Below are 112,782 nucleotides of genomic sequence, written 5' to 3'. Positions count from 1 at the left end.
TAAGCCCTGCGGGGCGTGAGCCCCACGGGGTATCAACACAAGGAGTGGATTACCACTCGCCGACCAGGCGCACGCGCTGGTCGAGTTCGGCCGGCAGCTCCAGCTGCCGTGCCGGTGGTTGCGATGGAGCAACCGATTCGCCCGCCACGATGCGGCGGATCATTTCGGCGGCCGACGTACGAGGCGGCTGACTCGGAATCTTTTTTGGTACTTTGACGGCGGCAAATCGCATGGCGGCTCCTTTCTTGACTCAAGTGTAGGAACAGCCGTGTTTCGCCTTTGTGACCAAGCGCACACGAACACAAATTTAACGTTGTCGAGTGGCCCTTGCGCAACAGGCCGCGAGGCTGTCATTGCGGACTTCATCCGCAAGCCACAGAACCCCGAATTCATGGATGCCGGATCGCGTCCGGCATGACAGGCAACTGGATCGTGCCCAAAGGAAGCGAAGCGATTTCCTGCAACAGCCGCGCAAGCTGCAGCCCCGCTTCATCAAGAACAGCGCGCCCCTTGTCCGCTGTCGCGGCAAGCGCATTGCCGCACGCGCCCTCCATGTTGTAGTCCTGCATGGCCCAACCCAGCTTGGCACTCTTGCCATTGCCCAACACGGGATACATCTGCGCGCGGTCCTGCGAGGTCGAGTGGAAGTCGCGTGCCTTGCCCATGACGACCAGCTCCGGGTTCAGGGCCAGCATCATCGACGTCTCGATTTCACCCGCGTGCACACCGAACCGGTGCTCGTCCGCGCTGAAAAGCCCGGTCACAGCATCACCCAGGGGCAGGTTCCACCAGCTGCAGCTGTAGACAATCAGGTTGCTGCGCGTGCGCAGTTCACGCGCCACGATGTCCATCAGGCTGACCTGGCCGCCGTGCGAATTGAGCAACAAAAGCTTTTTCACACCACTTGCCGCCACACACTGACCGAGTTCGACCCAATTCGCGATGACCGTGGACGCGGACAGCGTCAGCGTGCCAGGGAAAGCGGTGTGCTCCGGGCTGTACCCCACCTGCTGCGTCGGCAGGAACAGCGGCCCCCAACCCGGCGGCAGGTGCGGCAACGCGGCGGCGATCACGCCATCCACCAAGGCCTGGTCTACCCGAAGGGGAAGGTGAGGTCCATGCTGCTCCGTCGCGGCGACAGGCAAGACCGCCACCGTGGTCGCGGGATCGAAATTCGCGAAATCGCGGGTGGTGAGGTCGGCCCAGAAGCGCGGGGTTGTCATGGGCGCATGTTAATCGCGCGATGGGCCGCGGCGGCGATGTGCCCGGCATCAACCTGGAAGAACGCTCGCAGCGCCGCGCGCGTATCGCTGCGGCCGAATCCGTCCGTGCCGAGCGTCGCATAGCGCCGCCCCGAGGGAACAAAGGCCCGGATGCTCTCCGGCACGGCGCACACATAGTCGGTCGCCGCAATGATCGGACCGCTCGTGGCCGCGAGTTGCCGGGTGACAAAGGCGGACGCGCCGCCTGATTGCGCATCGGCTCGCCGCCCGTCGCGTGCCAGTTCACTCCAGCTGGTCACGCTCATCACATCACAAGCCACCCCCTCCGACGCAAGTAACTGCGCCGCCTTGAGCACTTCGGTCAGGATCGCGCCCGACCCCATCAGCGTCACCCGTGAACGCTCGGCGCCCACAGCCGCCACCTGCGTAAACCGGTAACACCCGCGAACCACATCGTCCTGCACACCTGCCGGCAAGTCGGGCTGGGCGTAGTTCTCGTTCATGAGCGTCACGTAATAGAAGACATCCTGCTGCTCGACCAGCATCTCCTGCATGCCGCGCTGGATGATCACTGCCATCTCCCCCGCAAAGGCCGGGTCGTAGGCCTTGCAGTTCGGAATCGTCGCGGCCACCAGATGGCTGGAGCCGTCCTGGTGCTGCAGCCCCTCGCCGCCCAAGGTCGTTCGGCCCGACGTGGCGCCCAGCAGGAATCCGCGCGCGCGCTGGTCGGCGGCCGCCCAGATCGCATCGCCCACGCGCTGGAAGCCAAACATCGAGTAGTAGATATAGAAGGGCAGCATCGCAACGCCATGCACGCTGTAGCTGGTCGCTGCCGCCGTCCAGCTGGCGATTGCGCCGGCTTCGCTGATGCCCTCCTCCAGGATCTGGCCGTCGAGCGCCTCGCGGTACGACAGCACCGATCCGATGTCTTCCGGCTCGTATCGCTGGCCGACACTCGAATAGATGCCGACCTGCTTGAACAGGTTGGCCATGCCGAACGTGCGCGCCTCGTCGGCCACGATGGGAACCAGCCGCTGGCGGAACGCGATGCCCTGCGGGCCGGGTGTCGTGTCCTTGAGCAGGTTGCCCAGCAGCCGCACGAACGCCATCGTGGTGGACATCTCCTTGCCGCCGGCTTGCGTCGCGAATGCCGCGTAGCTTTCGATCGATGGCACGCTCACTGCATCGCTTCGCGCCACGCGTTGCGGCATGTAGCCGCCCAGCGCCTTGCGCCGCGCATGCAGATACCGCATCTCCGGGCTGTCAGCTTCTGGCCGGAAGAACTCCAGGTTACGCGCCTGCTCGTCCGACAGCGGCAGATTGAACCGGTTACGAAACTCCACCAGCGCCACGTCGTCGAGCTTCTTCTGGCTATGCGTGGTCATCTTCCCCTGGCCCGCCGAACCCATGCCGTAGCCCTTTTTGGTGTGGGCCAGAATCACCACCGGTTCGCCGCGATGGGCCGAAGCAGCCGCATATGCCGCATGAATCTTCACCAGATCATGGCCGCCACGCTTGAGCCGGTCGATCTGCTCGTCGGTCATGCCCTGGGCCAGACGCGCCAGCTCCTCGTTCTGCCCGAAGAAGGTGTCGCGATTGAACCGGCCGTCCTTGGCCGCGAACGTCTGCATCTGGCCGTCGACGGTGTGCGCAAAAGCGCGTGCCAGCGCACCGGTCGTGTCACGCGCAAAGAGGCCGTCCCAATCGCTACCCCACACGAGCTTGATCACACGCCAGCCCGCGCCGCGAAACAGCTTCTCCAGCTCGTCGATGATGCGTCCATTGCCGCGCACCGGGCCGTCCAGCCGTTGCAGGTTGCAGTTGACGACCCAGACCAGGTTGTCGAGCTTTTCGCGCGAAGCCAGCGTGAGCGCGCTCATGCTCTCGGGCTCGTCCATCTCGCCGTCGCCGAACACGCCCCAGACCTTGCGAGCGCCGCAATCGAGCAGCCCGCGATGCGTGAGGTAGCGCATGAAACGCGCGTGATAGATCGAGCTGATCGGGCCGATTCCCATGGAGCCGGTGGGGAACTGCCAGAAATCGGGCATCAGGTAAGGATGCGGATAGCTGGACAGGCCGCGGGCACCGGCAGCCGGCGCCGTGAGCTCCTGCCGGTAGAAGGAAAGATCGGCCTCGGTCAGGCGGCCTTCCAGAAACGCGCGCGCATAGACACCGGGGGCGCTATGCGGCTGGTAGAACACGAGGTCACCGCCCTGCCGGTCATTGCGCGCCTGGAAGAAGTGGTTGAAGCCAACTTCAAAGAGATCTGCCGCGCTCGCGTAACTGGCGATGTGCCCGCCCAGCTCGCCATAGGCCGCATTGGCGCGCGCCACCATCGCCAGCGCATTCCATCGCATGAGGGAGCCCAGGCGCTCTTCAATGGCAAGGTCGCCGGGAAATGCCGGCTGCTGGTCGACCGCAATCGAATTGACGTACGGCGTGACCAGCTCAGGCGACCACGCGACATGCGGGCTGCGAGCCAGATTAGCCAGCTGATCGAGGATGAAACGGGCGCGCGCCGGACCCTGGGTTGCAACCAGCGCGAGGAAGGCCTCCCGCCATTCGGCGGTTTCACCCGCATCGACGTCATCGATTTCAGTCTGGAGGTAACGGGTCAGGCTGGGGTCACTCATCCCCACACTGTAGGCAACCTGCGGCAAGTTTGGGTGGTGCGGGCAGGATAAAGTAGCGCGCAACACGGGAGCACAGCAAATGGTATTACTCGAATTCGCGATGGCGCCCCACGGCCAGGGCGAGAGCCTGAGCGCACACGTCGCACGCATCCTGGACGTCATCGACAAGAGCGGCATAACCTACCAGCTCACCCCCATGGGCACCATCCTCGAAGGCGAATGGGAAGACGTGATGGGCGTGGTGACCGCCTGCTTCAAGACCCTGCAAGTCGATTGCCCGCGCATCGGCATGAACCTCAAGGTGGACTATCGCGCCGGGCCCGAGTCGCGCCTGTCCAGCAAGATCGAGAAAGTGCAAGCGCGGCTTGGCCGCCAACTCAAGCACTGAGTGCGCCGCCATGCCACGGATTTGCGCCGCTGACCTGCTGCCGCTGCCGCCCGGGCTCATCGCCATCACCGGCGATGAAGGCTCAGGCAAGACAACGCTGCTGCGCGGCCTTGGCAGTGATTCACTCTGGCTGGATCTGTCCTTGCCGGGACGTGACGACCAGACGCCGCAGCAGGTGTGGGCTGCACTGCGCCAACCTTGCAGCCGATGGGACGAGGCGTTGCACGAGGACCTGATGACGGCCCTGGGCCTGCAACCCCATCGGGGCAAAAAGCTTTTCATGCTCTCCACCGGAAGCAGGCGCAAGGTGGCGCTGGTCGGCCTGCTCGCGAGCGGGGTTACCGTCACTTGCCTGGACCAGCCCTTCGCGGCGCTGGACGCATCATCGGCCGGCGTCATCCGCGAATTCCTGGCCGATGCCGCCGATCACCCCTGGCGAACATGGGTGGTCGCAGATTACGTCGCCGATGAGCGCCTGCCCTGGCGGCGTGAAGTCAAACTGACCTGGCCGATGGGCCAATGAGTTCACCTTCGGCGGCGTGCCCAGCCTGAAACCGCGAAAATCACCCGATGACCCAAGAGCTATTTCGTGAAGACGCCTATTTGAGGCAGACCCCGGCCACTGTCGTGTCGGTCGACCCGAGCGGCATCATCCTGGACCGCACGGTCTTCTACCCCCTGGGCGGCGGGCAGGCAGGCGACGCGGGCGTGCTGGAACTTGCAGGCGGCCAGACGCTGGTCATCGCCGACACCCGCAAGGCCAAGGACGCCGAGGGCAAACCCACCTTGGGCATCTGGCATGTGCCCGCTCCGGGGCAGGAGGCGCTGGTCTCGCAACTGAAGACGGGCGACACGGTGACGGCACGCGTCGACTGGGAGCGCCGCCACCGGCTGATGCGCTTCCACACCACGACGCACCTGCTGTGCAACCTGGTGCCGCAGCTGGTCAACGGTTGCTCCATCACCCCCGATTACGCGCGCCTGGACTTCAACATGACCGACCCGCTGGACAAGGACGCGTTGACACAAGGCATCGCGCGCCTGGTCGCGGCGGCTCACCCCATCGTCGTGAGCTCGATCACCGATGAACAACTCGATGCCAATCCAGCCCTGGTCAAGAGCATGTCCGTGCAGCCGCCGCGGGGCACCGGGCGAATCCGCACGATCCGCATCGGCGCGGGCGGTGCGGATGGGCAGGTCGACTTCCAGCCGTGCGGCGGCACCCACGTGGCCAATACATCGGAGATTGGCGCTGTGGTTGTGACCAAGATCGAAAAAAAGAGCGCCACCACCCGTCGGGTCGTGCTGGGATTCGCGTGAACGCAGGAACTTGCAGCCGGGTTTGCGGCTCGGACACAACAATGAAATCTGGCTTTGCGCGTTCGCGCCTCACCTCCCTGTTTTCCCTGGTGGCATTGACCCTGGGTCTCGCTGTGCCATTGGCTGCGCCTGCACAGTCGGCTGGCAAGTCGGTCGTCACCAGCGAACGCGTACGCGCTGAACTGATGGCCCATGCGCCGGACGGCATTGGTCCCGGCAAACAGGTCTGGGTCGGGCTGCAGCTGGCTCACCAGCCCGAGTGGCACACCTACTGGAAGAACTCCGGCGACTCCGGCTTGCCCACGCAGCTGCAATGGACGCTGCCTGCCGGCGTGACCGCCGGCGACATCGCCTGGCCCACGCCGAAAAAAATCCCGATCGGCCCGCTTGCCAACTACGGCTACGAGGGCACGGTGCTGCTGCCCGTACCGCTCACGATCAGTGCTGACTACAAGCCGTCGGTTCTCTCCAAAGACCTGGAAGTCAAGCTCAAGGGTAGCTGGCTGGTCTGCAAGAAAGAATGCATTCCCGAAGAAGGCGACTTCACGCTGAAGATCCCGGCGACCAGCACCACAGCCCTCAACGGCCCGGCCTTCGACGCCAGCTTTGCGGCGCAGCCCACGCCCGTCACGGGCGCCAGCACCGTCAAGGTCGATGGCAACGCGATCAGGGTCAGCGTGGCAGGCCTGCCTGCAACGGCGCGCGGCAAGACACTGGAGTTCTTCCCCGAACCCGCAGAAGTCATCGAAACATCCGCGCAGTGGACCCAGGCCTGGCAGGGTGACGTGTGGACGGCGCAGGTGCCCTTGTCCCCGCAGCGCAGCCAGAGCCCCGACGTCTTTGCGCTCGTCGTTGCGCAGGGTGCGCAGAGCTGGCGCGCTGAAGCAAAGGTCGATGGCGGCTGGCCGGCAGTCGCCGCTGCAGCCGGACTGTCACCCGCGCTCGAAGCGGCGCTGCGTGGCAATGCCCAGACAGCGGCAGCCGCACCGGCCGGACCCTCGCTCTCGCTGGTCGCCGCGCTGATCGGTGCCATCCTGGGCGGCATGATCCTGAACCTGATGCCCTGCGTGTTTCCTATCCTCGCGATCAAGGTGGTCGGGTTCACGCGCCACGCCGATGACCAGCGCGGCCATCGCATCGCAGGGCTGGCTTACAGCGCCGGGGTTGTCCTGTCTTTCATTGCGCTCGGCGCGGCGATGCTGGCCCTGCGTGCCGCCGGCGAGCAACTGGGTTGGGGCTTCCAGCTTCAATCGCCCGCAGTGGTGGCTGCGCTTGCGGCCCTCTTCACCCTGATCGGATTGAACCTCGCGGGGGTGTTCGATTTCGGCTCATTCGTGCCGTCCAGTGTTTCTTCGATGGAGGCCAAACACCCCGTCGCCAATTCCTTCCTGTCGGGCGTGCTCGCAGTCGCCATCGCCTCGCCCTGCACGGCGCCGTTCATGGGCGCGTCGCTGGGCCTGGCCATCGGATTGCCGGCCTGGGAGGCGCTGCTCGTCTTCGCCGCGCTTGGAATCGGCATGGCCTTGCCTTACCTCGCCGCGAGCTGGGTGCCTGCAGTTGCGCGCCTCTTGCCGCGACCGGGCGCATGGATGGAAACCTTCCGCCGCTTCATGGCCTTCCCCATGTTTGCCACGGTCGTGTGGCTGGTATGGGTGCTGGGCCAGCAAAGCGGCATCGATGGCGCGGGCGCACTGCTGGTGCTGCTGGTGGCGATGAGCATGGTGATCTGGGCCTTCACGCTGCGCGGACGCAGCCGCTCGGTGGCGGCAACGATCGCGGTTGCAAGCCTCGCCTTCGTGGCCTGGGCCGCAGGTCCGTACGTCACGCGGGCGCAAGCACCTGCAACCTCCACGCAGGCGAGCGGCCCCTGGCAGCCCTGGGAGCAGAGCCGCGTCGATCAACTCGTCGCCGCCGGTGAGCCGGTGTTTGTCGACTTCACTGCCGCCTGGTGTGTCACCTGCCAATACAACAAGAAGACCACCCTGGCCAACCCGGATGTGCTGGCCGACTTCACCGCCAAAAAAGTCGTGATGCTGCGGGCCGACTGGACGCGCCGCGATCCGGCGATCACCGCCGCGCTGCAGCAACTGGGCCGCAATGGCGTTCCCGTTTATGTGTTCTACCGGCAGGGCCGCCCGCCGGTCGTGCTGTCGGAAGTGCTGGGCGTGGATGAAGTCCGCTCGGCGATTGCCCAACTCTAGTTTTCAAGGAGAACCCCATGCTGCTGCGCCGTGAATTCATCGCCTTGTCTGCATTGGCCTTTGGCGTGCAGGCGCACGCATCGGCCGTCGTTGGACAGCCTGCGCCGGAGTTCTCGCTCACCGATGTGAACGGCAAGAGCGTCAAGCTCGGCGACTTTCGCGGCAAGCATGTCGTGCTGGAGTGGACCAACCCCGGCTGCCCCTATGTGCAAAAGCACTACAACAGCGGCAACATGCCGGCCACGCAGAAGGAAGCTGTCGACAAGGGCGTCGTGTGGCTCGCGATCAACTCCACCGAAAAGGCGGCATCTGATTACCTGGAGCCGGCCAAGCTGGTTGCCTGGATGAAAGAGCGCAAGTCGGTGACGAGCGCGACGTTGATGGATGTGGACGGTGTCGCCGGTCGGGCATATGGCGCGCGCACCACGCCGCACATGTACATCGTCGATCCGCAGGGCAAACTGGTTTATGCAGGCGGCATCGACAGCATTGCATCGAGCCGCGCCGAAGACATCAAGACCGCCGTCAACTATGTGCGCCAGAGCCTGAATGAAGCGCTGGCCGGCAAGCCCATCAGCATGGCCTCGACAAGGCCGTATGGGTGTTCGATCAAGTACAAGGCCTGACAAAAGGTCAAGCGGCTATCGCGCCCCCCGTCTGTTGTTGCGGACCGAAACCAGAGGGAGCCTGCGAATCCGCCGCAATCCATGACTTCAACGGCCAGCGCGCCCCTTGCGTACACTGCCCGCATGAATTCCATCAGCGAGCTGCGGCGCATCCTGGGCACCTGCCGGACTGTCGCCATCGTGGGTCTTTCGCCGCAATGGCACCGGCCCAGTTTCTTTGTTGGCAAGTACCTGCAGGGGCACGGATACCGGATCGTTCCGGTCAATCCGTCGGCCACTGAAATCCTCGGCGAGACCTGCTACCCCAGTGTCACCGCCGCAGCGAAGGCGCTCGCAGCCAGGGGCGAAAAGATCGACATGGTCGATTGCTTTCGCCGCACCGAAGACATCGCGCCCATCGCCGACGAAGCCATCGCCATTGGCGCAAAGTGCCTGTGGCAACAGATCGGTGTCATCAACGAAGAAGCGGTTGCGAAGGCGCGTGCCGCAGGCCTTGATACCGTCGTCGATCGCTGCGTGAAGATTGAACATGCGCGCCTGTTCGGCGGCCTGAACTGGGCCGGCGTCAACACCAAAGTGATCTCGTCGCGCCGCCCGCAGCAACTGCCGTACTGAACACCATGACCAGCAACCATCAGGACCACCAGGACCGCAAGGACCATGAGTACGGCTTCGGCACGCGCGCCATCCACGCTGGCGCAGTGCCCGATCCGGTGACCGGCGCGCGCGCGACGCCCATCCACCAGACCACCAGCTTTGTCTTCGATTCAGCCGATCACGCGGCAAGCCTTTTCAACCTGCAGACCTTCGGCAACGTGTACAGCCGCATCAGCAACCCGACGGTTGCTGTGCTTGAAGAGCGCGTCGCATCGCTGGAAGGCGGCCGCGCGGCGCTGGCATGCGCCACCGGCATGGCCGCGCAGATGACCGCGCTGCTGGCGATCCTCAAGAACGGCGATCACATCGTCGCGGCTTCCACGCTGTACGGCGGCAGCGTCGGGCAGCTGGGCATCGGCTTCTCCCGGCTCGGCATCGAAACCACCTTCGTCGATCCGGAAGACCCCGACAACTTCCGCAAGGCGATCAGGCCCAACACGCGCGCGATCTACGGCGAGACGCTCGGAAACCCGCTGGTGAACGTGCTCGACATCGAAGCCGTTTCTGCCATCGCGCACGAGCACGGCCTGCCGCTCATCATCGACAACACGGTGGCCAGCCCCTACCTGTGCAACCCGTTCGCCTTCGGCGCGGACATCGTCGTGCACAGCGCGACCAAGTACCTCGGCGGCCACGGCACGACGATGGCAGGCGTCATCGTCGAATCGGGCAAATTCGATTGGGGCTCGCCCCTTTCGCGCGATAAGTTTCCCGAGATGCTGGAGCCCAGCAAGGCCTATCACGGCGTGAAGTTCTACGAGACGTTCGGCGATTTCGGCTACACGATGAAAGCGCGCATGGAGGTCAACCGCACCTTCGGCGCGACGCTGTCGCCGCTCAACGCATGGCTGATCCTGCAAGGCATTGAAACGCTGCACCTGCGCATGCAGGCGCATTGCCGCAACACGATGCAGGTCGCGCGCTTCCTGCAAAGCCATCCGCTGGTGAGTTGGGTCAACTACCCCGGGCTTGAAGACTCGCCGCACCACGCGCTGGCCAAAAAGCAGTTCCGCAGCATCGATGGGCTACCGGGCGCTTCAGGCATCCTCACCTTCGGCATCAAGGCCGATGACGCCGCGAAAGCCGGCGAGCGCTTCATCGATTCGTGCGAGTTCATGAGCCACCTGGCCAACATCGGCGACGCCAAGACGCTGGTGATCCACCCCGCATCGACCACGCACCGGCAACTGAACGAAGACGAGTTGCTGCGCGCAGGCGTGCGGCCCGACATGATCCGGCTGTCGGTGGGTATCGAGGATGCACAAGACATCCTGTGGGATGTGGATCAGGCGCTGCGCAAGGCGGTGAGTTGAGCGATTGATCCAGAAGTCATGGATTGCGGGTCGAGCCCGCAATGACAGTTCAAGAACGGTTGTCATGCCGGACTAGATCCGGCATCCACCGCGCAGCGGCTACTGCGGTTCCGCCAGGACAGCTCACCTCGTACTCAGCGCTTCACCAGCCACGCAAACAAGCCCGCAATCGCGGCGCGCTGGTCCTCACGGATCGGGTGTTCGGCTATCTCGACAATGTCGAAACCATTCTCTGCAGCAAGCCGCTCGATGTAGCCGCGCGAATGCGCATACCGCAGGCTGGCACGCAGCGCGAATTCCTGCTGCGCTTCTTTCTCCACCGAAAAGCAGAACACCCCACCCGGCGTGATCGCGCGAGCCGCCCCTTCAAACACCGCCTCCAGCGCGCCGACATAGATGAACACATCGGCCGCCACGATCAGGTCATAGCGTTCACCCGACCTGCGCAGATACTCAGCCGCATCAGCCTCGTGCACCTGGTCGTACACGCCGCGTTCGCGCGCACGGTCGACCATGTTGGCCGAGAGATCGACCCCATCGATGTGTGCGGCCAGGGGTCGAAGCTTCACCCCGCACAAGCCCGTCCCGCAGCCCAGGTCCAGTGCCCGCTCGAACAGGCGCTTCATCTGCGCGACCCGAGCCACCAGAATCTCTGGTGCCCGATAGTTCAGCACCTCCACCAGATGCTCTTCGAATCCATCGGCGTACCCGTCGAACAGACCCTGCACATAGGCCGCTGGCGGGGTTCGAGGCGCAGCACCTCCTTCCAGCGCGGCCAGGTAGTAGCCGTTCAGCTCCACATCAGCGCCGCTCGCAATCGCCCGCCGATAGGCATCTGCCGCTTCATCACGACGACCCTGTTCACGCAGCAGCGTGCCCTTCAGGCTCCATGCGCTACCGCGTGACGGGTCCAGCGCCACAAGCCGGTCCACATCAGCGAGCGCCTCGCGCGCCTGCCCCATTTCGGCCAGCGCTGTCGCGCGATGACCGAGCGCTTCGACGTTGTCCGGCTCCTGCTCCAGCGCCTCAGACAGCAGCTGCTCTGCCTGCGCAAACTTGCCCAGCTTGAGCCGCGTCGCACCCAGATTCAAGAGCGTGGACAGCCGCCCCGGAAGCAACGCCAGCGAAGCGGCAAACTGCCGTTCGGCGTCCTCCAGGCGGCCCGCCTCGTAGTGCCCCACCCCTGCCAGGAAGAAATCGCGCGCTTGCGCCATGTTGGAATCCATCGGGCCGATCATAGGCAAGGCAGCGCCTGCGACAATCGGGCGATGAGATTCGCACCCCTGCGCAATGACAGTTTCCTGCGCGCCTGCCAGCGCCTGTCCACACCCCACACCCCCATCTGGCTCATGCGCCAGGCCGGCCGATACCTTCCCGAGTACCGCGCGACGCGGGCGAAGGCGGGCAGTTTCATGGGACTGGCCACCAATGTCGACTACGCCACCGAGGTCACGCTGCAGCCCCTTGAGCGCTACGACCTCGACGCAGCCATTCTTTTTTCGGACATCCTGACCATTCCCGATGCGATGGGCCTGGGGTTGAGCTTCGCACTGGGCGAAGGGCCGAAGTTCGAGCGGCAGGTGCGCGATGAAGCCGCCGTTGCCGCTCTGGCCGTGCCCGACATGGACAAGCTGCGCTACGTGTTCGACGCCGTCACATCCATCCGCAAGGCGCTGGACGGCCGCGTGCCGCTCATCGGGTTTTCTGGAAGCCCCTGGACGCTCGCCTGCTACATGGTCGAGGGCGCCGGCTCGGACGACTACCGACTCGTCAAGACCATGCTCTACAGCAGGCCCGACCTGATGCATCGCATGCTGCAGATCAACGCCGATTCGGTCGCCGCGTACCTCAACGCGCAGATCGAAGCCGGCGCACAGGCCGTGATGATCTTCGACAGCTGGGGCGGCGTGCTGGCCGATGGCGCGTTCCAGGAATTCAGCCTGGCCTACACCGCGCAGGTGCTATCAAAATTGAAGCGCACTCACGATGGCGCCGTCATCCCGCGCATCGTCTTCACCAAGGGCGGAGGCCTGTGGCTGCAGCAGATGGGCGCGCTCGACTGTGAAGTGCTCGGCCTGGACTGGACGATGAACCTGGGCACGGCGCGCGCGGCAGTGGGCGCCAGCAAGGCACTGCAGGGCAATATCGATCCCAACGTGCTGTTCGCAGGGCCGGACCAGGTGACAGCAGAGGCGATCAAGGTGCTCGATAGTTTCGGCGCTCCGCACATCGGCGAAGGCACGGCACCGACGCACGTCTTCAACCTGGGTCATGGCATCAGCCAGCACACACCGCCGGACAACGTCAAGGTGCTGGTCGATGCGGTTCACGCGCACTCCAGGCGCATGCGCGAAGCGGCCAAGAGCAACTTTTGAGGCGCCGTCATCAGGGAGTTCCCTAGCTGTCAGAGTTCACAACCAGCTTGGCATCGATTGACTTATGCACAAAAACGCTCGAGCGGGGACGCCCGGAGGGTCGCAATTGCTACAAAACCCATAGCGCTCGTAAGTCGTTGATTTTTAAGGACTTCGATTCAGGCCGATTTTGCGGCGATGAGCGCCAAGCCCTTGATTTTTCAGGCACTCCGGGCTACCGCCAGCTTTCTATCAACAAAGTTATCCACACAAATCGCAGCCTGACCGCAAAGCGCTTCTAAATCAAAGACTTAACGCGGACTCCTGAACCCCAACTCAAGACTCGCGGCTAAACAGAGCCTTTTATGACCTTTAGTCTCGCCGTCGTCGTCCCCACGCCCGCCCACAGTTCTGTGAGCGGGCCGCTGAGCTACCAAAGTGAGCTTCCACTTGCGCCCGGAACTTTGGTGCGTGTGCCGCTCGGCCGGCGCGAAGTGCTGGGGGTCGTCTGGGATGACGCGGCGCAGGCCGAAAACGCCCGCCCCACGTCGGACAACAAGCCGATTTCGGGCGTGCTGGACGGCCTGGAGCCGCTGACGGCCCAGTGGCGGCAGCTCGTTACTTTTTCGTCGCGTTACTACCAGCGGGGGTTGGGGGAAGTCGCCCTGGCCGCCCTGCCGCCGCAATTGCGCGACATGAACACGGTGCAACTGGCGCGGCGATTGAAGCGACAGCGACCGGACGAGTCCGTCGTGACAACGCAAGGCCCCACGCTGACCGACGAGCAGGCGCAAGCCCTGGGCACGTTTGAATCGGAGCCGGGTCCCTTTTTACTGTTCGGCGCGACCGGCAGCGGCAAGACCGAGGTTTACCTGCAGGCCGTGGCATCGCTGCTCGCGCGCGAACCGGGCGCCCAGGCGCTGGTGATGGTGCCCGAGATCAACCTCACACCGCAGTTGCAGGCTCGATTCATCGCCCGCTTCGGCGAAACCAACGTCGTCGCGATGAACAGCGGCATGACGAACCCGCAGCGCCTGAAAAGCTGGCTGTCGGCCCACAGCGGCACCGCGCGCATCGTGCTGGGGACCCGCATGGCCGTGTTCGCATCGATGCCCCACCTGCGCCTGATCGTGGTCGATGAAGAGCACGACCCGAGCTACAAGCAGCAGGAAGGCGCCCGCTATTCGGCGCGCGACCTGGCGGTGCTTCGCGGCAAGCAGGAAGGCGCGAAAGTTCTGCTCGGCTCTGCCACGCCTTCGCTGGAAAGCTGGCACGCCACCGAATCGGGCAAGTACAAGCGCCTCGTGATGGCGGCACGCGTGGGCGAATCGGGCGGGTTCCCGGCGGTGCGCCTGGTGGACATGAACCTGCAGCCCAAGCGCGCGGTGTTCTCGGTGCAGTTGCTGCACGCACTGCAGCAGCGCGTCGCGCGCGGCGAGCAGTCGCTCATCTTCCTGAACCGGCGCGGCTATGCGCCCGTGCTGTCGTGCACCGCCTGCGAATGGAAAAGCGAATGCCCGAACTGCAGCGCATACCGCGTCTTCCACAAGATCGATCGCACCTTGCGCTGCCATCACTGCGGCTTCACCGAGCCGGTTCCGCGCGCCTGCCCCGAGTGCGGCAATGTGGACATTGCTGCCGTGGGGCGCGGCACCGAGCGGCTGGAGGAAAACCTGGCGGAGCTGCTCGCCCCCATCAGGCGACCCAACGGCGAGCCGGTGCGAATCGCGCGAATGGACGCGGACAGCACGCGGCTCAAGGGAGCGCTCGAACAGCAGTTGGCGCTCGTGCACGCCGGTGAGGTCGATGTGCTGGTCGGCACGCAGATGGTCACTAAGGGCCATGACTTTCGCGGCATCACCCTGGTCGCTGCGCTCAATGCCGACTCGGCGTTGTTCTCCAGTGATTTTCGCGCGCCGGAGCGGTTGTTCTCACTGCTGATGCAGGCAGCGGGCCGTGCCGGGCGCGACGCGGCGCAGGCCTCGGCCAGCGAAATGTGGGTACAGACCTTCCACCCCCGGCATCCGCTGTTCACGGCATTGCGCGCGCACGACTACCCCGCGTTTGCCGCCCAGCAACTCAAGGAGCGCGAACAGGCCGGCATGCCGCCCTTCGGCTACCAGGCCTTGCTGCGGGCTGATGCCCGGACACAGGAGGCGGCGCAGGCGTTCCTGCAAACGGCAGCCGCGCAGGCGCAGGATGTGCAGGATGCCGACCGCGTCGTGCTTTACCCCGCAGTGCCGCTCACGATCCAGCGCGTCGCCAATGTCGAACGCGCCCAGATGCTGGTTGAAAGTGCATCGCGTGTGGCCCTGCAACGATTCCTCGCCGCGTGGCAGCCCGTGCTGCATGCCACGAAAGAAAAGGGCCTGATCCGCTGGGCGATCGACGTGGACCCGCTGATGATTTGAATCTGGGGCTGTGATTGCGGACCCCAAGGCTGTCATTGCGGGCTTGATCCGCAATCCACCGCGCAGCGGCAACTGCTCCTGATTCTGGGTCGCTACTGCGGAGCCTGCGAAGACCCCGCGCCCTTCATCGCCAACGCCTTGTCATAAAGCACATTCTTCGACTCCCCCGAAATCTCCGCCGCCAGCTTCACCGCAGTCTTGAGCGGCAACTCATTCATCAGCAGCGCCAGCACCCGCAGCCCTTCGCCATCGGCCTTCGCCTGCGGTGCAGGATGCAGCACCAGCGCAAACTCACCGCGCGTGCGCGACGAATCTGCATCCAGCCACGCAGCGAACGCATCGCAGGAAACCGTGGCCACCTGCTCGAACTGCTTGGTCAGCTCGCGCCCCACCGTCACCAGCCGCGCACCCAGCACTGCAAACGATTTTGCGAGCGCCTCGATCCGGTGTGGCGCTTCCAGAATGACAACAGCGCGCGGCTCCTGGCCAAGCCGGGCCACGGCCGCATCGCGCTCTCCCGCCTTCGCCGGAAGAAACCCGGCAAAGACGAACGCGCCCGCGTCGCCCAAAGCGCCCGCCACGCTCAATACCGAAGTGACACTGCTCGCACCCGGAAGCGGCACCACACGAAATCCTGCCGCCCGCACTGCAGCGACCAACCGCGCACCGGGGTCGCTCACCGCAGGCGTTCCGGCATCGCTCGCATAGGCGATGCGCCCACCTTGCTGCAGGCGTTCAATCACCTGCTGCGCAGCCTCGGCTTCGTTGTGTTCATGAACCGCCAGCAATTGCGCACCGGGCCGGTCGATGCCGTAAGCACGCAACATGGACTGCGTGTGCCGCGTGTCTTCGCACGCCACCGCATCGCAGATCTGCAGCACATGCAGCGCACGCAAACTGATGTCGGCCAGATTGCCGATCGGCGTGGCGACGATGTAGAGCGCGGCCTGCGGATAATGCTGCGACGCCGCTGCCTCGCGGGCAGCGCCAAGGGCCAGGGAAAAAGAAGCGCTCAATGCCGACACCTCAAAAAAACGATCACACGAATTCAACAACTGTCACGCGGACCACCAAGCAATCAGGCGACGCCGGCGAACAAATCGCCCTGGATCATCTTCGCGCCAACGGCTTGAAGCTTCTCACGCGCAATTATCGAACGCCCGGACGCGGTGGCGGCGAGATCGACCTGGTAATGCGCGACGCTGCCGGCACGCTGGTATTCGTCGAAGTGAGAAAGCGCGCGAGCCGCTCGCATGGCGGCGCGGCTGCCAGTGTGAGCCACTTCAAGCAGCGCAGCATCATCTTTGCGGCAAGGCACTACCTGATGCGACTGCCGCAGCAGCCGCCCTGCCGGTTCGACGTGGTGAGCGTTGAAGCGGGCGCTATCGAATGGCTCAAGGCGGCATTCGACGCCGCCTAGCGCGCCATCTGCCGATCAAGGCGTCTGCAGCAGCGCGCCCTTCCACAGCACCGGCCCGGTCGGCCCGCCCTCACCCGGCACGCCGCCTCGCGGCTCCAGGCTCACCGCCAGTGCCGGCGTCTGGTGCAGTTGTCCCTCGGCCGTTGCGAGCCGGATGACCGGCGTGCCGCCCAGGACACCGAGCGAGCGAGGCTGGCCGCCTGCCGGCAGTGCCCACAGCTGCAGCGACTTCTCGGGTCCTTCGTTGTATTGGCCCACGCGCTTGAGCGTGAGCGTGCTGTGCTTGGGATCGAAAGTCACCAGCATGGACGGAGCCGCCTGGTCATCCGACAGCACGGCGATGTACTGGATCTCGGGCTTGCCCTGCAGCTCGGACGCCAGCTTGATGTTTTGCTGCTGCAGGGCGCTGCGCGCACCGGCAAGCTGCGCCAGCTGGCCGTCGCGCTCCTGCACCTGGTCGCCCAGGTAAAAAGCCATGCCCACGGCCGCAGCAGCAGCCATGCCGCCGGCCCAGGTAGCACCCTGCCACCAGCGCAAACGGTTGGGCGTTGCAACGGCACCCTCACGCACGCCCGCCATCTGGGCCGCGGTCCGCTCGACCGACAGCTGGTTGTCGATGCGCTTCCAGACATTGGCGCTCGGTATCTCGGCTTTTTGCAGCTCGGTCATGGCGGCGAACCTTTCCTGCCAGACGATGGCGCTGGCGCGCAACGCCGGGCTTTGCCGGGCCTGCGATTCAAATCGGCGCCGGGCGCCGCCTCGCAGCGTGCCCAGGGCGTAGGCCGCCGCAAGGCGGTCGGCGAGATCGGGGTGGTCAAGCAGATTCATGATGCGGCGCTCACGCAAAGCGTCCCATGCAGCCGCGCAACTGCTCGATGCCGCGGCGTATCCAGGTCTTGACGGTACCCAGCGGCAGCTTGAGCTGCTCGGCCAGTTCGCCGTGGCTCATGTCGCGCAGGTAAGCCAGGCTCACCACTTCGCGCTGCTTCGCTTCGAGCTTGCGCAGGCACTCATGCAGTGCCCATGCGGTTTCGCTGGCCTGGCTGGTGTCCATCGGGTCGGGCGAGTCTCCGGGAATCGTTTCGCGCAACGCATCGTCGAGTTCCACCGCGATGTCGGCGCGCTCGCTGGTGCGGCGGCGCCGGAAATCGAGCGCACGGCTGCGAACGATCACGCCCATCCACGCCAGCGGCGGACTCAGCGCAGCGCGGTAGTCGCCCGCGATGCGCCAGATGTTGAGATAGGTTTCCTGCAGCACGTCCTCGGCCCAGTCGCGGTTGGACACCACGCGCATGGCGAGGCCGAACATGCGCGATGACGTCAGGTCGTACAACTCTCGAAGCGCAGCTTCGCCGTCCGCCGTGCGGGCATCGGCCCCGGTGCGGGCAGCGATGCGATCGAGCAGGGCAATGAGATGCTGGTCTTGCAGGTTGGAATCCATGGCGAGCGGCTGGGCGGGCTGCAAACGGATGCTGCAGACCGCTGGTTCGGGATCAGGCTTTATAGCGTACAACCTCATGCAAGGAGTACGCCGGGCACACCCCATCGGATTCAACTATCACTGCGGGCCTACCGATCCCCGCAAACCGATACATGGCGCAAGGCATGGGCGGGTATCATCCCCAGCCATGCTCGAGCAACGAATCCAACAGCATTTCATTGACAGCGCCGACCTGAAATACCAGGCCGCGCAAATCCTGAGCAAGCCCATCGCCGCGGCTGTGCAAGCCATCCTGGCGTGTGTGACCAGTGGCGGCAAGGTGCTGGCCTGCGGCAATGGCGGATCGGCCGCCGACGCGCAGCACTTCTCGGCGGAGTTCGTCGGCCGCTTCGAACGCGAGCGGCCCGAACTCGGCGCCATCGCCCTGACCACCGACAGCTCCATCCTCACGGCCATTGGCAACGACTACGACTTTGAGCGCATCTTCTCCAAGCAGGTGCGCGCGCTCGGCCAGGCCGGCGATGTGCTGCTGGCGCTTTCCACCAGCGGCAACTCGGCCAACGTGCTCGCCGCGATCACCGCCGCGCACGAACGCGAAATGACCGTCGTTGCGCTCACCGGGCGTGGCGGCGGCAAGATGACGCAGGCGCTGCGCGAAACCGACGTGCACATCTGCGTGCCGCACGAACGCACCGCCCGCATCCAGGAAGTCCACATCCTCGCGCTGCACTGCATCTGCGACGGCGTGGACGCCCAGCTTCTCGGAGAACAGGAACCATCCTCATGAATTCGAGCACCCGCTCAGGCACAAGCCGCTCCATCGTTATCACGGCGCTGTGCGCCACCGCGCTCACCGCCATGCTGTCGGCCTGCGCACCACTGGTCATCGGCGGCGCTGCCGTCGGCGCGCTGGTCACCATCGACCGGCGCACCTCAGGCGCCCAGCTTGACGATGAAGGCATCGAGCTGCGTGCGGCCTCGCGCCTTCGCGAAGCCTTTGGGGACCGCGCGCACATCAACGTCACCAGCTACAACCGCCAGGTCCTGCTGACCGGCGAAGTGCCCACCGAGCAGGCCAGGCAGCAGGCCGAGCAGCAGGTCATGCGCATCGACAACGTTCGCGGCATCGTGAACGACCTGGCCGTGATGCCCAGCAGCACACTGTCGCAAAGCTCGTCCGATACGCTGGTCACGGCAAAGGTGAAGGCATCGCTGGTCGACGCGAGCGACCTCTATGTCGGCGCATTCAAGGTCGTGACCGAGCGCGGCGTGGTGTACCTGATGGGTCGCGTGACCCAGCGCGAGGCTGACCGGGCCACGCAGATCACACGCAATATCCCGGGCGTGCGCCGCTTGGTACGCGTGTTTGAAATCATCAGTGAAGACGACCTGCGGCAACTCGCGCCGTCGCAGGCCCGTCCTGCTGCTGGCGGGGCACCGGTGTCTTCGCAACCTGTCACACCGGTACGGCAGTAGCGAACTGTTCACAAGACGCAGCCGCTTCGCGGTGGATGCCGGATCGAGTCCGGCATGACAGCCACAGCGCTGTCATTGCGGGCTCGACCCGCAATCCATGACTTCAACAGGCGCAGCCGCCCCCTGGTTACTTCAACCGCTTGATCAGGCTCGACGTGTCCCAGCGCTTGCCGCCCAGCTGCTGCACATCCGCGTAGAACTGGTCCACCAGCGCCGTCACCGGCAGGCGGGCGCCGTTTCGCTTGGCCTCATCGAGCACCAGACCCAGGTCCTTGCGCATCCAGTCCACCGCAAAGCCGAACTCGAACTTGCCGTCGATCATGGTCTTGCCGCGGTTGTCCATCTGCCAGCTTTGCGCCGCGCCCTTGCCGATCACGTCGAGCACCTGGACCATGTCCAGCCCCGCCTTCTGGCCGAACGCAATCGCCTCCGACAGACCCTGCACCAGGCCCGCGATCGCGATCTGGTTGACCATCTTGGCGAGTTGTCCCGCCCCGCTCGCACCCAGCAAGGTGAAAGCGCGCGAAAACGCCATCGCCACCGGCTTGGCCGCTTCAAAAGCGCCCGCGTCGCCACCACACATGACTGTGAGCAGGCCGTTCTGCGCGCCCGCCTGACCACCAGACACCGGCGCGTCGACAAACTGCACACCCAGCTCCTTGCCTTTGGCATACAGCTCGCGCGCCACATCGGCCGATGCGGTGGTGTGATCCACCAGCACGGCGCCTTTTTTCATGCCGGCGAACGCACCATCTGCGCCCAGAACGACAGACCGCAGGTCGTCGTCGTTGCCGACGCAGCAAAACACCAGGTCACAGCCCGCAACGGCTTCACGCGGCGTGGCCGCTGACTTTCCCTTGAACTCGCTGGTCCAGGCATCGCGCTTTTCGGCGCTGCGGTTGTAGACGGTGACGTCATGTCCCGCCAACGCGAGGTGGCCCGCCATCGGGTACCCCATGACGCCGAGGCCGAGAAACGCGACTTTGCGCGCGGGGGTGGGTTCGTAAGTCTTGGGGTTGGTCGATGCCATGTGCTGCTTCTCCTGGGGATGTGGCCGGATTCTAGGCGGCCGCCGCGATCCGCAACGTCGGCCCCCCAAGTACACGGGCGCAATGGGTGATTTCCCATCCTTGGCTTCGTTCCTGCTTCGCGTATGGTTGGCCGCGCGCAAGGATGTAACGGGGGGAAACAAACATGCAGTTCAAGGTTGCCGGATACGGCGTTTCAGGCTGGGCGCTGGCGCTCGCGATGTGCGCGACGCCGCTGCACGCGGGCGAGATCGTGGTGGGGCAGGTCGCGCCACTGTCGGGGCTGGACGCAAATCAGGGCCGCGCTTACGGCGTGGGCATGCAGCTGGCATTCAGGAATGCCAACAAGGGCACCGGCATCAACGGCAACACCCTCGTGCTGGCCCGCAAGGACGACGCCGGCAATCCCGAGGCCACGCTGAAGATGACGCGCGAACTGCTCGACCAGGACAAGGCTGTGGTGCTGGCCGGCTACTTCGGCATCGGCAGCATCGAGGCCGTCGCGCGGTCAGGCATCCTCGAAAAGGACCAGGTGGCACTCGTCGGTTGGCGGGCCGCGCAGATCCGGCCCGAAACAGTCAACCTGTTCAATGTGCGCGCGAGCCTGCGCGACGAACTCTTCAAGGTGACCGAGCACCTGGGCACCGTCGGCATCACGCGGCTGGGCATCGTTTACGAACAGGGGCCGGGCGGCTTGCAGCTGATGTCGTCTGCGGGCGAAGCGGCCCAGAAGGCGCGCGCATCGGTCGTCGGCATGGCCTCCTGGCCGGCAGGCACGACCAGCGTCCAGCAGGCGGTGCAGGCCATGCTTAAAGTGCAGCCGCAGGCCGTCATGATGGTGGGCTCGGGCGCGTCGGCGGCAGCATTCGTCGATCAATACCGCAAGGCCGGCGGCACAGCGCAGCTCTTTGCCAATGACGGGGTCGACATGGAGCAGCTGGGCGCCAGGCTCGACGATGCGCAGATGAGCGGCATTTCCATCGCGCAGGCCGTGCCGAGCCCCTACAAGATCTCCAGCCGCATCGCCAAGGAATTCGTCGACACGGTGGCCCGGTCAGAGAAGCTGGAAGTGCCTGTGAGCTACGCGATGATGGAAGGCTTCATTGCGGGCAAGGTGGTCGTCGAAGCGATTCGCCGCCAGGGCAAGACGCCGTCGCGCCAGGGCACGATCGACGCGCTCGGCAAGATGGAGTACTTCGACATGGGCGGCTACTCGGTCGCCTACCAGCCCAACATCCGCGCGGGCTCCCGGTTCGTCGAACTCACGATCCTGGGCGGCAAGGGACGTATCCGGCAGTAGCCCGCCGCATGGCCCCGGGCATAGCCTCGCCGCATACCCCCGCGCGGCTAGACGATCGCGAAATGCTCCGTGCCAGCCGACAGGTCGGAGCTCTTGGCGCGCTGTGAATTGAGCTTGATCTGCAGGCGCAGGTCGTTCACCGAGTCGGCATTGCGCAAGGCATCCTCGAAGCTGATGGCATTGGCCTCGAACATGTCAAAGAGCGCCTGGTCGAAGGTCTGCATGCCCAGGTTGCGGCTCTTTTTCATGATCTCCTTGATCTCGGAAACCTCGCCCTTGAAGATCAGGTCCGAGATCAGCGGCGTGTTGAGCATGATCTCCACGGCAGCGGCGCGCCCCTTGCCGTCCTGCTTGGGCACGAGGCGCTGCGAGACCAGTGCCTTCAGGTTCAGCGAAAGGTCCATCAGCAATTGCGGACGGCGCTCCTCGGGGAAGAAGTTGATCACCCGGTCCAGCGCCTGGTTGGCGCTGTTGGCGTGCAGCGTGGCCAGGCACAGGTGCCCGGTTTCTGCAAATGCAACCGCATGCTCCATCGTTTCGCGGTCGCGGATTTCGCCCATCAGGATGACGTCAGGGGCTTGCCGCAGCGTGTTCTTGAGCGCCGCTTCCCAGCTGTCGGTGTCCAGCCCCACTTCGCGCTGCGTGACCACGCAGTTCTTGTGCGGATGCACGAACTCCACCGGGTCTTCGATGGTGATGATGTGGCCCTGCGACTGCTCATTGCGCCAGTCGACCATGGCCGCGAGCGTCGTCGATTTGCCCGAGCCTGTCGCGCCCACCAAAATCGTGAGGCCGCGCTTGGACATCACGACTTCCTTGAGCACCTGCGGCACGCCCAGGCCGTCGATGGTGGGCAGGATCTGCGGAATCACCCGCATGACCATGCCGACCTTGCCTTGCTGCACGAATGCATTGCAACGGAACCGCCCGATGCCCGGCGGTGAAATCGCGAAGTTGCATTCCTTGGTGCGCTCGAATTCGGCGGCCTGCTTGTCGTTCATGATCGAACGTGCAAGCGCCAGGGTGTGGCCCGAATTGAGCGGTTGCGGCGACACCTTGGTCACCTTGCCGTCCACCTTGATCGCAGGCGGAAAGTCGCCCGTGATGAACAGGTCGCTTCCGTTGCGGCTGACCATCAGCTTGAGCAGGTCGTTGATGAATTTACTGGCCTGGTCGCGTTCCATGACGGTCCTTCAAATGCATTGAATCTTTCCCGGGCTAGCCTGGGAAGTTATCGGGAATTTTTGCCTTGCCGCGAGCTTCTGCCGGGCTGATGACGTTGCGCTTGACCAGGTCGGTGAGGTTCTGGTCGAGCGTCTGCATGCCGTAGGCATTGCCGGTCTGGATCGCCGAATACATCTGCGCGACCTTGGCCTCGCGGATCAGGTTGCGGATGGCCGAGGTGCCGATCATGATTTCGTGCGCTGCGACGCGGCTCGCGCCGTCCTTGGTCTTGCACAGCGTCTGCGAAATCACCGCCTGCAGCGACTCCGACAGCATGGCGCGGATCATTTCCTTTTCTTCGGCCGGGAACACGTCGATGATCCGGTCGATCGTCTTGGCAGCGCTGGAGGTGTGCAGCGTGCCGAACACCAGGTGACCCGTTTCAGCGGCGGTCATCGCCAGCCGGATCGTTTCCAGGTCGCGCATTTCGCCCACCAGGATGGCGTCGGGGTCTTCGCGCAGTGCCGACTTCAGTGCGGCCGCAAACGACAGCGTCATCGGCCCGACCTCGCGCTGGTTGATCAGGCACTTCTTGGATTCGTGCACGAACTCGATCGGGTCTTCCACCGTGAGGATGTGGCCGTACTCGGTCTCGTTCAGAAAGTTGACCATGGCGGCCAGCGTGGTCGATTTGCCCGAGCCGGTAGGCCCGGTCACCAGCACCATGCCGCGCGGCTTGAGCGCCAGTTCACCGAAAATACGTGGCGCGTTGAGTTGTTCGAGCGAGAGAATCTTGGAAGGGATGGTCCGAAAGACCGCACCGGCTCCGCGGTTCTGGTTGAAGGCATTGACACGAAAGCGCGCGAGGCCCTCGATCTCGAAAGAAAAGTCGACTTCGAGAAACTCTTCGTAATTCTTGCGCTGGGTGTCGTTCATGATGTCGTACACCATGGCGTGGACCTGTTTGTGGTCCAGCGCATCGACGTTGATGCGTCGCACGTCGCCGTGCACCCGGATCATCGGGGGAAGACCCGCAGAAAGGTGCAGGTCCGAAGCCTTGTTCTTGACGCTAAACGCCAGCAGCTGAGTAATGTCCACGAAGACCCTTCCCGAATAACTTACCGGACGATTATGACCACGATTGCCGACAACCTTCAAGGCGTGCTTGCGCGGATCGCTGCCGCCTGCGCAGCCTGCGGCCGCGATCCGGGTGAGGTCACCCTGCTGGCGGTCTCCAAGACATTCGGGCCCGAGGCGGTACGCGAAGCGGCAGGAACGGGCCAGAGGGCCTTCGGCGAGAACTACATCCAGGAGGCGGTCGAGAAGATCGCCTTGCTGCAATCGCTGCCGCTCGAGTGGCACTGCATAGGGCCGATCCAGAGCAACAAGACCCGGCTCGTGGCCGCCAACTTCACATGGGCCCACACCGTGGACCGGCTCAAGACCGCCCAGCGGCTGTCAGAGCAGCGGCCGGCGGACATGCAGCCGCTGCAGGTGTGCATACAGGTCAACCTCGATGGCGGGGCGACGAAGTCCGGCGTCGCCCCATCGGCCGCGCTGGGCCTGGCGCGCGAGGTGATGCAGTTGCCCCAGCTGCGCCTTCGCGGCCTGATGACGATTCCCGAACCTGCGGCCGACTTTGCCGCGCAAAAGGCGACTCACCTGAAAGCGAAGGCGCTCTTTGACGAGATGCGCGAAGCAGGCGTGCCAATGGATACGCTGTCGATGGGAATGACGGGCGACCTGGAGGCGGCGATCGCGGCCGGAAGCACGATGGTGCGGGTGGGAACGGCGATCTTCGGCACGCGCGAACGGCTGTCAGCGAAGGCCTGATCGGCTGTCATCGCGGACTTGATTGGCTGTCATTGCGGGCTTGACCCGCAATCCATGTCTTCAACGGCCGCAGCCGCTTCGCGGTGGATGCCGGGTCGAGCCCGGCATGACATCCGAAATCACTTCTTGGGCAGCACCATCGGCCTGATATTGCCGCAATCACTGCCCTGCCACTTGCCCTGACCTTCCATGTTCATGCGCTCGGGCTTGCCCTGCATCGAGGTCGTCACCGCCATCTTCATGGCGTAGGCCTCCGGGCCCATGAATGTCACCTGCCCTTCCCCGCTGGAAGGCGGATTGGTGCAAACGAACGCCATCTTCATCGTGTTGCCCGAACGCGCCTGCTGGGTGGTCTTGCAGTCGCCCTGCTGAACCGGCATTTCATTTCGATCGGCCATCTCCTTGGTCATGCAGATCTTCACGCTCATGCCGCCGGGGCCTCCAGCGCCGAGCTTGACGCCCTGTTTGGCCATCATCTCTTCCATCATCTTTCGCTGCTCGGGCGGCATGGCGGCCATCTGGGCTTGCGCCTGGGCCAGCTGCTGGCCGCGCTCACCGTCCATCTGCATCTTGTTGGTGATTTCCCACAGGCCGGGCTTGAGGCCCTGCGCCCCCGCTGCAGCGGCGAAAACCGTGAATACAGTTGCAATGACAAGGTGATGTCTCATGCGATTTCCCCTGATCGAAAAAATATCATTCTGAGCGCAGTTTGTGCGCCAGTCACTCCAGCGTCGCCTGGCGCACGGCGTGTTCCCAACGCTGCATCAGCTCTGCGGCCCGCGCCGTGTCCAGGGCCGGAAGAAACCGGCGTTCCGATTGCCACAGCGCGGCCAGCTCGTCGGTGCCCTTGAACACGCCACTGGCCAATCCCGCCAGGTACGCCGCGCCCAGCGCCGTGGTCTCGGTCACCGCCGGCCGTACAACTGGAATGCCCAGCAGATCCGCCTGGAATTGCATCAACAAGTCGTTCACGCACGCGCCGCCATCCACGCGCAACTCACTGACCGGCGCAGCGCCCGCTGCAACCGCATCGCGGCTCATCGCCAGCAACAAGGCGGCGCTCTGGTAGGCGATGCTTTCCAGCGCTGCACGCGCAATGTGCGCGATGGTCGTGCCGCGCGAAAGCCCGGTGATGGTGCCGCGCGCGTCGGGCTTCCAGTAGGGCGCGCCAAGCCCGGTGAAGGCCGGCACCATCATCACGCCGCCCGAGTCGGGCACGCGTTCGGCCAGCGCCTGCACCTCGCTGCTGCCCTTGATGGCCTGCAAGCCATCGCGCAACCACTGCACCACAGCGCCGCCGACGAACACGCTGCCTTCAATAGCGAATTCGGTGCGGCTGGTGATCTGCGCCGCGCTGGTCGTCAGCAGGCCGTTGGTCGACGTCTGGAACTTGCCTCCTGTGTGCATCAGCATGAAGCAGCCGGTGCCGTAGGTGTTCTTGGCCATGCCTTGCCTGAAACACGCCTGGCCGAACAGCGCGCTCTGCTGGTCGCCGGCAACCCCGCCGATCAGCACCGGCGCACCCAGCAGCGAGGACTCGGTGACGCCGTATTGCGCGCTCGATGGCAGCACCTGCGGCATCAACGGACGCGGCACGTTTAGCAGCGCCAGGAGCTCGTCGTCCCATGCGTTGCGGTGCACGTCGAACAGCATGGTGCGCGATGCATTCGTGACGTCGGTGGCGTGCAGCGTGCCGCCCGTGAGTTGCCACAGCAACCAGCTGTCGATGGTGCCAAAGGCAAGCTCGCCGCGCTCGGCCTGCGCGCGTGCGTCGGGCACGTGGTCCAGCAGCCACTGGATCTTGGTCGCGGAAAAATACGAGTCGATCAGCAGGCCGGTGCGCGACTGGATCAGCGGGCCGTGTCCTTCTTCGCGAAGCCGTGCGCACACCGGTTCGCCGCGCCTGTCCTGCCAGACGATGGCGTGATGGATCGGCTTGCCGGTCTTGCGATTCCACAGCACCGTGGTCTCGCGCTGGTTGGTGATGCCGATGGCGCGGATATCCGATGCCTGGAGCCGCGCTTTTTCGAGCGCTTCGCGGGCGGTTGCGAGCTGCCCGTGCCAGATTTCCATCGGGTCGTGCTCGACCCACCCGGGACGCGGAAAAATCTGCGGCAATTCCTTCTGGGCCTGCGCGACCACCTGCCCCTGCCCGTCGAAAACGATGCTGCGGGAGCTGGAGGTACCCTGGTCGAGTGCGAGGAGGTAAGTCATGGCGCGCAGCATATAACGACAAAAGGCCCCTGAAAAACGAGCCCGGGATCTACGGGCACCAAGGCGTGTTCACTCCTGCGTCGGAAACCACCCTGGCAGGTTGATGTAGTAACGAGTCGAGCGACCGGCACCCGACTGGATCAACACGCCCAGCGCGTTCAACTCAATGAGTTCGCGTGACGCTGTCGGCCGCGAGGTGCTGGTGAGGCTCACGTACTTGCGGGTGCTCATGCCGCCTTCGAAGCCGCCCGGACCCGCATCCAGCAGCGCATGGATCGCCTTCCTCTGGCGGGCGTTCAGTGGCACGTCGGCGTGCGCCCCCCAGAACCTGGCCTTTTCCAGCGACGTGTCCACCACTGCACCGGCTGCCTCCCAGGCGATGCGCACCTGTCGTACGAACCACACCATCCAGGGAGTGACATCCAGTCCACCGTGCTGGGCGCGGGCCAGCTCGTTGTAGTAGGCCTCACGCTGGTCGAGCAGGCGCTGCGAGATGCGCACCAACCTTGAAGTTTCTCCGGCGTCCTGGGCCAGGCACAGGTCCACGACGTTGCGCCCGACCCGTCCGTTACCGTCGTCCATGGGGTGGATGGTCTCGAACCAGATGTGGGACAGGGCTGCCCTCACCAGGCTGTCCTCGTGGCTGGTGTTGAACCAGTCGAGAAACCGCTGCATTTGCCCAGGCACCTCGCTGGCAGCCGGCGCTTCATAGTGCACCGTCTCCTTGCCCAGGGGGCCGCTCACGATCTGCATGGCTTCTGTGCGATAGGCACCTGTCCTGACGGGGCGCATGCCAGAAAACCCGGTGGGAAAGAGGGCCGCTTGCCAGGCCTGCAGCCGTTCATGCGTCAGGGGCTCGTTGGCCTTCATGACGGCGTCGTCCATGATGCCTAGAAGACCGTCGACGTGGCGGGGGGCCGCAGAGCCCTTGAACGCTGAGGCACCCAGCCGCTGCGCGATGGATGAGCGCACCGCCAGCAAATCCAGCTTGTCGCCTTCGATTGCCGCGGTAGCCAGCGCTTCTTGCGCCCAGGCTTCGGCGGCGAGATCTTGCCGCTCCTGAAAGCCAAGCACCGCAAGCTTTCCTTCCACCAAGCCTTGAGCCCTGCGGGCGAGCGCGACCTCGTCGGCGAGATGGGCCGCGTCAAAAGCGAGCTTGGGCCACCCGCGCAGCTGCCAGATGTATTGAAGAGACTCCATGACTTGAGTCGATTTTTACACACAAGTCAGGATTTGAGTCGAATGATGCGCTTAATCGACTCAGTTTTTGAGTCGATTAGGTACTGTAATCGACTCACGATGCTCTCGGCAGGGGCCATGACCCAGCGCTGCGGGTGCATGACGCAAAAACGGCGAGCGCTGCAATTGCGGCGCTCGCCGGTCGATCCAAACCCTCCGCTCTGGCTCAGGGGCGGCGGACGGGGCGCTCACCCCGACTGCCCTGCTCGCCTTCAGGCTCGCTGGCGTCACGAGCCCTGGCGCTCGCGGTGGGTCGGGCAGGACGCGCCGCGCGGGCGCCCGCTGCTGGCGGCGGCTCGGTGGCCGAGCTTGCGGCGCGCGCTGCAGCCGAAGCCGCAGGGGTCGCTGCCGCAGGAGCTGCCGGTGCCGGTGCCGGGCGTGGCAGTCCGAGTACCAGAGGTGCAGCAGGTGCGGCTGCCGGCGCTGTAGCCGGACGGTCTTCCCTGCCTGCAGGACGCGCGTCGCGATCGCGTCCGGGACGTTGACCCGGTGCGTCGGCCGATGCGGCAGGCGCCACAGGTCGAGCTGGAGCGGCAGCCGGTGCCGGTGCGGGCGGCGGGGTGGGCGTCGGCACAACTGCTGGCGCGGGAGCCGGTACAGCAGCTGGCGCTGGCGCAGCCATCGGCGGTGCGGCAGGCCTGGATGCGGCAGGAGCGGCAGAGCGACCCGGAGCTTCAGGACGCTCGCCACGGTCACGGCCCGGACGCGAGGCCGTCGCAGCAGGGGCTGGCGGCTGAGGCGCGGGAACCACGGCCGGTGCTGCAGGTGCTGCAGGAGTGGCAGGGGTCGCCGGTGTTGCGGGGGTTGCCGGGCCGCCAGCAGCGCCAGGCCTTGCCGGCGTCGCTGGCGTTGCAGGAGACGCAGGCGTAGCCGCACCCGGTGCAGCGACATCCTCGCGAGTCGCACGGCCCGGACGGCCGCCCGGACGCTCGGGCCTGGAGGCAGGCGCCGCCACAGGTTCAGCCGCTTTCACGACCTTGACCGCTGGCGCGCTGGCTGGCGCTGCGGGCCTGATCGCCGCAACGGCAGCCGCATCGAGCGGCTTGCCCTGGTTGGCAGTCAGCGCCTTCAGCTTGTCTTCGAACGCTGGCGGTGGTGGAGGAGGAGCGACCTGTGCAACCACAGGGCGGTTCACGGCGCGTTCCGGGGGACGCGTGCCGCCCTGCGTGCCACCAATGCTCGCTCGCACCGGGGCCACCGGGGCCACGGCAACGACCTGCGCGCGCTGGGCATTCTCTGCCGTGAAACGCACACGCTCGCGGGCCACCGGCTGCGATTGCGCAAATGCAGCCACCGCCATCGCGATGATCGCGCCCGGCAGGTCCTGGTTCACGTAACGCACCGGCTCGCTGCGGTTGCCGTAGTAGCGCTCGACCACATTGCGGTCGGCGCCGGCATTGACGCTATAGAAATACTCGCGGCTGGCCGTGTAAGCCGGCCGGTACACCTCGCGCGGTGCCAATGGGAACCAGCCCACCGTGCCGCCCGAACCGGGCGCACCTGAGCCAATGAAGGCCACCAGCGCGGGTGCATAGACAGGGCGCTGCGTCGCAGGACCGGGAACCCAGGACCACTGACGGTTGATCTGGGCCCAGCGACCGTAGTGCGAAGGCGCAAAGCCCCACTGCGCGTCATCGACCCAGGTCCAGCCCCAGGGGTCTATCCAGGACCAGTGACCGTCGCGGTACGGCGCCCAGTCGGCGGCCACATTGCGCGGCGACCACACCATGCCGTACTCGGGAACCTTGCGCCACGTGCCGTTGGCATCGAGGTCTTCGTAGCCGATCAGTTCGGTGGAGACATACCTGCGCGATGCCGAGTTGTCCCAGCGGCGATCGCGGCCGGTGCTCCAGCGGTCGAGATCATCGAGCCGGGCAACTGCCAGGGAGTCATAGTCGGACAGGCCGGTGTCGTAGAAGCGGAAGCTGCGCTTTTCATTCACCACGAAAGCACGGCCGTCGCCATAGACCTGGGCTGCGCCCTGGCGCACCGCAACCATCGTCGAATCGTCCTGCGGATCGACTTCGATGCGGTAGCTGCCCGGACGGCGGATCGAGAACGCAAGGTTAGGCGTTGCCACCTCGAAAACCTGGCCGCGATCGAGCTTGCGAACCCGGATGTTCAGCGTGCCCTGGGTCAACTGCACCTGCGTGATGCGGTCGTCCAGGTTGAGCAAAGTCAGGCTGGTGCCGCCGCCGATGCGCACGGCAGCCGTGCCCATCTGCAGTTCAGCGCGAGCGCCACGGTCCACCCACAGGCGGTCGCCCGTGATGAGCGGGCGGTTGATGACCGCGCGGCCCCAGTCGCGTTCGCCGCCGGGGGCAAAGCTTGCGCTGCCGGAGACATATGACAGCCGGGCCACGCGCGACGGCGGGTCGGCCCAGGCACCGTTGGCGACCACGAGCAGCACGAGGCTGAGCAGCCATCGTCCCAACCCGCGTGAAAAGAAGTTTGTTTGCATTGAGTCTCCTTCGAATTCCGGCGCTTGAGTGCGCTTGAAGAGCGTAGGTTGTACAGCAGAGCTGTGCGTGTAGTCACTTGACCCACAAATGAGTCAGCCAACACCGATTGCGCGGCTCAAACACCCAGCGCCAGACGTGAAGTGCTCTTGACCTCTTCCATCACGGCATAGGTCCTTGTCTCTCGTACGCCGGGCAGCTGCCACAGCACCGTCCCTGCAAAGTCGCGGTAGGCCTGCATGTCGGCCATGCGCGTCTTGAGCAGGTAGTCGAAACCACCGGCGACCATGTGGCATTCCATGATTTCGCTGCGCACCTGCACCGCCGCCTTGAAAGCCTCGAAGACGTTGGGCGTGGTGCGGTCCAGCAGCACTTCGACGAACACCATCATTGCCGCGCCGAGCTTGACCGGATCCAGCCGCGCCTCGTAGCCCAGGATGAAGCCGTCCCGCGTGAGCCGCTGCACCCGGGCCAGCACGGCAGTCGGCGAGAGCGCCACCGCGTCGGCAAGCTTGATGTTGGAGATGCGCCCATCCTGCTGCAGCAGGTTCAGGATTTTTCGATCGATTCGGTCGATTGCGTGGGCAGCTTCACTCATGACTAGTGATTTATTCGGTGAAATGATGCATTTTGGCGTGCAATTCACCAAGAGGCACGCGACGATTGCGGATCACTTCGTTCATTGCGTCCACCCCATGACCACCACCCCCGCGCAGCGCCTGCCCTTTCCCTACCGGCCCGAGGCCGACGTGGTCGCCCACCGGCTGCAGTCGCTGGCCGATGCGCTGGACTGGGCTGCGGCTGCGCAGATCGCGCGGCCCTGGGTGCACGCGGTGCGCAAGCACCCGCCGCCGTTCTGGGCGATGGAAAGCCTGCTCAAGGAATACCCGATCTCCAGCGCCGAGGGCCTGGCCCTGATGCGGCTGGCCGAAGCGCTGCTGCGTGTCCCCGACGCCGAAACAGCCATCGCACTCACCGCCGACCAGCTGGGCCGGGCGGACTTCGACGGCGCAACCGACGGGGCACTGGCCAGGCTGTCGCAAAGCGCGATTGCGCTGTCCAAGAAATTCCTGCCGTCCAGCCAGGAGCACGGCTTGCTGTCCCGCGTCGGTGCGAAGACGGTGGTTGCCGCAACGCTGCGTGCGGTGCAGCTGCTGGGCCGGCAGTTCGTGCTGGGGCAGAACATCACTGAAGCAATGCGCGAGGCTGATGAGGCACGCAAGCGCACGGCCAATCTCAGGTTCTCGTACGACATGCTGGGCGAAGGAGCACGCACGCAAGAAGATGCACTGCGCTATCTCGCCAGCTACACCGGCGCGATCCAGTCCATCGCAAAACAGGCGCGCACCGACGGACCCGTCGAAAACAACGACGGCATCTCCATCAAGCTGAGCGCACTGCATCCACGGTATGAAGATGCGCAACACCAGCGCGTGATGACTGAGCTGGTCCCGCGCGTCTGGACGCTGTGCGAGCTGGCGGCGCGCGCCAACATCAACCTCACCATCGACGCCGAAGAAGTCGACCGGCTCGAACTCTCGCTCGATGTGTTCGAGGCGCTCGCAGAACTTGTCGCGCGCCATCATCCGGCGTGGCAAGGCTTTGGACTGGCCTTGCAGTCCTACCAGACGCGCGCGCTGGAGCTCATTGAGCACATTGCAGCCATCGCTCGCAGGCACCAGTTGCGATTCATGTGCCGGCTCGTCAAGGGCGCCTACTGGGACGCCGAGATCAAGCGCGCGCAGGAGATGGGCCTGCCGCACTACCCGGTGTTCACGCACAAGCACCACACCGACATCTCGTACCTCGCGTGCGCGCGGGCGCTGCTTGCTGCGCAGGACGTGATCTTTGCGCAGTTCGCCACCCACAACGCGGGCACCATCGCGGCCATCTTGCAGATGGCCGCGCGTTCATCGGGCAAGTTCGAATTGCAGCGCCTGCACGGTATGGGCGAAGGCGTCTACCGCGAAGTGCTCAAGAACCCGCTGATCGCATGCCGCGTGTATGCACCGGTGGGCCAGCATCGCGACCTGCTGGCCTACCTGGTGCGGCGCCTGCTGGAAAACGGCGCGAACTCTTCGTTCGTGCATCAGCTGGCCGATGAATCGGTGGGCATGGATGAGTTGCTGGTTTCTCCGCTTCGCCTGCAAGGCACGTCTTCATTGCCGCTGCCCCTGGACATCTACGGGCCGGCGCGCCGCAACAGCGCGGGGCTCGACCTCACCGTCCAATCGCTTCGCGCGCCTTTACTGGCTGCGTTGCAGTCGGTGCAGGTGGCGGTCATCCGGGAGGCCGACGCGGCGCAGGTCGAGGATGCGGTGAAGCGTTCATTGGCCGCGCACCGCGAGTGGCGCAAAGTGCCGGTCGCAACGCGCGCCGCGATCCTGCGCCGCGCAGCTGACGCGATGCAGGCGCAGATGCCCGAACTGTGCGCGCTGCTCGTGAAGGAGGCGTTCAAGACCTGGGGCGATTGCGTGTCAGAAGTACGCGAAGCGGTGGACTTCCTGCGGTACTACGCCAATGAAGCCGATCGCATCATGCAGCCGCTGCCGATGCCCGGGCCGACCGGAGAAAGCAACGAACTGCGGCTGACTTCGCGCGGTCCGTGGGTGTGCATCAGCCCCTGGAATTTTCCACTCGCGATCTTCACCGGCCAGATCGCCGCCGCGCTCGCCACCGGCAACACCGTGCTGGCCAAGCCTGCCGAACAGACGCCTGCGATTGCGATGGAGGCGGTGAAGCTGTTGCATGCAGCAGGTGTGCCGCAGGACGCGTTGCAGTTGTTGCATGGACCGGGGGAGACGGTCGGCGCGGCCATGGTCGCGACGCCGCGCATCGCCGGCGTCGTCTTCACCGGCTCCACACAAGTGGCACGCATCATCCACCGCGCCCTCGCCGCGAAAGACGGCCCCATCGTGCCGCTGATCGCAGAGACGGGCGGCATCAATGCGATGCTGGTCGATTCAACCGCCCTGCCCGAGCAAGTCGCCGATGCCGTGATGCAAAGCGCGTTTCGGTCGGCGGGCCAGCGCTGCTCTGCACTGCGCCTGCTGTGTGTGCACGACGGTATCGCCGATGCAGTGATCGCCATGATCCGCGGCGCGGCGCGCGAGCTGGTGGTGGGTGATCCCGGCTTGCTGTCGACCGACGTAGGACCTGTGATTGACCGGGAAGCGTACGACAACATCTCGCGCTACCTCGAACAAAAAGGCTGTCACGCGAGTACAGAGACAGACAGCCGTCATGCGAGCGCCGAACCCAACGGCTGTCATGCCGGACTTGATCCGGCATCCATGCAGTCGCCGTCGTGGATGCCGGATCAAGTCCGGCATGACAGCCATTTCTTCATCCAGCCCCAGATCATCGAAGTGCAGGAAGTTGCGCAAGTCCAGCAGGAAATCTTCGGCCCCGTCCTGCACATCGCGCGCTGGAAGGGCGACCCGCAGGACGTCATCGACGGCATCAATGCCCTCGGCTGGGGCCTGACCCTGGGCATACAGACCCGCATCGACAGCCGCGCGCTGGCACTGGCGCAGCAGGCCCACGTCGGCAACGTCTACATCAACCGCAACATCATCGGCGCGGTGGTGGGCGTGCAGCCCTTTGGCGGCGAGGGCCTGTCGGGCACGGGCCCCAAGGCAGGCGGGCCGCATTACCTGCTGCGCTTTTGCGCCGAGCAAACCCTCACGATCAACACAACCGCCGCCGGAGGAAATGTGCAACTGCTGGCTTGAGTGTGACAACCTGTACAGCGACATGGATGACAACGTCGCTCTATAGAATGACTTCGGCAAAGACGCCGACCCATCCATCGAGCCCCCATTTCCTCATTGCCGCTCGACACCCTCTACTCCGCTGAAACGCCTGAAGGCATCGCGCTGTCATTGCGGCCCGCGGGCGTTGTCTCGCGCTGTCTCGCCTACCTCGTGGATTTCGCCGTACGGCTGGCCATCTTCTTCGCCATTGCGATGACTGCCGGTGCGATGGGCGGCATGGGCACTGCGTTCCTGCTGATCTCGTACTTCGCGCTGGAGTGGTTCTATCCGGTCGTGTTCGAACTCGCGCGCTCGGGCGCAACGCCCGGCAAGCGGCTGATGGGCCTGCAGGTCGTGATGGATTCGGGCCTGCCGGTGACGCCCGCAGCGTCCATCATTCGCAATCTGCTGCGCGCTGCCGACTTCCTGCCCGCCATGTATGCGGGTGCAGCCGTGTCGATGCTGGTGCGCCCGGACTGCAAGCGCCTGGGCGACCTGGCTGCAGGAACGCTGGTCGTTTATGCAGAGAGCGTGCAGTTGCACGGCGAGGTGCCGCAGGCCACGCCGGTCGCTCCCGCGCGCAAGCTCAGCCCCAACGAACAGGTTGCGATCCTGGCCTGGGCCGGACGGGCCAAGCGCCTCACCCCCGAACGGCTGGAAGAGCTGGCCGCGCTCGCCGAGCCGGTGCTGGCCCAACGCAACGGCACGGCCACGACGCGACTGATGTCGGTTGCGCAGTGGCTGCTCGGCCGACGCGAAGGACCTGCGCCATGAGTCCGCTGCAATTCGAGGCGGCCCATGCCCCGGCGTGGGCCGAGCTGGAAGCCTTGCTCGACCGCGCCGAAGGCAAGCGGGGCACCGACAAACGCAATCTCCTTGCGCGCATCAGGCAGCCCGCCGACCGGTCGTGGAACGGCGAGCGCCTGGCCGGGCTCTATCGCGCCGTCTGCGAGCACCTGGCCCTGGCGCAATCGCGTGCCTACCCGGTGCACGTCACGCACCGGCTGGAGGCGCTCACGCAAAGGGCGCATCGCCTCATCTACCGCCGCAGCGCATGGGGCATGAAAGGACTGGCCCGCCTCGCCCTGGTCGAATTTCCGCAGTCGGTGCGTGCGCATGGTGGCTACCTGCTGTTTGCAACGCTGCTCTTTGTCGTGCCCGCGCTCGCGATGGCCGTGGCGGTCTGGTTCGATCCGGGCTTCATCCTGCACCTGGTCGCTGCGGCGCAGGTCCAGCAGTTCGACGCGATGTATGGCGACAGTGCTGACGCGATCGGCAGGCGACGCGACGCCGACAGCGACTGGCAGATGTTCGGCTTCTACATCATGCACAACATCGGCCTGGGGTTTCAGTGCTTCGCGGGCGGCATCTTTGCCGGCGTGGGCAGCGCGTTCTTTCTCATCTTCAACGGACTCTTTCTGGGCGCGCTCAGCGCCTACCTGATCTCCAGCGGCCACGCAGAGAACTTCCTGTCGTTCGTCATCACGCACGGCGCGTTCGAGCTCACCGCCATCGTGCTGGCGGGCGCGGCAGGCCTGCGCCTGGGACACGCATGGCTGGCACCGGGGCAACTCACCCGGCTCGAAGCCGTCAAGCTCGGCGCGCGGGAAGCGGTCGTCGTGATCTACGGCGTGATCGGCATGCTGCTCATTGCCGCAGCCGTCGAAGCGTTCTGGTCGTCCGCGCGCTGGGTCGCGCCGCAGGTGAAGTACGGCGTCGGAGGCGCTTGCTGGATCTTGGTGCTCGCCTACTTGCGTTGGCAGGGGCGGCCTGCGCCGGCAACTGCGGCCACTGCAGCGACTGCAACGAATTCACCGGAGCGCGCCAATGCAGGTTGATGCGCTCGCCGTCCAGCTGCGCCCCCGCACGATGGCCGAGGCGGCGGACCTGGGCGCTGCGCTGGTGCGCACGCACGCGCGGTCGGTCTGGCGCTGCTACGCCGTCGCGATGGCGATGGTGCTTGTGCTCGCACTCGCCACCAGCGAACTCTCGCCCTGGGCACCGACGCTCGTCGTGTTTCTGGCCAAGCCCTGGCTGGACCGAACGCTGCTCTTCGTGCTGTCACGCGCAGTCTTCGGGCAAGAGACGCGTCCGCGCGATCTGTGGGCGCAGCGCAAGGCAGTGCTCGGGTCGCAATTGGCCATGCTGCCGGTGCAGCGCCTGTCGCCGTGGCGCTCTTACACGCAGCCGGCCTTGCAACTGGAGGGCCAGCAAGGCAAGGCCCGCCGCAAGCGCCGCGACCAGCTTCTGGCGGGGCGGCGTGGGGCCGCTTTCTGGATGCAGTTTGCGTTCAGTGCGACAGAAGGCGCGCTGATCACGGGGGCCTATGCAGCGCTGCTGTGGTTCGCGCCCGAAGGAACGCACGCGGGCGTGCTGTCGTGGCTTGCGGCCACCGAGTCCTTTGCCAATGTCTTCGTCTCAGTGTCGATTTACGCGGGCGTCATCTTTGCGCTGGAGCCCTTCTTCGTTGCGGCCGGATTCGCGATGTACCTGAACCGCCGCGTGGAGCTGGAGGCATGGGACGTCGAGCAGGAGTTTCGCCGTGCGTTTGCCCGCTGATATGCCCACTGAAACTTCGATGCGGCCAGCCTTGCTTCACATCGCGCTTTGCATCGCGCTGGCTCTTGTGCTGGCTTTTGCGCCCCTGCTCTCATCACGTGCCGCGCCCGGCGATGCACCGCCACAGGCCGAAGTCGAAGCCGCTGCAGCGCAGGTGGCGAAAGACCCGAACCTGCCGGCACGCGTCACCGAAAAAAAGCTGCGATTTCGCGATGACGAAAAGCCCGAGAAACCAAAAGATGGTGCCAACGATTCCCTGACGTGGCTGGTCGATCTCCTGCGATGGATGTCCGAGGCGGGACGCCTGCTGGTGTGGCTCGCAGGCGCTGTAGCGGTTGCGATGCTGCTGGTCGGTATCCGCCGCTGGGTCAAGGCACGGGCAGACGCCGCCATGCCCGCGCGTGCAGCGATTCCCAGTCATGTGCAGAGCCTGGACATTCGCCCCGAGAGCCTGCCGCGCGATGTCGGCGTTGCGGCCGAAGCGTTGTGGCGACAAGGCGAGCATCGGGCCGCGCTGTCGCTGCTGTATCGCGGCGCGCTCTCACGCCTTGTGCACGACCACGAAGTGCCCATTCGCGCAGCGACCACCGAGGGCGAATGCGTGACGCTCGCCAACGCGAGCCTGGACGCCGATGCAGGCGAGTTCGTCACGCGGCTGGTTCGTGCGTGGCAGCTCGCGGTGTACGGCCAGCGCATGCCCACCGACCAGGACGCGCTGGCGCTGTGCCACGAATTCGACGAACACCTGTCGGCAACGAGCGGGGTGGCAGCCGCATGAACCAGGCCGCCCTTGTGCGCATCCTGCTCGTCGTGCTGCTCGGCGCGGGCGCGCTGTGGTTGCTCACGAATACCGAGTGGGCCGATGTCGAAGTCGCGCGACCCGCCAGGGGCGAAGCGGCGCTCAACCCGCACTACGCCACGCAGTCGCTGCTGCGCAAGCTCGGCGGCGTGGTGGTGCGGCGCGGCGATCTCGATCGCCTGCCCCCGCCCGGCGCGCGCCTGGTCCTGCTCTCGCGTCACTGGGACCTGTTTCCCGACCGTGCGCCGCGCCTTCGGCAATGGGTCGAGCAAGGCGGCCATCTCGTGATTCACACCAGCCTGGTCGATCATCAGGGCCTGTCGTGGTTGCCCCTCAAATCGGTCCCGATCAAGATCGACGACGCCGGCCGCCGCAAGGATCGCAGTTGCCGCGACCTGACCGAGCCAGAGCCGTTCGTGCCGACCTACGGAATCACGCGCGTGATGAAGGTCTGCGCGAGCATGAGTCCTGAAATGCTGGAGCCTGCCGCAGGCGCTCGCGCGGCCTGGGAACTCAAGGGTGAACTGGGCTCCGAGGTCATGCGGATTGCAGTCGGTCGCGGCAGCGTCACCGCGTTCGGCCCCTGGGCGCTGCTGGACAACCCCACGGCGCTGCGAGCGCAGAACCCGCTCGTGATCGCCGCAACCGTGCAGGCGCAGCGTGGCGCCGAGCACTGGTTCGTGGTCGAAGAGGCGCGTGATCCGTTGATCCCGTGGCTCTGGCGTCAGGGATGGCCGGCAGCCCTGCTGGCCTTGCTCGCGCTTGGCGTCTTCCTCTGGCGGGGCGCCGTGCGTTTCGGCCCCATCGCCACACCTGCCGATCGCAACCGCCGCTCGATGACAGAGCAGATAGTGGGCACTGCGCACTTCCTGCAACGGCACGGTCCGCACGCGCTGCATCAGGCGCAAGTGCGTGCGCTGCACAGCACCGCATCGCGCCTGGTTCGCCGGTACGCACAGCTGGATCACGCCGCACAAATGGCCGCCATTGCAAAAGCAACCGGCGTTGACGGACAGATGCTGTCACGCGCAGTGGCCACCACACCCACACCGCGACTTCCCGGCGCGCTCGCAGCCGACCTCGAAGTGATCGAGACGACGCGACGTTTGCTGCAATCCAATTTCCAGACACCCTGACCCTGAGGCCCCCTATGCCCACCATCCACCCTGAACATCTCACGCGCGCCGCCGAGCTCCTGCAGGTGCTGCGGCGCGAAATCGGCAAGGCCGTTGTCGGCCAGCAAGCTGCCGTGGACCAGACGCTCGTCGCGCTCATCGCATCGGGCCATGTGCTGATCGAAGGCGTGCCGGGCCTGGGCAAGACGCTGCTGGCTCGCGCGCTGGCCCAGTCGATGTCACTGGGGTTTGCGCGGGTGCAGTTCACGCCCGACCTCATGCCTTCCGACATCACCGGGCACTCGGTGCTGGACCCGAGCGAAAGCGCAGGCGGCGCACTCGGTTCGCTGCGTGTGCATCGCGGCCCGGTCTTCACGCACCTGCTGCTGGCCGACGAGATCAACCGCGCGCCGGCCAAGACCCAGAGCGCGCTGCTCGAAGTGATGCAGGAATACCAGGTCACCATCGAAGGCCGCGCCATTGAATTGCCCCAGCCTTTCATGGTGATGGCGACGCAAAACCCGATCGACACCGAAGGCACCTATCCGCTGCCCGAAGCGCAGCTCGACCGCTTCCTGCTCAAGATCAACATCGGCTTTCCGAGCCTGGAAGAAGAATCCGCCATCGTGCGCCTGACCACCGACCAGCAGGCAGGCAACCAGTTCCCGCTCGATGCCGTCAACGCGGTCATCGACGAGCGGCAGGTGCTGGAGCTGCAACGCATGGTGTCGTTCATCACCGCTGCGCAGAGCGTGGTCGACTACGCCGTGCGCATTGCACGCGTCACGCGCGAATGGCCCGGCCTTTCGTCGGGCGCGGGTCCGCGCGGCGCGATTGCACTCATTCGCGCGGCCCGGGCCACGGCGCTGCTTCAGGCGCGCGACTTCATCACGCCCGACGACATCAAGCATCACGCCTTGCCCGCCTTGCGGCATCGCGTGCAATTGGCGCCCGACGCGCAACTGGAAGGCCGGTCTGTCGATGAACTGCTGCTGGCGGCCATCGAGAGCGTCGAAGCGCCACGCAACTAGGCCGTTCAAAAGAGAACTCGCGTTTGCAAACCATGCTCATCGTTCCCAGCCGCCGCATGGCACAGGGCCTTGTGGTCCTGGCCGTCGCTGCAGCGGCTGCGTTGATCGCGCAGGTGCCGCTGGCCGTCGTCGCCATCGCTTGCGCAGGCCTGCTCGCGGCCATGTCGGCATGGATCGCCATCGACTACGCACGCAGCCGCCGCGCCTGGAACCAGGCTCCGCTGCGTGCGGTGCGCAAGCTGCCTCATGCGTTCGCGCTGGGCGCGCCCACTGTCGTCACCGTCTCGCTTTTCAACGAGGGCAGCGCGGCATGGCAAGTCGATGTTTTCGACGAGGTCGATTCACGATTCGCATGGGAGGGCCTGCCGCAATCGGTCACCGTGCCGCCAGCCGGCCGCATCGACATCCACTACACCGTCATCGCGCAAAAACGTGGACTCGCGCGATTCGGTGCAACACAGCTGCGTTGCCACACCCCCGGCGGCTCGCTGGACATCCGGCGCTCTCTGGGCACACCGCGCACGGTTCGCGTCTATCCCAACTTCGCGGCGGTCGCAGGTTATGCATGGCTTGCAGGCGACCGGCGGCTCGCGCAGATCGGCATCAAGACCTATGCGCAGCGCGGCATGGGCACCGACTTTCGCCAACTCTCCGACTACCGGCGCGGCGACCCGATCCGCCACATCGACTGGAAAGCCACGATGCGCCACGGCCGGCCCATCGTCCGGGAATTCCAGGACGACCGCGACCAGCGCGTGTTCTTCATGCTCGACTGCGGACGCCGCATGCGTGCCGACGAGGGCACACAGGCGCTCGGCGGCAGTCACTTCGACCAGGCGCTCAACGCACTGATGCTGCTGGCCTATGTCGCGCTGAAAGAAGGCGACGAAGTGGGTGCCATGACGTTCGGCAACGCCGCCGGCGAGCAGCGCGAATTCGCACCGCGAAAGGGCACTGCAACCCTCAACGCGCTGATGAACCGGCTGCACGACCTGGAGCCCGGCACCACCCATCCCGACTACAACGCTGCCGCGCAGGAGTTGCTGCGCCTCAATCCCAGGCGCGCGCTCGTCATCCTGCTCACCAACTTCCGCGGTGAAGACGCCGCCGAGCTCAAACCGGCGCTGCGGCTCTTGCGCCAGCGGCACCTGGTGCTGGTCGCCAGCCTGCGCGAGAAAGTGATCGGCCAGATCGCGGCCCAGCCACTGGGAACGGCCCAGCGAAATGTCGAGGTGGCGGCGGCGCACCTGTTCGACCAGTCCAGGCGTGATGCCTTTGCCAGCGTGGTCGAAAACGACAGGCTTTCCATCGACGTGGAGCCTTCCCTGCTCGCCGTGACGCTCGTCAATCGCTACCATTCGGTCAAGCGCGCCGGCTTGTTATGAGCGCGGACATCCAGCTTCCAGAGGAACCATGAGTTCAACCAACCTGCCGTCCAATCCCTATTCGCCACCCACCGCGCACGTCGTTGACGTCGATGGCACCGGCGCGCAGACCCAGCCCCTGAGCGTTTCCACCTTCAAGGGCCGCATCGGGCGGCTGCGCTATGTGGCCTGGATGTGCGGCGGCTACCTGGTGCTGTTCGGGCTGGCTGCTTTCGGCGGCCTCATTGCAGGCATTGCAGGCACGCCTCGCGTGGTGGATGTGCTCACTGGCATCGCTGCCATCCTGTTCATGATCTTCTGGGTGTTCTGGACGATTCAACGCAGCCACGACATGGGCTGGAGCGGCTGGACCTGGCTGTGGACCATCATTCCCCTGGTGGTGCTGGTCTGGATCTTCAAGGGCGGCGACAAGGGCGCCAACCAATACGGCGGCCCGCCGCCTCCGAACAGCCTGGGTGTGCATGTGCTGGCATGGCTGCTGCCTTTCATCTTCTTCTTTGGCGTTGTCGCGGCTGTGGCCATCCCGGCGTACAGCGCCTACAGCAAGCGCGCCAATTCAGTCCAGACCCGATGACATCGACAGCCCGCAGTCACTACCAGACGCTCGGCGTTGCGCCTGACGCATCGCCAGACGAAGTGCGGCGGGCCTACCGGCAACTCGCGCAGAAATTCCATCCCGACCGCAACGCCGGCAAGGCCTCGGCGCAGGACTCGATGGCCCGTGTCAACGGCGCCTACGACGTGCTGGGCGATGCGCAAAAACGCGGCGAGTACGACCAGGCGCTGGCGCAGGCTGCCCATCGCAAGCACCAGACATGGGCCCGGGCCGCATCGCTGGTGCCGCCGCTGACACGCGGTTCGTGGACGCTCGTGTTCAGTATCTCGGCCCTGAGCATTGCCACTTTCGGCTTCGCTGCGCTGTACACGGCAGCCACGCCGCGTCCGGTGATCGTGGTTCCGGCGCGGGCCGCACAGACGGCGCCACCGGCGACTGCCGATACCGCGTCGGCTGCGCCCATGCCGCCGGCCCCAGCCATCGAGCCGTGGAAAGAACCACCGCCCTCGCAGCGAACTTCGTTTGCAGCAACCGACCCGGTGACGCGCCTGGTTCGAGACGGGGTCAAGCCTCAGCCTTAGCTGCAGCGGGCTGTCATTGCGCACCCCTCGGCTGTCATTGCGGACTTGATCCGCAATCCATCTTCAATCGACCAGCGCTTGCGGTGTCACCCACGCATCGCGCATGGTGACGAATTCTTCCGCCGCCGTTGGATGAATGCCGATGGTGCTGTCGAACACGGCCTTGGTCGCGCCCGCTTTCATCGCGACCGCAAAGCCCTGGATGATCTCGCCGGCGTCCGAGCCGACCATGTGCATGCCCACCACGCGGTCGGTGGCGTCATCCACGATCATCTTCATTAGCGTGCGCTCGGTGCTGCCGCTCAAGGTGTGCTTGAGCGACTTGAATTCGCTGCGAAACACGGTGACCTTGCCATACCGCTTGCAGGCCTCGCTCTCGGAATAACCCACGGTCGCAATGTTCGGATGTGTGAACACGGCGGTGGGAATGAACTCGTAGCCCATCGCCTTCTCGCCCTTGCCGAAGAGACGATCGACAACGACCATCGCTTCGGCCAGCGCAACCGGTGTCAGCTGCACGCGGGCCGTCACATCGCCCACCGCATGGATGTGAGGCACGTTGGTCTCGTAGTGCGAGTTCACGATCACCGCGCCGTCCTCCCGCTGCCTGACGCCCGCCGCTTCCAGACCCAGTGACGCCACGTTCGGCGCGCGCCCGGTGGCATAGAGCACCGTGTCCACTTCGAGCACAGTCCCGTCAATCAGCGCGGCCGAGATGCCGCCCGATGTCGTCGACAAGGACTTCACGTCGCTGTTCACACGCAGGTCGACGCCATGCTTGCGTACTTCCTGTGCGATGAAGCCCCGCACATCCTCGTCGAACCCGCGCAGCACCTGCTCGCCCCGGTACAGCTGGGTGACCTGCGCGCCCAGGCCGTTGAAGATCGACGCGAACTCGCAGGCGATGTAGCCGCCGCCCACCACCAGCAAGCGGCGCGGAAACGGGTCGAGGTCGAACATGCTGTCAGAACTCACGGCCAGCTCGCATCCGGGCAACTTCGGCATGACCGGCGTGCCGCCCGTGGCGATGAGGATGTTTCGGGCCCTGAACGTCTCGACGCCTTCCGATGACTGGACCTGCACCGTGTGCGCATCGACGAACTGCGCCCAGCCGCTCACGATGGTGGCGCCGGAACCCGTGAGCAGGTTGCGGTAGATGCCGTTGAGACGCGTGATCTCGGTGGCCCGGTTCTTCTTCAATGTGGGCCAGTTGAAGCGCGGGGCGGGCACCTCCCAGCCAAAGCCTGCCGCATCGGCAAAGTCATCTGCAAAGTGCGAGGCGTAGCTGTAGAGCTTCTTGGGCACGCAGCCCACGTTGACGCAGGTGCCGCCCAGGGCAGCCGCCTCGGCCACCACCACGTGCGCGCCGCGCTGGGCGGCCATGCGCGCTGCGCGAACGCCCGCGCTTCCGGCGCCAATGACAAAAAGATCGCAATCGAATGAGGGCATGGATATCTCCTGCCCGGCAGTATCGCGCGCGGGTCAGCTTCCTGCTGCGCCGCGACGCGATATCCGCTAACCCCGCTAACCCCGCTCGATCAGGGTGACCAGGTCAGCCAGCGCGACCGGCTTGGTGAGGTGGCCATCGAAGCCCGCATCGTGCGTCCTTCGTGTGTCGTCCTGCGAGCCATAGCCAGTCATGGCAATGACGCACGACGAGACCATGCCCGGCAGCGTACGCAGCGCGCGCAAGGTTTCAAAACCGTCGATGCCCGGCATCGACAAGTCCAGCAGGACCACTTCGGGCGTGAAGCGTGCGGCAAGCACGAGCGCCTGCTCTCCGTCGTACGCTGTCTCCACACGGTGGCCCAGCAGGCGCAGCATGTCGCTACTGCTGTCCGCCGCATCCCGGTTGTCATCGACCACCAGCACGCGGCGTCCCGGCGACGTGTCTTTCGCAGCCACGGTGCGAGGCCCCCGATCTTCCGGCATGACAGCCGGAAGCCGGAACTCGAAGGTGCTTCCCTTGCCAGGGCCTTCGCTGCGCGCGTCCAGCACGCCGCCATGCAGTTCTACCAGCGATCGCGCCAGCGTCAGGCCGATGCCCAGCCCGCTCTCGTCGGGCAGCTTGCCGTTGTCCCCCTGTCGAAACAGCTCGAAGATCGCGTCCAGCTCGCCGGACGCAATGCCTCGCCCGTTGTCGGTGACCGATGTCGTGGCAAAGCCGCCATCGACCTCGACCTTGATCCCGATTTCACCGCCCTCGGCCGTGTAACGCGCTGAATTGACCAGCAGGTTCTGCAGGACCTGGGCCAGGCGCGTGCTGTCGGCGCTCAGGTACACCGGCTCGGGCGGAACCTCGATCGTGATGGTGTGGCAGCGCGCTTCGAGCAGGGGCCTTACGGTTTCGACGCTGCGCGAAACCACATCGGCAAGCGACGTCGGTTCCAGTCGCAGCTTGATCTTGCCGGTGGTCAACCGGCCGATGTCGAGCAGGTCGTCCACCAGTCTTGTCATGTGGGTCAACTGCCGGTCGATGATGTCGCGGCACTTTTGCAGCGCGGGGTTTTCAATCGGCTGCAACTGCATGACAGACACCGAATTGCGTATCGGCGCCAGCGGGTTGCGCAGCTCGTGCGCCAGCATCGCGAGAAACTCATTCATGCGCCGGCTCGACATCTCCAGGTCCTGCAGCTTGCGCCGCTCGGTCATGTCGCGCGTGACCTTGCCGAACCCGACGAGCTCGCCCTGCTTGTTGCGCAGGGCCGTGATGATCACGTTGGCCCAGAACACCGTGCCGTCCTTGCGCACGCGCCAGCCTTCGTCCTCGACGCGGCCGACGTCGGTCGCGATCTCCAGCTCTCGCGCGGGCTTGCCGCTGCGCTGGTCGTCCGGCGTATAGAAGGTGCTGAAATGCCGGCCGATGATCTCGTGGGCGGCGTAGCCCTTCATGGCCTGCGCGCCGGCATTCCAGCCGCGCACGATGCCATCCGGGTCGAGCATGAAGATGCCGTAGTCGCGCACGTCCTGCACCAGCAGCCTGAAGCGCTCTTCGCTCAGGCGCAGCGCTTCTTCATGGCTGCGCCGCTCGGTCAGGTCCCGCGTGATCTTGGTAAAGCCGGACAACTGCCCGCTGTCGTCCTTGACTGCGGTGATGATGACGTTGGCCCAGAAGCGGCTGCCGTCCTTGCGCAGTCGCCAGCCTTCATCCTCGAAGCGTCCGAGCGCGATCGCCTGCTGCAGCTCATATTGCGGCCAGCCGCGAGCAACCGCCTCGGGCTCATAGAAGACAGAAAAGTGCTGGCCCAGGATTTCGGCCCGGGTGTAGCCCTTGAGTTTTTCCGCGCCGCTGTTCCACGACGTGATGATGCCCCCGGGACTGAGGATGAAGATGCCGTAGTCGACGACGGCTTCGATCAGCTGCTGGAACCGGTGTTCGACCGGCGTGTCCGGAATCACGGGCGTGCGATCAGGCGACATACAGGTTGAAGCTGTTGGAGCCTGCAATTATCCCGGGCTGCCGCGATGCCGCCCCATACCCATCGCCGCAATGAGGTGTTGTCCTACACGGACGATTCAAGTGCCTGTGATGCGTCTCCATAGGCCTCCCGGCACGCGGGACGGAGCGCGAAATCTTGCGGATGCGGCAGAACCTGTTGTCATGCCATCAGCCTAACGACGGCTCACTGCTGCGCTTGCGGGCGGCTCACCCCAACGCGTGTAGGAGAGCGGTGGGGAGGGTTTCCCCCCGCTGCTGCTCATCCATGAGTCAGGCAAATGCCCAGGCTGCGCGACGGCGACCAGTCATGAACCAGGATGCTGCCGCCTGACGGATCGTCTCGCCGGCAGATGGCCAGGTCGGTGCAGCCGCCCTTGCGCCTGATGGTGAAAAGGCAGAAGTCACGTGACGCATCGACCCACATTCCGCGCGCGACCGGTGCGCATTCGGACAGCAACACATCGCCGACCTGGATGACCCCATGCCCGTCGGAGTCCACCAGCACGGTGTGGCCCCAGCCGCAGGCATCAAAACGATGCACATGCGGCGGCGTCGTTCGTGTGGGTGTGACGCTGCCTGCGAGCTTTCGCGCTGGTGGCGCCGCTGCGCAGTCGCGTGTCGCCGGGTTGCTGCCGCGCGGCGACGCCGCGAGCCCCAAGACCTGCCGAAACCATGAGCCGCCTGCCTTGCGACGGTCGGGCCGTGCGCGTGCAATTTCCGTGTTGTCCATGTTCTCCCCGCTTTGTTATTGGTGCGCAGCGTTATGCGGCGCAGCGGGATTCTGGCTTTGCACCCCGGGACTGCGAGGGCGCGCACGGTGAGAAATTGCCAATGCCTGGTGGTGCTTTGTTCCCCGCTAGACCTGGGCGGCTACTGGCGAACGGCTGGCGATGAGGTTCATCGCCAGGCCTGCCATGACGAGTGCGGCGGCGGCCAGCTTCCAGCCCGGGAGCGACTCGCCCAGCACCCAGGCCGAGGCGCTCATGCCGAACACTGGCACCAGCAGCGCCGTCGGCGCAACCGTGGCTGCGGGATACCTGGCCAGCAGCCAGTTCCATGCACCAAAACCAAAGAGCGTGTTGCCTACGGCCTGCCACAGCACGACTGCCCATCCGCCCCAGCTTGCGTGGGTGAGCGCCTGCGCGACGGCCGGGCCGCCTTCAAAAATCAGTGACATGGCGATCAGGGGCGGCAGCGAAAAAGGACTGCTCCACACCATGAACGCCAGCGCATCGACCCGCCCCACCGAACGCACCACCAGGTTGGCCGCGGCCCAGCACCCCGCCGCGAGCAGGCACAGCACCAGGCCTGTCGCAGTAACCGAATTACCGCCATCGGGTCCCAGCGCATGCCACGCGATGAGGCCGATGCCGGCCAGCGCCAGCATCGTGGCGGGAATCTGCAACCTGCGCAGCCGCTCGCCCTTGAGCAGCAGGGCCGCGCCTATCGTGAAGAACACCTGGCTTTGCATCAGCAGCGAGGCGAGCCCCGGTGAAATATCGGAACGCATCGCCAGGAACAACAAGCCGAACTGGCCCGCTCCCAGCAGCACACCGAATTTCGCCAACGGCACCCAGCCGACCGCAGGCCGCCGGATGAAAAATATCCACGGAAAGACGCTGAGGGCAAATCGCAGCGCGGCGAGCAGGAACGGCGGGAACTCGGCCAGACCCCACTTGATGACGACGAAATTGGTGCCCCAGACGAAGACAACGGCGATGGCAAGAAGCAGGTGAGAGATTCGCATGTGCGGCGATGTTGGCATAACGCCGCGCAGACTGCGCTGCTTGTCATGCCGGACTCGATCCGGCATCCACTGCGAAGCAGAGACTGCGCTTGATCACAGATGGATTGCGGATCGAGTCCGCAATGACAGCCTGGCTTTGGTTGTCATACCGGGCTTGACCCGGTTCGGTGCCCCTGCAATTCATCCAGGATCGGGCAATCGGGCCTGTGGTCGCCCTGGCAGCAATGAATCAGGTGCTTGAGCGTCTTGCGCATCGCCTCCATCTCCTGCATTCGCTGGTCCAGGTCTGCCACATGCTTGGCCGCGATTCGGCGCACATCCGCACTGGAGCGCCCGCGGTTTTGCCAGAGCTTGAGAAGCTCGGTGATCTCGGCCATGCTGAAGCCCAGGTCGCGCGATCGCCTGATGAACCGCAGGGTGTGCACTTCCTTGTCGGAGTAGAGGCGATAACCCGCCTCGGTGCGGTTCACCTCGGGCAGCAGGCCCAGCGATTCGTAATGACGCGCCATCTTGGCCGATACGCCCGAACGCCGGGCGGCCTCACCGATATTGAAGGTCATGAAGAAGCTCCTTTCCAGCGCCTGAGCATCAGCGCATTGGTGACCACGCTCACGCTGCTGAGCGCCATCGCAGCGCCGGCGATCACCGGGTCGAGCAGCCCGAACGCGGCCAGCGGAATGCCCACCACGTTGTAGACGAAAGCCCAGAACAGGTTCTGCCGGATCTTGCGATAGGTGCGGCGCGAGATGTCGATGGCGTCCGCCACCAGCGCCGGATTGCCGCGCATGAGGGTGACTCCGGCTGCGTGCATCGCCACGTCGGTGCCGGTACCCATTGCAATCCCCACATCGGCAGCGGCAAGCGCAGGCGCATCGTTGATGCCATCGCCCACCATCGCCACCGTATGCCCCTGCGCCCTGAGTTCCGCGACGATGCGGGCCTTGTCTTCGGGCAGCACCTCGGAGCGAATGTCGTCTATGCCCAGCGGCTTTGCGATGGCGTTCGCGCTGCCGGCGTTGTCACCCGTCAGGAGCACGGTGCGCACGCCCTGGTCGCGCAGGCTTCGCACGGCCAGTTGCGCTGCTGGCTTGACCGTGTCGCCGAAGGCCAGCAGGCCGAGCAGGCGTGGTGCATCGGTGACATCAGCCACCCACGAAACAGTACGGCCTTCGGATTGCAACTGCGTTGCGCGCGCCTGCAAAGCGGCGAGGTCCACGCGCAGTTCTTCCATCCACCGCGTGCTACCCAGCCGCAAGGCGCGGCCGCCGACATCGGCAGACATTCCGCGACCGGCAACCGCGTGCACATGGCTCGCCGGTATGGCGTTGGCGCCCTCACCCTGCGCTGCCGACTGCACGGCACGCGCCAGCGGATGTTCGCTGCCTGCCTGTATCGACGCAGCCATCGCGAGCAATGCCTTTCGATCACCATCGACCGCATCTGCCGCCGCAAGCTGCGGCTTGCCTTCGGTCAGCGTGCCGGTCTTGTCGAATGCGACAACATCGACCTTGTGCGCGATCTCCAGGGCCTCGGCATCCTTGATGAGGATGCCGTGCCTTGCAGCGACACCGGTCCCGGCCATGATCGCGGTCGGCGTTGCCAGACCCAGCGCGCAAGGGCAGGCGATGACAAGCACCGCCACGGCATTGAGGATCGCGACTTCCCAGTCGCCGGACGACAAGCCCCAGCCGAGCAAGGTGACAAACGCAATGCCGATGACGACGGGCACGAACACCTCGCTCACGCGGTCGACCAGCCGCTGGACCGGTGCCTTCTTGGCCTGCGCCGATTCCACCAGTCGCACAATGCGCGCAAGCGTCGACTCGCCGCCGACGGCGGTGGTGCGAACCACGAGCAGGCCTTCGCCGTTGACCGACCCTCCAACTACCTTGCCGTCCTCGTGGCGCGCGACCGGCAAGCTCTCGCCGGTGATGAGCGACTCGTCGAGCTCGCTCGAACCTTCCACGATCACGCCATCGACAGGCACGCGTTCGCCGGGGCGAATCACCACCAGGTCATCGCGCCTGACCGCTGCGATGGGAATTTCCAGTTCCTTGCCGTCACGGCGCACGCGTGCGGTCTGCGGCCGCAGCGCATTGAGCGCGCGGATTGCCTCTGTCGTTTGCCGACGCGCCCGCGTCTCCAGCCACTTGCCCAGCAGCACCAGCGTGATCACCACGGCAGACGCTTCAAAATACAGATGCGGCGTGCCGTGACTGCCGTGCCGCGCCATGAGGTAGATCGACAAGCCGTAACCCGACGAAGTGCCAAGCGCCACCAGCAAGTCCATGTTGCCGGCCCGCGCCTTGAGCGCTGCCCATCCGGCCTTGTAGAAACGCGCGCCCAGCCAGAACTGCACGGGTGTGGCGAGCGCCAGCTGCACCCAGGCGGGAATCGACAGATGCGCGCCGAAGAGCATCGCGACCATGGGCGCCATCAGCGGCAAGGACAGCGCCGCTGCGACAGCCACCGGCCACCACTCGTTGCGGGCAGGCTCAGGCGCCTGCGTGTCGGGCTCCAGCGCGCGTGCCGTGTAGCCCGCCTTCTCGACGGCAGCGACGAGCGCCGATGCATCTTCAGCGTGGTCGAGTTCGACCTGTGCGGTTTCGGTGGCCAGGTTGACCGTCGCCGACGTCACCCCGGGCACCTTCGTCAAGGCCTTCTCGACCCGGCCGACGCATGATGCGCAGGTCATGCCCTCGATGGCCAGGTTCCATTGCGCTGTGGAAGTATGGGTAGTCATGCTGCAAGTGTGAACCTTGCCATGATGTTAATGTCAACACCTCAATTTAGTCCGGAGAAAACCATGCTCGAATTCCAGCTGCCCGACATGAGCTGCGGCCACTGCGTCAAGGCAGTCACCCAGGCCTGCCAGGAGGTCGATCCTGCCGCGAAGGTCCATGTCGATCTCGCGACCAAGAAGGTGGAGGTTGACTCAGCGGCCGCGCCGGAGCAGTTCGCCAAGGCGCTGACGGAGGCGGGCTATCCGCCGGCAGGCCGGTAGTTGGCTGTCATGCCGGACTCGATCCGGCATCCACCGCGAAGCGGCGACTGCGCTTGATCGGAGATGGATTGCGGGTCAAGCCCGCAATGACAGCCTGTGTTTGGCTGTCATGCCGGACCCGATCCGGCATCCACCGCGAAGCGGCGACCGCACTCACCATGCGTTCACTGCGCAACTGCGAAACCCCGCAAAAACATCCGTGCGATGCGGCTCGAAGAAATTGCGGTAACGCGGATGCGCGAGCCAGGGCGAAGTCGCCTCGCACGCGCCGCGCAGCACCCGCCGGGTGCCGAACCACGGCGCGGAATAGTCGCGGTAGGGATGCGCTTCGAATCCGGGGTAGGGCATGAAAGGCTCGCTGGTCCATTCCCAGACATGGCCCCACGAAAAGCCTGGCATCGTCAACGCAGCGCACTCCCACTCGGCCTCCGTCGGTAACCGGCGTCCCGCCCAGCGGCACCACGCGTGGGCTTCATGCGCGCTCAGGTGACACGCGGCCGTCTCGGGGTCAGCGCCTTCGCCGGGCGGCCTGGCGCGCGCTTGCTGACGCCATGCCCAGCCCTCATCGGTCCACCAGCGCGGATTGTCATAGCCGCCTGCGTCGACAAACCCGGCAAACCGCGACCAGCTCACCGGTTGCGAATCAATTTCGAACGCTGCAATCTGCACGTCCTGCGACTGCAATTCATTGTCGAAGGCGAAACCCGCGTCGGCGCTGCCCAGGCGAAAGGATTGCGCGGGCACCTTCAGCGCTTGAACTGGCGCAAGTGTTCGTGCGGCCGATTGAGGCACTGAAATGCCCAGGGTCCGCGCCATGTAGGTCGCGGCTTCCGCATGCATCGCTTCATGCAGCGCGCAAAGCCGGAAAAAATACAACTCATCCGCACTCGCCTGTTGGGGCAGTCGATGCAGCAGGGCCAGCGTCTCGCCCAGCGTGTCCGACAGGTAAGTCCGCATGGCACCTGCATCGGACAGAGCAAGCTCCCACCGGCTGCGATGCTCGATGCGGCTGGAATCGAACCAGCTGTCCGACGACGCCAGAAGCGACGGGGCGCGTGGGTTCAGGGGATCGCAACCCACGCCGAGCGCGCACTGAGGGTTGCGCGCGATCCACCACTCCTGGAACCACGCGATGTGACCCAGCTCCCACAATGGCGGATTGAGCCCCCTGTCATACGGAACGCGCCAGCCGCTCGCCTCCAGCGCGTGCGCATAGGCATCTGCCAGCTCCAGCGTGCGAGCCCGCGTCGCAAGCAGCGCCTCGCGCACAGGGCCTGCCCCACCCGTGCGAAGTGCCTGCGCCGCGCTATAACCGTGAGATGCGTAGTCCATCGATCGTCATCGTAAGCCCAGCACTGGCCGACGCCAACAACGGCAACTGGCAGACGGCTGCCCGCTGGCAGCAGCTGCTGCAGCCGACGCACCGCGTTCGCATCACACAAGAGTGGCCCGATGAAGATGCCGCAGGCGATGACCTCATGCTGGCCCTGCACGCGCGGCGGTCGGCGCAAGCCATCCAGGCATGGGCCGACCGACGAGGGCCGCATGGGCTCGCGGTTGTGCTGACCGGCACCGACCTGTATGGCGACATCGCTTTCGATCCCACAGCCAAACGCTCCCTGGACCTCGCCCAACGCCTGGTGGTCCTGCAATCGCTGGGCATCGCGGCGCTGCCAGAGGTTGTGCAGCACAAGGCTCGCGTGATCTACCAGTCGACGGCGTCGGTCGCACCGCTCGCGAAACCCCGGCATCAGCTACGCGCAGTCATGGTCGGCCATCTGCGGCAAGTGAAATCCCCGCAGACGCTGTTCGAAGCCGCATGCCTCATCAATGCCGATGCAGGCATAGCGATCGATCACATCGGCGATGCCATCGACGCACCGCTGGGCGAGCAGGCGCGTGCAACGCAATCGCGCGCGCCGCACTACCGGTGGCTGGGCGGCATGGCCCACGACGACGTGCGGCGCGCCATTGCACAGGCGCATGTGCTGGTGCACACGAGCGCCGTGGAGGGCGGCGCGCATGTGGTGATGGAGGCGATCTGCAGCGGCACGCCGGTGCTCGCCTCGCGGATTGACGGCAATGTGGGCTTGCTCGGCGAAGACTATGAAGGCTATTTCGAGCATGGCAATGCAGCGCAGCTTGCGGCCCTGCTGATGCGTTGCCGCGCAGAACAGGCCGGCGCATCGCCTGATGGCCTCCTGACCCGGCTCACGGCGCAGTGCGCACGGCGCGCTCACCTCTTCACACCGCAGGCAGAGCGCATGTCGCTGTTGCAGCTGCTGGACGAGCTATGACATCAAGCACACAAGACAAGCTTCCGGCGCTGCGCGGTGGCGCATTCGCCCTGTTGAGCGCGGTGCTGTTCGGCATCAGCACGCCGCTGGTGCAACGCGCCGGCGAGGGCCTGGGCCCGTTCGCTACTGCAGCACTTCTGTACGCAGGCTCTGCAATGGCGGGGGCGCTGCTTCGCAGGCCCACCTCGCTGGAGGCAAGGCTGCGTCGCTCTGACCTCGGACGCATCAGCCTGATGGCGCTGTTTGGCGCTGTGATCGGGCCGGTCGCTTTGGCGTGGGGACTGCAACACACCAGCGGCGCCAGCTCATCGTTGATGCTGTCGCTGGAAGCGCTTTTTACTGCCGTGCTCGCGCGCCTGCTCTACCAGGAGGTGATGGACAGGCGGGTGTGGACGGCGATGGCGTTGCTGCTCTTGGGCGGTGTGGTGCTGGTGATCGACCGTGGGCTGGGCGCAGGCAGCACGCAGTTGCCCGGCCTGCTGGCTGTGATGGCTGCCACGGCGGCCTGGGGTGTGGACAACACGCTGTCACGCGGTGTTGCCGAGCGCGACCCGGGACAGGTGGTGCTGGCCAAGTCGGCGATGGGCGCGGCTGCGGCCGCAGTCATTGCAACGCTGCTGGGCGAGTCGCTGCCTTCGGCCATGCGAGCCCTCGCGCTGCTGGCAATCGGCGGCGCGGGTTACGGTGTGAGCCTGCGGCTTTACCTGCTCGCACAGCGCGAGTTCGGCGCGGCGCGAACAGGATCGGTCTTTGCCTTCGCGCCGTTCATCGGCGCAGCCGTGGCGGTTGGCCTGGGCGAGCGCGGACTGACCTGGGGCATGGGCGCGGGCGCTGCGCTCATGCTTGCGGGCGTACTCGTTCATCTGCTGGAACGGCATGCCCACTCCCACAAGCATGAATCGATGGTCCATGAACATGCGCATACGCACGACGACGGGCATCACGACCACACGCACCCTGAGCCGGTCACTGGCGCGCACAGCCATGTGCATCGCCACGCGCCGATCGAGCACAGCCATGCGCATGTGCCCGATGCCCATCACGCCCACAAACATTAGCGGCGTTGGGTTCCAATCGCAGCATGGAGCACAAACACCCACCCGCCGCCGATGATTGCTGCGCGCCGCCACCACTGAAGGTGAACGCCGACCAGGACGATCACGCTGGCCATGACCATGAGCACGGCCATGACCACGACCATGACCACGACCATGACCACGGCGACGAACCCGGCGTTGCGCGCCTCGCGCTGGCCCTGGCCCTGGCGATAGCCGCCGAGGCCTGCGAGTTCTTCGCACCTGCCGGCATGCAGTGGAAAGCCATCGGCATGGCCCTGGCTGCCATCGCCATCGGCCTTGCCGGGCTGGACGTCTACAGGAACGGGATCGCCTCGCTCATCAAGGGCCGGCTCAACATCAATGCATTGATGGCCGTGGCGGTGACCGGCGCATTCATCATCGGCCAATGGCCCGAGGCCGCGATGGTGATGGCGCTGTATTCCATTGCCGAGCTGATCGAGGCGAAGGCGGTGGACCGCGCACGCAACGCCATCAAGGGACTGCTGGCTCTCGCGCCGGAATCCGCGCTCGCGCGCGGCGCAGACGGCGGCTGGCAATCCATGCCGATCGCCGATGTGCCGCTCGATGCCATCGTGCGCATCAAGCCGGGCGAGCGCGTGCCGCTCGATGGCGTGGTCGTCAAAGGCGCGAGCGCCGTCAACCAGGCGTCTGTCACCGGCGAGAGCATGCCGGTGGACAAGGCCATCGGCGACGCCGTCTTTGCAGGCACAGTCAATCAAACCGGCGAGCTCGAATTTCGCGTGACGGCCGGCGCGAGCAACACGACGCTGGCGCGCATCATCCACGCCGTCGAAGAGGCGCAGTCCAAACGCGCGCCCACGCAGCGCTTCGTCGATCGCTTCGCCGCGATCTACACACCCGCCGTGTTCGCGCTCGCCATTGCAGTGGCCGTGCTCATGCCGCTGCTCACCGACCTCACGTGGCTGCAGGCGGCGTACAAGGCGCTGGTGCTGCTGGTGATCGCGTGTCCCTGCGCGCTGGTGATCTCGACGCCCGTCACGGTGGTGAGCGCACTTGCTGCGGGCGCCCGGCGCGGCATCCTCATCAAGGGCGGCACCTATCTGGAATCGGCGCGCACGCTGAAGGCCGTCGCGCTCGACAAGACCGGCACGATCACAGAGGGCAAGCCCAGGCTGGTGGACTGGCGCACATGGGGCGGCGCAGATGAGCTGCGCACCAGGCGTCTTGCGGCCAGCATGGCGAGCCGATCGGATCATCCGGTGTCGCAGGCGATTGCCGCAGGCCTGGATGACGAACGCGCCGCAGTCGACAACTTCGTGGCGCTGCCCGGCCGCGGTGTTGAAGGAACGGCGGACGGTGTCCGGCTGGTGCTGGGCAATCACCGGTCCATGCATGAGCGGGGCTACTGCAGCCCCGAGGTTGAAGCGGAACTGGCCCGGCACGAGTCACAGGGCCGCACCGTCACGCTGCTCGCAGCCGACGACAAGGTGGTTGCCATCTTCGCGGTGGCCGACACGATCAGGGAGACATCGCGCCGCGCGATTGCCGACCTGAAATCGCTGGGCATCGTTGCCGTCATGCTCACGGGCGACAACGCGGCCACGGCCCAGGCCATTGCCGCGCAGGCCGGCATTGCCGATGCACGCGGCGACCTGCTGCCCGAGGCCAAGCTCGAAGCAATCCAGGAAATGCGAAAGCGCTACGGTCCGACCGGCATGACCGGCGACGGCATCAACGATGCGCCGGCCCTCGCGCAGGCCGACATCGGATTCGCCATGGGCGGCATGGGCACCGACATCGCGATGGAAGCAGCCGACGTCATCATCATGAATGACGACCTGCAACGCGTGGCCGAGACCGTGCGCCTGTCGCAGCGCACACATGCGGTGCTGTGGCAGAACATCGCGCTGGCGCTGGGCATCAAGGCCGTGTTTCTCGTGCTCGCGGTGTTTGGCAGCGCCACGATGTGGATGGCGGTGTTCGCGGACATGGGGGCCAGCCTGCTGGTGGTGGGCAACGGGCTGCGGCTTCTGCGCGGGGCGCGTGCCGAGATCGACAAGTCGCACTGACCTGCGGTTCAGCGGCTCGCCGCGTGGTGGCGCAAGTCGATCGCCATGCTGATGGCCAATGCAATGAAGGTCCCCAGGCACATCGCTGCCAGCACATCCGTCGGCCAATGGACACCCAGAACCAGGCGCGAGAGCGCAACGAGCGACGTCCAGCCCAGGGCAAGCGCCATCGCCCATCGCCCGCAGGCGGGCCACAGCCGCCCCGCGCACAAGGCCAGCGCCGTCACCACAGCCGCTGTGTGCGTCGTGTGGCCGCTCGGAAAGCTGGAGCCCCAGAACCACTCGGTCTCCCACAGCGCGGGGCGCGCACGGCCGGTCGCCGTCTTGATGAGGTACACCGCCAACGCTGCCGCTGCGAGCGAGGCCGTGACCAGCAACGCCTCGGCACGCCGCCTGCGCCACAACAATCCCAGCGCAGCGACCACCGCCACCGGCACCACCGTCAGTGCCGAGCCTGCAACCGTCACCCCGTTGAAAAAGCCATGGAGCGACGCGGGCATGTGCGCACGGATGAAGGTCAGGATGTACCGGTCCACCACGCCTGACTCCTGGGCCAGGACATCCTCGAACACCTTCGCCCCGACAATCAGCAGCACCAAAAGCCCCATGACGGCGAGCCGGCGCCTGAGCAGGAGTTCCCGATACCAGGGCTGGCGATAGTGGACGTAGCGCTTCAATGCGACGTAGCCAAACAGGACCAGCGCCACGAGCACTATCGACTCGGCAACCAGTTCAATCAGCATGCACCTACCGTAGCATGAGTCGCTGGACCGCGGCCCCCATCACTGTGCACACAAGGAAATCCGAATGAATCTACGACCCGCTCTCGTCCGGCTTGGCGCCGTGCTGGCGCTCGGCCTCGCCAGTTTCAGCGCGACGGCGACAAGCCTCCTGCTCGACGAGATGACCTGGACCGAGGTGCGCGATGCGCTCAAGGCCGGGCACACCACCATCATCATCCCCATCGGCGGCACCGAGCAGAACGGCCCCCACATGGCGCTGGGCAAACACAATTTCCGCGCGGCCGCGCTGGCGGCGCGCATTGCCTCAGCAGTTGGCAACACCATCGTCGCGCCGGTCGTCAGCTATGTGCCGGAGGGGCGCATTTCGCCGCCGGGCGGTCACATGCGGTTTCCGGGAACGATCTCGGTGCCGCAGGAAGCCTTCGAAGGCGTGCTGCTCGGCGCAGCGCGCAGCTTGCGCCAGCATGGCTTTCGCGACATTGTCTTCATCGGCGATTCAGGCAACTACCAGGGCAGCATCGCAGCGGTCGCGGCACGCCTGAACCGCGAGTGGGCGGGCACCCCCGCGCGGGCTCACCCGGTACCGCAGTACTACCAGGCAGCCACCACCGTGTTCAATGAGGCATTGCGTGGCCGGGGCATCACACCAGCGCAGATCGGCACCCACGCGGGTCTGGCAGACACCTCGCTGATGCTGGGCGTCGATGCCTCGCGCATCCGCGAAAACGCGATGCGCACGCCGCCCGCCCCTGAGCCCGTGTCCGGGGTGACCGGCGATCCGACCCAGGCGAGCGCGGCATTTGGCAAGCTTGGCACCGACCTGATAGTCGAGCACGCCGCAAGGGCCATTCGCGATGCAGTGGCTGTCCGGCGTTAGCATCGAGGGTTGTTTCGCCCGTTGCGGCGTCCCTGCGCCCCTACTTCTGTTACCGATCCCATGAAAAAAACCCTTCTCTGCACGCTGCTCGGCGCGCTGCTTGCCTCTGCCTACGCGCAGAACCCGACCTCCACTGCTTCGGCTTCGGCGTCGGGCCTGTCCAACGCAACCGCCATCGCCACGGTGCCCGGCATGCCGGCCGTGATCGATCCGGCCAATCTCTACAGCGAAACGACGTCCAGCAAGCTCTCGCCTGCAGTTGCCGGTTCGCTGGAGCGTGTGTACGTGCCCAACCGCAGCAGCAACACGGTGTCGGTCATCGACCCGGCCACGCTGCAGGTCATCGACACCTTCAAGGTCGGCATCCATCCGCAGCACGTCGTTCCGTCCTGGGACCTCAAGACGCTGTGGGTTGCCAACAATGCCGAAGGCCGCACCGACGGCAGCCTGACGCCCATCGACCCGAAGACCGGCAAGCCCGGCCCGAACATTCCGGTGGACGATCCGTACAACCTGTACTGGTCGCCCGACGGCAAGTACGCCATCGTCGTGGCCGAGGCCTACAAGCGCCTGGACTTTCGCGATCCGCGCACGATGAAGCTGGAGTTTTCGCTGCCCACGCCCGAGTGCGCCGGCATCAACCACGCCGACTTTTCCATCGACGGCAAGTTCGCGATCTTCACCTGCGAATTCGGCGGCTCGGTCACCAAGATCGACATGGTCAACCGCAAGGTGATGGCCACCATCCTGGTCCACCGCGACTTCGACAAGCCTGCCGAGATGGAGAAGATCAGGAAGCAGATCGCCCAGCTGTCGCCCAAGCATGGCGGCCACCAGCATGGCGCCATTCGCGGCATGCCCGCCATGCCGCAGGACATCCGCGCTGCGCCCAACGGCAAGACGTTCTACGTCGCCGACATGGTGGCCGACGGCGTGCACATCGTCGAGCTCGAACCCTTTCGCCAGATCGGCTACATCCCCACGGGTGTCGGCTCGCACGGCCTGTACCCCAGCCGCGACGGCAAGAGCCTGTACGTGGCCAATCGCGGCAGCAACTTCATCCGGGGCGTGCCGCGTGGACCGGGCGGCGTTGCAGTCATCGACTTCGCTTCCCGCAAGGTTGTTGCCAACTGGCCCATCCCCGGCGGCGGCAGCCCCGACATGGGCAACGTGAGCGCCGACGGCAAGTGGCTCTGGCTGTCAGGCCGATACGACAACGTCGTCTATCGCTTCGACACGACGACCGGCGCGGTCGACAAGGTCAAGGTCGGGCGCGAGCCGCACGGCCTGACGGTGTGGCCGCAGCCCGGGCGCTATTCGCTGGGGCATACGGGCAACCTGCGCTGATTCGCAAACTGCATGGATGCCGGGTCGTGGCCCGGCATGACGAGCTTCTACGGCCGCCTTTCAGGACTTGTTCGTCAGGCTGCCGTGCGCGGCGCGGTTGTGCATCTTGAGAACGGGCAGGGTCTTCGCCGCGTAAGCGCGAACGTCCTTGTCTTTGGCCTCCTTGCTCGCCTTTTCAAACAGGGCCATGTCCTGCGAATGGCTGTTGTAGCCCAGGGCGCTGAGATACAGGCCGTCGAAGTTCTTTGATGCTGCCCAGGCCTCCAGCTTCTTTTTTCGGTCGGCCGGCAATTCCGTCGGCAACTTGACACCTTTGGCCGCGGCAAGCTGCGCCAGTTCCTGCGCGTTCTTCGTGTGATCCTTGACGCTCTGCTCACCCAGCAGCTTGACGTCTTCCTTCTTGCCCCGCGCCAGGGCCATCTTTCCCGCCTCGATCTCGAACAGGTTGCCGATGGCGGCTTTTTCCAGGAACTCCTGGTCTGGCTTGGCCAGGCCTGCAGCCCATGCCGTGCCCGAGGCCAGTGCGACCAGGGCGACAAGCGCCGGGGCAGCAAACGAAGTGGAAAGTTTGATCATGGGTTTGCCGAGAGGACAAAAAGGCGGATTGTGGCGCAAGTGCAAGCCCATCCATAATCGGCACGGCCCTTGCGTCCCCCGTTTTACATGGCGCTACTCGAACTCCTGGTTTTGTTGTTGCTCAGTTCCGTCGCCCTCGGCTGGATTGCACGACGCTTCAAGTTTCCCTATCCGATCGCACTGGTCGCGGGCGGAGCCGTGCTCGGCCTGGTGCCCAACCTGCCGCAATACGCGTTCGATCCGCAGCTGATCCTGGTGGCGGTGCTACCGCCCATCCTCTACCAGGCTGCGCTTCTCACCTCCTGGACCGACTTCAAGGCCAACATCAGGCCCATCGGCCTGCTGGCCATCGGCCTGGTTGCAGTCACGACGCTCGCTGTCGGCGCAACGCTCAAATGGATGGTGCCCGACGTGCCGTGGGCGGCGGCCTTCGTGCTCGGGGCCATCGTCTCGCCGCCCGATGCGGTGGCGGCGACTGCGATCCTTTCGCGCCTGAACATGCCCCGGCGCATCGTCACGATCCTGGAAGGCGAAAGCCTGGTCAACGATGCATCGGGCCTGGTGCTCTACAAGTTCGCAGTGGCTGCGGTACTCACCGGCGCGTTCTCGTGGATGGAGGCATCGGTGCAGTTCGCCGCTGTGTCCATCGGCGGCATTGCGGTGGGCATGGCGCTGGCGTTCGCCTACATCTGGATCCACAAGCGGCTGGGCGACCCCTTCATCGAAGTGCTCACCGTGCTCACGATTCCCTACGCCACCTACATCGCCGCCGAGCTGATGCATACATCGGGCGTGCTGGCTGTCGTGGCAGCAGGATTGGTGCGCGGCCGTTATGCACCCGAGATCGTCTCGGCCGAAATGCGCATCATGGCGCGCTCGGTGTGGAACCTGCTGGTGTTCCTGCTCAACAGCCTGGTGTTCATGCTGATCGGCCTGCAGATTCACGGCGTCGTGGTCAACCTCGGAAACTTTCCGACGGCTTTGCTCACGGCGGTTGCGATCGCGGTGACGGCAGTCGCTGTCGCGGTCCGGTTTCTCTGGGTGTTCCCGGTGGCGTATTTGCCCGAGCGCCTCTCGGGCAACCTGCGCGATGACGCGCCGCGCCCCAACAAGAACGAACTCATCATCATCAGCTGGTGCGGCATGCGCGGCATCGTCTCGCTCGCCGCCGCCCTGGCCCTGCCCTTGAAGCTGGCGGACGGCTCACCGTTTCCCTACCGCGACCTCATCATCTTCGTGAGCTTTGCCGTCATTCTGGCAACACTGATCGGGCAGGGGCTGTCCCTGACGCCCATGATTCGCCGGCTCAAGGTGGGGTCCAACTGGAGCTTGCACGATGAGCAGATCCGTGTGCGCAGCGCGATGAGCACGGCCGCCCTGGCAGCCATCGACAAACAGCTGATCGCGGAAGGCGCGCCACCGGGCTGGGCTCGCGCCCTGAAGGCCGAGATCGCGGACCGCATCGCCGTGGTTGCCTCGCCAGATTCAGAACGAACGCCGCGCGTCGAGCTGGTGAACCGGCTGCGGTTCGCGGCGATTCAGGCGGAGCGGGCCGAGCTGATCCGGCTGTGGCGGGCCAACGAAATTGGTGACGAAGTGATGCATCACCTCATGGAAATGCTCGACTACGAACAGGCACACCTGCCCATCAGGCAGTCCGAAAAGCCGGTCCCCACACAGCCCGATGGGGTGCTCGTCGAGTAACAGATTTGCGCTTCGCGATTGGCAATCGGCGAACTTACAATGAGCCGATCATGGCCCACCGCGACACCCCCGCCCCTGCTTCTGCTCACCCGGCCTCCAGCGCATCGCGCGCAAAATCCGAACGCGACCCGTTCGAGTTTTCCGAGGACGCATTCGAGGTCAAGGTTGCCGAAATGCTCGTTGCAACCTCTGATGAATCCGATGCACTGATCGACTCGTCGATTACCGATGTGCTCAAGCTGCTGCGTGAACAACTGAGCATGGATGTGGTGTTCGTGTCCGAGTTCGCCGACGGCAAACGTTACTTTCGGCACGTGGACCAGATGCCCGGCAAGGAAGTGATCTCGCGCGGCGGATGCGACCCGCTGGAAGAGTCGTGGTGCGCAAGGGTCGTTGACGGACGCCTGCCTGAATTCATCCCCGATGCCGGCGTGCTTCAAAAAGCCGGAGAACTTCCCGCAACGCCCTTCCCGGTCGGCACCCACATGAGCACGCCCATCCACCTCAAGAGCGGCGAGGTGTACGGCACGCTGTGCTGCTTCAGCTTTGCGCCCAACGACGAGCTCAAGGCCAAGGACATGCGCACGCTGCGCTACACCGCGAAGCTGGCGGCGGCCCGACTGGAGGAAGGTCGAGCCTGAAGTGTCAAGGCGTTTTTTTCGCCTCTATCTCCTTGCGCATGCTTCGCGGTGGATGCCGGATCGCGTCCGGCATGACAACCGCAGGCGCACCGCCCCACTGATGAGTGCCCTTTCAGCTCCTCGATTTGGCCTTCCCTTTGGCCCGGCTCGCCTGTGTCACCAGCCGGGCAAACGCATCAGCTGCCGGTGACATACTGCGGCCCCGGCGCCGGATGAGTCCTATCGTTCGCGTGATCGTCGGCTTCTCCAGCGGCACGCCCACCACCGACCCGCGCTCGCGGGGCAGCGTGAGCTGCGGCACGATGGCCACCGCCAGCCCGTTGGCGACCAGCCCGATCAATGTCGACACATGGCGCACCTCGCACACAGGGCGCGGCAGGCGGCCCAGCTCGGCCAGTGCCTGGTCGATGAGCACGCGGTTTCGGCTTTGCTGCGACACCAGCGCATACGGATGGTCGGCCAGTTCTTCCCATCGAACCGAACGGCGCTTCGCCAGCACATGCCCAGCCGGACACGCCAGCACGAACGCTTCCTTGAGCAGCGGCGTGAACTCGACCTCGGGGTCCTGCATGCCGGTGTAGTTGAGCGCGAAGTCAGCCTCGCCGGCCTTGACGCTCTCCAGCACTTCGTCGGCGCCCTCTTCGATGATCCGCACGAGCACATGCGGGTGCTCCTTGCGAAACGAGCGGATCACCTCCGGCAGGAAGTGATGCACCCCCGAAAACACGCAACCCACCGTCACGTCGCCCGCCTCCAGGTGAGCCACATCGTGCAGGCTCAACACCGACTGGTCGAGGTCGTCGATCACCGAGCGCACATGAACCAGGAAGCGGCGGCCCAGCATCGTCAGCTCGACACTGCGCGTGGTGCGGTCGAACAGGCGCACATCCAGCACTTCTTCCAGGTGCGAGATGCGACGCGAGAGCGCGGGCTGCGACAGATGCAGCACCTTGGCAGCAGCCGCAAAGCTCTGCAGGTGGCCGACGGTAACGAAGGCCCGGAGGTCGGCCAGCGTGGGTTTGACAGCGCTCATGGCGGCCCTTTCGATTCATGCAGTTCGTGCATCAAGTATTCAGAAAGATGCAATTTACAGCACGCCGGGAGCGCGTCAACATCGCACGCACAACGAAGGAGACATCCCATGAAACGCCGACACCTGCTGCAGGCGGCCGCGTCTGCCATTGCGCTCCCGCAGATCGGACAACTCGCGCACGCGCAAGCATGGCCCGCCAAACCCATTCGCTACATCGTGCCGGTCGCCGCAGGCGGGGGCAACGACATGATCGCGCGCGTCGTCACCGACCGCTGGGGCAAGCTGCTGGGCCAGAGCTTCGCGGTGGACAACCAGAGCGGCGGTGGCGGCGTGGTCGCATGCCAGCTCACTTCGCGCGCCGCGCCCGACGGCTACACCCTGCTGCAGGGCTATGTCGCAACCCATGGAACCACGCCGGCCACGCGGCGCGTAACCTATGACGCGATCAAGGACTTCACGCCCATCGGCATGATCGGCGCGACGCCCAATGTGCTGGCCATTCATTCCAGCGTGCCGGCCACCAACGTCAAGGAATTCATCGACTACGTCAAGCGCCAACCGGGCAAGGTCAACTACGGCTCGGCCGGCGCGGGCTCGCTCACGCACCTGACGATGGAGCTGTTCAAGCAGGAGACGGGCCTGTTCATGCTGCACATTCCCTACCGCGGCATTGCGCCTGCCATCAACGACCTGCTGGGCGGCTCGACGCAGGCGATGTTTCCGGGGCTTGCGGCTGCGTTGCCGCATTTGCGTTCGGGCCGCATGCGCGCACTGGCCGTCACCGGCAAGCAGCGCAGCCCGCAGCTCAAGGATGTGCCGACGATGGACGAGATCGGCTTCAAGGGGTTCGACGCGATGCAGTGGTATGGCTCGGTCGGCCCGGCCAACATGCCGGCGGACATCGTGAAGCGCCTGAACGAAACGCAGGTCGCGGTGCTGAAGTCACCCGACCTCGCGGAGAAGCTCGCAGGCGAGGCGGTGGAACCCTGGCCCATGTCGCCAGATCAGTTCGGCCAGTACATCAAGAGCGAGATCACGCGCTGGACCGCGCTGGCGAAGGCGCGAAAGATCCAGCTGGACGAGTAGTCCACTCCACCGACGACCGGCAACCGACGAACACCCTTTCGAAAGAATTCCCTTGGCACGCAACACCCACGTCCCCGCCGATCTGGCGGCGCCACCCATCACCAGCATCCTGGCGAAGTTCGCATCAACGCATCCCTCGCGCGGCTGGAGCGAGGCTGTCGAGCACGAAGCGCATCGCACCTTCTACAACTGGCTGGGCTGCGCGATCGGCGCCGCGCACCATGAAGCCGCCGATGCGGCGCTGGCCGCCGTGCAGATGCTGGAGCCGGCCGCACAGGCCAGCGTGCTGGGCCGCAGCGAGAAGGTGGACATGGGCAGCGCCGCGCTGCTCAACGGCATCACCTCGCACACCTTCGACTTCGACGACACGCACCTCAAGACCATCATCCATCCTGCCGGCCCCGTGGCTTCTGCCGTGCTGGCGCTGGCCGAGCACCAGGGCATCGCAGGCCGCGTGGTCATCGACGCGCTGGTGCTGGGCATCGATGTGGCCTGCCGCATCGGCAACACCATGTACCCCGACCACTACGACCGCGGCTGGCACATCACCGGCTCCACCGGCATGCTCGGCGCGGCAGCCGGCTGCGCGCGCGTGCTCGGCCTGAACGAGCAGCAGACCGCGATGGCGCTGGGCATCGCAGCCTCGCAGCCCGTTGGACTGCGCGAACAATTCGGCACGATGACCAAGCCGTTCCATCCGGGCGGCGCCGCGCGTGCGGGATTGATGTCCGCATTGATGGCGAGCAAGGGCTTCACGTCGAGCCCGCGAGCGATAGAGGCTCCGCGCGGCTTCGTGCAAGTGGCATCCGACAAGCGCGCGTGGCATGAAGTCACCGACGAACTCGGCGAGCGCTTCGAGATTTCGTTCAACACCTACAAGCCGTTTGCGTGCGGCATCGTGATCCACCCGAGCATCGATGCCTGCGTGCAGCTCAAGGACAAAGGCATCACACCGGACCAGGTCGAGCGCATCGAACTGCGGGTGCACTCCCTCGTGCTCGAACTCACCGGCAAGAAGACACCCAGGGACGGCCTGCAGGGAAAGTTCAGCGTGTATCACGGCTGCGCGGTGGGTCTCATCTACGGCAAGGCAGGTGAAGACGAATTCGCCGATGCGGTGGTGACCGATCCGCGCGTCGTGGCGCTGCGCGACAAGGTGCAGGCGACGGTGGACGATTCGATCCACGAGGCATCGGTGCGCGTGACTGCGGTACTGAAAGATGGCCGTAGCATCGAAGTGCGGGTGGACCACGCCATCGGCTCGCTGGAGAACCCCTTGAGCGATTCGCAGCTGGAAGGCAAGTTCATATCGCTCGTCGAGCCGGTACTGGGCGCTGCGAAAGCGAAAGACATCACGGCGTCGTGCTGGTCGCTCGCTACCCTGGCCGATGTGCGCGCACTCACGGCGCTGTGCCGGCCCTGAACCGACGCAGCCCATGAGCAACACAGAAGCACTTCGCATCGGCATCCTCGATGGCGATGACATCGGCCACGAGATCGTTCCGGTTTCGGTGGACATCAGCCGCGCTGCCGCCGAACTGCACGGCGTCGCCATCGACTGGACGCCCCTGCCCATAGGCGCGCGTGCACTCCAGACGCACGGCCACACACTGCCGCCTGAAACGCTGGAGGCGCTCAAGACGCTCGACGGCTGGATCCTCGGCCCCATCGGCCACCGCGCGTATCCCAAAGGTCCGAACGCGATCAACCCGCACCCGATTCTTCGCAAGCAGTTCAACCTGTTTGCCAACGTGCGTCCGACACGCTCGTATCCCGACATCGGCTGCCTGCACGACAACGTCGACCTGGTCATCGTGCGCGAGAACAACGAGGGCTTCCAGCCGGACCGCAACATGCTGATGGGCAGCGGTGAGTTCCGGCCCAATGATGAAGTGACCTTGTCGGTACGCGTCATCACGCGCACCGGCAGCCGCCGCGTGGCGCGCGCCGCGTTCGAGCTCGCCAGGCAACGACGCAAGCACCTGACCTACATCCACAAGGACACGGTCTTCAAACTGAGTTGCGGCATGTTCGTGGAGGAATGCCAGAAGCTCGCGCCCGAATACCCGGACGTGCTGGTCGACGACGTGATCGTCGACACCTTCGCGATGCGCCTGGTGCGCGACCCGCAAAGCTTCGATGTGGTGGTCACCACCAACATGTTCGGCGACATCCTGTCCGATGAAGCAGCCGGACTGGTGGGCGGCCTGGGCATGGCGCCGGGCCTGTGCATCGGCGACGGCGATGTGGTGATGGCGCAGGCGACGCACGGCTCCGCGCCGGACATCGCGGGGCGCGGCATTGCCAATCCGTACGCGATGATGGAATCGACCCGCATGATGTTCGAGTGGCTCGGACACAGCCGGGGCAATGAGGGCGCGGTGCGCATGGGCGCTTCGATGGCGCAGGCGATCACGCAGGCCCTGGGCGATGCCGACGCGCGCACCGGCGACATTCGCGGCAAGGGCAACACCGCAACGTTCACGCAGGCCGTGTTGCGCAACCTTCGAAAGTAGATCCCATGCCGCACATGCCCGCATCCGCCGCCTTGCAACGCTTTCGGGTCATCGACCTCACGCAGGTTCGCTCCGGACCCACCGCGTGCCGCCAGCTCGCCGACTGGGGCGCCGATGTCATCCAGGTGCAAATGCCCGAACACATGCGCGGCGACGACACGCTGGGCGGACAGGACGGCTCCGACTACCAGTACACGCACCGCAACAAGCGCTCGATCACGCTCAACCTGAAAGAGCCAGAAGGCATTGCGACGCTCAAGCGCCTGATCGCCAAGGCAGATGTCGTGGTGGAGAACTTCCGCCCCGATGTGAAGCACCGCCTGGGCATCGACTACGAGACGCTGTCAAAGGACAACCCAGGGCTGGTCTATGCCAGCATCTCCGGCTTCGGGCAAGACGGGCCGCTTGCAAAGCGACCGGGCTTCGACCAGATCGCGCAAGGCATGGGCGGGCTGATGTCGGTCACAGGTTCGCCCGACGGTGAGCCGATGCGTGTCGGCATCCCGATTGCCGACCTGTGCGCCGGCATCTTCGCGGCGCAGGGCATCCTGGTCGCATTGCTGGAGCGTGAAGCGTCGGGCAAGGGCCAATGGGTGCACACCTCGCTGCTGGAGGCCATGGTCTACATGATGGATTTCCAGACCTCGCGATACCTGATTGACGGCGAGGTCGCCACGCAGGCCGGCAACTTCCACCCGACCAGCATTCCGACTGGCGTGTACAAGGCACGCGACGGCTACATGAACATCGCTGTCTTCGGCTCGAAGATCTGGGAGCGTTTTTGCGCAATCCTCGGCGCACCCGAGTGGGTGAGCGATGCGCGCTATCACGACAAGGCAGGCCGCTCGGTGAATCGCGACTCGCTCAACGCCGAGATCAACCGGCGGCTCGCTGCGCACGATCGCAGTTACTGGATCGCGCAGTTCAACGAAGGCGGCGTGGCGTGCGGCCTCATCAGCAACATGCGCGAAGCACTCGATGAGCCGCAGATCGCGCACCTGGGCATGATCAAGGATGTGGTCTCACCACGCCTGGGCCCGCAAAAGCTGGTCGGCCAACCGATGCAACTCGAACGCACGCCCAGCACCGTGGCGCGCTCGGCGCCCTTGCGCGGCGAGCACACCGAAGAAGTCCTGGCAGAACTCGGAATCTCCGCAGACGATTTGCGGCGAATGAAAGCCGCGGGAGTGTATTGATGGAACAACCAACCTACGCATCGACAACCGAGCGCGTGCAGACGTGGCTGGACGCCAGCACCCTGCACATCCGATTCAACAACCCGGTACGGCACAACGCCCTGTCGGTCGATATGTGGGAAGCCGTGCCGCCCCTGCTGGCCCTGGCCCGGGATGACGACCGCGTGCGGCTGGTGGTGTTCTCGGGGGCCGGAGAAAAGGCGTTCGTGTCGGGCGCCGACATCTCGCAGTTCGAGGACATGCGCGCCGCGCGCGAGGCCGTGACGCATTACGAAGCGATGGCCGAGGCCACGCTGACCGGCATCCACGACTTCAGCAAACCGACTCTCGCCTGCATACGCGGCTGGTGCATAGGCGGCGGCGTGAATGTCGCCATCGCCTGCGACATGCGCATCGCCGCCAGCGATTCGGTGTTTGCAATTCCGGCGGCACGTCTGGGCCTGGGCTACCGCTTTTCTGCGATGAAGAACCTGGTGGACCTGATCGGGCCGGGCGCGGCGAAAGACCTGTTCTTCACCGCCCGCCGCATCGATGCATCCGAGGCACTATCACTGGGACTCGTCTCGCGCGTCTGCGCACCCGAGGCGCTGGACTCGCTGCTGGCGCAGTACACCTTGGCGCTGGCCGAGAACGCGCCGCTCACCGTGATGGCGGCCAAGGCCATCACGCGCGAGATCCTCAAGCCGTCGACCGACCTCGACCGCGAGCTGTGCACCTCGCTGATTCGCGGTTGCTTCGAAAGCGAGGACTACACAGAAGGCCGCACCGCCTTCATGCAAAAGCGCAAGCCGGTGTTCAAGGGCCGCTGAGGCCTGTCACCTTCACGACGACAACAACAAGGACACACGCACATGCAGTCGTACTGGATGCAGATGACCGACACCGACACGGTGCTCGAATTGAGGGACAGGCCCGAGCCGATGCCCGGCGCCAACCAGTTGCTGGTGCGCATGCACGCCACGTCGCTCAATCGCGGCGAGTTCCTGCTCGGGCACGGGCTGCACGGCGCACCCGGCACCTGGAAAGCGATTGGCGGCGAGGGGGCGGGCGAAGTGGTGTCTGTGGGTGCCGGTGTGAGCGGCTTCCATCCGGGCGACAAGGTGATGGGCCGTTGTGCGGGCGCGTTCGCCGAATACGCCCTGATGGAATCGGCCGAGGCGATGCAGGTTCCTGCGGGCCTGTCGATGATCGAGGCAGCGAGCATCCCGCTCGTGTTCCTGGTCGCCTACGACATGCTGGTGTTGCAGGGCGGCCTGAAGGCCGGTGACTGGATGCTGGTCAATGGCGTGTCCTCAGGTGTCGGCGTGGCGTCCCTGCAGCTGGGCAAGGCGCTCGGCGCGCATGTGATCGGCACATCGGGCTCGGCAGACAAACTGGCGCAGCTCAAACCGCTCGGACTGGACGTTGCGCTGTGCACCCGCAAGCCCGACTTCGCACCGGCTGTCATGGAGGCGACCCATCAAAAAGGCGTGAACCTCGTCGTCAATACCGTCGGTGGCACGGTGTTCGCCGAGAGTGTGCGCGCGATGGCATTTGAAGGCCGCCTTGCCACGGTGGGCTACGTTGACGGCGTTGTCCACGCCGACATCGACCTTGAAGCACTGCATGCAAAGCGCCTCGTCGTCTTTGGCGTTTCCAACAAGATGCGCACGAAAGAGCAGCGCTCGGCTGCCGTGCCGCGTTTCATCGAAGAAGTGCTGCCGCTCTTTGCTTCGGGCCGCATCAAGCCCCACATCGACACGGTGATGGACTTTGCGCAGCTGCCGCAAGCCAAGGCCCGGATGGAGGCGGCCGGGCACATCGGCAAGATCGTGCTGCGCATGCCGGCGGCCGCATGAATTTTCCATCACAAGCTGGAGACAAGATGAAACACCTGAAGTTCGCCATTGCAGTTGCGTTGACTCTGGGCGCTGCGGTTTGCGGCACTGCGTCGGCACAGCCCGCCGCCTATCCGAACAAACCGATACGCCTGGTGATCGGCTTTGCACCCGGCGGCGCCGCCGACTATGTGGCGCGCGCGATGAGCGATGCGTTCAGCAAAGCCCTGGGCCAACCCGTCGTCGTGGACAACAAGCCCGGCAATGGATCCAGCATCGCAGCCGACATCGTGGCCAAGGCACCCGCCGATGGCTACACCCTGCTGATCGCCAGCCCGAGCAGCATCTCGGTCAACCCTGCGCTCAATCCCAAGCTCCCGTACACCGCCCGCGACCTGGCTGCGGTGACGAAGATGACGACTTCGCCGCTGGTGCTGGCGGTCAATCCATCGACCGGCATTCGCACGGTGCCCGAACTCATCGCGGCCGCGAAGAAAGACCCGGGCAAGCTCAACTACTCGACCTCGGGCAACGGCTCCGCGCCGCACCTGGGCGCAGCGCTTTTCACGATGCTCACCGGGGCTCAGATGACCCATGTGCCCTATCGCGGCGGCGCACTCGCGATCCAGTCGGTGATGGCGGGCGATACGCAGGTGACCTTCGGCACCTCGCCCTCGGTCCTGCCGCAGACAGCAGCAAGCGGACGCCTGCGCGCCATTGCCGTGAGCACCCGCGAACGCTCGCCGCTGGTGCCCGACCTTCCCGGCATGAAGGAGGCCGGCCTGCCCGACTACAACCTGGAGTTCTGGTACGGCATGTTCGTGCCCGCAGGCACGCCGCCGGCGATCGTGAAGAAGATCCACGATGCCACGGTGGCCGCCATGCAGTTGCCGTCCGTCAAGGCCGCGCTGGCTCGCGAAGGCACCGAGGTGTCGCTGTCGGGCTCACCCGAACAGTTCGACCGGTTCCTGGTTGACGATGCGAAGTTCTGGGTGAACCTGGTGAAGTCAGCCAACGTGAAGCTGGAGTGACGCTGGAGTGAGGAGGGGCGACGCTAGCGGCCCGCCATGCGCCCCTTGTGCGCGAACAGGGGCGATGAGGTACTCGCCATCGCCAGCTGCGAAGCTGCCGACACAATGCGAGCCCCCAGCTCCTGCATGCGCGGCACGGTCAGTCGTTGCCGGGGGCCTGCGATGGTGATGACGCCTATCGTTTCCTGTCCACGCCGCATCACCGGTGCGGCCATGGCCGTCATGCCGGGCGAATACATTTCATCGATCATGCTGAAGCCGCGTTTGCGATCTTCGTCGAGCTTCTTCATCAGCGCCCTGAACGTCGTCGGCGCCTTCGGACCATAGCTGCGCGGCTCGCCAAAGCCTTGTTGCGCGACAAGCTGCGTCGCGCGCTCTTCTGACAGCGTCATCATCCAGGCGTGCCCTGCCGCGCTGCAGGACAGCCGCACGTCGATGCCCATGTCGGGGTCGTAGCGCAGCCCCGACCGCGCGCCCTGTGCCTTGGCAACAAAGGTCAGCCGGTCGCCATCGATCAGGGCAAGCCGCACCAGCTCGCCGGATGCGAGTGCCAGCTGGTCGATCACCGGTTGCGCAATGTCGATGATGCCGGCGCCGCCCAGAAAGCTCAGTCCCAGCGCAGGCAACTTGGTCGTCAACGCATAGTCGCCCTGCTCGCGAATCTGCCGCGCATAGCCGCAGCGCACCAGTTCGACGAGCAGCCGGTGGCAGGCGCTGCGCGGCAACTCCAGTTCGTCGGCGATGGCCGCCAGCCCCATGCCTTCGGGCTGCGAAGCCAGGGTTTCGAGGATGCGAAAGACGCGATCGACGGTGCCCGTGGGCGCTGGAAGATTTGACATGGTGGAATGAAATTCTGAATCGGAATGGTGTTCTAGTGGCGTCCCTATTATCCCGACACCAGTCACCCGGCTGGATGAACAAGACACCGAACAAGACCCCAGGAGACTTCTTCCAAATGACCCCCATGAAAGCCACCTTCCGTCGCGGCCTGCTTGCCGCCGCCCTCGCAGCCATCGGCCTGGCCGCGCTGCCTGCCGCCGCGCAGGACATCCAGGAACGCACGATCAAGTTCGGCCACCTGAACAACACCGACCACCCCGTCAGCATGGGCGTGAAGCGCTTCGCCGAACTCGTCGCGGCCAAGAGTGGCGGCAAGATGAAGGTGCAGGAGTTTCCGTCCAACCAGCTGGGCAACGAGATGCAGCAGCAGTCGGCCTTGCAGGGCGGCGTGCAGGAAATGTCGGCGCCCGCAACCACTTCGCTGGCCGGCATCGTCAAGGAATTCGGCCTGGTCGATTTCCCGTTTGCGGTGGGCAATTTCGCGCAGGCCGATGGCTTGCTCGACGGCCCGTTCGGCCAGGCGCTGATCGCACGCCTGCCTGAGAAGGGCCTGGTCGCGCTGGGCTACTGGGACTTGGGCTTTCGCAATGTGACCAACAGCAAGCGCCCCATCACCAGAGCCGAAGACCTCGACGGCCTGAAGATCCGCGTGATTCCCAACCCGGTGTTCCTCGATACGTTCAAGGCGTTCAAGGCCAACCCGGTGCCGATGCCGTTTGCCGAGCTGTATGGCGCGCTGGAATCCAAAGCCGTGGACGGCCAGGAGAATCCGTTTGCGGTGATCCTGTCGAACAAGTTCTTTGAAGTGAACAAGTTCGTGAGCGCGACCAATCATGTGTACGCCGCCAACATCATCCTGGTGAGCAAGCGCTTCTGGGATCGCCTCTCGCCGGTCGAGCAGAAGATCATGAACGACGCGGCCAACGAAGCACGTCCTTACCAGCGGCAGGTCAGCCGCGCTGCGGCTGCAACCGCAGTGGCCGAACTGCAGGCCAAGGGCATGCAGTACAACGCGGTTGCTCCAGCCGAGCAGGCGCGCATGCGCGACATCGCCAAACCCGTCACCGAGAAGTTCTCGGCCAGCTACGACCCTGCCATCGTCAAGCTGTACAACGACGAACTGGCACGGGTGCGCCGGTGATGCGCGCACCGAAGATCCTGGTGCTGCACGGCCCGAACCTCAACCTGTTCGGGCGCCGTGAGCCGCACATCTACGGCACGACCACGCTCGCGCAGATCAACGAACGCCTGGGCGTGCTGGCTGCCGAACTGGGCGTGGAGATCGAAACCTTCCAGTCGAATCACGAAGGTGCGCTGGTGGACAAGCTGCACGAGAACATCGACATCGCCGCAGGCGCGCTGCTCAACCCCGCCGGGCTCACGCAGCATGGTGTGTCGCTTCACGATGCGATCAAGGCGATGCCGTTTCCGGTGCTGGAAATCCACATGTCCAACATCGCGGCGCGCGAGACCTGGCGGCATCACTCCATCATCGGGCCGGCTGCGAAGGCGACGATACAGGGGCTGGGTTGGCGGTCGTACACGGCGGGGTTGCGCGCGCTGACGGAGATCGTGCGGGAGTCGGATACGTCGGGCTGACACGAGTTGCCTCCCGGCTGTCATGCCGGACTCGATCCGGCATCCAGGAAGTCATGGATTGAAGGTCGAGCCCGTGAAGTCATGGATTGCGGGTCGAGCCCGCAATGACAGCCAACTTCTTCTCACGCAGATGTCCAACTGGCCGGCTTGCGGACTCCCATTTGGCTGTCATGCCGGACTTGATCCGGCATCCACCGCGAAGCGGCTCCGCCCTGCCGACCGTATACTTCATGAATGAACGAACTGGTACATACCAGGGGCGCCAAACGCGCGGCACCAGAAGCTGCCGCCAGGCGCACCAACGATCCGGCACGCACCCAGGCCAACATCCTGGAAGTGGCCGAGGCCGAGTTCGGCTCCAAAGGGCTGGCCGGCGCGCGCATCGACGAGATTGCTGCTGCCACCAAGACCAGCAAGCGGATGATCTATTACTACTTCGGCAGCAAGGAGGGCTTGTACCTCGCCGTGCTCGAAGAGTCATACCGCCGCGTGCGCGACGTCGAGTCCGAGCTGCACCTGCAGGACCTCGAGCCCGAAGAGGCGCTGCGCCGCCTGGTCGCCTTCACCTTCGACCATCACCTGCAGCACGAGAACTACATTCGGCTCGTGATGTCAGAGAACATCAACCGGGGCCAGTTCCTCGCGCAGAGCCCGCGCATCCAGGAGCTGAACGTGCCGGCGATTGCCGCGATCCGCAATCTCTACGATCGCGGCGTGAAGGCGGGCCTGTTTCGCAAGGGGCTCGATCCGGTCGATATCCATGCGTCGATTTCGGCCCTGAGTTTCTTCAACGTGTCCAACCGCTACACGTTCGGGCTGATCTTCAAGCTCGACATGCAAAAGGCCTCGTACATCGCGCAGCGCCGCGACAACGTCGTCGAGATGATCGTGCGCTTCGTGCGCAAGTAACCACCTCCGCCCCCACATCCCGACCTTCTTCAGGCCAGCCAGCGCGCATCGGCCGGGATTGGTGTTTTCCCTCGTTTTAAAACTAACCAGTCCGTACAAAATACCGGACAGGAGACAACGCGTGCTTCAAAAGCTGATCGACCTTATCTGCCGGCTCTTTTCATTCCTCATGGTGGTGTGTCTCGCCCTGATGGTGGTGATGGTGTTCGGCAACGTCGTGCTGCGGTACGGCTTCAACTCCGGCATCACGGTCTCTGAAGAGCTGTCGCGCTGGCTCTTCGTGTGGATGACCTTCCTGGGCGCGCTCGTCGCGCTGCGCCACCACGGCCACCTGGGCACCGACTCGCTGGTTTCTCGCCTGCCGGTCGCCGGTCGCAAGATCTGCCTGGGCCTGTCGCATCTGCTCATGCTCTACATGTGCTGGCTGATGGCAAGCGGCGCGTGGCAGCAAACCCTCATCAATCGCGGCACGACCAGCGCGGTGATGGAAGCGTCTATGGCGTGGCTCTACGCCAGCGGCCTGGTGTTCGCAGTGCTGGCAGTCATCGTGCTGATGCATGAGTTCTGGCGGCTCATCTCCGGGCAGATCGCCGACGACGACCTGATCGCCATCATCGAATCCGAGGAAGACGTGGCGCACCCCAACCCGGCTAGCGCAGTCGCAACTGCAAACGCAAACGCAGGGGTGACGCGATGACCATCACCATCTTCCTGGGCGCCCTGCTGGTTGCCATGGCGCTGGGCGTGCCGATCGCCTTCGCATTGCTGGCCACGGGCGCGGCCCTGATGTGGCACATGAACATGTTCGACGCGCAGATCCTGGCGCAGAACACCATCGAAGGCGCCAACAGCTTTCCACTGCTTGCCGTGCCCTTCTTCATGCTGGCCGGCGAGATCATGAACGCTGGCGGGCTGTCGCGGCGCATCGTCAACCTGGCGATGACGCTGGTCGGCCACGTCAAGGGGGGCCTGGGCTACGTGGTCATCATCGCGGCGGCGCTGATGTCGGCGCTCTCGGGTTCGGCAGTGGCCGATGCGGCAGCGCTCACGGCCCTCTTGCTGCCGATGATGCACAAGGCGGGGCACAGCACGACGCGCTCGACCGGCCTCATCGCCTCGGCCGCCATCATGGGTCCGATCATTCCGCCCAGCATTGGTTTCGTGGTGTTCGGCGTTGCAGCGAATGTGTCGATCTCCAAGCTGTTCCTGGCGGGCATCGCGCCGGGCCTCATGATTGCCGCGGCCCTGTGGATCACCTGGTGGTGGCTGGTGCGCAGCGAAGACATTGCACCCAAGCCACGCGCGAGCAAGCAGGAAATGCTGCGCGCATTCAAGGACGCAACGCTTGCCCTGGGCCTGCCGGTGATCGTGGTGGTGGGCCTGAAGTTCGGCGTCTTCACGCCGACTGAAGCGGCCGTCGTGGCCGCCGTCTATGCGCTGGTGATCGCCATGTTCGTGTACCGCGAACTGAAGTGGTCGCAGCTTTACGGCCTGTTCCTGGCCGCTGCGCAGACGACCGCCGTTGTGATGTTCCTGGTCGCAGCTGCGATGGTGTCGGCCTGGATGATCACCGTGGCCAACCTGCCTGCCGAACTGATCAGCCTGCTGCAGCCGCTGCTCGATAACCCCAAGCTGCTCATGCTGGCCATGATGCTGGTGACCATCCTCGTGGGCACCGCGATGGACATGACGCCCACCATCCTGATCCTCACGCCGGTGTTCATGCCACTGGTCAAGGCCGCCGGGATCGACCCGGTGTACTTCGGCGTGATGTTCATGGTGAACAACGCCATCGGCCTCATCACTCCACCGGTGGGCACGGTGCTCAGCACGGTGGCCGGCGTCGGCAAGGTCAGCATGGACACGGTCACCAAAGGCGTGATGCCTTTCATGATCGCGCAGTTCATCGTGCTGGGCCTGATGATCGCTTTCCCTCAGCTGGTGATGGTGCCGGCGAAGTGGCTTTACGGCTGATGCACGCGGCCGGATTTTTCATTCACAGACAGGAGACAAAACCATGAAGAGACTCACCTTGAAAAGCCTCGTCGCCGCACTGGCCGTTGGCGTTTTTGCTGCAACGGGCGTGGCGCACGCACAGGTCAAGACGATCAAGTTCGCCAACCAGAACGCCAAGGGCCACCCCATCGTGATGGGCATGGAAAAGTTCGGCGAACTGGTCGAGGCCAAGTCGGGCGGCAAGATGAAGGTCACCGTGTTCCCTGGCGGCGCACTGGGCAGCGACCAGGCCAATGTGTCGGCCATCCAGGGCGGCACGTTGGAGATGGCTTCGATGAACTCGGGCATCTTCGCCAGCATCGTGAAGGACTTCGCGATCTACGACTTCCCTTTCCTGTTTGGCAACGCGAAAGAAGCCGACGCCGTCGTCGATGGCCCGTTCGGCAAGTCGCTGCACGCCAGGCTCGAAGAAAAGGGACTGGTGGGCCTGGCCTACTACGAACTCGGTTTTCGCCAGATCACCAACAGCCGCCGCCCCATCACCAAAGTGGAAGACATTGCCGGCCTGAAGCTGCGCGTGATCCCCAACCCGATCAATGTGGACTGGGTCAGCGCGCTGGGCGCGAACCCCACGCCCATGCCGTTTCCCGAGTTGTACGCCGCGCTGGAACAAAAGGCGGTCGACGGCCAGGAGAACCCCTACGCCACCATCAACGGCGCGAAGTTCTACGAAGTGCAAAAGCACCTGGCCATCACCAATCACCAGTACAACCCGCAATCGGTCGTCATCAGCAAGAAGTTCTGGGACACGCTGTCTGCTGACGAAAAGAAGATCGTGCAGGACGCAGCCAACGAATCGGCGAAGTACCAGCGCGAGCAGTCGCGCAGCGCCGCAGCCGGCATCCTGGACAACCTCAAGAAAAACGGCATGCAGGTGACCGAGCTGCCCGCCGCCGAAGTCGCCAAGCTGCGCGAGAAGATGAAGCCGGTGATTGCCAAGCACTCGGCCAGCGTGGGCGATGCCACGGTAAAGGCCGTGATGGCCGAACTGGACAAGGCGCGCAAGTAAGCACCCGAGAGGAAACGGCGAACCATGCTCATCGACGGCTCCACCGAGCTCATCGCGCACATCGGATACCCCACGCACGCCTTCAAGGCGCCCATGATCTACAACCCGTACTTCGAGTCGGAACGGATCAACGCGGTGGTGGTGCCGATGGCGTGCAAGCCCGATGACCTGGCGGACGTTGTTCGCAGCATCTTCAGGCTGGACAACGTGCGTGGCGCGCTCATCACCATGCCGCACAAGGTCAGCGTGCTGGCGCACCTGGATGAAGTCACACCCGCGGTTGAAGTGGCCGGCGCATGCAATGCCGTCAAGCGCAGTCGCGGCGGCAAGCTGGTTGGCGACATGTTCGACGGCGAGGGCTTCGTGCGCGGAATGCAGCGCAAGGGCATGCAGGTCGAGGGCGCGCGCGCACTGGTGGTCGGCTGCGGCGGGGTCGGGTCTGCGATTGCCGCATCGCTGGCTGCGGCAGGCGTGCGTTCGATTGCGCTGCACGATGTGCAGGGTGCATCGGCGGATTTGCTGGCACGGCGTATATCGCAGCACTTTCCCAGAGTCGACCTGCGGGTCGGCAGCAACGATCCGTCGGGCATGGACCTGGTGGTGAACGCCACGCCGCTGGGCATGAACGCGGGCGACGCCATGCCCATGGATGTAGCGCGAATTTCGCCGCAGGCCTGGGTCGGCGAGGTCGTGATGAAAACCGAGATGACAGCGTTTCTCGCAGCCGCACAGGCGCGCGGCTGCCGGGTACAGATCGGCACCGACATGCTGTTTGAAATGATTCCGGCGTACCTGGAATTTTTCGGCTTTCCCACGACGAGCCCAGACAACCTGCGTTCGCTGGCAAGGCTGCAGTACTGAAAGGCCATCCATGAGCGATCTGCTGGTTATTGCAGGACATGCGCGCGAGCCGCAGCAAGCCTCGTTCAGCGATGAGGACAACCCCATCGGCCTGGACGGCCTGGAGTTCGTGGAGTACGCCACTTCGCAACCACAGGCGCTCGGGCAGGTGCTGGAAATGGCGGGATTCAAACCCGTTGCGCGCCATCGCTCGCGCGAGGTGCTGCTGTACCGCCAGGGACCGATCAACGTGGTGGTGAACGCGCACGGTCGTGTTGCGGATTCAGGCCCCGCCGATCGCGTTGCACCCGCCATCACCGCGATGGCCCTGCGCGTGCGCGATGCCCGCGCCGCTTACCAGTCGGTGCTCGATCGCGGTGGCTGGGAAGTGCCCACCCACCCGCAGGCGATGGAGCTGAACATCCCTGCGATCCACGGTGTGGGCGGCACGCGAATCTACTTTGTGGATCGCTACCGAGAGTTCTCGATCTACGACGTGGACTTCATTCCGATTCCGTCGGTGGACGCGCATCCCGCGCCCGTCGCAGGCATGCACTTCTTCGGCGTCGTGCAGTACATCGGCGAGGGTCGCAGCGCCGACTGGATCGAGTTCTACCGGGAGCTGCTGGGGCTGAAACTGATTCCCGATGAGCAGCGCTTTGGCATCCTGCCTGCGGGCAAGCTGCTGCGCGCACCCGCAGTCGACGCGGCCAACGGATTCATGCTTCAACTCATCGAGCCCGCGCCCGATTCGGCAGACAACCGCGAGCGGCTGGAGCGCATCGGCCTGGGTGTGAACGACGTGCTGGGCGCGGTGCGCGCACTGCGTGCGCTCGGCATGGAGTTTGTCGAGACCGGGGCAACGCACACCGAAAAGCGGGGCGCGATCAGCAAGACCTACCTGGGCGGCGTGTCGTTCGAACTCGTGCACAGCGAGCGCGCGCCAGCGCCTGCCGCCAAAGACCCGACATGACACACGCGAGCAGCCTGCGGCATGCACTGGCCGATTTCGGCATGGACACCATCACGCTCGCGGGTCCGCTCGCAGCCAAGCTCGATGCCATGCAGGCGGCAGGCTTCACGCAGGTGATGCTCAAGGCCAATGACCTGGTCGGCCACGCTGCCGGCTGGCAGGCTGCTGCACGCGAGGTGCGCGCCAGCGGATTGCGCGGCACGGGCTTCCAGGTGCTGCGCGACTTCGAAGGACTCTCGGGTCACCTGCACCAGTACAAGGTGGAGATCGCCCGGACCATGCTGGAGATGTGCGCGGCCCTGGGCTGCGATGTGCTGCTGGCGTGCTCGTCCACATCGACCCATGCCACGCAGGATCTCGATGCGATCGCGCGCGACCTGCGCAAGCTTGCGATGCTGGCGATTCCGCATGGCATTCGCATCGCCTACGAAGGGCTCTCGTGGGGCCGCACCATCAACGAGTTCACCACCGCCTGGGACGTGGTGCGCCGCGCCGATTGCCCCAACCTGGGCGTGTGCCTCGATTCGTTCCACATCCTGGCGGCCAACACGCCGCTGGATGCGATCGACCACATCGACCCTGCAAAAATCTTTCTCGTGCAGCTGTCGGACTTCATGTGGCAGGCAACGCCCACCTTTGAGGAACGCATGGCGACCGCACGCACCTATCGCGTGTTCCCGGGCGAGGGCGTGCACACGGCGCAGCTGGTGGAGATGATGCTCAGGCTGGATGCGCTCGGCTACACCGGCGACTACAGCTTCGAGGTATTCAACGACGACTATGTGCAGATGCCGTTGCCGTTTGTGGCCGAGCGTGCGCGCCGCTCGGCGCTGTGGCTGGGCGAGGACGTGCTGCGCCGCGCGGACCCGCTACCCAACCAGCTCAGGCTGCGCGATCGCAAGGCAGCGTGATCGTCACCGTGGTGCCGACGCCCGGCGCGCCGGCGATTGAAATGGCGCCATCGTGCTGCTCGACCAGCGTGCGCGCGATGGCCAGGCCGAGCCCCGCGCCATCGCCGCGGGCCATGCCCTCCACGCCCTGCCAGCCGCGCTCGAACGCACGCGAGAGTTCGTCCTGCGTCATGCCCTTGCCGTTGTCGCGCACCTCCAGCGTCAGGCTGGAGCCGGCACGTTCGGCGCTCACACGCACCTCACTGCCCGGCGGCGAATACTTGATGGCGTTGCCGATGAGGTTTCCCAGCACGCGCAGCATCTGTGCGTAGTCGATGCGTATGGTCGCGCTGGGCAGCACGCCTGCGACGATGCTGATGGACGCACGCTCGGCAATGGGCGCCATCATGCTCATCGCATCGCGAGCAAGCTCGGCACTGTCAAACGGCTGGAACCCCTGAGCCGCCGGCGCCATGAGCGCATTGGTGGACAAGAGGCTGTCCGCCATGGTCCGCATGGCCTCCACCGCCTTGAGCATGCGCGCCGTGGTGCTCTCTTGCTGGCCGAGCAACGCGCGCTGCACGACCTGGGTTCCAAGCGACAACACCTGCAGTGGCGTACGCAAGTCATGCGCGACAACCGCGATGACTTCCTCGCGCGCGAGCGCAAGCGCATTGGCCCGCGCAGCTTCGATGCGCGCGGCTGCCAGGGCGCTTCGCAAGCCCAGCTCGCGCGCTGCCGATGCACCGAGCTGGCGCATGGTTTCGATCTCATCGGCTGTCCAGGCGCGGGGCCGCATGTCGATCACACAGAAGCTGCCGATGACCTGCTCATCCACAAAGATCGGGATGCCGATGTAGGAGCGCACACCCAGGGACTGGACGGTGGGCACGGCGCGCCACACCTCGTGAGCGTGCGTGTCGTCGATGACCAGCGGCCCATCGCCTTCCAGCGCGTAATGGCAAAACGTGCGGCCTGCTAGCTGGCGCTCTTCGGCCAGCGGCGAGCCGAAGCCGTGATGGCTCTTGTAGAAATCGCGATCGGCGTCCACCACCGACAGAAAAGCCGCTGGCGCCCCCAGCAGTCGCGCAGCCAGCCGCGACAGGCTGTCAAAGGCCTCTTCGGGTTGCGAATCGAGCAGGCGTGAATGCTGGACGGCCGCCAGCCGGACCGCAGATCCCACCAGGGATTGGATCGTTGCTGTATCGGACAGGGGGGTGCGCCGAACGGTGCGCAGGGCTGTCATGGTCGGTACGTCTATGGCCATGTGGGGTGTCGAATCATTTGACCACATGCAAATTGGATGTGCGTGCCTCGCGCACGCAAAAATGCTGGCGCCGCTATGCTCGGCGCACCCGTTACAAAGGTCCCCGGATGAAACGTATCTCCTTGCGCTGTTTCCTCTCGCTACTGGTCATGCTGGCACCAGTCGCAGCAGCTGCACAGGAATGCGATGCGCGCTATCTGAAGTCGCCCCAGTTCTCCGCGAAAGACTGCACCTTCCAGAACCCGCCCAACCCGGACCTGAAGCCCCACCGGTCGGCCTGGGCGATCTGGTCGCGGATGCTGCTGGAGACCAAGCACGGCACGGTGCCGGTGGACCCGGTGCCCGTGCGAATGCTCGACAGGGCCGCGCTCGCGGCGCTCGACGAGCAGTCCAACCACATCATCCGGCTGGGCCACTCGTCGCACCTGCTCAAGCTGCGCGGCAAGTGGTGGCTGATCGACCCGGTCTTCGGGTTGCGCACCTCTCCTGTCTCATGGGCCGGCCCCAAGCGATTTCATGTGCCGCCGGTTTCGCTGGACGATGTGCCGGAAATCGAGGGACTCATCCTGTCCCACGATCACTACGACCATCTCGACGTGCCGACGATCGAGGCGTTGAAAGAGCGCGTCAAGCGCTACTACGTGCCGCTGGGTGTGGGCGCGCGATTGCGTGACTACGGCGTGGCTGCCGACCGCATTGAAGAGTTCGACTGGTGGCAGGAGCGGCAGGTGGGCGACGTGCATCTCACGGCCGCGCCTGCGCAGCATTTTTCGGGCCGCACGCTGACCGATCGCAACAAGACGCTGTGGGCGGCATGGGGCATCAAGAGCGGCAACGAGCGTATTTTCTACAGTGGAGACTCGGGCTACTTTCCGGGGTTCAGGGAAATCGGCAAGCGCCTGGGCGCCATCGATATTGCCCTGATGGAAAACGGCGCCTACGACACCTACTGGCCCACCGTTCACATGTCTCCCGAGGAAACGGTGCAGGCTTTCCAGGACCTGGGCGCGCGCACGCTGTACCTGGTGCACAACAGTACCTTCGATCTCGCCTTCCATACCTGGAAAGACCCGCTGGAACGCGTCGCTGCGCTGGCGCAGAAAAAAGGCATCAACCTCGCCACGCCCGAAATCGGCGAAGTGCTCACGCTGGGCAAGCCGCGCGAAAACCGCAGGTGGTGGGAAGGGCTGCGCTAGGAATCCGCACCGCTGTATTGAGCTTCGCTCACGGGCTCCAACCAGTCGGAGGTTTTGCCGTCCTGGTGCTCGGTGATCGCCACATGGCTCATGCCCTCGGTTGCAGTGGCACCGTGCCAGTGTTTCTCATCAGCAGGAATCCAGACCACATCGCCGGGTCCGATGGCCTGCACAGGCCCGCCCCAGCGCTGAACGAATCCGGCGCCACGCGTGACAACCAGCGTCTGGCCCAAAGGATGCGAGTGCCACACCGTGCGCGCGCCCGGCTTGAAGCTGATGTGGCCGCCACTCACGCGGCCCGGGCTGTCGGCGCGAAACGGCGTGTCGATCTCCACGGTGCCGGTGAAGTAATCAGCCTGTCCCCGGATCAGCGGCTGCTCGCCGCTGCGCGTGACTTTGAGGGGTGCGTCGTTCATGGCCTGGTTCCTTGCGCCGAAGTATGCAGGGCAATCGCGAGCCGCGCGCCGACTTCGGCGTTGTGCTTGACGAGCGCAATGTTGGTCGCAAGGCTGCGCCCTTGCGTCAATGCCTTGATACGGGCCAGCAGGAACGGCGTGACGGCTTTGCCGGTGATGCCCTGCGCTTGCGCCTCTTCGAGCGCCGCCTGCGTGATGGCATCGATCTCGCCTGCAGGCATCTGCGCGGCTTGCGGAACTGGCGTGCTCAAGACCACGCCGCCCGTCAGCCCAAGGTCCCATTTCGTGCGAATGAAACGCGCCTGATCGGCTGCATCGTCCCGCCGATAGTCCGCGCGAAAGCCGCTGTCGCGCGTGTAGAACGCGGCGAAGTTGTCCTGCCCGCAGCTGAGCACCGGCACGCCGTGCGTTTCCAGGTATTCGAGCGTGAGTGCGATGTCCAGGATCGACTTGGCGCCTGCGCACACAACGGCAACGGATGTGTTGGCCAGCTCCTGCAGGTCCGCCGAAATATCGAATGTTTCCGATGCGCCCCGATGCACGCCGCCAATGCCACCCGTCACAAACACCTCGATGCCTGCAAGCGCCGCGCAGATCATGGTCGCTGCCACAGTCGTCGCGCCCAACTCGCCGCTTGCCACTACCGCCGGCAGGTCGCGCCGGCTCACCTTGTGGGCATGGCCGGAGCTGCCCAGCAATTCCAGCTGCCCATCATCAAGCCCGATGCAGATGCGCCCATCGATGACAGCAATCGTGGCGGGCTCTGCACCCAGCTCGCGAATGATGGCTTCCACTTCGCGCGCGGTGCTCACGTTTTGCGGCCAGGGCATGCCGTGCGCAATGATGGTCGACTCCAGCGCGACAATGGCGCGGCCTTCGGCTTGCGCCCTGGACACCGCCTCACTAAACTTCAAAAACCGGTTCATGCCTTGCACGTGGAAGCCCTCCATCAACGGGAATCTACAGCCTCGCACGCAAGGCCCAACAAAAAGTTACGCGAGGCCGCACAAGCGCTCGTAACGATGTAACGTGTAGTCCTTCAAAGGAGAAACACATGGGATTTTTCAGCAAGATTCTGGACAAACTCGGTTTTGATGCAGGCGCGGACAAGGTCGAGGAAATGCTTCGCACGCCGATTCCGCCGAAGGCACCCGACACCACTTCGATGGGTGCGGGTCTCGCACCTGGAGCCGCTGCCGCAAAGCCGATCTCGCAGGTGGACGTGGTCGCGCAGCTCAATCAAAAGGCCGCCGCCAATTCGCAGAAGCTCAATTGGCAGACATCCATCGTGGACCTGATGAAGCTGCTGGACATCGACAGCAGCCTCGAAAGCCGCAAGGAACTGGCCAAGGAACTGGGCGCACCCGCCGACCTGATGAATGACTCGGCCAAGATGAACATGTGGCTGCACAAGCAGGTGATGGCCCGTCTCGCTGCCAACGGCGGCAACGTTCCTGCGAACCTGCTCGATTGACGACACCCCGCCGCTTCGCAGATTTGCGCGGCGGCGTGCGGCTTGCCGTTGACGGCGTCAAGGGCGTGACACGCATTGTTGAAGGCGTGCACGGCAGCGTGGTGCGCCTCGCGCCGCCTCTTGGCAGTCATGAACAACGTCCGCTGCGCGGCATCAGCGGGCTGGTCTATCGATCCATCCACGGCACGGCCGGGCTGGTCGGCAAGGCGCTGGACGTGGCACTGGCCGGCGTTGAGCAACTCCTGGCAAAGCCCGATGCAGGCATATCAGACGGCGGCCAAAGCGATGCCGTCCAGCGCGACGCGATCGTGAGCGCACTCAACGGCGTGGTCGGCGACCACCTCGCGCGTACCGCAAATCCCCTGGCCATCGACATGCAGTTGCGGCGTTGCAGCGCCCCTGGTCCCCGGCCCCTGTTGCTGGTGCATGGCCTTTGCATGAACGAACAGCAATGGACCCGGGGCGGACACGATCATGGGCAGGCACTGGCTGCATCGCTGGGCTACAGCCCCATGTACCTGCGCTACAACACCGGCCTTCACATCCAAGACAACGGCGCTGCGCTTGCAACGCTGCTTGAAACGACGCTTGCGAACTGGCCTGTGCCGGTGGAGCGTTTCACCCTCATCGGCCACAGCATGGGCGGGCTGGTTCTGCGCAACGCGGTGCATCACGCGCTGGCTGCCGGCATGGCGTGGCCCCGCCATCTCGATCACATTGTTTCGCTCGGCACGCCCTATCACGGTGCGGCCCTGGAGCGGGGCGGCAACTGGCTGCATCGCGGGCTGGGGGTGAGCCCGTACCTCGCGCCATTCACGCGCCTGTCGGGGCTGCGCAGTGCGGGCATCACCGATCTGCGACACGGGGAGGTGTCGCCATTGCCGCCGCACATCGCGTGCTTCGCGGTCGCAGGTGCGCTGGGCCAGTCGGCAAAAGGCGATTGGCGCGGCGATGGCCTCGTCGCCGTCGATAGCGCACTGGGCCACAGCACCAAGCCATCGAAACGGCTGGGAATTGCAGCTTCGCGCACCTTCGTTGCCAACGGCGTTGGACATCTCGACTTGCTGGCGAGCGAGGCGGTGTACGCCAGGCTTCGCAAGTGGCTCACCTGACGCTCAACAGATGACACGCGGCGTTCAATCCATGCAACTCGAGTACCTGCTGTTCGACTTCAGCGATGAAGAGTCGGGCAACGGCAGCTTCGACGCGATGGCCTCGGTAGCCTCGGTGTCGGCCCATCACGTGGCAGCCATGAATGCCGAAGTGCAGGCGGTGCTGGCCTGGAGTGCGGCTGCATTCGGTGTGGCCGCAGCGCTGGACGACGGCGGTGAATGGGACTACGAGCTGAACCAATCCGAAGATGGATTGCTCACAACACTCACGCTCACATTGAGCGGAACGCCTGCGTTCTGCAAAGCCTTCAGCGCTGCGTTCCCGAACTCGTAACTGCCAGAATTCGTAACTGCTAGAGCTTGTAGGTGCTGCGGCTCTCAGCCGACACGAGATCCAGGTATTCGGGGTGCTTGCGGATATAGCCCGCCATGAACTCGCACGCGGGAATCACCTGCAGGCCGCGCGAGCGCGCATCCGCCAGGACGAATTTGGCGAGCTTCGATGCCACGCCCTTGCCCTCGAATTTGGGCAGCACTTCGGTGTGGGGAAGCAGCAGCGCGCCGGCCTGCGATTCGTAGTCGGCGAAGGCGGCCAGCTCGCCGTCCATCATGGCTTCATACCGGTGGGCTGAGGGATTGTCGGAAACGGTAACTTCATTCATCGAAAGATTATGCGGGGGACGGCGGCATCGCGGGGGCCGCGCCAAGCTCGCGCGCTGTCAGCCAAAGCCGCAAATCGAATTCGAGCTGGTGATAGTCGCGCTCCATGTGCTGGCAAAGCGAGTAGAAGGCCTTGTCGTGGTCGCGCTCCTTGAGGTGCGCGAGTTCATGCACGACGATCATGCGAAGAAAATCGGCGGGCGCTTCCTTGAACAAGGTCGCAATGCGAATTTCGCGCTTGGCCTTCAGGCGCGCGCCCTGCACCCGCGAGACGGCGCTGTGCGTGCCCAGTGCGTTCTTCAGCACATGGAGCGTGGGGTCGTACGCCACCTTCGCGATCGGCGGCGCGCTTCGCATGTAGCTCGACTTGAGCTCATGCACGTAGTCGTACAGGGCGCGCTCGGTGCGCACCTCGTGCATCTCAGGATGGCGCCGCGCCACTGTCTCGGCCAGCCGGCCCGCATCAATCAGTCCGCGCACCTGGGCGAGCAACTCCGGTGAGTAGCCCTGCAGATACGGCAGGCGAACGGGAGCGTTCACGCGAGGTCACCCGGCGTGGCCGAATACGCGAGGGTGTAGAGGGCTTGCACTGGCCCGGGCTTTGCGCCCTGGGTTGCCTCTGCCTGCGCGCCAAGCTCCGTTTGCGCCAGTTGCTCCAGCACGGCGATGTCATAGCCGACCATCACCAGCACCCAGTCGGCCGCCTGGTCCGACAAGCCGCGGATCACCTGCTCGGTCGTCTGTGCAATGGCAGGCGTCTCGTTGCGCAGCAGATGCCCGCCGACAACGCCGGGCCGCATCACCAGGCTATCGATGAGCGAGCGCAGCGCCGCGCGCAGTGCGTCTTCCTGCCCGGGCTGCGGTGATAGCCGCAGGGTCAGCGCATGCCTTGCCACGCCACCGCCCCGGCTCTCCAGCACACGGCACTGGCTGCGCACCATGCTGCGGTGATGCGGCATCATCCGCGTCGACCAGGCACTGGGCGAATTGAGCCGCGCAAGGTACTGCGCGGACGACAACGTGTCCCACGATTGCAGTTCGTACATCACGAACACGCCGTCGCCACCGGTTGCGCTGGCCCATCGCGTGCCCCGCATGAAGCCGGCAATGCCCATGCGCTCCGGAAAGTGCTCATGGGCGTGCCAGTCTTCGAACTCCGACCTTGCCGCCGGCGCCATGTCCCACCACATCGCGAGCGCCGCCTGTCCGAGCAATGACATGTTGACTCCATGAATTAAAAAGGAGACCTTTGGTTGTGGTTCGCACGCACAACATGAAGCCCAAAGACTTATACGATTCGCTGACTCAAAACGAGCCAATCAAGGAGCTTCAATGACAAACAAATGGATTTTCACCGCTGCAGCGTTTGCGCTGGCAGCCGGCCCGGTGTTCGCGCAGGCCTACCCCAACAAGGTGATCAAGCTGCAGGTGCCGTTCGCACCGGGTGGCACCACCGACATCATCGCCCGAGTCATCGCCGATCCGCTGGGCAAGGCCCTGGGCCAGCCGGTGATCGTCGAGAACAAGGCCGGCGGTGGCGGCGTGATCGGCGCGGCAGAGACCGCGCGCGCAACCCCCGACGGCTATTCGCTGGGCATGGCCACCGTCTCCACGACGGCGGCCAATCCGGCCATCAATCCCCGCGTGCCCTACAACCCGCTGACCGACTTCACGCCCATCATCAACATCGCTGCCACGCCCAACGTGATCGCGGTTCATCCGAGCTTTCCGGCCAAGGATTACAAGGCCTTCGTCGCCGAGCTCAAGCGTGCGCCGGGCCGCTACTCGTATGCGTCGTCGGGTTCCGGCGGCATCGGCCACCTGCAGATGGAGCTCTACAAGAGCATCTCCAGCACCTTCGTCACGCACATTCCGTATCGCGGCGCAGGCCCTGCGCTCAATGACACCGTCGCCGGCCAGGTGCCGATCATCTTTGACAACCTGCCTTCCACGCTGCCCTTCATCAAGGACAAGCGCCTGGTCCCCATCGTGGTGTCGGCCCCGCAGCGCCTGGCTGCGCTGCCCAATGTGCCGACCTTCAAGGAAGTCGGACTGGAGCCGGTGAACCGCATGGCGTTCTATGGCATCTACGGTCCCAAGGGCATGCCGGCAGACGTCGTTCAGAAGATCCACGCCGCCGTGATCAAGGCACTGCAGGACCCTGCAGTGCGCAAGCGCATCGAAGACACCGGCTCCATCATCGTTGCCAACTCGCCGCAGCAGTTCGGTGAGCAGATCAAGGGGGAATACGCTGTGTACAAGCGGGTGGTGGATACGGCCAAACTCAAGCTCGACTGATCGCGTCGCAGCTCCAGGACACAAGCGCCCGCATGCAAAGTGCGGGCGTTTTTTTTATTGACCCGCCGCCTCGGCCTCTCGCGGATTGACGCCCTTCAAACTGTCGAGCATTGCATTCATGGAGTCGCGTGACGCATGGACCGACAAGGCGAGCGAGACAACCGTTGCGCTGATCGCCAGCGACGGCTCGGCGCACTTGGCCAGGTCCAGCCGGACGCAATGCGCGCCGCGATTCGTGCCTGGAAAAAGGCCCTGATAACCCAGGAGCGCAGCCGCGCCTCTCGCGTTGTTGGCCAGCATTTCCAGATAGACATGATGCGCCGTCTCAGCCGGAACTTCTCCCAGGTCCATGACGACGACCAGACCCTGTGGATCGGACTGGACGTTGTAGTGAAGCAGGAACCCCACGTCCCGGAATGCAAAGCGCGCACCCGCCAGCACATCGTCGGCCGCAAGCTGATGACGCTGCGCGAAGTCGACAACGGCTCGCTGCCAGAGGACTTCTGGTGGCACCCCTTGCTGCGATGGATGTGATTGAACCGATTGAACCGATTGGGGTGATTGCGCAGGGTGCATGGCAGTGTCCTTGTCTGGTGATCACACCATTGAATCGCGCGGGTGTGGCGGGGCCCAAGCGACCTTCGTCTCTCACAGGGGAAAACCCTCGCCCACTGCCTTACGTCCGTATGGTGCGCGTGCAAGGCCACGAGGGTCGAATGACGGCTTATCGACCAGGAGTAATAGATGGACGCTCAATTCGACTCACACGGCAAGCCCGTGCCACCGCTCTTCCAGAAAGCCGTGACGGACTTCGCCCGGCAAACCGGGCTGGACGCCGAGCCCCTTTTCAAGGGCACTGCCCTGGAGCACGAAGGAGCGCACTTCTGGCTGCGGCACTTCGGAGATGCCGACGCCACCGGCCTGACGATCCAGATGGACATCGGCGAGGCGCCACCCGATGCGCAGTCCCTGGTCGCGATGACCTATCCCTTGCTGCAATCTCACCTGAGCATGCCGCCTGGCATCTTTGGCTACTACGGCTATCTGCCCGAACTGAACCGGCTTGTGCATTGCACGCGGATATCACTCGATGAAGTCGACGACGGCGCCGCAGCCATCGTGCAGGCAGTTCAAGTGCGCGCCTTGCAGCTGGCCGGTGCACGGTCCGAAGCCGCGAAGCACACAACGACCCGGGCGCTCGCATCATGATTCCAGCACCAAACCTCAACTTCGCCGCTGCACTGGCACCTGTCGTCATCCATGTCGACAGGACGACGCCTCCGCCCCCAACCCGCGGATTCAAGCTCCTGAACTCGACGGTCCAGTGGCTGCAGAACGCCAGCCGATCGGCCGTGAGCTGGGGTGGAAGACCAGCCGTCTATTTCGGAACCTACGAATTCGTGATGTCCGCCGGTCGGGAGTTGCAGCTCCACGCCGGAATCGATCCGTCGGAGCCGGCTGCGATGCTGAGCCTCCAGGAGATCGCGCATGCCCTGGCCGCATTCTCCCAAGCCCAGTATGTCGGCACCACAGCGGCGCTGGTCGATGCCGCCTGGAACGCACCCAAGATTGCCCTGAATGCAGTGACCCGAATGGCATTCGACGTGAATGCATTTGGCGGTGCTCCCAAGAACGCCAGCTATCTGGCTGACCAGGCCCGGTTCGTCCCCCCCGGCTTTGGCCTTTGCAGTGCGGGCAAGGTGGCGGCCGGACAGTTCTTTGCCCCAGAGACACCGAGTTGGGAAGGCATCTATGGAGCGGATCCATCGGCCAATGCACTGCTGACCCTGGAGTACGCGGGTGCGGTGCAAGGCGCGCCATTTGTGGCCGCATTATTTCGCCCGGAAAACCTGAACATACCGGCGGTACCGGGCAATGGTCCGATCGCCGTGCTGGAGCAGATGTGGACCTGCAAACACGCCGCCGCCGTGACCGAGACCAGCCGGATGGCGAAGTTCTTCCCCATGGGTCTGGTCCAGGGCAACATGAACTTCACCCTGCAACATCTGGCCGACGACGGGTCGGACATCGCCCGGATGGTCTTTCGGGTCGGCATCGCCGCGGCAGGAACGGCAGGGGTCCACACCACCCGGGTCGGCATGTACATGGATGAGAAAAAGAAGGCGGATCAGCTGAGGGCCGATGGCGTGCCTCCCGCTGGCGTAGTGATGGGGCCGAACGATTCCTACCTGCACCCTGAAGGACAGGTCCTGCGGTCTTTCCAGGTGTTTTGCTATGCCCTCTGCCTTCTGGGCAGCCTGACGGCCATCGGCATGGTTCAGGTAGACCCATCGGAAGCCGAATCACAGGTAGGCGATGAGCTGGCGATGAAGCTCGCCATCGCTTTCATGATTGCAGCGGCAGGAGAGGCTTCGCGCTTTGTCGTTGTCAAGGTACTGGACGGCCTGGAGCTCGCCCCAGAAGGGGGCAAGGCCGCCGAAGAAATTGGCGACATGTCCGTGGCGGCCGCAGCCATAGGAGCGACTTTTGCAGCAGGCCCGCTGGCCGGGCTGGCTGCGGCAGCGATGAAGCCGCTTGCGCAACTGATACATGCTGGCTACGACCGGATGATGACGTGCCGGACTGCTGCACCGGCAGGCCCGGCGCCTGGACCGGGCGGCCCGGCAGCCGTCCCCATGGTGGTGGTGCCACCGGTGGTTGCTGGAGCTGGTGCGGAAGGCGAGAACTCGATCATTCCAGGACCGCCGCCAGATTCTGATCCGGAATATTCAAGCATGGGCCCAGCGCCGTCCCGCGAGCCTTCGACCGAGCGCAAACACGACTCACCACGAAACAGCGCGCTCGGCCCAGAGCACCCCGGCATATCTATCGATGCGTCAGAGGAGCCGGCAGACGAATCTCACGCGTCGCCTCGCGCGCCGTCTCGTTCTCCGTCTCGTTCTCCGACTCTCCGCAGCATGTTCCGGGAGGTCCTGAGCCGGATCTCGCCGAGCAACAGCATGTCCTATACCCTTTTCGACCGGGATCGCAACGCCGACAGCGACAGCGGCGACGAAAACGACAACAACGTCGATCGTGGACTCCCAGCGCCGCGCCGCGGGAATACGCCGTTTCGACGCCTCGCACAGGAGTCGGGGAGCCCGCTGGCGATGTCGGTCGCGACGGCCTGGCATCCTCTGGAAGCGCCAGTGGTTCCACCAGAGACACTGGAATCACTGCCTTCGCCCGACTCAGGAAGCCGACTGCTGGCAGATGTCCCGCTGATGTCACCCGTCGTCAAAAAGACGCTGACCACATGACATGACACCGCGACCCCTGATCGCAGGCGGCCTTCAGGGACGTGGCTCGCCTCCCCGGCGGGGTTGTGAAATGATCGGCGCATGTCCCAAACGCCAGCCACCGATTTTTCCACCCTTCCCCTGGCGCCCGCCACGCTAGAGAACCTGACCCGACTGGGTTATCACGAGATGACGGCCATCCAGGCGGCGAGCTTGCCGCCTGCCTTGCTGGGCAAGGACCTCATCGCCCAGGCCAAGACCGGCAGCGGCAAGACTGCCGCCTTCGCGCTGGCACTGCTGGCCAACCTGAATGCCCGCCGCTTCGCCGTGCAGTCGCTGGTGTTGTGCCCGACACGCGAGCTGGCCGATCAGGTCACCACCGAGATCCGCCGCCTCGCGCGCGCTGAAGACAACGTGAAGGTCGTCACCCTGTCGGGCGGCGTGCCTTTGCGCGGACAGACAGCGAGCCTCGAACACGGCTCGCACATCGTGGTCGGCACGCCAGGCCGCGTGCTGGATCACCTGGATCGCGGCAACCTGCAACTCGATGCGCTGAACACGCTGGTGCTCGATGAAGCGGACCGCATGCTGGACATGGGCTTCGTCGACGAGATCGCCAAGGTCGCGAGCAAATGCCCGCCCGAGCGGCAGACGCTGCTGTTTTCTGCGACGTATCCGGAGGGCATCGCCAAGCTGGCTGCGAGGTTCATGCGCAACCCGGTGACGGTCAAGGTCGAGGCGCAGCATGGCGGTGAGCAGATCGAGCAGCGCTGGTATGAGGTCACCGAATCGGCGCGGCTGCCTTCTGTTGCACTGCTGCTGGATCACTTCCGGCCGGTGAGCACGCTGGCCTTTTGCAACACGCGCAATCGATGCCGTGATCTGGTGGAGCTGCTGCAGGCCCAGGGCTACAGCGCGCTCGCCTTGCACGGCGACCTGGAGCAGCGTGATCGCGACCAGGTGCTGGTTCGCTTTGCCAACGGCAGCTGTTCGGTTCTTGTCGCAACCGATGTCGCGTCTCGCGGGCTCGATGTTGCGGGTCTCGCAGCGGTCATCAATGTCGACGTGACGCCCGACCCCGAAGTGCATATCCACCGCATCGGACGCACGGCACGCGCGGGCGAAACCGGGCTCGCGCTCAGCCTCGCCAGCATGGATGAGATGGGCGCCGTCGGGCGCATCGACCAGTTGCAGGGCAAGGCCTCGGTGTGGCATCCGCTGGCCGAACTCAAGCCCTCTGGCGGCGAGCGCCTGCTGCCTGCGATGTCCACCATCCACATCCAGGCGGGCCGCAAGGAAAAAGTCAGGCCGGGCGATGTGCTGGGTGCGCTCACGGCTGACCTGGGCTACACCCGCGAGCAGATCGGCAAGATCGACATCAACGAATTCGCAACCTATGTGGCGGTGGAGCGCAGCATCGGCAAGGACGCCGTGGCGCGGCTGAACGCGGGCCGCATCAAGGGCCGCAGCTTCAAGGCGCGACTGCTGTAACCCCCCCCCGTTAACCCCCACTCCCGCAGCGCGCGGGTGCCTACAATGGCTTTGCCCGAAGCGCCTCACGCGCCCGTGCAAGCCGCATGCAGTTTCCACCCGATATCGCGCCCGAACTTGCTCCCTACATCGGCAAGCTCATCAGTTTCCGCCGTGACCTGCACACCCATCCTGAACTGAAGTTCGAGGAGTCGCGCACGTCCAACCAGATCGCCGCATGGCTGCAGGCCCTGGGCCTGCAGCTGGACCGGGGCATGGGCGGCACCGGCATCGTCGCGACCTTGCGCGGTACAGGTCCTGACGCCGACGACCCGGCTCGCGCGATTGCCTTGCGGGCCGACATGGACGCCCTGCCGGTGCAGGAAGCCAACGCGTTTGATTACGTCAGCGCCAACCCGGGCCGCATGCACGCTTGCGGTCACGACGGCCACACCGCGATGCTGATCGGCGGCGCGACCTTGCTCGCGAAGAAGCCCGACTTCAACGGCACGGTTCACTTCATCTTCCAGCCCGGCGAAGAAGGCGGCGCCGGTGCCAAGGTGATGATGGACGACGGGCTGTTCGACAAATTCCCGGTGCAGGCCGCATTCGCGCTGCACAACTGGCCGGCGCTGCCTGCCGGGCACATGGGCGTGCGCATCGGGCCGATCATGGCTTCGGCGATCCGATTTGAGATCCGCATTCGAGGCAAGGGCGGCCATGCGGCGCAGCCCCACACGACGATCGATCCGATTCCCGTGGCCTGCAGCATCGTCGGTGAATTGCAAAAGCTGGTGTCACGCGGCGTCGATCCGCTCGACAGCGCCGTGCTCACCATCGGCAAGATCGAATCGGGCACGGTCGAGAACATCATCCCGAACGAAGCCTTCATCTACGGCACCTGCCGCACGCTCGGCCAGCAGACGCTGGACCAGCTGATTGCCGGCATCGAACGCATCAGCAGCCATGTCGCGCAGGCGCACCTGGCCAGTGCTGAAGTCGTCATCAAGCCCGGCTACCCGACCACCGTGAACACAGCGCATGAAGCGCAGTTCATGGCACGCGTGATGGGCCAGATGGTCGGCGCGGACAACGCGCATGACGATGTGCTGCCCGCCATGACATCGGAAGACTTCGGCTTCATGCTGGAGAAAGTGCCGGGCGCCTATGGCTTCATCGGCAATGCAGCAGGCGGCAAGCCCGGCATCAACCTGCACAACGCAGCCTACGATTTCAACGACGACATCCTGGGCCTGGGCGCGAGCTTCTGGGACCGGATGGTGCGCGAGTGGTTCGCGCAGCCTCGCTAGAGTCCTGTCGCGGTTCAGGGCGAGCGGTGCAGCCGGGGCGCAGACAGTGCGGCCAGGCTTTCATCGATCGCCACATCCACATCTTTCCAGCGGCCCGTGAGTTTTGCGGTGACCAGCGCCTTTTGCAGCGCGCTGAGTTCACGCACGCTGGGCGCCACCTTGATCTGCGCGATCGCAGCGGATGTGTTGCCGGCGCGCAGCACAGCCATGACTTTGCCGGGCCAGGGTGAGGGGATTGCCAAGGTGATGACTCCGTTGTGTGTTGCTGAGGCGGCCTACGCAAGCATTGTCCGCCCGAAAGTAGGACAAGACCGCTGGACTTGCGTGCATTTGGATGACACCGCATGCCGCTCATGCCCCACGCCAGGCTCGGCGGTGCGCGGTTACGTTCTCATCAGTGGCGCGAAGCTGCCACCCCATTCATCAATCCAGGAGTTTCAGCCATGAAGAATCTTTCCCTCGCACTCATCGCAGCCGCCACCCTTGCAGCCGGCGGTTTCGCCGTCGCCCAGTCGAACCCACCGACGTCCACTCCTGGCGCGGGCTGCACGGCCACTGCCAATGCCATGAAGGGCGGCAACCTGGGCGGCACTGCCACCAACAAGGATTGCGTCTCGTCGCCTGCCACGACCGCTGTTGTACCGGCACCTGCACCGATGGTGTCGACGACGCCGGCTCCCGCACCAATGGTGGCAAACACGCCCGCACCGGCACCCATGGTTGCCCAGGCGCCCGCCCGCCCGGCACCGATGCGTGTCGCTCGCGCCGACCGCAACTAAAGCGCACTCGCGTCTCACAAAAAAAGGAGCCTCGGCTCCTTTTTTTGCGTCTGCAGGTTTGCCGATCACTGCGCTGGCGGCAAGCCTGCGACAAACGCCGGGACATTGCCGGCGCGCAGGTAACTCAAGGCGCACGCGAGGCCGGCGTCATTGGCCTTCAGGCCGGTCGCTGCACAGCGAACCACGTCAACATGCGCCTTCGCACCGGGCACACCTGTCGGCTTGCCATCCAGGATTTCGATATCGGGTTCGACCCCTTTGGAGTCCACCGTCTGCCCCGACGGCCCCTGGTAGATCGCGGTGGTCAGCTTGAGCGCGCCCTTGTGCTCGCCCAGCATGAAGGTCGTCTGCACCGTTCCCTTGCCGGTGCTGCGCTGGCCCATGACCACTGCGCGGCCGTGCTGCTGCAATGCATCGGCGACCAGCTCCGATGCCGACGCCGAACGCGCATCGACGAGCACCACCATCGGCAGGCCCGCCAGCAGCTCACTGGCATCGGCCTGCCATGCGCGCCCCTTTGGCGTGGAACTGCTGCGCAGCGACACGATCTCGCCCTGGGTCAGGAACGCATCGGCCACCTTCACCGCCTCGCGCAGCAAGCCGCCCGGGTTGCCGCGCAAGTCCAGCACCACCGAGCGCGGGCTGTGCTGCGCCGTGGCCTCGGTGACCGCCCGGTCGAGCGCCGCTGCGGCAGCGCCGCTGAAAGACGCCAGGCGCAACACCAGCGCGTCGCCCTCCATGGTCCAGCGCATGAGCTGGCGACGAATGATCTCGCGGGTGACTGACACCGTCATCTCGCCGGCTGCGCCTGCCCGCTGGATCGTCAGGACCACGGGGGACCCCGGCTGGCCGCGCATGCGGGCAATGGCTTCGGGCAGCGGCACCCCGGCGAGCGGCTGGTCGTCGATGCGGGTGATGAGGTCGCCGGCCAGCACACCCGCGCGTTCAGCAGGACTGCCGGGCATGGGCGCAACGACTTTCACGACGCCCTCGCTGGCCTGCACTTCCATGCCCAGCCCCCCGAAGCTGCCGGTGGAGTCGCCGCGTTCATTGGGAACGGCGCGCGCATCGATGTAGCGCGAATGCGGATCGAGCTTTCGCAGCGACTCGCGGATCGCCTTTTTGAACAGATCGGCGGGATCGCCTGCGGCAGGCGGCAGCGGGTCCAGGACCTGCGTCGCGGCGGCCGCCAGCACCGCAATTTCCGCGCCGCGCGCGTAGTGACGCTTGACCCGCTGCAGCACGTTGGCAAACAGGTCACGATGCAGATCGGCCTGCTCACCCGGTTTGACTGCCCGCTCATAAGCGCGTTGGACCGAGGCAATGGCTTGCTCGTCCGACACCTGGGCAGTGTCAGCAAACGACAAACCACCGCAGGCCAACAGGCTGGCAGCGGCCAGGGCACGAAGGGTCGGAAAGACTTGACGCATCGCAGCTCCAGTGGGCGTGGAAAGCGCAGTATGGCACCCGTCAGCGCTTGCACGCAGAAGTCGCAAACCTGCGGTCGGCGCCCCAGGTCCCGTAGCTGGTGGTGTCGATGTGCATGCGGCCTGAGGGGTATAGCGAAAGACCCATCTTGTAGCTACGGCCTTCCTTCCACCAGAAGTCGCAGATGCGGGCGACGGTGGCGTCGAGTTCAGCGGGCAACAGCGGCACGATGTCGAAAGCGCCACCGGTCGGATGCCGCTTGCCCGCTCCATCGGCGCATGTCTCCACGCGCGGATTGCGATAGGCCGACACGACCTCGAAAGCCGGCAACACTTTCTGTTCTCGCAGCCGCGCGACAAGCCTGAGCGTGCGGACCGTGGCTGGCCAGAGATCCTCGGGCGGCACCTCGAACGGTGCGGCCTGGACCTTGCGGCAGGCGGGGCTGTCCCAGGCGCTGGCGGTGCGCAGCAACTGGTGAAGCGGAGCGACCTTGTTCATGCCCTCCTTTTGCAGGTACGCCTCGAATGCCGCAGCCGACCCGGCGTTGCCCTGCGCGAGCCATCGCGCAAAGAATCTCTCGTCGCGATCGTCGGCCGCCTGCGCGGTCCAGGGCACGCAGCACAAAAGCACTGCCCACCTCAGCCGTGCACGCGTGCGCGACCTCATCTTCAGGCCTGTCGCACCGCCTGCGCGCTGAAGTCCGCAGCAGCCCAGTCGCTCGCCCGTGCGCGCGTGAGCTTCAGGCCCGGAGACACGCGGACCTCGGCGATCAGCTCACCCGATGCATCGAGCGCTCGAAGCATGGCGGTCGGATTTTCGTCATCGGGCTGAATGTCCAGGGTCACCGTGATGCGCGCACCCGCATGGTCGATCTCGATCTGCTGGTGCAGCGCTGCATGCAACTGCTGCTCGTGACGGCGCACGAACTCGGCCGCCGTCTTCACGAGCGTGTGGAATGCTGGCGTATCCAGTGGCTTGGGGTTCTTCTTGTCGCGGCCCATGGTCCAGGGGCCGATGAGCGCAGGCTCCGATTGGCCGTCGGGCGTCATGGCGACGGCCCAGCCGTCATCGTCGTCGTTCTTGATGACGCGCGCTGTCCAGCCGTTGTCACGCCACAGGCGTGGCTCACGGATGGGTTCGTTATCAGCTTCGGTATCGGTTTCGTTTCTGGATTCGTGCATCGCTGCAATTGTCGGGTAAGGCGCGTCCCACAGGGCGCAGGCGAGCAGGCCAACGGCGCACTGCGTCCAGGCGTTCACGTTCACCGACTACCGCGCCAGCGTTGACGCGCCGAACAGGCTCTGGATGAATTCGACCGCGAGTTCGGCCGTGCGGTTGCGCACGTCGAGCGCGGGGTTGATCTCCACCACATCGAGCGAGGCCATCTGGCCGGTGTCGGCAATCATCTCCATGCACAGCTGGATCTCGCGGTAGGTCGGCCCGCCGCGCACGGCGGTGCCGACGCCGGGCGCATCGGCAGGATCGAGACAGTCCAGGTCGAAGCTCACATGCAGGTGGGTGTCTTCATCCACGTCCTGCAGCACCTCGATCATGGTGTGGCGCATGCCGTGCTCGTCGATGTGCCGCATGTCGTAGACCTGCAGTCCCAGGCGACGTATCGTTTCCTTTTCTGCCGCATCCACGCTGCGGATGCCGACGAAGTCGATCTCGTCCGCCCCGATGGCAGCGGCCTCACCACTCCAGCCGACCAGTGACTTGGGGCCAAACCCCAGCAACACCGACACCGGCATGCCATGCACATTGCCCGAAGGACTGATGGTGGCGTCGTTGACGTCGGTATGCGCGTCGAACCAGACGATGCGCAGCTTCTTCTTCGTGCGTCGGCAGTGCTTGGCGATCGCGCTGATCGAGCCTATCGCCAGGCAATGATCCCCGCCCATGAGCAGCGGAAACTGCCCGGCGGCAAGAACTGCAGTCACGCGATCGAATACCGCCCTGTTCCACGCGACCACTTCTTCGAGATGACGCACGCCATCTTTTGGCGGTGTCCAGGGTGTCGGCGGGCCCGCAAGATTGCCGTGATCGATCACGTTGAGCTTGCTGGATGTGAGCGCTTCATACAGGCCTGCCACGCGAAGCGCATCAGGCCCCATGCCTGCGCCGCGAACACTGGCGCCTACATCGGTCGGTGCGCCAATGAGGGAAACGGTTTTCATCGGCACTGTTTATTGCGGCTCGATGCCCGCCTTCTTGACCAGCGCCGCGTACTTCGCCAGCTCGCGCTTGAACGCGGCGTTGGCCTGGTCGCTGCTGCTGATGTTGATGGTGTTGCCCTGCCTGGCCATGGTCTCCTTGACCGTCGGATCGGCGAACGCAGCCACGATGGCATCGTGCGTCTTCTTCACAGCCACAGGCGTCATGCCCTTCGGACCGATCACTGCAAACCAGGCTTCCATCACATAACCGGTCAGGCCCTGCTCGTAGAAGGTGGGGATGTCCGGTGCCGCCGGCGTGCGCTGCGCCGTGGCCATGCCGATGGCGCGCAATGCGCCGCTCTTGATGTGCGCCTGCACGCTAGGCAGCGCAGCCACGCCGAATTCCACCTGTCCGCCGATGAGGTCGGTCACCATCGGGCCCACGCCCTTGTAGGGGATGTGCTTGGCAGTCAGGCCGGCTTCTTCCAGGAACATTTCGCTGGCCAGGTGCAAGATGGTGCCCGTGCCGCCCGATGCGAAGTTGAACTGCCCCGGTTTGCTCTTGAGCAAGGCGATGAATTCGCGGCTGTTGGTGGCCGGCACCTTGGCCGGATTGACCACCATCACCATCGGCGTCGCACCGACGATGGCAATCGGCGTGAAGTCGCCCGGCATGTCGAAAGGCAGGGCCTTCATCACGCTCGGAAAGATCACGACGTTGTTCGACACCACCGACAGCGTGTAGCCGTCCGGCGCGGAACGGGCCAATGTCTGCAGGCCGAGCACACCACCCGCGCCCGGCTGGTTTTCGACGACGACCGGCGAGCCCAGCGCCCGCGACAAGGCAGGTTGCGCCGCGCGGGTGATCGCATCCACGCCCGAGCCGGTTGCGTTTGGAAGGATGAACCGGACGTTGCGGTCGGCCTGGGCCGCAGCAGGCAGCGCCAGGCAAGCGGTGACACCGGCGATGGCCGCGAGTGCGTGGCGGCGCGAGAACGAATACGAATGACTCAAAATGACTCCTTGATGGGCGATGCGCGAATGATGCCACCGGGCGCGGGCCGCAACCATCGGCATTGGCCCCACCCGGCAGATCGAAGCGCGGGCGTTATAGAGTGAGGTGTGAACACGATCCAAGCCCCCATATCCACAGCATCGACGCTGTCATCGAGCCCGTCATCGAGCCCGTCGTTCGCCGGCGGCATCCTCTACCTGAGCGATTCACCCCAAGCCATGGCCCGTCAGGTGTCGGGCGAGCGCATCAGGCTCAACGACGCGCAGCCCCTGCGGCACGATGTGTCCACCGACGAGATCACGCCGGTCCCCATCCTCGCGTTCTACGACGAGAAGCTCGGCCGCTATCCGTACACCGGTTTTGCCAGCGGCGACACGCGGCCGATCAGTGCGAACCTGGTTCGCGAGCGCGGATTCGACGTCACCGTGGCGGGTCGCCGCTACGGCAAGGGGTCCTCGCGCGAACACAGCCCGGCAGCAGAAAAACACGCCGGCATCCGGCTGGTCATCGCCGAAAGTTTCGAGCGCATCTACCGGCAGAACGCAGACAACATCGGCCTGTTCACCTCGACCGATTTCAGCCTGATCGCACGCATTGAAGCCGGGCAGGCGATTGATGTCGAAGAACTCCTGCAAGGCCGCGATGAACTGGCCAAAGCGATCCTGCGGGCTGGAGGCCTGCTCAGATTCGGACAGGCTTTTCTCAAGGGCACCCGGCCCGCGCCGCAACCGGCCCAGGTCCGGCCACTCACCTTGTTCGAGAAGATCATCGCCCGTCACGCCCTGAAGACCAACGTGACCAGCGACGCGCCGCTGCCCGGCGAAGGCAGCTTCGTGCGTGCCGACTTCCGCTTCATCCACGAGTACTACGCAGGCATGGCCGCGCACATGCTCCACAGCGGCGTCGCCGATCCGCTCACGCTGCATGAGCCGCAGTCCATCATCGTGTTCGAGGATCACACCTCCTATGTGAATGAAAGCCCCGCGCACGCGGGCGGCCTCATCACCAACGTGGCCGCCATGTGCCAGGCGCAGAGGGACTTCGTGGCGAAGTACGGCCTGCGAAACCATAGAACCCTGACCGAAGAAGAGTCGCTGCAAGACGACGGCAGCAACGTCGCCGGCATTTCGCACGCGATGGTCGCAGAGCACTATGCGCTGCCGGGCCAGGTGGTGGTCGGTACCGATTCGCACACGCCGCACAGCGGCGCCCTGGGTTGCGTCGCATTCGGCGTCGGCACGACGGACATGGCCAATGCATTCGTAACGGGCGCGGTGCGACTCACGGTACCGCAGAGCTTGCGCGTCGAGCTCGACGGTGCGCTTGCACCCGGCATCACCGCCAAGGATGTGCTGCTGCACCTGCTCGCATTACCCACGATCCGCGAGGGTGCGGGCGTGGGCAAGGTCTTTGAATTTGCAGGGCCGGTGGTGCGCGCGATGAGCACCGACGAGCGCGCAACACTCACCAACATGACGGCCGAACTCGGCGGCGTGACCGGGATCGTCGAGCCGGATGCACAGACGCTGCGCTTCATCAAGGAGCGCCGCCATGTGGACTTCGAGTTGCAGCCGTGGATGCACAGCGACCCCGGTGCGACCTACGCCGACGTGCTGCGCCTCGACTGCTCGAGCCTGTCGCCCATGGTGGCGCGTCCCGGTGATCCGGGCAATGGCGTGCCGCTGAAAGACGTCGCGCAGCGCGTGCAGGTGCAGATCGCGTATGGCGGCTCCTGCACCGCAGGCAAGCGCGAGGATTTCGACCACTATCACGCGGTGCTCTCATGGGCCGCCGCGCGCGGGCTGCGCGTGCCCGAAGGTGTCACGCTCTACCTGCAATTCGGCACGACGTCGGTGCGCGACTACTGCATCGCGCGGGGCTACCTCGATGCATTCGACAAGGTCGGCGCGCGCATGCTGCAGCCGTCGTGCGGCGCTTGCGCCAACTGCGGGCCGGGTTCATCCACCAGCCCCAACCAGGTCACCATCAGCGCGATCAACCGCAACTTCCCCGGACGCTCGGGTCCCGGCAAGGTCTGGCTCGCCAGCCCGCCCACAGTCGCCGCCAGCGCAATCGCGGGCGAGCTGATGTCGTTCGATGAGCTGATGCGGCTCCATGCCACGACATCTGCGCTACCCTCCCTGAACACGTAGAAAGGATCATCGCCCCGCCGGGACTCACTGCACCATGGAAGCTTTTCTTATCTCCACCGGCATCGTTGCCATCGCCGAAATCGGCGACAAGACGCAACTGCTGTCGTTTCTTCTCGCCGCGAAATTCCGCAAGCCCTGGCCCATCGTGCTGGGTATCTTTGTAGCGACCATCGTCAATCATGGATTGGCCGGCGCACTGGGCTCGATCGTCGCCTCCTGGGTCGAACCCTCCACGCTGCGCTGGATTCTTGGCGCTTCGTTCATCGCGATGGCTGCGTGGGCGCTCGTTCCCGACAAGCTGGACGACAAGCCCAAGCTTGCGGCCTTCGGTGTTTTCGGAACCACGCTGGTCGCGTTCTTCCTGGCAGAGATGGGAGACAAGACGCAGATCGCGACCGTTGCGCTGGCCGCCCGCTACGACGCGCTGGCACCGGTGGTCATCGGCACCACCCTCGGGATGATGATTGCCAACGTCCCTGCTGTCTTGCTGGGCGAACGTGCCGCCATCTGGCTGCCACTGAAGATTGTCCGGGGCGTCGCAGCTGCGATCTTCTTTGCGGTGGGAATCGCGACCCTGCTGGGCGTCGGCGCGCGCTTCGGGTTCTAGCGCGCAAGGTGTCACGGGTTGTAGGTCAGCGTCACCAGCAGCGTGGCGCTGAAGCTGCCGACCCGCAGACCGTTCTGGCCAGCGGGCACCTTGCCATAGGCCGTGAAGCTGCGATTGCTGTCTCCGGGCGCGATGGTTCCAGACAACACGCTCCCGGTCAGGCCGTCGCCCCAAATCGTGGTGAGGCCGGGATCGAGGTAAACATTGAACTGCATGTGCGGGCCTCCTTGCGGATTGGCCATCAAGCGCGGCGACATGCTGTTGCCGACGGGGCTGCTGCCCAGCGACACGCTGTAGCTTCCACCGGTGACGATGCCGGTGCACACCATCGAGATGCTGCCGTCCGAGATGCTGTCGGCCGAGCTCATCTTGCCGGGAAGCGACAGGGGCTGGTAAGCGCCAAAGGCCAGGCCGCTCGTACTCAGGCTGCAGCCGCCCGCCGTGGCGAAGCCTGCGACGCAGCTGGCAGCAAGCGCGGCAGCAGCTTTGCGAAATTGCGGCAACACACTCATGGCGCCACCATGTCGCAAATCAACGGACCCAGTTTTGCAGGCATGGCGTCCTGCGCGGCGGGAAGCTCCAGCATGAGCCGGCACGCACCGGTCGGCCAGTTCACTGAAAGCGAGTGGTGGTCCTGCTGCGGCAAGTCGGTCAACCACGCTTCGCCGCGTCGCCCGACGATGAACTGCGCCCCACCCTCCAGCCGGACAATCGCACCTTCCGGTACTGGCTGGCCCCCCACCTGGCGAAGCACCACCATCACCTGGCGCGAGCGGCGCACCGGAAACTGGACGACCGTGCCGCTACGCGCGTAGGGCACCACCAGCCTGACTGTTTCCTCGATCTCGACATCCATTGGCAGATCGGCAGAGTCGATCTCCAGCTTGTTCACCTGCCAGGGCAGCAGGCCGGGAATGAAAGCGAGACCTCGCGAGTCAGTGGTAGCGACGATCTGGTTGCTGCGCCGTACGGGCACGCCCTCCAGTCCCTCGACCTCGACCAGCGCAACGCCGCGCTCACCCACCGGCCGCGCCGCAAACGGCACGCCACCCAGCCAACCCAGCGTGCCGCGTGCACCGGCGCGCAATGCCACCTCGCCCTGCGCATCTGCGGATGCATCGGCGGTGAATTCGGCGAAGCTGGTTTTGTAGTGCAGGCCGCCACGTGCGCGCCTGCCCGGCTCGGTCGATGCATCGACGCGCCATCCGAGGCCGGGCCCCGGTGGAGGATTCATGCTCGCCGAGACCTCACCCACCAGGCGGCCATCGTCATTGCGTTGCACACGGGTTGAAGTGAACGCGCCGCTTTCCAGAGGCATGGTGATGTTGATCGCAGCGGTCCAGCCCCTATCGGTGCCCAGCCGCTTGTTGATCGCAACGCCGATGTGGGTCTGGCCGCCAGCGGACATATCGGCAGACAGGCCGACCGAGGTGAGCTTGTCGCCATCCCAACGGGTTTGCCGCAGCAGATTCACCCCGCCAGAGAGCCTGCCGCCCAAGGGACCGCCCAGGGCTGCCAGCCAGCGCTCGCGGGTGCGTTGGGACGTGACCCGTGCGATGGCAGGCTCGCCCAGGGGTGCGAAGCCGCGCGTGGCGTATTCGTACTGCAATGAACCGCTTCCCCGCGGCGTGGTGCGTTCTATGCCCGTGCGGATCATCTGCCCCCGCTCGGCGAAACCTTGCAGGCTGTCGCTGGAGACCGCCAGCGCGCCGCGGGCCACCGCCCAGGTGCCCAGCAAACCCGCCACTTCCAGGCCGGCGGCGCGGCGCTGCGCCTGCAGCTCGAGCCTGGCCTCAGCCGTCAACGATGCGCTGAGCCCTGCGCGCACCGTACCGGCTGCAAATGCATCGCCATAGCGGCTGTCGCGCCCGTAGCCGGTTCTAAGCCGCCCCGCCTCCACCGAGAAATCAAAGAGGCCGGGCGCGAGCAGGCGCGGCGAGGCGTAGTAACTTTGCTGGACCAGGGTTTCACGTCCCAGCATGTCGCGCAGCACCAGGCTCACTTCGCCGGCGCCGGTGACCACGGGAATGTTGGGCAGGTCGAAAGGTCCCGGCGGCACGCTCTGGCTGGGGCGGCGGACATTGTTCACCAGGATGTCCAGCGTGGAAGGCAGCGCCGCCTGACCCGATAGCGCAACCTGCGGCATGGTGATGAAGCCCGGCCGCATGCCGAAGTCCCGGCCCCAGCGCACGCCACCAAAACGCACCGGGCTGCTCCATGCACCACCGGAGCCGATGGCATCTCCGACGATGAGGCTCTCCAGCCGCTGCGGCATGTCCAGACGCCAATAGGTATCCAGGCGCTGAAAGCGGCTCTGGCTTGCGCCCGATGTGAAGACACCCGAAGCGACCAGGCTGCCGAAGCTGCTGAAAGCGATGGCTTCAACAAAAGCACCTGAGGTCATACCCGCCTCACGCGGGGTGCGGGCTATCGACAGGTCATAGTTGAGCATCACGCCTGGGGCTGGGGGTGTGGGCGGCAACGGGGCGGCCGGGTTGAACGCCAGGGTCGATGCTGCAAACGCCGAGGGCGGCGCCTGAATCTCAAGGGCCAGCACGCTTCGGTCGATGCGCCAGCGCAAGCCTGCGACGGATTCAAGCGCGAATGCCTCGGTGCCGTCGCTCAGGGTCCTGGGCGAAGTGGGCAGCACCAGACGCGCCGCTATCCAGCCGCTCTTTGCGAGCAGGAGCGTCCCATCGCCTGCCTGTTCGACCTGCACCACGTCAGGCAGCTTCTGGCCGTTGACCTTCAGATCGACCAATAGCACTTCGGGCAGCTTGCGCGTGGCGCGCGCCTTTGAGCTTGTGGCCGATTTCGTCTCGGGCGGCAGTTGCTGCGCCGGTGCCATCGCACTCATGACCAGCAGCGCGATTGCGCAGGCCAGAACAGTGGAGTGGCGCAGAACTCGCAAGATGCTAGGGCGCGTCGGGCGCGACCTTCAGAATTTCGCCACGCCCGATCGTTGCGCGGACATCGCCCACCTTGCCAGCGCCGCCGGGCTGCAGCGGCACTTGCCATTCGCGCGCGCCGCCGGCCAGCAAGAGGCCGGTGTCGCCCAGTTTCAGCGACTGCTGCCAGCCGTCGCCAGCCAGCTGCAATGCCTGCATGCGCACGCGCTTGTTGCCCGCGTTGCGAACGCGCAGGCATGCGTGCGATACACCGGCCGTGGCTGCGCACGAACTGAAGCGCAGCGACTGCACGACTGCCACCGACGGCGCCACCATCACCGGCAGGTCGTAGCGCATGCGAATGGCCAGGCCGGGAATTTTCTTGCCGGCTGCATCGACCGGATCGGGCGAGATGTCTTCCAGGATCAGCCGATAGGCCACCTCGTTTTGCGAGGGTTTGGGGGCACGGATCGCAACCCGAAACACCTGCCTCTGGCCCGGCTTCAAGTCGACGATCGGTGGCGAAATGAGTAGTTCGTCCGTGGGTTCGGTGACGGACTCGCCCGTAGTGGACTGGGTCCAGCGCAGCAGCTCGGCCTGCAGCCGGACAGGCGCCGCAGCTCGTTCGCTCAGGCTGACCTGCAAGACAGCGATGCGCTGGCGCTGCGACAGCTCCAGCACCACCGGCTCCAGCAGCACCTGCGAGAGCGCCGCCGGATGCCAGCCCAAACTGAGCGCCGTGGCGACAGCGAGGGCTGCCAGCCCCCGCCATGCCGCCGGGCGCAAGTTTCGCAGTTGAAAAAATTTCATTGCGACTGGCGCCGGTTTATCAATCGGGCGTGAAAGTGGCCGTGATCGTGACCGTGTCGGTGTATGCGCCGATGGTCTTAGAGGCCTTATCGCCGGCGGTGAGCCTGCCAGAGACAGTGAGTGTCTTCACAGTGCCGTCCGCCTCGAAGCCGGGGAAGGCCGCCGCCGTGTCGTGCGTAATCTGTTCGGGCTCGCCACCCGTGTAGAGCGAGTAGCTCATCAGATCGTCACTGATGCCACCTTTCATCTTGAAGGTGCCGACACCGTTTGCCGAACTGAACTGCAGTTTTGGCAGGGCTGTGCCATTGGTGCAGGTGGCATCGAAGGTCGCGGTGGCGACATTGTCTTCCTCATTCAAACCGCCGCTGACGCCGTCGAGCATCTTGAGCGCTCCAAAAGCCATGTTGGTCGGGTTGCCAATCACGCACTCCGAGCCAACGCTTGCCGTCACGGTAAAGGTCGTGGTGACCGGTCCCGCCGCCGCGGACCCACCCACCACCATTGCAGCCAACGCGATCGCCAGTTTTGTCATCGAGGATTTCATTTCTCAAGTCCTTCAGGTTTGCTGGGCAAAATTGCCCGGGTCAAGTTCCAACGACCAGCCCTGCGGCCGTGTGGGGCCATGAATTCAGGCGTGGTATGAGATGTGTGGAGGACACCCGCTGTTTCGTTCCGGGGGTTGTTACAGATAGACCTTGGTGTGGGTAGGCGCCCCTCGAAAAGATCACGATTCAGTGGGCTGTCGACACTGATGGACAATTGCGAAAAGAGGAGAGATACATCATGCAAATCACGAGACGAGAACTTCTGGGTGCAGGCGCCGCCTTCGCGACCCTGCAATCACATCCGGCGTTTGCGCAGGCCGCATGGCCCAGCAAGCCGATCCGCTTCGTCGTGCCGTTCGCACCGGGCGGCAGCTCCGAGATCGTCGCGCGCGCGGCAGCCGGCGAGTTGCTAAAGACCATCGGGCAGAACGTCTTTGTCGACAACAAGCCCGGTGCATCGGGCAACATCGCGATGGCCGAAGTGGCACGCGCCGACGACGGCCACACCATCATCCTGGGGCACATCGGAACGCTGGCGGTCAACCCGTACATGTTCGACAAGCTGCCCTACGACCCCAACAAGGACTTCAAGCCGATCAGCCTGCTGGCCAAGGTGCCCAGCCTGTATGTCGTGCATCCCAACGTTCCGGCGAAGGACCTGAAAGAGTTCATCGCATTGGTCAAGGCCAAGCCCGGCCAGATGAATTACGGATCGGCAGGCAATGGCAGCGCGGGTCACCTCGCGATGGAATACCTGAAGATGACCGCCAACATCTTCATCACCCACATTCCGTACAAGGGCACAGGCCCGCAGCTCACCGACCTGCTGGCAGGCCGGCTCGATGCGGCATCGGTGGGCGCTGCGGCGATCCTGCCGCACATCAAGGCCGGCAAGCTGCGCTGCATCGCCACCGGCTCGACCCAGCGCCTGCCGCAATTGCCCGATGTGCCGACGGTGGCCGAACAGGGATTTCCGGGCTTCGAGATGACCCAGTGGTACGGCATGCTCGCGCCGTCCACCATGCCGCAGGCCAACATCGATCGCCTGGCGGCCGAGACGGCCAAGGCCATGAAAACCAACGCGGCGCTGGAGCGCTTGAACAACGATGCAGCGCAAGCGGTTGGTGGCACGCCGGCGCAGTTCGCGCAATTCATCGCGGCCGAGCAAAAGCGCTGGAAACTGGTCGTGGATCGGGCCCGGATCAAGCCTGAGTGATTGTCATCGTACAACCAGAAAAATTACGTTTTCATTGGAGAACGCAGGCAGATTGAGGTTGGTTTGCAGGAAGTGATGTCTTGTTGTACGATGACTCACTTCCTGCCACCACCGATCCGCCCATGTCCCCCCAAGAACTCAAATCCGCACTGTCGTCGGGCCTGCTGTCGTTCCCGCTGACCGACTTCGACGCACAACTGCAATTCAATCCGCGCGGCTACACCGAACGCCTCGAATGGCTCATGCCTTATGGCGCGACGGTGCTGTTTGCCGCCGGTGGCACGGGCGAGTTCTTTTCGCTGGAGCCCACCGAATATGCGCAGGTCATCAAGACCGCCGCCGATGCCTGCCGTGGCCGCGTTCCCATCGTCGGCGGTGCGGGTGGCGGCACCACGCTGGCGATCCGCTATGCGCAGGAAGCCGAGCGCAACGGCGCGCAGGGCGTGCTGCTGCTGCCGCACTACCTCACCGAAGCATCGCAGGAAGGCCTGCTCGCGCACGTAGAAGCCGTCTGCAAGAGCGTGAAGATCGGCGTCATCGTCTACAACCGCGGCGCGTGCAAGCTCAACGCCGATTCGCTTGCAAAACTGGCCGAGCGTTGCCCCAACCTCATCGGCTTCAAGGACGGCCTGGGCGACATCGAACGCATCGTGTCGATTCGCCAGAAGCTGGGTGACCGCTTCGTGTACGTCGGCGGCATGCCCACGCACGAGGTCTATGCCCATGCCTATCAGGCGCTGGGCGTGCCGGTGTACTCATCGGCAGTGTTCAACTTCGTTCCGCGAACCGCCATCGAGTTCTACAACGCCTATGCGAGTGGTGACACCGCAACCACCGGCCGCCTGCTCGATGAATTCTTCCTGCCGTACCTGGAGATCCGCAACAGGGGCGAGGGCTACGCGGTGAGCATCGTGAAGGCCGGCGCGACCATCGTCGGCAAGACCGCCGGGCCGGTTCGCCCACCCATTTCAGACCTCAAGCCCGCTGAAGTCGAGCAGCTGGCCGCGCTCATCCACAAGCTCGGACCGCAGTAGAAGCACGGGGGCGCATCAGGCCTGCGTCACTGCGGACAACGAAACTTCATTCGCCCGACAGCCACGCCAGCGTGTCGCGTGCGGTTTCTTCCAGCGGCCTTGCAACCAGTCCGTTGGCGCGAGCCGCGTCGCTGTTGATCGCCGCGACGCCCGATGATTCGCCGCCGCCCCACAGCGGAAACTCCTTGCCCGAAGCCTTCGCTTGCGCGGGCGTCAGCCAATTCAAGCGCGTGCCCGCCGGTGCGACACCCTTCACCACCGCCTCAAGCAGATCGCCAAAGCCGAACGGCACCGTTGGCGACGCCGTGTTGAAGGTGCCGCGCAGGTTCGCCTCTACGGCAGAGATCGTGAAACGCGCGAGGTCGCGTGCGTCGATGTATTGAACCGCTGCCTCGCGCGGGCCTGGCGCATCCACGACCCCGCCTGCGGCAATGCGCCTGACCCATTCGGGAAACCGCTGCGTGTAGTCGTTGGGGCCGATGACGAAGGTGGGCCGCAGCACCAGATGGTCCACGTGGTGTGCAAACACCGCGTCCTCGCACAGCACCTTGAGCGGCCCGTAGGTGTCGCCATTGATGGGCGCGGTGTCGAGTGCCGTTTTGTCCAGGCTGCCCGTGGCGGTGCGAGGCGCGGACTCGGCGGAGTCGGCTGGAATGTCCGAGGCGTAAACGGAAGCGGACGAAACGAACACATACTTGCGAAACCGCGTGCCCAACGCATGGGCCATCAGAACGACATCGCGCGGCCGGTAGGCGCAGGTGTCGATCACCGCATCCCACTGGCCTTCGGCGAGCGCCGAGAGATCAGTCACACGATCGCCATGCAGATGCCGCACACCGTCAAGCCCCTGCGCGGGCGTCTTGCCGCGATGAAAGACATCGACTTCATGCCCGCGCGCAAGCGCTTCGGTTGACATCGCATGACCCAGGAAGCGCGTACCGCCGATGAACAGGAGTTTCATGCAGCAGTATAGGAACAGGACCGGAACAGGACCGGCGGATTTCAGTTCGCAGATTCGATCTTCATCACGCTCTTTCTCTCCCCCACGCGCGTTCCCTTGGTGTTCGCAATCGCCTCGAAACGCCAGGGCCGCAGCTCATCTTTCTGGCGCTGGTCCAGCCAGCCGAGTTGATCCAGCACGGCGATGGTGGCGGCTTGCACCGCGATCTTGTTGCCGTCGGAGATCTTGAGCGTGAAGGCCTGCTTGCGGCTGCGGCTGGCAAACGCCTGCACGCCGTCGGCGCCGGCCTTGGTCACCCAGTCGCCGCGTCCCGCATTCATGAAGGCCTTGTCGCTGCGATTCGTGCCTGACACGAGTTCGGGGTGCGCCGTCATCGCATCGGACAACTGCGCAAAGCTCTCGCCGAATTCGGTGTCCGCCGCGCCGGTGGCCAGCCTTGCATAGCCCCGCGCAAGACTCGACAGCGGCATCGCGAAATTCGGTGCCGAGCAGCCATCGATGCCCAGCTTCAAGTCCTCGGGCGCGAGACCGACCACGCTCGCCACTTCGCGCCTGATGGCCTGCTGCAATGGATGGGCGGGCGCGAGGTAGTTGGCGACAGGCCAGCCCTTTTGCACGCAGGCCGCGAGAAAGCCGGCATGCTTGCCGCTGCAGTTGTGGTGGCGCTCGTCGATCACCTCGGGCGCGGGGCCGACACCGGCTTCAACGAAGTACGGCACATGGCATCCGCATTGCAGCGCCTTGTAGCTGAGACCGGCCTTGTCCAGCATGCCTTGCACCTGCTCGACGTGCATGGGCTCGCCGCTGTGGCTGGAGCACATCATGGCGATCTTCTCGCGCGAAAAATCGAAGAACTTGGGGCCGCCGGCCTTCACGAATGGAAGCGCCTGCAGCGCCTTCAAGGTCGATCGCGAGAAGGTCACCCAGTGCGGATCGCCCGCCTGCGCCACCAGCTTGCCGGCCGCGTCAACCACGGCGACAGCACCAAAGAACCGGCACTCCAGGGTGCCGCCGCGATAGCTTTCAATGAGGGGGACGAGTGGGGTCATGCATTCATTATCCGGCGAGGCGATGTCGCTCGTTTGACGCGGCCGCCGCCGGGCCGGTATCAGAATGGGAGCCATGTCCGAACTCCGCTCTCCCCTTCAGGCCCAGGTCGTCCAGTGGCAAGTCGCACCCGGCGACATCGTCGCGCCAGGCGATGTGGTGGTGATCCTGGAAGCCATGAAGATGGAGCACGAAGTTCGCGCGACCGCAGCGGGGCAGGTGCGCGAACTGTTCTTTGGCACCGGTGATGGCGTGGGCCAGGGGGACGTGTTGATGTCCACGATGGCGCTCGCAACATCGACAACGATCACGCAGAAAGTCGCGCCGCCGGTTGCCCTGTCGGGAGCCATGCACGAAACGCAAGTCCGCACCGATCTGCAGCGCGTGCTCGACCGACACGCCCACACGCTCGATGCAGCGCGCCCGGATGCTGTCCGTCGCCGGCACGCGCTGGGCCTGCGCACCGCGCGCGAGAACATTGAGGACCTGTGCGACGCGGGCAGCTTCACCGAATACGGTGCGTTGGCCGTCGCGGCGCAGCGCAATCGCCGCAGCGACGACGACCTCATGCGCAACACGCCCGCCGATGGCATGGTGACCGGCATCGGCAGCATCAATGGCGATAGCTTCGGGCCGGACCAGTCGCGCACGGTGGTGATGGCCTACGACGCCACGGTGCTGGCCGGCACGCAAGGCATGCGCAATCACCAGAAGACCGACCGCATGCTCGGCATCGCGCTGGCCAACAAGTTGCCGGTGGTGCTGTTCGCCGAGGGTGGTGGTGGCCGGCCCGGCGACACCGACATGCCCATCGTGGCGGGCCTGCATGTTTCCACTTTCGCCAGCTACGCGCGGCTGAACGGACAGGTGCCGGTGGTCGGCATCGTGGCGGGCCGGTGCTTTGCGGGCAATGCGGCGCTGCTCGGCTGCAGCGATGTGATCATCGCCACGCGCGCGAGCAACATCGGCATGGGCGGCCCGGCCATGGTCGAAGGCGGCGGGCTGGGCGTCTTCAAGCCCGAACAGATTGGGCCCAGCGATACCCAACATGCCAACGGCGTGATCGATGTGCTGGTGGAAGATGAAGCCGCTGCCGTGCGTGCTGCGAAGCACTACCTGTCGTTCTTCCAGGGGCGTGTGCAGACGTTCGATTCGCCGGATGCAAATGCCTTGCGCAGCGTTGTGCCGGAGAACCGTCTGCGCGTTTACGACACGCGTGCGGCGATGACCGGCATCTGCGACACAGGCTCGCTGCTCGAATTGCGCAGCGGCTTCGGCAAGGGTATCCACACGGCACTGGCCCGCATCGAGGGCCGGCCCGTCGGCATCATCGCCAACAACCCGCTCCATCTGGGCGGTGCCATCGACGCCGATGCCGCCGACAAGGCCGCGCGATTCATGCAGCTGTGCAACGCGCATGGCTTGCCGTTGGTCAGCCTGGTCGATACGCCGGGCTTCATGGTCGGGCCGGAGATCGAGGAGCGCGCGCAGGTGCGGCACGTGAGCCGCATGTTCGTCGCGGCTGCGCATCTGCGGGTTCCGTTTTTCAGCGTGGTGCTGCGCAAGGGGTATGGACTGGGGGCGATGGCGATGTGCGCGGGCGGCTTTCACTCGCCCGACTTCACCGTCGCCTGGCCGACCGGCGAGTTCGGCGCGATGGGTCTGGAGGGCGCGGTGAAGCTGGGCTATCGCAAGGAGCTGCAAGCGCAGCCCGAAGGCCCGGCGCGCGATGCGCTCTACGACCATCTGGTGGCGAAGCAGTACGAAGCCGGTCAGGCAATGAACATGGCTGCGACGCTGGAGATCGACGCGGTGATCGATCCGGCGCAGACGCGGGAGTGGTTGGCGCGGGGGTTGGCTTCTTGCGTGGTGCGTGAGAGTCGCGGCCTGTCGATCGACACGTGGTAGCTTTGCCTTCACTCCCTCCCCCGCTGGGGGAGGGTTGGGGTGGGGGCATCGCGGCATGTGCACAGGCCCAAAG

General features: G+C 65.0%; 108 protein-coding genes and 1 pseudogene (1 of these 109 only partly in view). 64 read left to right on the top strand and 45 right to left on the bottom strand.

Features of this window, described 5'->3' with window-relative positions; translation table 11 throughout:
* A protein-coding gene (locus AQ12_RS08820) for a KGG domain-containing protein (RefSeq protein WP_369799004.1) crosses the window boundary here: on the top strand, nt 1–3 show its 3' portion. The gene continues 330 nt to the left of window position 1, outside the view; only the last 3 of its 333 coding nucleotides appear in the window; its start codon lies beyond the left edge, outside the window; the stop codon is at nt 1–3.
* 46 nt (nt 4–49) lie between these two features.
* On the opposite strand, the gene AQ12_RS22725 is transcribed toward AQ12_RS08820, so the two are convergent.
* From AQ12_RS22725 to mdeB, 3 genes are all read right to left on the bottom strand, one after another.
* The gene (locus AQ12_RS22725; RefSeq protein ID WP_152682731.1) at nt 50–232 is read right to left on the bottom strand and encodes a hypothetical protein; all 183 of its coding nucleotides are present in this window, start codon (nt 230–232) and stop codon (nt 50–52) included.
* Nucleotides 233–389: 157 nt separating this feature from the next.
* A complete protein-coding gene (locus tag AQ12_RS08815) occupies nt 390–1,223 on the bottom strand; it encodes a creatininase family protein (RefSeq protein WP_048439513.1) in 834 nt (277 codons plus the stop codon).
* Nucleotides 1,220–3,856, bottom strand: a complete 2,637-nt coding sequence (gene mdeB / locus AQ12_RS08810) for an alpha-ketoglutarate dehydrogenase (RefSeq protein WP_048439512.1) — start codon at nt 3,854–3,856, stop codon at nt 1,220–1,222. The genes AQ12_RS08815 and mdeB overlap by 4 nt, the downstream gene beginning before the upstream one ends.
* A gap of 79 nt (nt 3,857–3,935) precedes the next feature.
* Between mdeB and AQ12_RS08805 the strand changes: the two genes are divergently transcribed.
* From AQ12_RS08805 to AQ12_RS08775, 7 genes are all read left to right on the top strand, one after another.
* On the top strand, nt 3,936–4,244 hold the full coding sequence (locus AQ12_RS08805; protein ID WP_048439511.1) for an MTH1187 family thiamine-binding protein: 309 nt from the start codon (nt 3,936–3,938) through the stop codon (nt 4,242–4,244).
* 10 nt (nt 4,245–4,254) lie between these two features.
* On the top strand, nt 4,255–4,767 hold the full coding sequence (locus AQ12_RS08800; RefSeq protein WP_048439510.1) for a hypothetical protein: 513 nt from the start codon (nt 4,255–4,257) through the stop codon (nt 4,765–4,767).
* 47 nt (nt 4,768–4,814) lie between these two features.
* On the top strand, nt 4,815–5,564 hold the full coding sequence (locus tag AQ12_RS08795) for an alanyl-tRNA editing protein (protein ID WP_048439509.1): 750 nt from the start codon (nt 4,815–4,817) through the stop codon (nt 5,562–5,564).
* Nucleotides 5,565–5,605: 41 nt separating this feature from the next.
* Nucleotides 5,606–7,765, top strand: a complete 2,160-nt coding sequence (locus AQ12_RS08790; RefSeq protein WP_082151489.1) for a thioredoxin family protein — start codon at nt 5,606–5,608, stop codon at nt 7,763–7,765.
* Between the two features lie 17 nt (nt 7,766–7,782).
* On the top strand, nt 7,783–8,391 hold the full coding sequence (locus AQ12_RS08785; RefSeq protein WP_048439508.1) for a thioredoxin family protein: 609 nt from the start codon (nt 7,783–7,785) through the stop codon (nt 8,389–8,391).
* Nucleotides 8,392–8,514: 123 nt separating this feature from the next.
* Complete coding sequence (locus tag AQ12_RS08780; RefSeq protein ID WP_048439507.1) at nt 8,515–9,006, top strand: CoA-binding protein; 492 nt, start codon at nt 8,515–8,517, stop codon at nt 9,004–9,006.
* Nucleotides 9,007–9,011: 5 nt separating this feature from the next.
* A complete protein-coding gene (locus AQ12_RS08775; protein WP_048439506.1) occupies nt 9,012–10,361 on the top strand; it encodes an O-acetylhomoserine aminocarboxypropyltransferase/cysteine synthase family protein in 1,350 nt (449 codons plus the stop codon).
* Nucleotides 10,362–10,495: 134 nt separating this feature from the next.
* Here AQ12_RS08775 and AQ12_RS08770 read toward each other — a convergent pair whose 3' ends face one another.
* A complete protein-coding gene (locus AQ12_RS08770; RefSeq protein WP_161798999.1) occupies nt 10,496–11,587 on the bottom strand; it encodes a methyltransferase domain-containing protein in 1,092 nt (363 codons plus the stop codon).
* A 42-nt stretch (nt 11,588–11,629) separates the two neighbouring features.
* Here AQ12_RS08770 and hemE point away from each other — a divergent pair, with 42 nt between their 5' ends.
* Complete coding sequence (gene hemE, locus AQ12_RS08765; RefSeq protein WP_048439505.1) at nt 11,630–12,736, top strand: uroporphyrinogen decarboxylase; 1,107 nt, start codon at nt 11,630–11,632, stop codon at nt 12,734–12,736.
* A 344-nt stretch (nt 12,737–13,080) separates the two neighbouring features.
* Complete coding sequence (gene priA, locus AQ12_RS08760) at nt 13,081–15,126, top strand: primosomal protein N' (protein ID WP_048439504.1); 2,046 nt, start codon at nt 13,081–13,083, stop codon at nt 15,124–15,126.
* 92 nt (nt 15,127–15,218) lie between these two features.
* On the opposite strand, the gene rsmI is transcribed toward priA, so the two are convergent.
* The gene (gene rsmI / locus AQ12_RS08755) at nt 15,219–16,142 is read right to left on the bottom strand and encodes a 16S rRNA (cytidine(1402)-2'-O)-methyltransferase (protein ID WP_048439503.1); all 924 of its coding nucleotides are present in this window, start codon (nt 16,140–16,142) and stop codon (nt 15,219–15,221) included.
* Between rsmI and AQ12_RS08750 the strand changes: the two genes are divergently transcribed.
* Entirely contained in the window at nt 16,142–16,546 is a 405-nt protein-coding gene (locus AQ12_RS08750) for a YraN family protein (protein ID WP_048439502.1), read from the top strand. The two genes, rsmI and AQ12_RS08750, sit on opposite strands and share 1 nt — an antisense overlap.
* A 15-nt stretch (nt 16,547–16,561) precedes the next feature.
* On the opposite strand, the gene AQ12_RS08745 is transcribed toward AQ12_RS08750, so the two are convergent.
* Nucleotides 16,562–17,374, bottom strand: coding sequence for an anti-sigma factor domain-containing protein (locus AQ12_RS08745; protein WP_048439765.1), 813 nt, complete (start codon nt 17,372–17,374; stop codon nt 16,562–16,564).
* Between the two features lie 10 nt (nt 17,375–17,384).
* Nucleotides 17,385–17,987, bottom strand: coding sequence for an RNA polymerase sigma factor (locus tag AQ12_RS08740; RefSeq protein ID WP_048439501.1), 603 nt, complete (start codon nt 17,985–17,987; stop codon nt 17,385–17,387).
* Between the two features lie 187 nt (nt 17,988–18,174).
* On the opposite strand from AQ12_RS08740, the gene AQ12_RS08735 reads away from it, so the two are divergent.
* On the top strand, nt 18,175–18,774 hold the full coding sequence (locus tag AQ12_RS08735; protein ID WP_048439500.1) for a phosphoheptose isomerase: 600 nt from the start codon (nt 18,175–18,177) through the stop codon (nt 18,772–18,774).
* Nucleotides 18,771–19,463, top strand: a complete 693-nt coding sequence (locus tag AQ12_RS08730; protein WP_048439499.1) for a BON domain-containing protein — start codon at nt 18,771–18,773, stop codon at nt 19,461–19,463. Before AQ12_RS08735 ends, AQ12_RS08730 begins: the two co-directional genes overlap by 4 nt.
* 127 nt (nt 19,464–19,590) lie before the next feature.
* Here AQ12_RS08730 and AQ12_RS08725 read toward each other — a convergent pair whose 3' ends face one another.
* A complete protein-coding gene (locus AQ12_RS08725; protein ID WP_048439498.1) occupies nt 19,591–20,493 on the bottom strand; it encodes an NAD(P)-dependent oxidoreductase in 903 nt (300 codons plus the stop codon).
* 164 nt (nt 20,494–20,657) lie between these two features.
* Here AQ12_RS08725 and AQ12_RS08720 point away from each other — a divergent pair, with 164 nt between their 5' ends.
* Nucleotides 20,658–21,791 (top strand): ABC transporter substrate-binding protein, encoded by a 1,134-nt coding sequence (locus AQ12_RS08720; protein ID WP_048439497.1) that lies wholly within the window; start codon nt 20,658–20,660, stop codon nt 21,789–21,791.
* 47 nt (nt 21,792–21,838) lie between these two features.
* Here the strand turns inward: AQ12_RS08720 and AQ12_RS08715 are convergent, their stop codons facing one another.
* Together AQ12_RS08715 and AQ12_RS08710 are read right to left on the bottom strand one after the other, a co-directional pair.
* Nucleotides 21,839–22,975: a PilT/PilU family type 4a pilus ATPase gene (locus AQ12_RS08715; RefSeq protein ID WP_048439496.1), complete on the bottom strand. Its 1,137-nt coding sequence runs from the start codon at nt 22,973–22,975 to the stop codon at nt 21,839–21,841.
* 34 nt (nt 22,976–23,009) lie between these two features.
* The gene (locus AQ12_RS08710) at nt 23,010–24,053 is read right to left on the bottom strand and encodes a type IV pilus twitching motility protein PilT (RefSeq protein WP_048439495.1); all 1,044 of its coding nucleotides are present in this window, start codon (nt 24,051–24,053) and stop codon (nt 23,010–23,012) included.
* Between the two features lie 33 nt (nt 24,054–24,086).
* On the opposite strand from AQ12_RS08710, the gene AQ12_RS08705 reads away from it, so the two are divergent.
* Nucleotides 24,087–24,788: a YggS family pyridoxal phosphate-dependent enzyme gene (locus tag AQ12_RS08705; protein WP_048439494.1), complete on the top strand. Its 702-nt coding sequence runs from the start codon at nt 24,087–24,089 to the stop codon at nt 24,786–24,788.
* A 119-nt stretch (nt 24,789–24,907) separates the two neighbouring features.
* Here AQ12_RS08705 and AQ12_RS08700 read toward each other — a convergent pair whose 3' ends face one another.
* From AQ12_RS08700 to AQ12_RS08680, 5 genes are all read right to left on the bottom strand, one after another.
* Entirely contained in the window at nt 24,908–25,456 is a 549-nt protein-coding gene (locus AQ12_RS08700; protein ID WP_048439493.1) for a DUF3617 domain-containing protein, read from the bottom strand.
* A gap of 52 nt (nt 25,457–25,508) precedes the next feature.
* Nucleotides 25,509–27,002 (bottom strand): glycerol kinase GlpK, encoded by a 1,494-nt coding sequence (glpK, locus tag AQ12_RS08695; RefSeq protein ID WP_048439764.1) that lies wholly within the window; start codon nt 27,000–27,002, stop codon nt 25,509–25,511.
* A 69-nt stretch (nt 27,003–27,071) separates the two neighbouring features.
* Nucleotides 27,072–28,202, bottom strand: a complete 1,131-nt coding sequence (locus AQ12_RS08690; protein WP_048439492.1) for a Fic family protein — start codon at nt 28,200–28,202, stop codon at nt 27,072–27,074.
* A 205-nt stretch (nt 28,203–28,407) separates the two neighbouring features.
* Entirely contained in the window at nt 28,408–30,702 is a 2,295-nt protein-coding gene (locus tag AQ12_RS08685) for a DUF6600 domain-containing protein (RefSeq protein ID WP_053076630.1), read from the bottom strand.
* Nucleotides 30,703–30,818: 116 nt separating this feature from the next.
* Nucleotides 30,819–31,298 (bottom strand): Lrp/AsnC ligand binding domain-containing protein, encoded by a 480-nt coding sequence (locus tag AQ12_RS08680; RefSeq protein ID WP_048439491.1) that lies wholly within the window; start codon nt 31,296–31,298, stop codon nt 30,819–30,821.
* Between the two features lie 97 nt (nt 31,299–31,395).
* Here AQ12_RS08680 and AQ12_RS08675 point away from each other — a divergent pair, with 97 nt between their 5' ends.
* The 10 genes from AQ12_RS08675 to AQ12_RS22050 all read left to right on the top strand — a co-directional run bounded on the left by AQ12_RS08675 (nt 31,396) and on the right by AQ12_RS22050 (nt 42,481).
* The gene (locus tag AQ12_RS08675; RefSeq protein ID WP_048439762.1) at nt 31,396–34,434 is read left to right on the top strand and encodes an L-glutamate gamma-semialdehyde dehydrogenase; all 3,039 of its coding nucleotides are present in this window, start codon (nt 31,396–31,398) and stop codon (nt 34,432–34,434) included.
* Between the two features lie 96 nt (nt 34,435–34,530).
* Nucleotides 34,531–35,229, top strand: coding sequence for an RDD family protein (locus tag AQ12_RS08670; protein ID WP_048439490.1), 699 nt, complete (start codon nt 34,531–34,533; stop codon nt 35,227–35,229).
* Nucleotides 35,226–36,293 carry a stage II sporulation protein M gene (locus tag AQ12_RS08665; RefSeq protein WP_048439489.1) on the top strand — a complete coding sequence of 356 codons (1,068 nt, stop codon included), beginning with the start codon at nt 35,226–35,228 and terminating at the stop codon, nt 36,291–36,293. The genes AQ12_RS08670 and AQ12_RS08665 overlap by 4 nt, the downstream gene beginning before the upstream one ends.
* Nucleotides 36,283–37,014, top strand: a complete 732-nt coding sequence (locus AQ12_RS08660; protein WP_048439488.1) for a hypothetical protein — start codon at nt 36,283–36,285, stop codon at nt 37,012–37,014. Before AQ12_RS08665 ends, AQ12_RS08660 begins: the two co-directional genes overlap by 11 nt.
* Before the next feature lies 1 nt (nt 37,015).
* Nucleotides 37,016–37,792, top strand: coding sequence for a DUF4129 domain-containing protein (locus AQ12_RS08655; protein WP_238587683.1), 777 nt, complete (start codon nt 37,016–37,018; stop codon nt 37,790–37,792).
* A complete protein-coding gene (locus AQ12_RS08650; protein WP_048439487.1) occupies nt 37,789–38,949 on the top strand; it encodes a DUF4350 domain-containing protein in 1,161 nt (386 codons plus the stop codon). The genes AQ12_RS08655 and AQ12_RS08650 overlap by 4 nt, the downstream gene beginning before the upstream one ends.
* 14 nt (nt 38,950–38,963) lie before the next feature.
* Nucleotides 38,964–39,959 carry a MoxR family ATPase gene (locus AQ12_RS08645; RefSeq protein WP_048439486.1) on the top strand — a complete coding sequence of 332 codons (996 nt, stop codon included), beginning with the start codon at nt 38,964–38,966 and terminating at the stop codon, nt 39,957–39,959.
* 32 nt (nt 39,960–39,991) lie between these two features.
* Entirely contained in the window at nt 39,992–41,344 is a 1,353-nt protein-coding gene (locus AQ12_RS08640; protein ID WP_048439485.1) for a DUF58 domain-containing protein, read from the top strand.
* Between the two features lie 28 nt (nt 41,345–41,372).
* Nucleotides 41,373–41,918, top strand: a complete 546-nt coding sequence (locus AQ12_RS08635; RefSeq protein ID WP_048439484.1) for a DUF805 domain-containing protein — start codon at nt 41,373–41,375, stop codon at nt 41,916–41,918.
* Nucleotides 41,915–42,481, top strand: coding sequence for a J domain-containing protein (locus AQ12_RS22050; protein ID WP_053076629.1), 567 nt, complete (start codon nt 41,915–41,917; stop codon nt 42,479–42,481). Before AQ12_RS08635 ends, AQ12_RS22050 begins: the two co-directional genes overlap by 4 nt.
* Nucleotides 42,482–42,544: 63 nt before the next feature.
* Here AQ12_RS22050 and gorA read toward each other — a convergent pair whose 3' ends face one another.
* The 6 genes from gorA to AQ12_RS08600 all read right to left on the bottom strand — a co-directional run bounded on the left by gorA (nt 42,545) and on the right by AQ12_RS08600 (nt 50,410).
* A complete protein-coding gene (gene gorA, locus AQ12_RS08625; RefSeq protein ID WP_048439483.1) occupies nt 42,545–43,930 on the bottom strand; it encodes a glutathione-disulfide reductase in 1,386 nt (461 codons plus the stop codon).
* A gap of 75 nt (nt 43,931–44,005) precedes the next feature.
* Nucleotides 44,006–45,901: a PAS domain-containing sensor histidine kinase gene (locus tag AQ12_RS08620; protein ID WP_048439482.1), complete on the bottom strand. Its 1,896-nt coding sequence runs from the start codon at nt 45,899–45,901 to the stop codon at nt 44,006–44,008.
* A gap of 278 nt (nt 45,902–46,179) precedes the next feature.
* The gene (locus AQ12_RS08615) at nt 46,180–46,650 is read right to left on the bottom strand and encodes a hypothetical protein (protein ID WP_048439481.1); all 471 of its coding nucleotides are present in this window, start codon (nt 46,648–46,650) and stop codon (nt 46,180–46,182) included.
* A 126-nt stretch (nt 46,651–46,776) separates the two neighbouring features.
* Nucleotides 46,777–47,667: an EamA family transporter gene (locus AQ12_RS08610; protein ID WP_048439480.1), complete on the bottom strand. Its 891-nt coding sequence runs from the start codon at nt 47,665–47,667 to the stop codon at nt 46,777–46,779.
* A 143-nt stretch (nt 47,668–47,810) separates the two neighbouring features.
* Entirely contained in the window at nt 47,811–48,227 is a 417-nt protein-coding gene (cueR, locus tag AQ12_RS08605; RefSeq protein WP_048439479.1) for a Cu(I)-responsive transcriptional regulator, read from the bottom strand.
* On the bottom strand, nt 48,224–50,410 hold the full coding sequence (locus AQ12_RS08600; RefSeq protein ID WP_082151487.1) for a cation-translocating P-type ATPase: 2,187 nt from the start codon (nt 50,408–50,410) through the stop codon (nt 48,224–48,226). Before AQ12_RS08600 ends, cueR begins: the two co-directional genes overlap by 4 nt.
* A gap of 63 nt (nt 50,411–50,473) precedes the next feature.
* Here AQ12_RS08600 and AQ12_RS08595 point away from each other — a divergent pair, with 63 nt between their 5' ends.
* Nucleotides 50,474–50,671 (top strand): heavy-metal-associated domain-containing protein, encoded by a 198-nt coding sequence (locus AQ12_RS08595; protein WP_048439478.1) that lies wholly within the window; start codon nt 50,474–50,476, stop codon nt 50,669–50,671.
* 153 nt (nt 50,672–50,824) lie between these two features.
* On the opposite strand, the gene senA is transcribed toward AQ12_RS08595, so the two are convergent.
* A complete protein-coding gene (gene senA / locus AQ12_RS08590) occupies nt 50,825–52,003 on the bottom strand; it encodes a selenoneine synthase SenA (RefSeq protein WP_048439477.1) in 1,179 nt (392 codons plus the stop codon).
* On the opposite strand from senA, the gene senB reads away from it, so the two are divergent.
* The 3 genes from senB to AQ12_RS08575 are packed head-to-tail and all read left to right on the top strand — an operon-like array spanning nt 51,991 to nt 56,077.
* Nucleotides 51,991–52,968, top strand: coding sequence for a selenoneine biosynthesis selenosugar synthase SenB (senB, locus tag AQ12_RS08585; RefSeq protein WP_048439476.1), 978 nt, complete (start codon nt 51,991–51,993; stop codon nt 52,966–52,968). The two genes, senA and senB, sit on opposite strands and share 13 nt — an antisense overlap.
* Entirely contained in the window at nt 52,965–54,026 is a 1,062-nt protein-coding gene (locus AQ12_RS08580) for a DMT family transporter (RefSeq protein WP_048439475.1), read from the top strand. The genes senB and AQ12_RS08580 overlap by 4 nt, the downstream gene beginning before the upstream one ends.
* Nucleotides 54,027–54,049: 23 nt before the next feature.
* On the top strand, nt 54,050–56,077 hold the full coding sequence (locus AQ12_RS08575) for a cation-translocating P-type ATPase (RefSeq protein ID WP_082151486.1): 2,028 nt from the start codon (nt 54,050–54,052) through the stop codon (nt 56,075–56,077).
* 8 nt (nt 56,078–56,085) lie between these two features.
* On the opposite strand, the gene AQ12_RS08570 is transcribed toward AQ12_RS08575, so the two are convergent.
* The gene (locus AQ12_RS08570; protein WP_048439474.1) at nt 56,086–56,820 is read right to left on the bottom strand and encodes a phosphatase PAP2 family protein; all 735 of its coding nucleotides are present in this window, start codon (nt 56,818–56,820) and stop codon (nt 56,086–56,088) included.
* Nucleotides 56,821–56,884: 64 nt separating this feature from the next.
* On the opposite strand from AQ12_RS08570, the gene AQ12_RS08565 reads away from it, so the two are divergent.
* Together AQ12_RS08565 and AQ12_RS08560 are read left to right on the top strand one after the other, a co-directional pair.
* The gene (locus tag AQ12_RS08565) at nt 56,885–57,697 is read left to right on the top strand and encodes a creatininase family protein (protein WP_048439473.1); all 813 of its coding nucleotides are present in this window, start codon (nt 56,885–56,887) and stop codon (nt 57,695–57,697) included.
* Nucleotides 57,698–57,889: 192 nt separating this feature from the next.
* On the top strand, nt 57,890–59,044 hold the full coding sequence (locus AQ12_RS08560; RefSeq protein WP_202967496.1) for a YncE family protein: 1,155 nt from the start codon (nt 57,890–57,892) through the stop codon (nt 59,042–59,044).
* Nucleotides 59,045–59,104: 60 nt separating this feature from the next.
* Here the strand turns inward: AQ12_RS08560 and AQ12_RS08555 are convergent, their stop codons facing one another.
* Entirely contained in the window at nt 59,105–59,620 is a 516-nt protein-coding gene (locus tag AQ12_RS08555; protein WP_048439471.1) for a DUF4142 domain-containing protein, read from the bottom strand.
* A 69-nt stretch (nt 59,621–59,689) separates the two neighbouring features.
* Between AQ12_RS08555 and AQ12_RS08550 the strand changes: the two genes are divergently transcribed.
* Both AQ12_RS08550 and AQ12_RS08545 read left to right on the top strand, forming a co-directional pair.
* On the top strand, nt 59,690–61,324 hold the full coding sequence (locus AQ12_RS08550; protein ID WP_152682729.1) for a Na+/H+ antiporter: 1,635 nt from the start codon (nt 59,690–59,692) through the stop codon (nt 61,322–61,324).
* A 50-nt stretch (nt 61,325–61,374) separates the two neighbouring features.
* Nucleotides 61,375–61,965, top strand: a complete 591-nt coding sequence (locus AQ12_RS08545) for a GAF domain-containing protein (RefSeq protein WP_152682728.1) — start codon at nt 61,375–61,377, stop codon at nt 61,963–61,965.
* A gap of 112 nt (nt 61,966–62,077) precedes the next feature.
* Here AQ12_RS08545 and AQ12_RS08540 read toward each other — a convergent pair whose 3' ends face one another.
* Nucleotides 62,078–62,998: a LysR family transcriptional regulator gene (locus AQ12_RS08540; RefSeq protein WP_048439469.1), complete on the bottom strand. Its 921-nt coding sequence runs from the start codon at nt 62,996–62,998 to the stop codon at nt 62,078–62,080.
* Between the two features lie 108 nt (nt 62,999–63,106).
* On the opposite strand from AQ12_RS08540, the gene AQ12_RS08535 reads away from it, so the two are divergent.
* The 7 genes from AQ12_RS08535 to AQ12_RS08505 are packed head-to-tail and all read left to right on the top strand — an operon-like array spanning nt 63,107 to nt 70,644.
* Entirely contained in the window at nt 63,107–64,084 is a 978-nt protein-coding gene (locus tag AQ12_RS08535; RefSeq protein WP_048439468.1) for a tripartite tricarboxylate transporter substrate binding protein, read from the top strand.
* Between the two features lie 52 nt (nt 64,085–64,136).
* Nucleotides 64,137–65,507, top strand: a complete 1,371-nt coding sequence (locus AQ12_RS08530) for an MmgE/PrpD family protein (RefSeq protein ID WP_048439467.1) — start codon at nt 64,137–64,139, stop codon at nt 65,505–65,507.
* Nucleotides 65,508–65,520: 13 nt separating this feature from the next.
* The gene (locus AQ12_RS08525; RefSeq protein WP_048439756.1) at nt 65,521–66,600 is read left to right on the top strand and encodes an isocitrate/isopropylmalate dehydrogenase family protein; all 1,080 of its coding nucleotides are present in this window, start codon (nt 65,521–65,523) and stop codon (nt 66,598–66,600) included.
* A gap of 5 nt (nt 66,601–66,605) precedes the next feature.
* Nucleotides 66,606–67,796: a CaiB/BaiF CoA-transferase family protein gene (locus AQ12_RS08520; protein ID WP_048439466.1), complete on the top strand. Its 1,191-nt coding sequence runs from the start codon at nt 66,606–66,608 to the stop codon at nt 67,794–67,796.
* On the top strand, nt 67,796–68,605 hold the full coding sequence (locus tag AQ12_RS08515) for an enoyl-CoA hydratase (protein ID WP_048439465.1): 810 nt from the start codon (nt 67,796–67,798) through the stop codon (nt 68,603–68,605). Before AQ12_RS08520 ends, AQ12_RS08515 begins: the two co-directional genes overlap by 1 nt.
* 42 nt (nt 68,606–68,647) lie before the next feature.
* Nucleotides 68,648–69,634: a zinc-binding dehydrogenase gene (locus AQ12_RS08510; protein WP_048439464.1), complete on the top strand. Its 987-nt coding sequence runs from the start codon at nt 68,648–68,650 to the stop codon at nt 69,632–69,634.
* 26 nt (nt 69,635–69,660) lie between these two features.
* On the top strand, nt 69,661–70,644 hold the full coding sequence (locus tag AQ12_RS08505) for a tripartite tricarboxylate transporter substrate binding protein (protein WP_048439463.1): 984 nt from the start codon (nt 69,661–69,663) through the stop codon (nt 70,642–70,644).
* Nucleotides 70,645–70,667: 23 nt separating this feature from the next.
* Here the strand turns inward: AQ12_RS08505 and AQ12_RS08500 are convergent, their stop codons facing one another.
* The gene (locus tag AQ12_RS08500; protein ID WP_048439462.1) at nt 70,668–71,483 is read right to left on the bottom strand and encodes an IclR family transcriptional regulator; all 816 of its coding nucleotides are present in this window, start codon (nt 71,481–71,483) and stop codon (nt 70,668–70,670) included.
* A 125-nt stretch (nt 71,484–71,608) separates the two neighbouring features.
* On the opposite strand from AQ12_RS08500, the gene AQ12_RS08495 reads away from it, so the two are divergent.
* The 9 genes from AQ12_RS08495 to AQ12_RS08455 all read left to right on the top strand — a co-directional run bounded on the left by AQ12_RS08495 (nt 71,609) and on the right by AQ12_RS08455 (nt 79,741).
* A complete protein-coding gene (locus AQ12_RS08495; protein WP_048439461.1) occupies nt 71,609–72,625 on the top strand; it encodes a TRAP transporter substrate-binding protein in 1,017 nt (338 codons plus the stop codon).
* The gene (locus AQ12_RS08490) at nt 72,625–73,083 is read left to right on the top strand and encodes a type II 3-dehydroquinate dehydratase (protein ID WP_048439460.1); all 459 of its coding nucleotides are present in this window, start codon (nt 72,625–72,627) and stop codon (nt 73,081–73,083) included. The genes AQ12_RS08495 and AQ12_RS08490 overlap by 1 nt, the downstream gene beginning before the upstream one ends.
* A gap of 234 nt (nt 73,084–73,317) precedes the next feature.
* The gene (locus AQ12_RS08485) at nt 73,318–73,992 is read left to right on the top strand and encodes a TetR/AcrR family transcriptional regulator (RefSeq protein ID WP_048439459.1); all 675 of its coding nucleotides are present in this window, start codon (nt 73,318–73,320) and stop codon (nt 73,990–73,992) included.
* A 121-nt stretch (nt 73,993–74,113) separates the two neighbouring features.
* Nucleotides 74,114–74,689, top strand: coding sequence for a TRAP transporter small permease (locus AQ12_RS08480; protein ID WP_048439458.1), 576 nt, complete (start codon nt 74,114–74,116; stop codon nt 74,687–74,689).
* Nucleotides 74,686–75,966 carry a TRAP transporter large permease gene (locus AQ12_RS08475; RefSeq protein WP_048439457.1) on the top strand — a complete coding sequence of 427 codons (1,281 nt, stop codon included), beginning with the start codon at nt 74,686–74,688 and terminating at the stop codon, nt 75,964–75,966. Before AQ12_RS08480 ends, AQ12_RS08475 begins: the two co-directional genes overlap by 4 nt.
* Nucleotides 75,967–76,009: 43 nt before the next feature.
* Nucleotides 76,010–77,017 carry a TRAP transporter substrate-binding protein gene (locus AQ12_RS08470; RefSeq protein ID WP_048439456.1) on the top strand — a complete coding sequence of 336 codons (1,008 nt, stop codon included), beginning with the start codon at nt 76,010–76,012 and terminating at the stop codon, nt 77,015–77,017.
* Nucleotides 77,018–77,041: 24 nt separating this feature from the next.
* Nucleotides 77,042–77,878, top strand: coding sequence for a shikimate dehydrogenase (locus tag AQ12_RS08465; protein WP_048439455.1), 837 nt, complete (start codon nt 77,042–77,044; stop codon nt 77,876–77,878).
* Nucleotides 77,879–77,888: 10 nt separating this feature from the next.
* Nucleotides 77,889–78,830 carry a VOC family protein gene (locus AQ12_RS08460; protein ID WP_048439454.1) on the top strand — a complete coding sequence of 314 codons (942 nt, stop codon included), beginning with the start codon at nt 77,889–77,891 and terminating at the stop codon, nt 78,828–78,830.
* Entirely contained in the window at nt 78,827–79,741 is a 915-nt protein-coding gene (locus AQ12_RS08455) for a sugar phosphate isomerase/epimerase (RefSeq protein ID WP_048439453.1), read from the top strand. The genes AQ12_RS08460 and AQ12_RS08455 overlap by 4 nt, the downstream gene beginning before the upstream one ends.
* Here the strand turns inward: AQ12_RS08455 and AQ12_RS08450 are convergent.
* The gene (locus AQ12_RS08450) at nt 79,713–80,903 is read right to left on the bottom strand and encodes a GAF domain-containing sensor histidine kinase (RefSeq protein ID WP_238587682.1); all 1,191 of its coding nucleotides are present in this window, start codon (nt 80,901–80,903) and stop codon (nt 79,713–79,715) included. The two genes, AQ12_RS08455 and AQ12_RS08450, sit on opposite strands and share 29 nt — an antisense overlap.
* Nucleotides 80,904–81,094: 191 nt before the next feature.
* Here AQ12_RS08450 and AQ12_RS08445 point away from each other — a divergent pair, with 191 nt between their 5' ends.
* Nucleotides 81,095–82,183, top strand: coding sequence for an MBL fold metallo-hydrolase (locus tag AQ12_RS08445; RefSeq protein ID WP_048439452.1), 1,089 nt, complete (start codon nt 81,095–81,097; stop codon nt 82,181–82,183).
* On the opposite strand, the gene AQ12_RS08440 is transcribed toward AQ12_RS08445, so the two are convergent.
* Together AQ12_RS08440 and AQ12_RS08435 are read right to left on the bottom strand one after the other, a co-directional pair.
* Complete coding sequence (locus AQ12_RS08440; protein WP_048439451.1) at nt 82,180–82,599, bottom strand: cupin domain-containing protein; 420 nt, start codon at nt 82,597–82,599, stop codon at nt 82,180–82,182. The genes AQ12_RS08445 and AQ12_RS08440 overlap by 4 nt on opposite strands.
* The gene (locus tag AQ12_RS08435) at nt 82,596–83,549 is read right to left on the bottom strand and encodes a pseudouridine-5'-phosphate glycosidase (protein WP_369799002.1); all 954 of its coding nucleotides are present in this window, start codon (nt 83,547–83,549) and stop codon (nt 82,596–82,598) included. Before AQ12_RS08435 ends, AQ12_RS08440 begins: the two co-directional genes overlap by 4 nt.
* 104 nt (nt 83,550–83,653) lie before the next feature.
* On the opposite strand from AQ12_RS08435, the gene AQ12_RS08430 reads away from it, so the two are divergent.
* Genes AQ12_RS08430 through AQ12_RS08420 form a run of 3 tightly spaced genes read left to right on the top strand, consistent with a single transcriptional unit; the run spans nt 83,654 to nt 85,519 of the window.
* Nucleotides 83,654–84,073 carry a DUF3597 domain-containing protein gene (locus AQ12_RS08430; RefSeq protein WP_048439450.1) on the top strand — a complete coding sequence of 140 codons (420 nt, stop codon included), beginning with the start codon at nt 83,654–83,656 and terminating at the stop codon, nt 84,071–84,073.
* The gene (locus AQ12_RS08425) at nt 84,070–85,185 is read left to right on the top strand and encodes a hypothetical protein (RefSeq protein WP_048439449.1); all 1,116 of its coding nucleotides are present in this window, start codon (nt 84,070–84,072) and stop codon (nt 85,183–85,185) included. The genes AQ12_RS08430 and AQ12_RS08425 overlap by 4 nt, the downstream gene beginning before the upstream one ends.
* Before the next feature lie 31 nt (nt 85,186–85,216).
* The gene (locus AQ12_RS08420) at nt 85,217–85,519 is read left to right on the top strand and encodes a hypothetical protein (RefSeq protein WP_048439448.1); all 303 of its coding nucleotides are present in this window, start codon (nt 85,217–85,219) and stop codon (nt 85,517–85,519) included.
* Nucleotides 85,520–85,538: 19 nt separating this feature from the next.
* Here AQ12_RS08420 and AQ12_RS08415 read toward each other — a convergent pair whose 3' ends face one another.
* Genes AQ12_RS08415 through AQ12_RS08405 form a run of 3 tightly spaced genes read right to left on the bottom strand, consistent with a single transcriptional unit; the run spans nt 85,539 to nt 87,065 of the window.
* Nucleotides 85,539–85,847 carry a GNAT family N-acetyltransferase gene (locus AQ12_RS08415; protein WP_048439447.1) on the bottom strand — a complete coding sequence of 103 codons (309 nt, stop codon included), beginning with the start codon at nt 85,845–85,847 and terminating at the stop codon, nt 85,539–85,541.
* Nucleotides 85,848–85,854: 7 nt separating this feature from the next.
* On the bottom strand, nt 85,855–86,385 hold the full coding sequence (locus AQ12_RS08410) for a YgjP-like metallopeptidase domain-containing protein (protein ID WP_369799001.1): 531 nt from the start codon (nt 86,383–86,385) through the stop codon (nt 85,855–85,857).
* Entirely contained in the window at nt 86,382–87,065 is a 684-nt protein-coding gene (locus AQ12_RS08405; RefSeq protein WP_048439446.1) for a hypothetical protein, read from the bottom strand. Before AQ12_RS08405 ends, AQ12_RS08410 begins: the two co-directional genes overlap by 4 nt.
* A 112-nt stretch (nt 87,066–87,177) precedes the next feature.
* Between AQ12_RS08405 and AQ12_RS08400 the strand changes: the two genes are divergently transcribed.
* A complete protein-coding gene (locus AQ12_RS08400; RefSeq protein ID WP_048439445.1) occupies nt 87,178–88,143 on the top strand; it encodes a tripartite tricarboxylate transporter substrate binding protein BugE in 966 nt (321 codons plus the stop codon).
* A gap of 54 nt (nt 88,144–88,197) precedes the next feature.
* Here the strand turns inward: AQ12_RS08400 and AQ12_RS22720 are convergent, their stop codons facing one another.
* On the bottom strand, nt 88,198–88,719 hold the full coding sequence (locus AQ12_RS22720; protein WP_152682727.1) for a hypothetical protein: 522 nt from the start codon (nt 88,717–88,719) through the stop codon (nt 88,198–88,200).
* A gap of 168 nt (nt 88,720–88,887) precedes the next feature.
* On the opposite strand from AQ12_RS22720, the gene AQ12_RS08385 reads away from it, so the two are divergent.
* From AQ12_RS08385 to AQ12_RS08370, 4 genes are all read left to right on the top strand, one after another.
* Entirely contained in the window at nt 88,888–89,352 is a 465-nt protein-coding gene (locus tag AQ12_RS08385; RefSeq protein ID WP_048439442.1) for a hypothetical protein, read from the top strand.
* The gene (locus AQ12_RS08380) at nt 89,349–91,403 is read left to right on the top strand and encodes a hypothetical protein (protein ID WP_048439441.1); all 2,055 of its coding nucleotides are present in this window, start codon (nt 89,349–89,351) and stop codon (nt 91,401–91,403) included. The genes AQ12_RS08385 and AQ12_RS08380 overlap by 4 nt, the downstream gene beginning before the upstream one ends.
* Nucleotides 91,404–91,484: 81 nt before the next feature.
* Nucleotides 91,485–92,873, top strand: coding sequence for an ATP-dependent RNA helicase DbpA (gene dbpA, locus AQ12_RS08375; RefSeq protein ID WP_048439440.1), 1,389 nt, complete (start codon nt 91,485–91,487; stop codon nt 92,871–92,873).
* Between the two features lie 86 nt (nt 92,874–92,959).
* A complete protein-coding gene (locus AQ12_RS08370) occupies nt 92,960–94,162 on the top strand; it encodes a M20 aminoacylase family protein (protein ID WP_048439439.1) in 1,203 nt (400 codons plus the stop codon).
* A gap of 14 nt (nt 94,163–94,176) precedes the next feature.
* On the opposite strand, the gene AQ12_RS08365 is transcribed toward AQ12_RS08370, so the two are convergent.
* A complete protein-coding gene (locus tag AQ12_RS08365; RefSeq protein ID WP_048439438.1) occupies nt 94,177–94,404 on the bottom strand; it encodes a hypothetical protein in 228 nt (75 codons plus the stop codon).
* 201 nt (nt 94,405–94,605) lie between these two features.
* On the opposite strand from AQ12_RS08365, the gene AQ12_RS23125 reads away from it, so the two are divergent.
* Nucleotides 94,606–94,941 carry a hypothetical protein gene (locus tag AQ12_RS23125; protein ID WP_048439437.1) on the top strand — a complete coding sequence of 112 codons (336 nt, stop codon included), beginning with the start codon at nt 94,606–94,608 and terminating at the stop codon, nt 94,939–94,941.
* Between the two features lie 65 nt (nt 94,942–95,006).
* Here the strand turns inward: AQ12_RS23125 and AQ12_RS08355 are convergent, their stop codons facing one another.
* From AQ12_RS08355 to AQ12_RS08335, 5 genes are all read right to left on the bottom strand, one after another.
* Nucleotides 95,007–96,371: a S41 family peptidase gene (locus AQ12_RS08355; RefSeq protein ID WP_053076626.1), complete on the bottom strand. Its 1,365-nt coding sequence runs from the start codon at nt 96,369–96,371 to the stop codon at nt 95,007–95,009.
* Nucleotides 96,372–96,411: 40 nt separating this feature from the next.
* Entirely contained in the window at nt 96,412–97,035 is a 624-nt protein-coding gene (locus AQ12_RS22965; protein WP_048439436.1) for a hypothetical protein, read from the bottom strand.
* A gap of 2 nt (nt 97,036–97,037) precedes the next feature.
* A complete protein-coding gene (locus AQ12_RS08345) occupies nt 97,038–97,550 on the bottom strand; it encodes a hypothetical protein (protein WP_048439435.1) in 513 nt (170 codons plus the stop codon).
* Between the two features lie 87 nt (nt 97,551–97,637).
* A complete protein-coding gene (gene rocF, locus AQ12_RS08340) occupies nt 97,638–98,546 on the bottom strand; it encodes an arginase (protein WP_048439434.1) in 909 nt (302 codons plus the stop codon).
* A 9-nt stretch (nt 98,547–98,555) separates the two neighbouring features.
* Nucleotides 98,556–99,539 carry a tripartite tricarboxylate transporter substrate binding protein gene (locus AQ12_RS08335; RefSeq protein ID WP_048439751.1) on the bottom strand — a complete coding sequence of 328 codons (984 nt, stop codon included), beginning with the start codon at nt 99,537–99,539 and terminating at the stop codon, nt 98,556–98,558.
* Nucleotides 99,540–99,758: 219 nt separating this feature from the next.
* Between AQ12_RS08335 and AQ12_RS08330 the strand changes: the two genes are divergently transcribed.
* Both AQ12_RS08330 and AQ12_RS08325 read left to right on the top strand, forming a co-directional pair.
* Entirely contained in the window at nt 99,759–101,693 is a 1,935-nt protein-coding gene (locus AQ12_RS08330) for an aconitase family protein (RefSeq protein WP_082151482.1), read from the top strand.
* A gap of 34 nt (nt 101,694–101,727) precedes the next feature.
* Nucleotides 101,728–102,300 (top strand): TMEM165/GDT1 family protein, encoded by a 573-nt coding sequence (locus tag AQ12_RS08325; protein WP_048439433.1) that lies wholly within the window; start codon nt 101,728–101,730, stop codon nt 102,298–102,300.
* A gap of 11 nt (nt 102,301–102,311) precedes the next feature.
* Here AQ12_RS08325 and AQ12_RS08320 read toward each other — a convergent pair whose 3' ends face one another.
* The 4 genes from AQ12_RS08320 to AQ12_RS08305 are packed head-to-tail and all read right to left on the bottom strand — an operon-like array spanning nt 102,312 to nt 106,542.
* Entirely contained in the window at nt 102,312–102,812 is a 501-nt protein-coding gene (locus tag AQ12_RS08320; RefSeq protein WP_048439432.1) for a spore coat U domain-containing protein, read from the bottom strand.
* Nucleotides 102,809–105,211 carry a fimbria/pilus outer membrane usher protein gene (locus AQ12_RS08315; protein ID WP_048439431.1) on the bottom strand — a complete coding sequence of 801 codons (2,403 nt, stop codon included), beginning with the start codon at nt 105,209–105,211 and terminating at the stop codon, nt 102,809–102,811. Before AQ12_RS08315 ends, AQ12_RS08320 begins: the two co-directional genes overlap by 4 nt.
* 4 nt (nt 105,212–105,215) lie before the next feature.
* Nucleotides 105,216–105,998, bottom strand: coding sequence for a molecular chaperone (locus AQ12_RS22045; RefSeq protein WP_053076625.1), 783 nt, complete (start codon nt 105,996–105,998; stop codon nt 105,216–105,218).
* Between the two features lie 19 nt (nt 105,999–106,017).
* Complete coding sequence (locus tag AQ12_RS08305) at nt 106,018–106,542, bottom strand: spore coat protein U domain-containing protein (RefSeq protein WP_048439430.1); 525 nt, start codon at nt 106,540–106,542, stop codon at nt 106,018–106,020.
* Nucleotides 106,543–106,781: 239 nt separating this feature from the next.
* Between AQ12_RS08305 and AQ12_RS08300 the strand changes: the two genes are divergently transcribed.
* Both AQ12_RS08300 and kdgD read left to right on the top strand, forming a co-directional pair.
* A complete protein-coding gene (locus AQ12_RS08300; RefSeq protein WP_082151481.1) occupies nt 106,782–107,759 on the top strand; it encodes a tripartite tricarboxylate transporter substrate binding protein in 978 nt (325 codons plus the stop codon).
* Between the two features lie 122 nt (nt 107,760–107,881).
* Nucleotides 107,882–108,793 (top strand): 5-dehydro-4-deoxyglucarate dehydratase, encoded by a 912-nt coding sequence (gene kdgD / locus AQ12_RS08295; protein ID WP_048439748.1) that lies wholly within the window; start codon nt 107,882–107,884, stop codon nt 108,791–108,793.
* Between the two features lie 46 nt (nt 108,794–108,839).
* Here the strand turns inward: kdgD and AQ12_RS08290 are convergent, their stop codons facing one another.
* Together AQ12_RS08290 and AQ12_RS08285 are read right to left on the bottom strand one after the other, a co-directional pair.
* Nucleotides 108,840–109,754, bottom strand: a complete 915-nt coding sequence (locus AQ12_RS08290) for an NAD-dependent epimerase/dehydratase family protein (protein WP_053076624.1) — start codon at nt 109,752–109,754, stop codon at nt 108,840–108,842.
* Nucleotides 109,755–109,795: 41 nt separating this feature from the next.
* Nucleotides 109,796–110,803, bottom strand: coding sequence for an asparaginase (locus tag AQ12_RS08285; RefSeq protein ID WP_048439428.1), 1,008 nt, complete (start codon nt 110,801–110,803; stop codon nt 109,796–109,798).
* 88 nt (nt 110,804–110,891) lie between these two features.
* Between AQ12_RS08285 and AQ12_RS08280 the strand changes: the two are divergent.
* Nucleotides 110,892–112,709, top strand: a pseudogene (locus AQ12_RS08280) (carboxyl transferase domain-containing protein); the annotation flags it as partial.
* Nucleotides 112,710–112,782: the final 73 nt, after the last annotated feature.

The organism is Caenimonas sp. SL110, assembly GCF_001044395.1.
Lineage (GTDB): Bacteria > Pseudomonadota > Gammaproteobacteria > Burkholderiales > Burkholderiaceae_C > Ramlibacter.
The sequence above is the reverse complement of the archived record's forward strand: the minus strand, read 5'-3'. Positions and strand labels throughout refer to the sequence as shown.

Bases quoted from the DNA above. Each gene is read 5' to 3' on its own strand.
- AQ12_RS22725 (WP_152682731.1), bottom strand. From the start codon at position 232: ATGCGATTTGCCGCCGTCAAAGTACCAAAAAAGATTCCGAGTCAGCCG.
- AQ12_RS08815 (WP_048439513.1), bottom strand. From the start codon at position 1,223: ATGACAACCCCGCGCTTCTGGGCCGACCTCACCACCCGCGATTTCGCG.
- mdeB (WP_048439512.1), bottom strand. From the start codon at position 3,856: ATGAGTGACCCCAGCCTGACCCGTTACCTCCAGACTGAAATCGATGAC.
- AQ12_RS08805 (WP_048439511.1), top strand. From the start codon at position 3,936: ATGGTATTACTCGAATTCGCGATGGCGCCCCACGGCCAGGGCGAGAGC.
- AQ12_RS08800 (WP_048439510.1), top strand. From the start codon at position 4,255: ATGCCACGGATTTGCGCCGCTGACCTGCTGCCGCTGCCGCCCGGGCTC.
- AQ12_RS08795 (WP_048439509.1), top strand. From the start codon at position 4,815: ATGACCCAAGAGCTATTTCGTGAAGACGCCTATTTGAGGCAGACCCCG.
- AQ12_RS08790 (WP_082151489.1), top strand. From the start codon at position 5,606: ATGAAATCTGGCTTTGCGCGTTCGCGCCTCACCTCCCTGTTTTCCCTG.
- AQ12_RS08785 (WP_048439508.1), top strand. From the start codon at position 7,783: ATGCTGCTGCGCCGTGAATTCATCGCCTTGTCTGCATTGGCCTTTGGC.
- AQ12_RS08780 (WP_048439507.1), top strand. From the start codon at position 8,515: ATGAATTCCATCAGCGAGCTGCGGCGCATCCTGGGCACCTGCCGGACT.
- AQ12_RS08775 (WP_048439506.1), top strand. From the start codon at position 9,012: ATGACCAGCAACCATCAGGACCACCAGGACCGCAAGGACCATGAGTAC.
- AQ12_RS08770 (WP_161798999.1), bottom strand. From the start codon at position 11,587: ATGGATTCCAACATGGCGCAAGCGCGCGATTTCTTCCTGGCAGGGGTG.
- hemE (WP_048439505.1), top strand. From the start codon at position 11,630: ATGAGATTCGCACCCCTGCGCAATGACAGTTTCCTGCGCGCCTGCCAG.
- priA (WP_048439504.1), top strand. From the start codon at position 13,081: ATGACCTTTAGTCTCGCCGTCGTCGTCCCCACGCCCGCCCACAGTTCT.
- AQ12_RS08750 (WP_048439502.1), top strand. From the start codon at position 16,142: ATGCCGACACCTCAAAAAAACGATCACACGAATTCAACAACTGTCACG.
- AQ12_RS08745 (WP_048439765.1), bottom strand. From the start codon at position 17,374: ATGAATCTGCTTGACCACCCCGATCTCGCCGACCGCCTTGCGGCGGCC.
- AQ12_RS08740 (WP_048439501.1), bottom strand. From the start codon at position 17,987: ATGGATTCCAACCTGCAAGACCAGCATCTCATTGCCCTGCTCGATCGC.
- AQ12_RS08735 (WP_048439500.1), top strand. From the start codon at position 18,175: ATGCTCGAGCAACGAATCCAACAGCATTTCATTGACAGCGCCGACCTG.
- AQ12_RS08730 (WP_048439499.1), top strand. From the start codon at position 18,771: ATGAATTCGAGCACCCGCTCAGGCACAAGCCGCTCCATCGTTATCACG.
- AQ12_RS08725 (WP_048439498.1), bottom strand. From the start codon at position 20,493: ATGGCATCGACCAACCCCAAGACTTACGAACCCACCCCCGCGCGCAAA.
- AQ12_RS08720 (WP_048439497.1), top strand. From the start codon at position 20,658: ATGCAGTTCAAGGTTGCCGGATACGGCGTTTCAGGCTGGGCGCTGGCG.
- AQ12_RS08715 (WP_048439496.1), bottom strand. From the start codon at position 22,975: ATGGAACGCGACCAGGCCAGTAAATTCATCAACGACCTGCTCAAGCTG.
- AQ12_RS08705 (WP_048439494.1), top strand. From the start codon at position 24,087: ATGACCACGATTGCCGACAACCTTCAAGGCGTGCTTGCGCGGATCGCT.
- AQ12_RS08700 (WP_048439493.1), bottom strand. From the start codon at position 25,456: ATGAGACATCACCTTGTCATTGCAACTGTATTCACGGTTTTCGCCGCT.
- glpK (WP_048439764.1), bottom strand. From the start codon at position 27,002: ATGACTTACCTCCTCGCACTCGACCAGGGTACCTCCAGCTCCCGCAGC.
- AQ12_RS08690 (WP_048439492.1), bottom strand. From the start codon at position 28,202: ATGGAGTCTCTTCAATACATCTGGCAGCTGCGCGGGTGGCCCAAGCTC.
- AQ12_RS08685 (WP_053076630.1), bottom strand. From the start codon at position 30,702: ATGCAAACAAACTTCTTTTCACGCGGGTTGGGACGATGGCTGCTCAGC.
- AQ12_RS08680 (WP_048439491.1), bottom strand. From the start codon at position 31,298: ATGAGTGAAGCTGCCCACGCAATCGACCGAATCGATCGAAAAATCCTG.
- AQ12_RS08675 (WP_048439762.1), top strand. From the start codon at position 31,396: ATGACCACCACCCCCGCGCAGCGCCTGCCCTTTCCCTACCGGCCCGAG.
- AQ12_RS08665 (WP_048439489.1), top strand. From the start codon at position 35,226: ATGAGTCCGCTGCAATTCGAGGCGGCCCATGCCCCGGCGTGGGCCGAG.
- AQ12_RS08660 (WP_048439488.1), top strand. From the start codon at position 36,283: ATGCAGGTTGATGCGCTCGCCGTCCAGCTGCGCCCCCGCACGATGGCC.
- AQ12_RS08655 (WP_238587683.1), top strand. From the start codon at position 37,016: ATGCCCACTGAAACTTCGATGCGGCCAGCCTTGCTTCACATCGCGCTT.
- AQ12_RS08650 (WP_048439487.1), top strand. From the start codon at position 37,789: ATGAACCAGGCCGCCCTTGTGCGCATCCTGCTCGTCGTGCTGCTCGGC.
- AQ12_RS08645 (WP_048439486.1), top strand. From the start codon at position 38,964: ATGCCCACCATCCACCCTGAACATCTCACGCGCGCCGCCGAGCTCCTG.
- AQ12_RS08640 (WP_048439485.1), top strand. From the start codon at position 39,992: ATGCTCATCGTTCCCAGCCGCCGCATGGCACAGGGCCTTGTGGTCCTG.
- AQ12_RS08635 (WP_048439484.1), top strand. From the start codon at position 41,373: ATGAGTTCAACCAACCTGCCGTCCAATCCCTATTCGCCACCCACCGCG.
- AQ12_RS22050 (WP_053076629.1), top strand. From the start codon at position 41,915: ATGACATCGACAGCCCGCAGTCACTACCAGACGCTCGGCGTTGCGCCT.
- gorA (WP_048439483.1), bottom strand. From the start codon at position 43,930: ATGCCCTCATTCGATTGCGATCTTTTTGTCATTGGCGCCGGAAGCGCG.
- AQ12_RS08620 (WP_048439482.1), bottom strand. From the start codon at position 45,901: ATGTCGCCTGATCGCACGCCCGTGATTCCGGACACGCCGGTCGAACAC.
- AQ12_RS08615 (WP_048439481.1), bottom strand. From the start codon at position 46,650: ATGGACAACACGGAAATTGCACGCGCACGGCCCGACCGTCGCAAGGCA.
- AQ12_RS08610 (WP_048439480.1), bottom strand. From the start codon at position 47,667: ATGCGAATCTCTCACCTGCTTCTTGCCATCGCCGTTGTCTTCGTCTGG.
- cueR (WP_048439479.1), bottom strand. From the start codon at position 48,227: ATGACCTTCAATATCGGTGAGGCCGCCCGGCGTTCGGGCGTATCGGCC.
- AQ12_RS08600 (WP_082151487.1), bottom strand. From the start codon at position 50,410: ATGACTACCCATACTTCCACAGCGCAATGGAACCTGGCCATCGAGGGC.
- AQ12_RS08595 (WP_048439478.1), top strand. From the start codon at position 50,474: ATGCTCGAATTCCAGCTGCCCGACATGAGCTGCGGCCACTGCGTCAAG.
- senB (WP_048439476.1), top strand. From the start codon at position 51,991: ATGCGTAGTCCATCGATCGTCATCGTAAGCCCAGCACTGGCCGACGCC.
- senA (WP_048439477.1), bottom strand. From the start codon at position 52,003: ATGGACTACGCATCTCACGGTTATAGCGCGGCGCAGGCACTTCGCACG.
- AQ12_RS08580 (WP_048439475.1), top strand. From the start codon at position 52,965: ATGACATCAAGCACACAAGACAAGCTTCCGGCGCTGCGCGGTGGCGCA.
- AQ12_RS08575 (WP_082151486.1), top strand. From the start codon at position 54,050: ATGGAGCACAAACACCCACCCGCCGCCGATGATTGCTGCGCGCCGCCA.
- AQ12_RS08570 (WP_048439474.1), bottom strand. From the start codon at position 56,820: ATGCTGATTGAACTGGTTGCCGAGTCGATAGTGCTCGTGGCGCTGGTC.
- AQ12_RS08565 (WP_048439473.1), top strand. From the start codon at position 56,885: ATGAATCTACGACCCGCTCTCGTCCGGCTTGGCGCCGTGCTGGCGCTC.
- AQ12_RS08560 (WP_202967496.1), top strand. From the start codon at position 57,890: ATGCCGGCCGTGATCGATCCGGCCAATCTCTACAGCGAAACGACGTCC.
- AQ12_RS08555 (WP_048439471.1), bottom strand. From the start codon at position 59,620: ATGATCAAACTTTCCACTTCGTTTGCTGCCCCGGCGCTTGTCGCCCTG.
- AQ12_RS08545 (WP_152682728.1), top strand. From the start codon at position 61,375: ATGGCCCACCGCGACACCCCCGCCCCTGCTTCTGCTCACCCGGCCTCC.
- AQ12_RS08540 (WP_048439469.1), bottom strand. From the start codon at position 62,998: ATGAGCGCTGTCAAACCCACGCTGGCCGACCTCCGGGCCTTCGTTACC.
- AQ12_RS08535 (WP_048439468.1), top strand. From the start codon at position 63,107: ATGAAACGCCGACACCTGCTGCAGGCGGCCGCGTCTGCCATTGCGCTC.
- AQ12_RS08525 (WP_048439756.1), top strand. From the start codon at position 65,521: ATGAGCAACACAGAAGCACTTCGCATCGGCATCCTCGATGGCGATGAC.
- AQ12_RS08520 (WP_048439466.1), top strand. From the start codon at position 66,606: ATGCCGCACATGCCCGCATCCGCCGCCTTGCAACGCTTTCGGGTCATC.
- AQ12_RS08515 (WP_048439465.1), top strand. From the start codon at position 67,796: ATGGAACAACCAACCTACGCATCGACAACCGAGCGCGTGCAGACGTGG.
- AQ12_RS08510 (WP_048439464.1), top strand. From the start codon at position 68,648: ATGCAGTCGTACTGGATGCAGATGACCGACACCGACACGGTGCTCGAA.
- AQ12_RS08505 (WP_048439463.1), top strand. From the start codon at position 69,661: ATGAAACACCTGAAGTTCGCCATTGCAGTTGCGTTGACTCTGGGCGCT.
- AQ12_RS08500 (WP_048439462.1), bottom strand. From the start codon at position 71,483: ATGTCAAATCTTCCAGCGCCCACGGGCACCGTCGATCGCGTCTTTCGC.
- AQ12_RS08495 (WP_048439461.1), top strand. From the start codon at position 71,609: ATGAAAGCCACCTTCCGTCGCGGCCTGCTTGCCGCCGCCCTCGCAGCC.
- AQ12_RS08490 (WP_048439460.1), top strand. From the start codon at position 72,625: ATGCGCGCACCGAAGATCCTGGTGCTGCACGGCCCGAACCTCAACCTG.
- AQ12_RS08485 (WP_048439459.1), top strand. From the start codon at position 73,318: ATGAACGAACTGGTACATACCAGGGGCGCCAAACGCGCGGCACCAGAA.
- AQ12_RS08475 (WP_048439457.1), top strand. From the start codon at position 74,686: ATGACCATCACCATCTTCCTGGGCGCCCTGCTGGTTGCCATGGCGCTG.
- AQ12_RS08470 (WP_048439456.1), top strand. From the start codon at position 76,010: ATGAAGAGACTCACCTTGAAAAGCCTCGTCGCCGCACTGGCCGTTGGC.
- AQ12_RS08465 (WP_048439455.1), top strand. From the start codon at position 77,042: ATGCTCATCGACGGCTCCACCGAGCTCATCGCGCACATCGGATACCCC.
- AQ12_RS08460 (WP_048439454.1), top strand. From the start codon at position 77,889: ATGAGCGATCTGCTGGTTATTGCAGGACATGCGCGCGAGCCGCAGCAA.
- AQ12_RS08455 (WP_048439453.1), top strand. From the start codon at position 78,827: ATGACACACGCGAGCAGCCTGCGGCATGCACTGGCCGATTTCGGCATG.
- AQ12_RS08445 (WP_048439452.1), top strand. From the start codon at position 81,095: ATGAAACGTATCTCCTTGCGCTGTTTCCTCTCGCTACTGGTCATGCTG.
- AQ12_RS08440 (WP_048439451.1), bottom strand. From the start codon at position 82,599: ATGAACGACGCACCCCTCAAAGTCACGCGCAGCGGCGAGCAGCCGCTG.
- AQ12_RS08435 (WP_369799002.1), bottom strand. From the start codon at position 83,549: ATGGAGGGCTTCCACGTGCAAGGCATGAACCGGTTTTTGAAGTTTAGT.
- AQ12_RS08430 (WP_048439450.1), top strand. From the start codon at position 83,654: ATGGGATTTTTCAGCAAGATTCTGGACAAACTCGGTTTTGATGCAGGC.
- AQ12_RS08420 (WP_048439448.1), top strand. From the start codon at position 85,217: ATGCAACTCGAGTACCTGCTGTTCGACTTCAGCGATGAAGAGTCGGGC.
- AQ12_RS08415 (WP_048439447.1), bottom strand. From the start codon at position 85,847: ATGAATGAAGTTACCGTTTCCGACAATCCCTCAGCCCACCGGTATGAA.
- AQ12_RS08405 (WP_048439446.1), bottom strand. From the start codon at position 87,065: ATGTCATTGCTCGGACAGGCGGCGCTCGCGATGTGGTGGGACATGGCG.
- AQ12_RS08400 (WP_048439445.1), top strand. From the start codon at position 87,178: ATGACAAACAAATGGATTTTCACCGCTGCAGCGTTTGCGCTGGCAGCC.
- AQ12_RS22720 (WP_152682727.1), bottom strand. From the start codon at position 88,719: ATGCACCCTGCGCAATCACCCCAATCGGTTCAATCGGTTCAATCACAT.
- AQ12_RS08385 (WP_048439442.1), top strand. From the start codon at position 88,888: ATGGACGCTCAATTCGACTCACACGGCAAGCCCGTGCCACCGCTCTTC.
- AQ12_RS08380 (WP_048439441.1), top strand. From the start codon at position 89,349: ATGATTCCAGCACCAAACCTCAACTTCGCCGCTGCACTGGCACCTGTC.
- dbpA (WP_048439440.1), top strand. From the start codon at position 91,485: ATGTCCCAAACGCCAGCCACCGATTTTTCCACCCTTCCCCTGGCGCCC.
- AQ12_RS08370 (WP_048439439.1), top strand. From the start codon at position 92,960: ATGCAGTTTCCACCCGATATCGCGCCCGAACTTGCTCCCTACATCGGC.
- AQ12_RS23125 (WP_048439437.1), top strand. From the start codon at position 94,606: ATGAAGAATCTTTCCCTCGCACTCATCGCAGCCGCCACCCTTGCAGCC.
- AQ12_RS08355 (WP_053076626.1), bottom strand. From the start codon at position 96,371: ATGCGTCAAGTCTTTCCGACCCTTCGTGCCCTGGCCGCTGCCAGCCTG.
- AQ12_RS22965 (WP_048439436.1), bottom strand. From the start codon at position 97,035: ATGAGGTCGCGCACGCGTGCACGGCTGAGGTGGGCAGTGCTTTTGTGC.
- AQ12_RS08345 (WP_048439435.1), bottom strand. From the start codon at position 97,550: ATGCACGAATCCAGAAACGAAACCGATACCGAAGCTGATAACGAACCC.
- rocF (WP_048439434.1), bottom strand. From the start codon at position 98,546: ATGAAAACCGTTTCCCTCATTGGCGCACCGACCGATGTAGGCGCCAGT.
- AQ12_RS08330 (WP_082151482.1), top strand. From the start codon at position 99,759: ATGGCCCGTCAGGTGTCGGGCGAGCGCATCAGGCTCAACGACGCGCAG.
- AQ12_RS08325 (WP_048439433.1), top strand. From the start codon at position 101,728: ATGGAAGCTTTTCTTATCTCCACCGGCATCGTTGCCATCGCCGAAATC.
- AQ12_RS08320 (WP_048439432.1), bottom strand. From the start codon at position 102,812: ATGAGTGTGTTGCCGCAATTTCGCAAAGCTGCTGCCGCGCTTGCTGCC.
- AQ12_RS22045 (WP_053076625.1), bottom strand. From the start codon at position 105,998: ATGAAATTTTTTCAACTGCGAAACTTGCGCCCGGCGGCATGGCGGGGG.
- AQ12_RS08305 (WP_048439430.1), bottom strand. From the start codon at position 106,542: ATGAAATCCTCGATGACAAAACTGGCGATCGCGTTGGCTGCAATGGTG.
- AQ12_RS08300 (WP_082151481.1), top strand. From the start codon at position 106,782: ATGCAAATCACGAGACGAGAACTTCTGGGTGCAGGCGCCGCCTTCGCG.
- kdgD (WP_048439748.1), top strand. From the start codon at position 107,882: ATGTCCCCCCAAGAACTCAAATCCGCACTGTCGTCGGGCCTGCTGTCG.
- AQ12_RS08290 (WP_053076624.1), bottom strand. From the start codon at position 109,754: ATGAAACTCCTGTTCATCGGCGGTACGCGCTTCCTGGGTCATGCGATG.
- AQ12_RS08285 (WP_048439428.1), bottom strand. From the start codon at position 110,803: ATGACCCCACTCGTCCCCCTCATTGAAAGCTATCGCGGCGGCACCCTG.